Genomic DNA, 115,343 nt, shown 5'->3' with positions numbered 1-115,343 from the left:
GCGTGCATTGAGCAGCTCGCGCTCGTACTTGTCACGGTCAGTGGTGCCGAACAGCGCCAGGTCGTGTACCACGGCATCGGTCTGTTCTCGCTTGATACCGTTGAGCAGTACGGTCACTTTGTGGCCGTCACGGTGCAGCATGTCGAGTTTCACTTCGGTGACGCTGCCGCGCATGCGCAGCATCGGCGCCAGATGGGTCTGGTGGAAGATTTGCCCGCCCATGGTCAGCAAATCCTGAAAACGCTTGCCGCACAGCTCAGTCGTGCTGAACCCCAGCCACTCGCTGAACCGCGCATTGACTTGCAGGATCGTGCCGTCCTCTGCCGTGACGGCGAGGGCGCAGGCGGCGCTGTCGAACAGATCAGTCGGCACGTGCAGCCGCCCAAGGGGCCAGGAAGCTGTGCATGGCGGTTGCACAGGCGTGCGGCGCGCTCATGTGCGGGCAATGGCCGACGTTGTCCACCAAGCAATAGGTGCTATTGGGCAACACGCTGTGCAGGTATTCACCTACGGCGACCGGGGCAATCAGGTCGTCGCTCGATTGCAGGACCAGTACCGGAGTGGCCAGGCCGATCACGTCCTGGCGGTTATCCGACATGAAAGTCACCCGTGCAAATTGCTTGGCGATCTCAGGTTCGGTGCGGCAAAAGCTGTCGGTCAATTCCTGGCTCAACGCCGGTTGCCCAGGCGCGCCCATGATCACCGGCGCCATGGCGCTGGACCAACCGAGGTAGTTGCTGTCGAGGGTGTCGAGCAGGTCCTGGATATCGCCCCGTTTGAAGCCGCCGACATAACCGCCGGCGTCGATGTAGCGCGGCGAGGGGCCGATCATGACGTGGGCGGCAATACGGTTGGGGGCCTGGCGGTCGGCGAGGGTGCTGATCATGGCGCTCACCGAATGGCTCACCAAGATCACTGGGCCCACGGCGAAGGCGTCAATGATCTCGTTCAAATCGCGCGCGTAACCGTCGAGGGAACTGTATTTGGCCTTGTCGAACGCACTGAGGTCCGACAGGCCGGCGCCCACCAAGTCGTACATCACCACGCGAAAACGCTCGGAAAATTGCGGGGCCAGGTAGTTCCACATCGCCTGGTTGCAGCCGAAGCCGTGGGAGAACACCAGGGTCGAACTGCCGTTGCCCATCACACTGACATTGTTGCGGTGGCGTAGATCCATGGGCTTTCCGGTTGTGGCGTTTTGCTATGCGTGAAGGGAGTTTAAATAGTCAACGGCGTGGGGTCACGCGATATAGTGCGGATAAGGTAAAGTCGCCGCCTTCAGGAAGAAACTTCAGGTAACAAAACATGATGGCGATTCTGCGGCAATCCGTCTTGAGTCTGGTGGCGCTGGTGTTCTTAGGCCTTTTGAGCACCGCCCAGGCGGACACTTCACCGATTGGCGTCGCCCTCGACCAACGGGTGATCGACCTCACCGACACCCTGGATGCCAGCACCACCACCCGTCTGAAAAACCAACTGGCCGACCTTGAGCAGCGCAAGGGCGCGCAGGTGGCCGTGCTACTGGTGCCCACCACCGGCGGTGCGAGCATTGAGGATTACGCCAATCAACTGTTCCGCGCCTGGAAGTTGGGACGCAAGGGCGTCAATGACGGCGTCCTGCTGGTGGTGGCCAAGGAGGACCGTAAGGTGCGTATTGAGGTGGGGTACGGCCTGGAGGGTACGGTGACTGACCTGCTGGCACACCGCATCATCGAAGAACACATCACCCCGGCCTTCCGCCAGGGGGATTTTGCCGGCGGTGTTTCCCAGGGGGTAAACGACTTGGTGGTGCTGGTGGACGGCGGCGACCTACCCCAAATCGCCGGGCCAGGGGCGAATCCTCAGTTCATTGCGATAGCGCTGGCGTTTGTCATCGGCGCCATTGGCGGTGTGCTCATTAGCGCAGGTAGGCTTCACTGGCGCCGCGCCTTGATTGCGATGGCGGCCGTCACCGTGCTGCTGGCGATTTTTGCCGGGGGCCGCGACTGGCTGATGTTCCTGCTGGTGCTGCCATTGACCCTGCTGATCGGCGGCGCGACGTTTGGTGCGTTGTGGATGGCCCGCTCGGTGTTTTACGGCGTGGTTGCGCTGCTGGCCTACATCCTTGGGTTGGTGGTGGTTGATCAGCGATATGCCGACGTCAACTTCATTCATTGGTTGGTGTTTCCGCTGGGTGCGTTGCTGGCGTTGGGGTTGTACCTGGTCCTGTTGATGATCATGAAGGACGCCTGGAAGCAGAGCCGCGTAGGGTTTATTGCGCGACTGGTGGCCGCGGTGGGGGTGTATGTGGCGGCGGGGATGCTGATGGAACTCGGCCGTAACGGTTGGTTGTACGCCTTCCCGATAGCCTCGTTCGCAGCGCTGTTCATTTTTGGCAAGACCAGCGGCGGGTCTGGGTCCGGGTCGAGTGGTGGCTCAAGCTCGGGTTCCAGCAGCTCCAGTTCCAGTAGCAGTTCTTCCGGTGGCGGAGGCTCCAGTGGGGGTGGCGGGGCATCCGGAAGCTGGTAAAGGCGCCAGGCTGCGTGTAATCCACCGATCTCTGCACGCCGCCCCCGGGCTGGACGTGCGCAGACCGCTTCGCGGCTGCCGCGTCATCCCTTCAATAAATAATGCAAACAGCTCCGCCAGGGGATAGTCCGCCCCGCTGTAGAAGCGTCAGGTCAGGACGATGTAGTCATTCTGCTGGCGGATCGGCTGGTGCGGGCCCTGTACCAAGTGAACATAGCGACCGTCCACCAGATCGATCGGCAGGCAATCATCGATATCCAGTACGCCGTCGGTGTGGGCCTGGGACCACTGGCGCAGCATTTGTTGCTTGCCCTTGCTCGTAGCCTCCTGTTTATTGCGGGCCACCACCAACAGGTAGTGGTGGGCTTCGCCAAAGCGGTTGGCTTCATAACCGCCAAGGTTAATGAAGTACAGGTGATGCGCGCCGGCAGCAGGCGCCAGGGGGCTGAACTCGACTTTCCAACCGTCGACGCCATCCACCGCCATCCACGCATCGATATGCATACCCTTGGGGCCGCCAAACCAGCCATCGCGCAATTGCGGGTAGGTGGCCTCCAGCGTGTCCGCGACAACAAATACCACATCGTGTACTTCAATTTTCGCCCGGGGGTGCTTACCCCCGAGCATGACGACAAACAGCATTACAGGTTCTTCCTGGCGACTTGGCAGAGGCTAACCATACTTCGATTGAACCCTTTTGTCCGGCCAATGCCACACTGTTAATCCGCGAACTCATGAGGAGGTTGTCATGCGCACCATCGATCTGGCGGGTGTTCCCGTTCCTGTTATCGGCCAGGGAACCTGGCGCATGGGCGAAAACCCCGACCAGCACCGCGCTGAAGTCGCGGCGTTGCAATTGGGCATCGACGAGGGCATGACCCTGATCGATACCGCCGAAATGTACGGCGATGGTGGCGCCGAAACAGTGGTCGGCGAAGCCATTCGTGGCAAGCGCGACCAGGTATTTCTGGTGAGCAAGGTCTACCCGCACAACGCCAGTCACAAGGGCGTGCCCCGCGCCTGTGAAGCCAGTCTCCAACGCCTGGGCACGGACTACATCGATCTTTATCTGTTGCACTGGCGCGGCCAGTACCCCCTCGAAGAAACCGTCGAAGCCTTCGAACGCCTGCGCGAAGCCGGCAAAATCGGACGTTGGGGGGTGTCCAATTTCGATGTGGCCGACCTGCAGGAACTCGCATCCCCGGCCTGCGCCACCAACCAGGTGCTCTACAACATCGAAGAGCGTGGCATCGAATTCGACCTACTGCCGTGGTGGCAACAGCATCACTTGCCCTTGATGGCGTATTGCCCGATCGCCCAAGGTGGTGAGTTGTTGTCCAGCCCGACCCTCAAGCAGATCGCCCACCGCCATGAGGTCACACCCGCGCAGGTCTCCCTGGCCTGGGTGTTACGCCAGCATGGCGTGATCGCAATCCCCAAGGCCGTCACCCCTGAGCACGTGCGGCTCAATGCGGCCGCCGCCAAGCTGGTACTGGATGAGCACGACCTGGAGGCGATTGATCGCGTGTTTGGCGCACCCAAACGCAAACATCCACTGGCGATGGTTTAGCCCCTTCGCAGGGACGGCGCCATCCTTGGCGCCGTCCCTGCGTCAAGCCGGTTTAACCTGCAACCGGGCTACGCCAGTCATCTGACCCTGATGTGCCGGACACTTCGTGGGTCCACACGATCTTGCGATAGGTGAAGTAAACGTCTTCCAAGTGAGTGAAATGAGCGTTGTCCGGATCCTGGCAGTTCGGCATACGTGACTGGATGTCCACGATGGTCGCCCCCTCCAGTTCAATCGTAAAGTAGTGCTCCTGGGTGCCGGCCGACGAGGTGCGCAACCATTCGAGCCGGCACTTGACCTCTTCGCCGCTGGTCAATGCACTGAACAGCAACGGTGAGGATTTATCGAAGACTTTGCTGATCATCATGGGCTTATGCACCCTCTGGCCCGTTGGTTGGCCGGATTGAGGGTCACGCGGAATGATCACCTGATGAGAAAAGGCCTGGACCAGGATCTGGTCCTCATGGCCTTCCTGATAAATGTTACCTACCGAGTCCTGGGTAAACGTGCCTGCCGTGATCAAACCTTGTTTGACGCCGGTGACGGAGAGATACGCGGGTGTTGGCATGACGGGTTTCCTTGTCTGATTGAAGAGGTAGTTCCAACCGATAATTACGCGGGTTGGGAAAGGTGCCTAGTACAAGAACCGTGCCTGAAAGTACGCGGGCCAATAAACATTGAGGTGTGGCGTTATATAAGTTCGTTTTTTGGATTGTGTGGGATGAACTTTGTGGGTGTAAGCCGTATTTAATTGCGCAGCTGTGCGCATTTAGTTGCTCAGTTGGAAGAATGGTTGAATGTCGAAGTTGTAAGGTCAAGTTGAGCGCATAAGCATGAATGGGTGCGCAAAATGCTGCGCAGTGGCCCATTTAATAAGGTTGTAGGAAAAGGATTAAGTGTCATTCCGTCGCTTGCTGAATGATTTGGGCGTGGCTAAGGTTCGGGAACTTTGCAGAAGTTAGGGCAAGGTTCAGATGCCTTCTAATGCGTATTTCAAGTGCGGTTAGTTGGCTGCTCACGTATTGGTTAGTTGCGCCTGGTGCGAAATGTCTTATTCGGACACGCTGTGTGATTATTATCTTGAGGTTGCAAGGTCGCCTTGTTCGCAAACATGTTTTGCGGGCGGCGATATGCGCTTTTCAAGTGAATATGAATGCCTGGAATCCGAGTTGACCAAGGCGCAATCCATTCATGGCACCCGCCAGCCTGATTGGCACAAGATCCTGGAAACCAGCGAACGCCTGTTGCGCCAGCAATCCAAGGATCTACGCGTGGCGGTGTGGATGACCTGGGCGTTGTACCAACGTGAGTCTTATCCTGGCTTGCTGGCGGGTCTCGGGTTGCTGCGCTATCTCTGTGAGCATCATTGGTTGGAGAGCTACCCCGAAAAACTGCGTACCCGAAGCGCAGCGTTCGCCTGGCTGGTGTTGCGCATTGAGCCTCTGTTTGCACAGGGCCTGCCACTCCAGAACCAGCAGCTGTTGTTCCGCGCCGTGCTTGAGCACCTGACGAGCCTTGAAGAGCTGTGGGGCAGGCACTTGGGGGACGACGCGCCGCTGCTGCTGCCGATTCGCAGGCAATTGGCCCAACGGCTGGAGCAGGCGCTTCAGGCTGATGCCCCGGCAGCAGGCTTGAGCGGCGTCATTGCCCAGGTCAAGCAGGCGACCAGTCAATTGCTCAAATCCGAGCCCGTGGTGGACAACGAAAAAGACGCAGGCAAGTTGCTACGCACTTTGCAGGAGCAGGCCCGTCCGTTGTGTGCCTGGTGGTTGCGCCAGAACGCCACCGATCTACGCGCCCTGCGTCTCAACCGAACGTTGAACTGGCTCGTCCTGAGCGGATATCCGGACGCCGACAGCGAACGGGTTACCACCCTGCGTGGGCCAGCCCCTGAAAAACTCAAGCGTTATCAGGAGCGTTTTGCTCAAGGGCATCACGCCGACCTGGTACTTGAACTCGAAGCCAGTCTCGCCGGTGCGATGTTCTGGTTTGACGGGCTGCACATGCTCTGGCAATGCCTGGAAGCCTTGCGGGCCGAACAGGCCATGATCGAGTTGGAAGTGACCTTCGCCTTGCTGCTGCAACGTCTGCCGGACCTGCCGTCGTTCTGTTTTCACGACAGCATCCCTTTTGCCGACGCCGCCAGCCGTGACTGGATCACGCTGCAGGTCAGCCGTCATCTGCAAACACCCGAATCAGCCGCCGTGGTGATTGATACCGAAGCCGAGCCTTGGGAGAGCGCCTTGCAGGCAGTCGCACCCCGGTTGCGACAGGACGGGCTCAAAGCCGCGATCCATGAACTCAAACAAGGGATGTATGCCGCTCGCAGCGAACGCGCGCGATTTCATTGGCGGCTTGCCCAGGCGCGCCTGTGTGTGCAGGCCGGCAAGCATGAGCTGGCGAAGATCCAGCTCGAACACCTGGACCACGAACTGCAACACACAGGTCTTGAGCACTGGGAGCCGGAGTTGGCCCTTCAGGTCACCCAGCTTCTGTATCGCTGCTGCGACCTGTTGCCACAAAACCACGCAGTGCGTGAGCGCAAGGAAGACACCCATCGCAGGCTGTGCCTCTTCGATCTGGAAGCGGTACTTGAATAGGCTTTCGAGCCACTGAATAAGGAAATACACCATGGCCAAAGACGTTTCGGTCGCCCCCAAGGAGCGTATCAACATCACTTTCAAGCCCGCTGTAGGCGGGGCGCAGGAAGAAGTCGAGCTGCCGTTGAAGCTGTTGGTGCTGGGCGATTTCACCCAGCGTGAAGATGTGCGCAAGCTCGAAGATCGAAAGCCAATTGCGATCGATAAGAACACCCTGGATGACGTGTTGGCCAAACAGGCGTTGAGCCTGACGCTGAACGTGCCTAACCGCCTGCAGGAGGATGCAGACGTTGAGGAACTGGCCATTCAGGTAAGCATTAATTCCATGAAGGATTTTAATCCCGCGAACCTGGTAGAGCAGGTGCCCGAGTTGCACAAGCTGATGGCGTTGCGCGAGGCGTTGATGGCGCTCAAAGGCCCGTTGGGCAACACGCCGAGCTTTCGCAAGGCTATCGAGCAGGCCCTGGCCGATGACGATTCCCGTGCCCGGGTATTGGCGGAGCTGGGGCTGGACACGCCTGACGCCTGACATTTTTCAGTAAAAGGACACTGACCGCATGACCACACAACAGCACTCACTGCCTGCACAAACCGCTGATCAATACAGCATTCTCGACAACATCGTTGCACAGACTCTGCTGAGTGCGGACGACGAGGCGTATGGCATTGCCAAGCGTGGCGTCTCGGCGTTCATCGAAGAGCTGATCAAGCCGCAGAACCGTGGCGAGCCCGTCAAGAAGCGGCTGGTGGATCGGATGATTGCCGAGATCGACACGAAGCTCAGTCTTCAGATGGATGAAATTCTGCACCACCCGGATTTCCAGGCCTTGGAAGCTTCCTGGAAAGGTTTGCAGTTGTTGGTTGATCGCACCAATTTTCGCGAGAACATCAAGATCGAACTGCTGAACATCTCTCGGCAAGACCTGCTGGAAGATTTCGAGGACTCTCCGGAAGTGACCCAGTCCGGGCTGTACAAGCATATCTACAGTGCGGAATACGGTCAGTTCGGTGGTCAGCCTGTGGGCGCGATTATCGCCAATTACTTTCTGTCCCCCAGCGCACCCGACGTGAAGCTGATGCAATACGCATCCAGCGTGGCCTGCATGGCCCATGCGCCGTTTATCGCAGCTGCCGGGCCTGGGTTCTTCGGGTTGGAAAGTTTCACCGGCCTACCGGATCTCAAAGATCTGAAAGACCATTTCGAAGGCCCTCAATTCGCCAAATGGCAAAGTTTTCGCCAAAGCGAAGACGCACGCTATATCGGCTTGACCGTGCCGCGTTTCCTGCTTCGTACGCCCTACGATCCCCTTGAATGCCCGGTCAAGACCTTTGCCTATCAGGAAAACGTGGTCAACAGCCATGAGCACTACCTGTGGGGCAACACTGCCTACGCCTTTGCTACGCGTTTGACCGACAGTTTCGCGCGCTTTCGCTGGTGTCCGAACATCATCGGCCCGCAAAGCGGTGGCGCGGTGGAGGATTTGCCGCTGCATCACTTCCACAGCATGGGTGAAATTGAAACCAAGATTCCGACTGAAGTGCTGGTTTCCGATCGGCGTGAATACGAGCTGGCGCAGGAGGGCTTCATTGCCTTGACGATGCGCAAGGGCAGCGACAATGCGGCATTTTTTTCCGCCAGTTCGGTCCAGAAGCCGAAACACTTCGGTCTCAGTCCAGAAGGCAAGGAGGCCGAGCTGAATTACCGCCTGGGCACTCAACTGCCCTACATGATGGTGGTGAATCGCCTGGCCCACTACCTCAAGGTCTTGCAGCGTGAGCAATTGGGGTCGTGGAAGGAGCGCACCGACCTGGAGCTTGAACTCAACAAGTGGATTCGCCAGTACGTCGCCGATCAGGAAAACCCCAGTGCCGAAGTGCGTGGGAGGCGACCCTTGCGTGCGGCCCGCATCGTTGTCAGCGATGTCGACGGCGAACCCGGTTGGTACCGCGTCAACTTGAGTGTGCGCCCGCATTTCAAGTACATGGGGGCGGATTTCACATTGTCCTTGGTCGGCAAGCTCGACAAAGAATGAGCAGAGGCCAGGGAATGCCCAATCACCAGAGTCTTTTCCAGCGCCTTGAACGCCCGGCTACTCCCGCAAGTGCCGTGACATCCGTCGCGAGCCACCTTGGAAAAATGCTCAGCATCCGTGCGGGCAGTGTGCAGACGCTGCCGGATTACGGCTTGCCCGACCTCAATGACATGAACCAGAGCCTGCATGAGTCATTGGCTCAGTCACGCTTGTTGATCGAGCGATTCATCCGCGCCTACGAGCCGCGCTTGAAGGATGTGCGGGTCAAGACGTTGCCGAGGGACCATGACCCGCTGGCCCTGGCCTTCGCCATTGAAGCCACGCTAGTGATTAAGGGCACCCAGCACCCCGTAGTGTTCACCGCTCGGCTAGGCGACTCCGGTCGGGTAGAGGTCTTGCCGGATGTCGTTTAATCGTTATTACCAAAGCGAACTCAGCGCGTTGCGACAACTCGGGCGGCAGTTCTCCGAGCGTAATCCTGCGCTCGCTCCGTTTCTCGCAGAGGCCGGTCAAGATCCGGATGTAGAGCGTCTGCTGGAAGGCTTTGCGTTTCTTACGGGGCGCTTGCGCCAGAAACTCGATGACGAGCTTCCAGAACTGACCCACTCGCTGATGCATTTGCTCTGGCCCAACTACATGCGCCCGATGCCTGCGTTCAGCATGCTGCAGTTTGATCCGTTGAAGCACTCAGGTCCTGACGTGTGCGTAGCGAGGGGAACGCCGGTTGAGAGCGCCGCAGTCAATGGCGAGCGATGCCGTTTTCGGACCTGCTATGCCACGCAGGTTCTACCGTTGCGACTGAGCGCCTTGGAGTATGGCTCCCGAGCAGGACGGGGGATGTTGAGTCTGCGTCTGGAGATGAGCGCCGAAGGGAATTTCAGTGAATGGACCCTCAACCGGTTGCGCCTGCATTTCGCCGGGGATCGCTACATCAGCCAGGAGCTGTACCTGGGCCTGCTGCGTCATCTCGAGGGTATCGAGCTGCTGCCTTTGGGCCACGATGGCCTACCGGTCAATGGGGTTGATGGTCAGGCGTTATCGCTGCGACTGGGTGCCGACCAGGTCCAGCCGGTGGGTTTCAGCGAGGAACAGGCGTTGATCCCGTATCCGCAGAATACCTTTCCGGGGTATCGCCACCTGCAGGAGTATTTTGCCTTCCCTGACAAGTATCTGTTTGTCGATGTGGGGGGCCTGGGGGTACTGCAGGAATTACCTGTCGAATTGCTCAAGCAGGTCAGTGGAGTGATGTTGCGCTTCGAGTTGCGCAGTCCATGGGGTGAGTCCCGGCAGCCCACTCTGGAGAACGTCAAACTGTACTGCACCCCCATCGTGAACCTGTTCAAGCATGATGCAGTGCCCATCCGCCTGGACGGGAAGCAGGATGAGTACCTGCTCGTCCCCGGTGAGTATTCACGGGAAAACGCGAGCGTATTTTCCGTTGACAGTGTCACAGGGTGGCAACCGGGTGGGCGTGGATACAAGACCTACGTACCCTTCGAATCCTTCGAACATGATGTCGATAACGACCTGTCGGATGGCCCAGCGAGTTACAGCATTCGTCAACGGCCATCGACACAACATGCAGGCCTTGAGACCTGGCTTGCGTTTGGTAACGGTCCTGGGTCAGCGCAGCAAACACTGTCGATCGAGTTGACGTGTACCAATCACAATCTGCCTCGGCTATTGCAGCTTGGGGACATCAACCTGCCTTGCGAACAGACGCCAGAGGGGTTGTCGTTTCGGAATATCTGCGCACCGACGGCCAGTTTCCCGCCCCCCCTGGATCAGGATTTTCTCTGGCGGTTGATCAGCAACCTGTCGCTCAACTATCTGTCGTTGAGCGACATCAATGCCTTGAAGGTGATCCTTCAAACCTATGACTTACCGCGCTACCACGACCGACAAGCGCAGAAGATCAGCGAGAGGAAGCTGGGCGCAATGCGATCCGTCAGTCATACGGCGGTTGACCGATTGCACCGTGGCTTGCCGTTTCGGGGGATACGAATTGATCTGAGCATCGATCCCCAAGGCTTTTTGGGGCATGGCGAAGTGTTCGTCTTCGCGTCGGTACTCAACGAATTCTTCGCGCTTTACGCCAGCCTCAACGCCTACCACGAACTAAGAGTCATCAGCACACAAGGAGACGTGTACCTATGGCCACCACGGATGGGGCAGCAGCCCCTGCTTTGACGCGATTGTCCCTGAGCATCCGCGAGTACTCGCTATTCCAGGCAGTTTTGCAGGTGATCAAACGCTTGCGCGTTGCCCATCCGCTGTTGGATGAAGACGCGTTGTATGACCTGTTGGAGTTTCACGCCAATCCAGGTCTTGGCTTTCCCGGTCACGATATTGACCGGGTGGAGTTTTTCATCGAACACGAGCAGTTGCGTGCGCGTCTTCGACTCAACCTGTTGGGCTTGTGTGGCGCGGGGTCGCCCTTGCCGGCGTTTTATGGCGAGCAGGCGTGTGCCGACGGGGTGGGTGGCAATACCACGCGAGATTTTCTGGACGTGTTTCATCACCGTCTGCAACGACTGATGCTACCCGTCTGGCGTAAGTACCGTTACCGGGCGCGTTTCCAGGCAGGCGCGCGTGACACGTTCTCCGAGCAGATGTTCGCGTTGATCGGCCTGAGCGGACAGCAGATTCGCAGTATCGCGCGATTGAACTGCGAACGGCTGCTGCCGTACCTCGGGATGCTTGGCCTCCGGTCGCATTCGGCATCCTTGATCGAGACGGTGCTGCGCTACTACTTCAAACACCACCGCTTGTTCATTGAACAGTGGGTACTGCGCACGGTGGTCATCGACGATCCGCAGCGAAACCGGCTCGGCAACGCGAACAGTGTGCTCGGTCATGACCAGGTGCTGGGCTGCCGGGTGGCCGACCGTAGCGGCAAGTTCAGGGTGCATCTGCAGGGCCTGGGTTGGCAGCAACTCCATGGGTTTCTGCCCACTGGGGCCGACTACCCGCTGCTGTGTTCGCTGGTGCGCCTGACGGCTCGGGATCCATTGGAATATGACCTGCGCCTGGTGCTGGCCAAGGAAGAGATCCGACCGTTGCACATTGGCGAACACAACGTCTGCGGCCTCGGCTGGACCAGTTGGCTGGCACATGAGTGCGCCGATGGTGTGGTCATGGTGTCGGGCAATGCTCATGAAGGATGAATCATTATGATGAATGTGGATCTGCAACAACTTATCCAGACATTGACCGCCCAGGCTCGCCGGGATTTGGTGCGCGCTGCTGAACGCTGCGTGACACGCGGGGGCAGGGAAGTGTTGGTGGAGGACCTGCTGCTGGCGCTGCTGGAGCATCAAGACGGCCTTCTGGTACGGGCAATGGCGGATGCGGGCATTGAGGCCGGCGAGCTGCAAGCCACACTGCAACCGAAGGGGGAGGCCAGTGCTTCGCGCAATCCAGTGTTTGCCCTGGCGCTTGTGCAATGGCTGCAACAGGCCCTGATGGTTGCCCATGTGGAACTGCGCCAGGCTGAGGTCGATCACGGCGCCCTGCTGTTGGCACTGCTGCGTCACCCGCTGCAGTACGCGGGGAGTGCCTATCAAGTGTTATTGAGCCGGTTGGACGTGCAACGGGTGCATGGTTTCGTGCTGGGCCAGGCGCCTTGCCCAGGTCCTGCGCCGACGGTTGATTCATTGCTGGAGCGCTTTACTCACGACCTGACACGGCAGGCCCGTGAAGGACGTATCGATCCGGTGTTGTGCAGGGATGCTGAAATTGGCCAGTTGATCGACATCCTGATGCGCCGGCGCAAGAACAACCCAATACTTGTCGGAGAAGCCGGGGTCGGCAAGACGGCCGTTGTCGAAGGCCTCGCGTTGCGCGTTGTCACTGCGCAGGTGCCGGAACCTCTCCGGGATGTGCGGGTGCTAACCCTGGACATGGGGCTGCTACAGGCCGGCGCGAGCATCAAGGGGGAATTCGAACGGCGCCTCAAGGGCGTGATTGACGAGGTCAACGCCTCGATGAAACCGGTGATCCTGTTTATCGACGAGGCGCATACGCTGGTCGGGGTGGGCGCCCAGGCGGGCGCGTCCGACGCCGCTAATCTGCTCAAGCCAGCCCTGGCCCGTGGCGAACTGCGCACCATCGCCGCCACCACCTGGTCGGAATACAAGAAATACTTCGAAAAAGACCCCGCACTGGCGCGGCGCTTCCAGTCTGTATTGGTTGGCGAGCCTAGCGTCGAGCAAGCGGTTTCGATCCTGCGTGGACTGGTTTCGGTGTATGAGCGCAGCCATGGCGTTTACGTACGGGACGACGCGGTGGTAGCGGCGGCGCAGATGAGCGCGCGTTATCTGTCCGGGCGTCAGTTGCCGGACAAGGCAGTGGATGTATTGGACACCGCCTGCGCTCGCTTGCGTACCCGTCGGGACACGGCGCCGGAGGCATTGCAACGCTTCTACGCGGAACAGGCAGAAGGTGTGCGGCAGCATCAGGCAATAAGTCGTGACAGGCAGGAAGGGCTTCCCGTGGATGAGCAGGTGTTGCACGGGCTTAACCTGCGCATGGAGACGATGGAAAGTGAACGTCAGCACTTGGAGCAGTGTTGGCTGGAACAGCCAACATCGACGCAGCAGGTGTGCCCGCGCCTGGTGGCCGAAGTCATCAGTGGCTGGACCGGTATCCCGGTTGAACAACTGGCATTCGAACACAGTGCACGGGTGCTGGGCCTAGCCGATGCGCTGCGCGCGCGCATTCTTGGCCAGGAACACGCGGTGCAAGCCCTGGACCGCAACCTGCGCGCCGTTGCCGCCGGGCTCAATAAGGTCGATGCGCCGGTCGGAGTATTCCTGCTGGTCGGCCCAAGTGGCGTCGGCAAGACCGAGACTGCGTTGGCCCTGGGTGATCTGTTATATGGCGGTGAGCGTTTTGTTACCACCCTCAACATGTCCGAATTTCAGGAAAAACACTCGCTGTCTCGCTTGATTGGGGCGCCGCCCGGTTATGTCGGTTTCGGCGAGGGCGGTGTGCTGACCGAAGCCGTACGCCAACGCCCATATTCGGTGGTGCTGCTCGATGAAGTCGAGAAAGCCGACCCGGAAGTGTTGAACCTGTTCTATCAGATTTTCGACAAGGGCGTGGCCAATGATGGGGAAGGCCGGGAAATCGATTTTCGCAACACGCTGATCCTGATGACTTCCAACCTGGGCAGCGAGTGCATCGGTGAGCTGTGCGCAGGTGGCCAGCGACCTGAGATGCACGTGCTGCAAGAGGCAATCCGTCCTCTGCTGCGTGACCACTTCAAACCCGCGTTATTGGCCCGAATACGTGTGGTGCCGTATTACCCGGTGACGGGTGAGATTCTGAATGATTTGACCAGGCTTAAGTTGGAGCGCCTGGGGCAGAGGTTAAGTCTGCGCAAGCTGGCGTTCAGCTATACGCCAGGCCTGGTTGCACACATGGCCGAGCATTGCTCCCACGGAGACAGTGGCGCTCGTTTTATTGACCAGTGGATCGAGCTGCATTTGTTACCGCAGGTGGTGGACCGCTTGCTGCGGGCGATGGCTCAAGATGAACCCTTGACGCATGTGCATGCGTACCTGGCGGGGAATGGCATGCCCATCTGTGAGTTCAGCCAATGAGGGACGACCGGTCCAACCAGGAACCCCATTCGCGGGCTTACGCCGACGCGCTGCTTGGCTGGTTCATTCGGCTGGGTATCGATGGCGACGAAGCCACGTTGCCCGGTCTATGTGTTACGGCGGTGGCGCAGTTGAGCCAATGCGAACTCAGTCAGTGGTACTGGCGAGATGAGTCCACTGGCCGGCTTGAGCTGATTGCCCAGCATTTGTCCGGAGCGCTTAGCTCCGGCGATCCGGTCGGCACCAAGGACTTTCAGCATGAGCAGATGCTGCGCCATGTACTCAGTCATCAGATGGCCCTTAGCTTGGAAGATCCCACCGACAGCGTGTATGAATGCGGGTTTCTGCCAACGCTGGCATCCCCCTGGAAAGCGCTGTCCTGCGTGCCGTTGTTCAACCGCGGCAAGGCCATCAACGGCGTGTTGGTATGCGCCAGTCAATGCCGGAAAAATTTGCAGGACTACTCTGTCTCCTTGAGCCAACTGGGCAGTTTTGCCTTGATGCAGCTGCTTCTGCTGAAGCGTCAATGTTCCACAGGAAGTATCGCCCTCCAGAATGACCGTACACCGGCCCCCCGTGCAGAATTTGGGCTGATCGGCAGCAGTTCGGCGATGGATGAAACGTACCGCCTGATCGGCAAGGTCATGCAGACGCCTTACACCGTATTGCTGCGTGGCGAGACGGGGACAGGCAAAGAGGTGGTGGCGCGGGCTATCCACGCTGCAGGGCCGCGCAAAAGCAAAGCGTTCGTGGTGCAAAACTGTGCGGCGTTTCCGGAAGGGTTGCTGGAAAGCGAACTGTTCGGCTATCGCAAAGGGGCCTTCACGGGGGCTGAACGCAACCATGTCGGGCTGTTTGACGCGGCGCATGGTGGCACGCTGCTCCTGGACGAAATCGGCGACATGCCGTTGTCTCTACAGGCCAAGTTGCTGCGGGTTCTGCAGGAGGGCGAAGTTCGCCCGCTGGGCGCCAGTGCGGCACACAAGGTTGATGTGCGCATCATCGCTGCGACGCATCGCGACCTCGCCGCAATGGTAGCCCAAGGCAGTTTTCGCGAAGACCTCTACTACAGGCTGGCGCAATTTCCCATCGAACTGCCGCCCTTGCGTGAACGCGACGGGGATGTGTTGTTGCTGGCGCGGGAATTTGCGCAACAGGCTTCCATTGCGCTGGGACGTGTACCGGTGTCGTGGTCCAGCGCGGCCCTTGACCAACTGTCGAGCTATGCCTTCCCCGGCAATGTCCGTGAGCTCAAATGCCTGGTGGAGCGAGCAGTACTGCTCTGCGATGACGGAGTGATCCTGCCGGTGCATCTTTCCTTGCCTGCGCCACCTGCCAATACCGCTGTCGATGCGACGTTACGCCAACGCTTGGAGCGGGTAGAGCGGGTGTTCCTGATCGATTGCTTGCACAAGAACCGTGGTAATCGCACCCGAACTGCGCGAGAGCTGGGCGTCGCCCGCCGCACGCTGCTTTATCGCCTGGCGCGTCTGAAAATCCCCGTTGGCGATGTCCGTGAGGAGTGCTGAGTGGGGACGTGCTGGCACCTGGTTTTCATGGGAGATACCTGATGTTTTTTCATCCGTGGCAAGCCCTGTTGCTTGCGCTGTGTTTGTTGATTGGCTGTAACGCCAATTATGTCTTTGACGATGCCGACTACCGCCCCTTGGGTGATCCCCAGGCTGTCCGTCGTGGGCAGTGAGCAGGAGAGTTCTGCCATGCAATTAGTGTTTGAAGTCTGCAGTGTCGTGAACGGTGAACCGTTGGCCCGCAAGACGTTTGAGGGGGGTGGCGGTGTGATCGGCCGTGGGGTGGGGTGTGACTGGATCATCCCCGATGCCCATCGCCTGATCTCCAGTCATCATGCCCTGGTCAGTTATCGAGAAGGTCACTACTTCCTGACGGATATCAGCAGCAATGGCATCACGGTGTCAGGCAGCATGGAACGCCTGGACAAGGGGCAAGCGCGGCTGATCACAGATGGGGAAGTGTACCAACTGGGCCAATTGGAAATTCGTGCTCGCCTGGTGGCCAATGAACGGCGGCCCTTTGCTCGGAATGACTTGATTCCAGACGACGCATTCCTCGGGCTTGACCCTCTTCATGCACTGGATCGCGAGCAATTGTGCGTCGACTCATCGGCAGAATTGGATGCTCTGGATGCGTCAACGCAGGTGTCTCCCCAATCCCACATGCAAGGGCCTGTGGATCGCGATCATCTGATCGTACCGACATGGGCCGCACCCGACAGGCAAGTGAACCCTCCCGACCCCGTCATCGCCGTGCCTGCTGGCTCGCAAGCGTTCTGGCCGCAGTTCGCGCAAGCATTGGGCCTGCCATTGGACACGCTTGATACGCCAGGTCGCGAAGCCCTTGCGATCAAGGTGGCAGGGCTGTTCAGGCACGCCATCGAAGGGCTGCAGCAAAGCCTGCGAACGCGCGATGAGCTCAACAGCGAGATCAACGTTGCGTTGGTCTCCCCAGTGCTGAACATTCGCAACCCGTTGAAAGTCTGCGCCGACAGCCAGGCTGCCATGGCGTCGTTGTTGGGCACTGGTGAGTCGGGTGAACTCGCTGCCGAGCAAGCCGTCGCCGAGGCCTGTCGAGACCTGCAAGTTCATCAGCTGGCGATGGTCGTGGCCTGCCGGGCCGCGGTACGGGGTGCACTGGCAGCCTTTGCGCCTGGGCAGTTGTTGCCGTGTTTCGAGCGCGAGGGCAAGCGCCCCAGGTTTTTCACCGAGGCGGCCCATTGGCGGAGTTACCAACGCCACTATCGACGACTGGTTGACGAAAACTCCTTGGGTGATCAGTTGCTGCGCAATGACTTTTCCAATGCCTACGGGGAGCAGGTACGCCTGGTTTCCACCCTGAATGTAGGGTGCCCAGGATGACGTTCAGGTACCGAATTACTGCCCTGTCACGGGTGTCAGCACTGTGCCTGTTGGCCGGATGTAGCAGCCTTTCACCTTTTTCGACCCTGACCAAACTCGACCTGACGTTGATCGCAGGTGATGAAGTCAACCCCGACCTTCACGGTCGCCCGTCACCCGTGGTGGTGCAACTGCTTGAACTGCGGCACCCCGTGGCCTTTGAAAACGCTGATTTTTTCAGCCTGTACGACCGCGCCGAGCAGACGCTCTCCAAGGATTGGGTCAGCGGCGAGGAATTGGAATTGCGTCCTGGTGAACAGCAGGCACTCAAGCTCAGTGTCGAGCCGCATAGCCGCTACGTCGGCGTGCTGGCGGCCTATCGCGACTTGCCTCATGTGCAATGGCGGCTGGTGCTGCCGGTGGCGCCGGGGCAATTGACGCGTGCCGACATTGTGCTGGACCAGACGGGCCTGCGGATGGCAGCCCCTCAGACTGACAGGGCGGAGAATTGAGATGCTGGTCCATAACGTTATCTGGCAAGAGGGCATGCTGTTGCGGCCCCAGCACTTGCAACACAACGACCGCTACTACCATCGACAGCTCAACCGAACTCGGTTGCTGAGCAGTGATGCGTGGGGGTTCCTGACCCTGGACCTCGATTTGCAGTACCTCAATCTGGGCAAGGTGGTTGTCAACCAGGCCAGTGGAGTATTGCCGGACGGCAGCTTGTTCGAGTTGAGCGGCGCGATGGAGCCCTTGGTGTTGCAGGTGCCTGCCAACGCGGGCAGGCAAGCTGTTTACCTGGCGTTGCCGCTGGCGACGGAGAATCAGGTCGAAGTGCGCAGGAAGGAGCAAAGCGATGTGCTGGCACGCTACGTCGCCTGTGAAACAGAGATCGGCGATTCCAACGCTGGCGCCGATTCGCGTTGCCAGATCAACTGCGCACGCCCGGACTTGCGCCTGATGCTGGGCGAGGGGCCCAGTGATGCGTTCTACGTGAAACTCCAGGTCGCCCAGGTGCAGGATTCGACGCGCGAAGACGGCGTAAGCCTGGATGCGGATTTTGTGCCGACGTTCATCTATCTCCAGGGCACCGGTTATGTGTCGTCATGCATCAAGGAGGTGATCAGCCTGCTGGCGACGCGTGGCGATGCGATTGCAGCGCGAATCCAGGGGAGTGGCGCCTCGACAGGCGCACAGGTCGGCGACTTTCTAATGCTGCAACTGATCAATCGTGCCGAGTTGATCCTGCGTCACTACCTGGTACAGGCCCAGGTGCGACCGGAGCGGCTGTATCGAGAGTTGCTGTCGATTCTCGGTGAGCTGTCGACGTTCGCCAACGACAACAAGCGCGCGCAACTTGCCGTGCACTACAGGCATGGTGATCAGGGGGCGAGCTTTCGTGGGCTGATGGAGGGGCTTCGCACAGTGTTGTCGTCGGTGCTGGAGCAACATGCCATCGAGCTGGTGTTGCAACAGCGGCAATACGGGGTGCTGGTTTGCCCGGTCAGCGATCTCAAGTTGCTCGGCACTGCCACATTCATTTTGGCCGCCACCGCCCAATGTGATTCGGAAGAGCTTCGCCATCGTTTGCCAGCGCATCTCAAGATCGGTCCCGTGGAACGGATCCGCGAGCTGGTGAACCTGCACCTGGCCGGTATCAAGGTACAGCCGCTGCCGGTCGCACCGCGGCAGATTCCATATCACGCCGCCAAAACCTATTTCATGCTCGAACTCAGTCCGCGTGACATCGCGCAGTTGGAGCAGTCGGGTGGTTTTGCCTTCCACGCGAGCGGTGAGTTCGCCGAGCTGGAACTCAACTTCTGGGCTATCAGGAACTGAATACCATGACGATGGACAGTGAATACCCGCTGGATGAAAAAACCGTATTGCTGGACCGTGATGGGCTCGGACCGGCACGAGGACCCGTTACGGACTTCCCATCGCCGCCACGCTTCGAGCAGTTGGAAGATCGGATGATCTACGCCGCCAACCTGCCGGGGCAGCGTTTCAAGATGGGCACCAACATGCTGTTGGCTGCGGCCTGGGAGCTCCTGTCGCAGGTTGCCCAGCTCAAGGCCAGCCCCGCTCGGGAAAGCTTGCAGGCGCTCAATGACCAGCTCTCATCGGCCATCAGCGCATTTGAGGCCCATGCCTTGCACCTGGGGGCAGAGACCAGCCAGGTGATGTCTGCACGCTATGTGCTGTGCAGTGTTATCGACGAGGCAGTAGTCACCACGCCGTGGGGAAGTTGCAGCGATTGGTCCAAGAGGAGCCTGTTGAGCCGCTTTCACAACGAAACCTTCGGTGGTGAAAAGTTTTTCCAGTTGCTGGAGCGTTTGTCCCGCGATCCCGTCAAGCACATTGCCATGCTCGAGCTTATGTACCTGTGCCTGGCGTTGGGATTCGAAGGCAAATACCGCGTCATGGAGCGGGGAAGGGGGCAACTCGAAGCGGTTCAGGATGCTGTTTACCGCCAGATCAGGCATGTGCGGGGTGACCGGGTGCCGCTATCCATTTCCCCAGAGAGGGGGAAGGCTCCTCGCGGACGAATACGCATCGTCTCTGCCATGTGGGCCGCTGTCGGTGTGCTGGCCTGTTTACTGGTGATGTATTCAGGGTTTGCCTGGGTGCTGAGCCAGGAGCGCGAGGCGGCACTGCAACCTCTTCAATTTCCGGTGTCAGGCCTGTCTCGGACACCCTCGTAACGCAGGGAGCAATGGATGAACGCATTCTTCAAAGGCGTGGGTACGGTGCTACGCAAAAGTTGGGTATATAGCTTGCTGCTGGTGCTGTCCTGTGCGCTGCTGGTGTGGTTCTTCGGGCCGTTGCTGGCGGTGGATGACTACCGTTTCTGGCAAAGCCCGACGTCCCGTTTGCTGACCATCAGCGGGTTGCTGTTGCTGTGGGGGCTGGCGATGGTCGGGATGGGCGCGCGTCGTACCGCTCGGTTGAATCAGCCTGAAGAGCATGAGCGCCATCAGCGGCAGGCATTGATCAACGAGGAAATACGACAGGTACGGGCGCGCTTCAAGGAGGCGCTGCAGGCGTTGAAAACCTCACGACGCTACGGTGAGCGCAGTGAGCGTTGGCGAGACGAGTTGCCTTGGTATCTGTTGATTGGCGAGCAAGGCAGTGGAAAGACCAGCCTGCTGGCGGCCAGCGGCTTGCCGTCCCCATTCGACCACCCCGACGCGGCGCCCCTGGGGGCTACGTCTTGGTGTGACTGGTATTTTGCCGAAGACGCCGTTCTGGTCGAGGCTGCGGGCCGTTACTTGGGCCAGCCGGACCCTTCAGTGGATGCAGCCGGATGGTCGACGCTGCTTGATCTGCTCAAGTGGCGGCGCAGGTCGCGGCCACTCAATGGCGTAGTCGTCACGTTGTCGGCCGACACACTTTCAAGCAGCAACGAGCACGACCTGGAGCGTCATGCCCGCCATGTGCGTACGCGCTTGCAGGACATCCAACAGACACTGCACGTGGATGTGCCGGTGTATCTGGTATTGACCCAGTCTGACCGGTTGGCCGGTTTTGCCGAGTTTTTTGATGCTCAGCAGGGTGATGGCACAGTACAGGTCCTGGGAGGGGACCTGAGTAAGGACCTCGCCCAAGTGAGAGACGTGTTCGAGAACCTGTTGCAGCGCCTGGGTGGAGACCTGATTCCGCGCTTGCATCAAGAGCGAAATGTCGAGCGCCGAGGGCACATGCTTGATTTTCCCCGGCAGGTCGCACGCATCGGTGACGCCCTGTGCCTGTTTATCGAGGCGGCGTTTTCTGTCAACCGCAATCAGCCGATCAATGCCCTGCGAGGTTTCTACCTGACCTGTGCGAAGACCGTCGATGTACGTCCGCATTTTGTCCAGGGGTTGTTTAAACGCGTGATATTTGCCGAGGCCGGCCAGGCCGGACTGCTGACCCCGGAGCGGCAGCGCATACATCGGCGCCACGGATGGATGGCGCTGGCAGCGACTGTGGTCATCGGGACAGTGGGGGCGGTGTGGGCGCACAGTTACTCGTTCAACCATCAGCGCCTATTGCAACTGACGGGACTGATCCACACCCAGCGCGGCACCCCGCCAGGGGCGGACGATAGCCATGCGTTGCTGACGCTGCTGGACAGTCGCCTGGCGGCAACCCAAGTGTTTTCGCCACAGGCGCAAGCTCGGTGGATCGATCGGGCCGGCTTGTATCAGGGCGCGCTGAGTATTGCACCGCTGGCCGCAGCCTATGAGCACACCTTGCAGCAGCGGTTTCTGCCATACGTGGCCACCGTGCTCGAAGGACGCGTGCGAGGCAGCCTGGGTGACCGCGAACAACTGCTGGATAGCCTGCGTGCCTACCTGATGCTCAACCTGCGTGAGCGGCGTGATAACGCCTGGCTGGCAGAGTATGTGTCTGGCCAATGGTCGGGCGACTCCTCGGCGAACAAGCGCCTGAATGAGCACTTTGCTCGGCTCCTCGAACAACCGTTTCTGGCGCCGTTGGATGAAGCGCTGGTCGCCCGGGCGCGCCTGGTATTACGCGGGGAGTCACTGGCGGAGGTGGTCTACCGGGCGCTGCGGGAACAAGCGCGGAACCTGGAGCCTTACCCGCTGGCCGAAGGCCCGGCGTTTTCCAGGGTTGCACCGCCCATACCGGGGTTTTACACCAAGAAATACCTGCAGTTATTCGAACAGCAGGGCACTCAGATGGTCCATGCCATTGCTCAGGACAATTGGGTCCTTGGAGAGGGCGGCGATCTCAGCGCAGCAGATTTGCGCAGGCTGATGCTGGCGCTGGAGCAGCGCTATTTCAGTGAGTACGCCGACGCCTGGAGCGACGCCCTCGGTCGAATCAGATTGCGCGAAAGTGGCAGCCTGCAACAAGGCGCTGAATATCTCGCAAGCCTCACATCGGCTCAATCGGCCTTGGTGCAGCTGTTGCAGCAGGTGCGCGAAAACACACGGTTAGTGTCGGTCTCCGATCGACTTGAAACGGCAGTCCAGCCAGTCGCCGGGCTGGGCGCGGTGACGTCCAGGAGCCTGGCCCGCGCGGGTCTACCGGATAATGCCCGGCGTGCCTTGCAACGCCGCTTCGAGCCCTTGCACCAATTGCTCGACGAACAGCAGAACCCAGGGGGCGAGTTGACGCAGGCATTGCGCTTGCTGGATGAGCTGCAGTTGCAATTGTCGGCAGTGAGCCGGGACAGTTCACCGGAGCAGGCAGCGTTCAAAATGGCCAGGCAACGCATGGATGGACAGCAGCCCCTGCTGGGCAACCTGCGTGATACGGCGGCTCGCTTCCCGCAGCCGCTCAAAGGGTGGTTCGAAGGTATTGCCGACCAAAGCTGGCGCCAACTGCTCGATGACGCCTACGGGTTTGTGAATCAGCACTATCAAAACGAAGTCTATGGCTTCTATGCGAAAGCCATTCAGCGCCGCTACCCATTCGATGCGCATGCTGGCAGCGACGTTGCCCTGGGCGATTTCCAGGCGTTTTTCAAGCCTCGGGGTGCCATGGCACGCTTTTATGAGAGTTACCTGCGGCCGTTCGTCATCGTTGAGGGCAACCGCTATCGCCTGCGGGGGATAGAAGGGCGCAGCCTGCCGATGTCGCGCTCGTTACTGGAACAACTGACCAGGGCGCAGATCATTCGCCAAGGTTTTTTCACCGAGGATCAGGGGGAGTTGGCCGTACGGTTCACGCTGGCGCCCTATAGCCTGGACCAGGCCGTCAGCCGGGCGACGCTACGGGTGGGTGATCAGCAGTTGGAGTACCGCCACGGCCCGATCGTGCCGGTGGCGTTCCATTGGCCAAACGAGGCGGAGAATGGTCGCAGCAGCCTGGTGCTGGAGCGTGGTGCCGAGCGGCCATTGGGCATTGAGAAAGACAGTGGCGCCTGGTCGTTGTTCCGGTTTTTCGACCTGATGCAAAGCGAGCCCGCGAGCGGCAGGGATGCGCAGGTTCTCAAGGCTGACCTGGCCGGCCTGCGGGCCAATTACCTGCTCACCAGTCAACGTGACTCGAGCCCATTCCAGATGGCGACATGGCGCACCTTCCGCCTGCCGGAGCAACTGTGAGCGGTGCACAGCCCTGGCGCAGCGCCGGGCGCACGGCGCAAGGCAAGAGCCGCACACGCAACGAGGATGCGTTCCTCGATTGCCCGCAACGTGGTTGTTGGGCGGTGGCGGATGGTATGGGGGGGCATCATGCCGGGAATGTCGCCAGCCAACGGGTGGTTCGCAGCCTTGCTGCACTGCCCGGCCAAGGCGATTTTGACCAACGCATCGAGGCCGTTGGGCGGTGCCTGCGAGGCCTCGACAGCCAGTTACAACCTGCCGATGGCGTGGCGGGCATCATGGGCAGTACGGTGGTGGTTTTGTTACTGGAGCACCATCGCGCCGCCTGTGTCTGGGCAGGGGATAGCCGATGCTACCTGTGGCGAGGGCAGCGGCTGTATCAACTGTCGCGGGACCACTCTCTGCAGCAGCAACTGATAGACACGCAACAGTTGAGCCCGGAACTGGCCCAGGCTCATCCTGGCGCAAGAGCCTTGACCCGTGCGGTGGGAGCCAGGCAGCCATTGAGCCTTGAGATATTGGAGCTGCGCGCCCAGCCCGGTGATGTGTTTTTGTTGTGCAGCGACGGTCTGTACCAGGGGCTCAGCCATAAGGAGTTGGGGAGTGCCATGAGCGCAGGCACGCCACGGCAGGTGGTGGATCGGTTGTTCCGTGGCGTGCTGCAGGGGCCGGCACGGGATGACCTGACCGCCGTGGTAGTCCAGCCATGAGCGCAGCGGCAGGTCCGCCGAACTTGCTGGCGGGGCGCTATCAGCTTGAGCGGATCCTCGGCACCGGGGGCATGGGGGTGGTCTATCGCGCGCGGGATCTGCTGCATGAAGCTTTCGGCGAGCCAGACTGCCGTGTGGCGCTGAAATTGTTAGGCGAGAGCCTATCCGCCTCCACCGACGCGCATGTGCTTCTCTACAGCGAGTTCGCCCTGACCCGAAGCCTGCGCCATGATCACGTGGTGCGTGCATTTTCGTTCGAGGTAGACACAGCCCTCCAAGTGGCATTCTTCACTATGGAAGTGATGCCTGGACTGACCCTGGATCGCCTGCTCCAGGAGTGTCCTCAAGGACTGCCATGGCAAGAGTTGCAACCCATGGCCCTGCAACTGCTGGAAGCACTGGCCTACACCCACCGGCAGGGTGTCCTGCATGGCGATGTGAAACCGGCGAATATCATGGTTGGGGAGCAGGGGCTACGCTTGTTCGATTTTGGCTTGGGTCACGCGCAAGCCCAGGCAGAGGCGGGCTTGCCGGCTTTGAGCCGCAACCGGCTGAATGCCTGGACGCCGGCGTATGCGGCACCGGAGCTGATAGCAGGAGGATTGCCGTCGGCTAGCGCCGACTTGTATGGGGCGGCCCGGGTGCTCTATGAGATGGCCGAAGGACGGCGGCCTGTAGAGCCTCAACGCAATCAACGATTGCCGCGACCCAGGCAACTGCCCAGGCAGTACTGGCCGTTGTTACGTTCAGCATTGGCCATTGACCCTGTGCAGCGAACCGTCGATGTTGCCGAGCTGTGCGAGGGCTTGGCAGCCCGTCGGTGCCTATGGTTCAGGGGCTAATGCGTCAACCGGCCACATCATGTATCCGGCAGTATTCGTCCCAGCTCAGCCCCGCCATCTGTGCTACTTCCTTGTGGACGTCAAGGCGTTGGGTTTCAAAGGCTTCGGGGGACTCGGCGGTCAGTTTCAGCGTCAACTCCCAAGCAAACAGGCCCTGACGTTCGGCTTCGGCTTCGAAGGCTTCATGCAGCCGTTCGGCGCGGTAGTGTGCCAGGGTTTCGCCCTTGGCTTGTGCGGCCAGCGGGTTCAAGGTCTCGAGTTCTGCGGCAACATCGGGGTGTTCGTTGAGGAATCTGTCCAGTGCCAACTGGTGGTTATCGCCGGGTGGTGACAAGGGCTTACTCCATTCAATGGCCGGGCTTTGGTCCGTGGCCTGCCGCGAGGCGGCGGGTGCGTTTGTATCGCCGGCGGTTGGTCCAGGCACGCATAGGATTGAGTAAAAACAATAACAGGAAGGTCATCAGCACCGAAGCAGATTTAGTGAGTGGCCCACGTCACAAAACTCAATTACTTTTGAAATCTGAGGAATTGACTGTCATCCATTATGGAAAAACATCTGGATAAATGGCAAAAGGCTTTCGCTCAGCGTGCCTTGACGTGTAGCGTTAACCCCGTATTTCCGGCCCTGCCTTTCAGGGACAGTGGGCGATGGGCAGAGGGATCGGTCATGGCGCAAACGCTGTTCAAGCTTTTCTTCACCCAACGTCTGGCCGCCTTGGCCAGCACGGAGTCTCTTCGAGCGATCCGCGAAGGTTTGTTGTGGATCCTGCCTTGCCTGCTGGTGTCTGCCGGTTTCCTGATCCTGTCCGAATGCGCGCGGATGCTGGGTTTCGATGCGCAAGTGGTGGCGTTCTTCGCTGGCTTGCACAATCAAATCAGCTCTGTGATCCCGCTGCTGGTCGCTGCGTCCATCGGTTACATGTTGGCAATCCAGCATCGATTGCCGCAACTGCCGGTGGCGTTCCTGTGTCTGGCCCATGTAGTGGTGGCAACGTTTATCCTGCGTGAATACCCACGCGCTTCGGCCACTTTCGTCCTGTTTATCGCGATTGCTTCGCCGCTGTTGAATGTGCCGGCGATTGCGTGGCTGCACCGTTACCGCTGGACTCGGTTGGTCAATGAAGACCTGGTGGGGCACAACCTGCGGGGCACTATCAATATGGTGGTACCGGGCGCCATCACCGCGCTGGCGTTGGTGGTGGTGTTGTCTTTGCTGCTGCAGATTCCTTACGTGGCGCAACTCCAGGGGCCCCAAGTACTCCATGCCCTGGAGTCGCCTTACGGCAGCGGCCTGTTTGTGACCCTGATGAATTCGCTGCTGTGGTTCTTCGGCATCCACGGTGTGTACGCCATGCAGCCGCTGTTCGATGTGCTGGACCAGGCGGTGGCGCTGAACGGTGCGGCGTCGGCGGCGGGCGAGCCGATCAACTACCTGTTGAACAGCGGCCTGTTGGGCAGCTTCGCGTTTATCGGCGGTTCGGGTGGAGCTTTATGCCTGTTGCTGGCGATCCTGCTGTTCTCCAAGAGCCAGTCCATGCGTTTGTTGGCGATGGCGAGTCTGCCGCTGTCACTGTTCAACGTCAGTGAGGTGCTGTTGTTCGGTTTGCCGATCATCCTAAACCCGCGCTTGTTCATTCCCTTTCTGGTGGTACCCGCGTTGAATGCCATGGTGGCGTTGACGGTGGTGCAGATGGGCTGGGTCTCGCCGGCGGTGGTCAGCGTTCCACTCACAGCGCCGGTGCTGCTCAATGCCTACCTGAGCACTCATGGTGACTTCGCGGCGGTGGCGCTGCAACTGACGCTGCTGGGCCTGGGCACGTTGGTGTATGCGCCGTATGTGCTTGCGATTCATCGCCAGGCCACCGAAGGCGGCACGGTCTACCTCAAGTCTCTGGACATGACCTTCCGTGGTCTTGAAGAAAAGGGCCGGCTGCGTGAGCTGGATCCGGTGCTCGCCTCCCACAAGGCCCTGGCGCGCCAGGCCAATGAACTGAGCCGCATCCAGCAAATCAGCGACTACGATTTCTACCTCGAATTCCAACCACAAGTCTCGACGCGCACCGGCCTGTGCACCGGCTGTGAAGCGCTGATGCGTGCCCGTGACGCCCAGGGCAAGGTGCATTCGCCTTGGGAGTTCCTGCAATGGCTGGCCCAGGCGCAGTTGATGCCGGACGTGGATGTGTGGGTTGCGTCCCAGGCGGTTCGCCAGTACCAGAAGTGGCAGAAACTCGGCTTTGTCCTGCCGATGACTATCAATATTTCCAGCGCGACGCTGACCGACGCCGCCTATGGTGAACGCCTCGTAGAAATCCTGGCCCAGGCCCACGGGCACGTCTCGGTGGAAATCACCGAAGACGCGCTGGTCGGCGATATTCAGGTCACGCGCCAGACCATCCAGAAGCTGCAGGCCATCGGCGCCAAGGTCTATATCGATGACTTCGGCACCGGTTTTTCGGCCTTGAGCTACCTGCATCAGTTTCCAGTGGATTTCATCAAGATCGACCGCAGTTTCGTGGTGGCCCAGCGCGACCCCAAAGGCGCCCAAGTCATGACTGGCATGCTGCGCTTCTGTGAGGCGCTGAACCTGGGTGTGGTGGTGGAAGGCGTGGAAACCGCCGAGCAGTTGGCCTTTCTGAACACCGGCGCCGAATTGATTATCCAAGGCTGGTATTTCAGCAAGGCACTGCCGGCAGATCAGTTGGAAGACTTTGTGCGTGAGCGCGCCGCCTTGGCGCAAGCCTAATACCCGCGCTGAGTCTGTTCGATCTCCTCGACCAACCCGTCGATTCCCGCCAGGCGCGCACGGTTGTCGTGGTCCCAGGGGTGAAAGCCGGGTTTGAAGTAATGCAGCCACGGCACCAGCATCCGTGGGAAAACTCCCTTGGGCCCATACAGAAATTTCAGCATGCGCCAGAAGCCTTTCAGGTGCCCGCCGGACTTGCGGTCAGCGATCAGCAGGCGCAGGTGGAAATCGAAGACCACCAGCCAGAAAAACACCGTGGTGGTGAGCATGGTCCCGGTACGCAATAAATAGCGCTTGGGCCCGGGCTTGATCACGGTGTTCCAGACATCGAAGGCCACCGCTTTGTGTTCGGTTTCCTCCAGGGCATGCCAGTACCACATCTGTTGGTAGCCCTTGAGTGAATCGCCGAAGCGAGACGGGTCGCTCAGCAGGATTTCGGCCAGCATCGCAGTGTAGTGTTCAAGGGCAATGGTCACGGCCAGGTTGAAGGAGGCTGGCAGGTGTTTTTTCTGCAGGTCGAGGATGAACTTCAACCGACGGTCCAGCGTGTGCGCTGGTAAGCCGGCCGCTTGCAGCAGATCGTTGTAGGCCACGTGTTCGCGGCTGTGCATGGCCTCCTGGCCGATAAAACCCTGGATCTCTTTCTTCAGCGCTGGATCGTCGATGCGTTGGCGGTAGTGGCGCACGCTGTCCATGAAAAACAGCTCGCCCTGGGGGAATAGCAGCGACAGTGCGTTGAAGAAGTGCGTGATGAACGGCCCCTGTTCATGCCAGTTTTTGATGCGCTCGGCGGGCAGGGCGAAATGAATGTCACGGCGGATCGGCAGCATAGTGCGTGCTCCTGTTCAGAGACGAGGCTCGTCGTTGGTTTCAAGCACCGGTGTGCGGGGTTTCGGCGCCATGCGCTGGCTGGCGAACACCACCAGGGCTTGATAGGCCGCCGGCAGACAGCGGGCGAGCAGGTCGAGGAAATAGGCGTCGCGGCCGATCAGCACGCGACGTTTGTTTTTACGCACCCCGTGCAGGATCACCTTGGCGGCCTGGTCGGGGTCGGTGATGAACAGCTTTTCGAAGTCGGCGCGGGCCTGCTGCTCGCTGTGGATCAGGAACCCGGTCATGTTGGCGTCGATACGGCTGCTGCGGCAGATATCGGTGCGTATCCCACCGGGGTGCACGCAGGTGGCCGATACGCCGCAACGTTGCATGTCCAGCTCTTGGCGCAGGGATTCGGTAAAGCCACGCACGGCAAACTTGGTGGCGTTGTAGCCGCTCATGCCCGGTTGGGCAAACAGGCCGAACACGCTGGAGGTGTTGACGACATGGCCTTCTCCTGAGGCTTTCAGGTACGGCAGAAACGCCTTGGTGCCATGGACCACTCCCCAGAAGTTGATGCCGACAATCCATTCCAGGTCGGCGTAGTCCACACCCTCCACCGTACTCGACAAGGCCACCCCTGCATTGTTGAAGACCAGGTTGACCCGGCCGTGTTCGGCCACGCAGCGCGCAGCCCAGTCCTCCATGGCCCGGCGATCGGACACATCCAGCACCTGGGTGGTGATCAGCACGGGGGCCAGGGTGGAGGCCTTGATCAATGCCAACGTCTGTTCCAGCCCCTGGCTGTTTTTGTCCGCCAGTGCCAGGTGGCAGCCTTCCCGTGCCAGGGCCATTGCCAGGGCGCGGCCCATGCCGGATGCCGCGCCGGTAATGGCCGCTACGCGGCCGTTGAATGACTTCATGACAGGCTCCCTTCGGCAGTGGAATGGGCTGTAGGCACAGGACGGTGGGGCGCATGGATCGGCACCCGACTGGTCACATAGTCCTTGAGCGCAAACTGGCGGGTGACGCGTTTGAAGCGCCAGGTCGAGCCCGGCCACAAGGTGGTGTTCTTGCCCGTGCGCGGGTCCAGGTACCAGCTTTGGCATCCGCCGGTGTTCCAGATGGTGCGCTTGAGTTTGGCTTGCAGCTGTTGGTTGTAAGCGCTCTCCACGCTGGGTTTGACGTCCACGCTGGCGATGCGATGTCGCTGCATTTGCTCAAGTGCATCGAGAATGTAGGTCACCTGAGCTTCAATCATCAGGATCATCGAGTTGTGCCCCAGGCCGGTGTTGGGCCCGACGATCAGGAACAGGTTGGGATAGCCGGGCACCGTGGTGCCCTTGTAGGCATGGGCGCCGTCTCGCCAGGCATCCATCAGGTCCACGCCGTCGCGCCCGATGATGCAGTCGCGGGGCAGGGGGTCAGTGGCCTGGAAGCCGGTGCCGAAGATCAGGCAGTCGGCTGGGTGCTTGATACCGTCGGCAGTGATCACCCCGTCTGCTTCGATGCGCAGCACGTTGTCGGTGACCACTTCGACATTGCTTCTCGACAGCGCGGGGTAGTAGTCATTGGAAATCAGCACGCGCTTGCAGCCGATGGTGTAGTCCGGGGTCAGGGTCTTGCGCAGGGAAGGGCGTGCCACTTGTTTATGCAGATGGCGCAGGGCAATTTTCTGCACCATTTTCATCAGCCGTGGGTGCAGGGCAAAGCCGACCACGCGGCCTTCCAGAGCCCAATAAAAGGCACTACGCACCAGGCGTTGGGTGAAGGGCAGGTGCTTGAACAGCCAGCGTTCGAGAGGTGAGATTGCCCGGTCCGGCTTGGGCATGATCCACGGTGGCGTGCGCTGGAACAGGTCCAGATGAGCCACTTGGGACGCAATCTGCGGCACGAACTGAATGGCGCTGGCGCCGGTGCCGATCACCGCCACGCGCTTGCCCTTCAAGGAGTACGCGTGGTCCCACTGCTGTGAGTGGAAGCGTTTGCCCTTGAAGCTGTCGAGTCCCGGGATATCCGGCAGCGCCGGACGCGACAGGCCGCCCATGCCCGACACCAGCACCCGCGCGCTGACCTGGCGGCCATCACTGAAGCGCAATTGCCAGCGCTGGTGTTGCTCATCGAATACCGCCCGCTCAAGGCCCATGCCGAAACGCAAGTAGGGCGCCAGCTCGTAGCGCGTGGCGCATTGCTCCAAGTACGCACGGATTTCTGCCTGGGGCGCGAACTGCCGCGTCCAGTCCGGGTTGGGCGCGAAGGAAAACGAATACACGTGGGACTGCACATCGCAGGCGCAGCCTGGGTAGTGGTTGTCACGCCAGGTGCCGCCGAGGGTGTCGGCCTGCTCGGCGATAAAGAAGTCGGTGAACCCGGCCTTCTTGAGCTTGATCGCCATGCACAAGCCGGCAAAGCCGGAGCCGATGATGGCGATATCGATTGAGTCGCTCTGGGCATTCATAAGCATTCCTTCATGGGCATCGGGTGTGCTCCTTTTCTTGTTGTGTCTTTTAGATAGAACACCATTGCAAAGAAAAATTGAATTACTTATTTTAAAAAAGATTTTAAATAATCTACCTGAAAATATCACCTACGCTAGTCCCAGGTTCCTCATGTGCGACTTGTCCGACGGACAGGCGCGATATTCAGGTCCAGGGTGTGGGCGATAGCTGAGGCTTTGATCAATTCCGGTCAGGTCGACAGCAGCAGGGAAGCAGAGGACCGAGCTATGGCTGTTGAATGGGTTATCGCTGCGGCTGTATTGATAGGCGCGAGCGCCATTTCATGGGGGTTTAGTGCGTGGATGACTCGGCGCATTGAAGCCGCCGTTCCGGGCAGCGGGCGTTTTGTGGAGGTGGACGGCGAACGCTTTCATTATTACGAAGAGGGCAAGGGCCCACCGCTGCTGATGATTCATGGGCTGATGGGCAGCAGTCGCAACCTGACGTATGCCCTGTCCGGGCAGTTACGTGAGCACTTCCGCGTTATCACGCTCGATCGTCCTGGATCGGGTTACTCCACGCGTCATAAAGGCACCGCTGCGGACCTGCCGGCCCAGGCGCGGCAAGTGGCGGCCTTTATCAATACGCTGGGCCTGGATAAACCCATAGTGTTGGGGCATTCCCTGGGCGGGGCGATTTCCCTGGCGCTGGCCCTTGACCATTCCCACGCGGTGTCGGGGTTGGTGTTGGTGGCGCCACTGACCCATCCACAACCCACTTTGCCGCTGGTGTTCTGGTCACTGGCGGTGCGACCGGCTTGGCTGCGGCGCTGGGTGTCTCACACCCTCACGGTGCCTATGGGCCTGTTGACGCGCCGTGCCGTGGTCAAAGGCGTGTTCGCACCGGACAGCGCCCCCGACGATTTTGCCACCCGTGGAGGCGGGCTGCTGGGCATGCGCCCCGATAACTTCTATGCCGCGTCCAGCGAGATCGCCCTGGTCAACGACGACCTGCCGGAGATGGTCAAGCGCTACCCGCAATTGACGCTGCCCATCAGCCTGATCTACGGCGCGCAGGACAAGGTCCTCGACTTTCGCAAGCACGGCCAGGCCCTGGCCGATAAGGTCCCAGGGCTGAAGCTGCAGTTGGTGGAGGGGCGCGGGCACATGTTGCCGATCACTGCCACCGCGCGGGTGGTGGAGGCGGTGCAACAGCTGGCGAAGCGTGCGCGGCCAGCGCAAACCGCGGCTATCCTGCATCCTCCGTTTGCCCTGACAAGCCAATAATCGTGGCACTCACCGCGGGTTGTACCGTTCGAAATGCTTGCCCTAGAGACCTGACCAAGCGGCTGCAAAAGAGACTGTCCGGTCACGCAAAAAAGGCCTCGAAAAACTAGTTGACGACCTAACGATTCCGCGCTATTTATTTAAAAAAATATTTCAATGTTTCTTTTGAAATGATTTTTGAAATGCCTAAGAGCGAATAAAAATGAAAAAAACGTCTTTTATCGCATGGTTGATTGCTCGGAGCATCCAACGCTCCCTGAACCTGTTTTCCGCCTCCCTGCAACGGAGGCTGCCATGAATCAGACACTGGCAGCTCCAAGCATCTGGACCGACGGCAAGCGTCACCTGTGGTGGTTGGGCATCATGCCCTTGGCCACGCCTTTATTGTCCGGCGCATTGGCCATCACCACCGGTGTCCAGCAACTCTGGTGGGTCGGTGTATTGGTGATCTTCGGCCTGATCCCGCTGATCGATGGCTTGCTCGGTGAAGACGTGAGCAACCCGCCCGAATCCGCCGTCAGCCATCTCGAATCGCAACGTTACTACCGCTGGATCGTTTACACCGGCGTGCTCTTTGTTATCTCGTCGGTGGTGATCACCGGTTGGCTCGCCGCTGGCGGTATCGACTGGATCATCCAGGGTGGGCTGTTGCAGGCTGCCGCTAGCCTGGAACCGTCGAGCGGTTTGTCCCATGCGGCCAGCTACATCACCACACGTACTCAACTGCATGGCGAAGTGAGTGCGTTCACTTACCTGGGCATGGCCATGTCGACCGGCGCCGCAACTGGCATCGCGATCAACACCGCCCATGAACTGGGGCACAAACCCAATGCGCTGGAAGTGTTCCTGGCCAAGGTCACCCTGGCCCCGACGTTCTACGGTCACTTCTACACCGAACACAACCGTGGCCATCACGTACGCGTTGCAACACCAGAAGACCCAGCCAGTTCGCGGCTGGGGGAGAGCTTCTGGGCCTTCCTGCCACGCTCGGTCTGGTTCAGTGCCCGCTCGGCCTGGAATCTGGAGCGCGAACGCCTGCGCAAGCTCGGCCTGCCGGCCTGGCACTGGCAGAACGGCGTGCTCAGCGCCTGGATGTACAGCGTGGTGTTGTGGGGCGCAATGATCGCCTGGCTGGGGGCAGCAGTGATTCCTTTCCTGATCATCCAAGGCATCTACGGTTTCTCGCTGCTGGAAGTGGTGAATTATGTAGAGCACTACGGCCTTAAACGTCAGAAATTGCCCAATGGTCGCTACGAGCGTTGTTCGCCACGGCATTCATGGAACAGTAATCGCATTGTTACCAATATCTTTCTGTTCCAGTTGCAACGGCACTCGGATCACCATGCCAACCCCACACGTAGTTATCAGTCGTTGCGTCACTTTGATGAGTCGCCGCAACTGCCGTATGGCTATGCGAGCATGATTGTCTGGGCTTATGTGCCTTACTTGTGGCGACGGCGCATGGATCACCGGGTACTGAATCATTACGCGGGGGATATTACCCTGACCAATCTTCAGCCGTCACAGCGCTTGAAGTATCTGGAGAAGTACAGCAACAGTGCCAAACCGTTCTAAGTTCAACTTTACAGTGTTTGTGTACTCGGGGTCTGGATGCCGCGCAGGTCTTTATCGCCCGCCCGTTTCCAGATCAGTTGCCAGAAAGTTGTTTGACCCGAACAAAAATAATTAAAGGGAAGGACGTACACCATGCAATCACCTGCCACCTTCACCACCCATATCGTATTGGCTGCGCTGGGCCTGATCGCCTATCACCAGGCCCAGGCCGCCCGTATCGAACCCGCCGGCAGTGCGTTTACCGCCCAAGGGCCCATCAGTTTTTCAAAAGGCGCGCTGATCAGTGCTGATTGCACCATCAAAGTGGCCGGCAAGGTGGCGGCTGATGGTTCATCGGTAAACGTCGACAAAGTCGAATTCGACGGCGGCCTCAAGTGCAGCCGGGTGGAAGCCATCAACTTGCCTTGGGTACTCGTCGCGAAAGACACCAAGAGTGGTTCCATGTCGAAGATCGCCGTGGATGTCCATGCCTTTGGTTTGGGCGGCAAGTGCGGGCCATCCACTGCCGACGGTACATGGGACAACGCCACCGGCAAGTTGGAAGCCACGAATGTGCCCATCGGCGAAGACTGCAAAATCAAGACGGTATCTATCAAGATGCCGCCGACCTTTAAAGTTGTTGAATAACCGCTGGAAGTTGTTGCGGTAATTGAATTGAGATTTGGCTGGAAAGGGAAGTTCTGCAGTTTCACCGTGACCTCTCGATCATGGCCATTACCCCTGGCGAAATGAATTCGCCATAACATGTGAGGAAAAACAATGAAAAGCTTGAAAACTCTCGTGTCGTTAACTGCTTTGACTGTTTGCATGGGTGCTGCTTCGATGGCGAATGCCTACAGCATCAGTCCTGTCAGCACAAACTTCTCCGCGCCAGGCACCATTTCGGTGAAGTCACCGTCGTCCTTCCAGGCCACCGTTAACTGTGGCGCCACCTTTACCGGGAACGTCGATGCGACCGGTGTTGCCAAGATCACCAACGTCGCCGTCACCGGTGGCGGCCTGTGTGCGCTGCCTAAAATTACCGGCTTGCCTTGGACGTTGACTGCCACCGGTCCTGCTGCCGGGTCAGTGACCAACGTCGGCTACACCATTGCCTCTTCGATTCTGTATCCCGCCTCCAATTGCGGGCCTTCCACCATCACCGTGGGCTACAGCGGTGGTGTGCTGACCGCTACCAACCAGACCCTGAGCGGCAGCTGCACCGTGGTAAGCCTGAGTGTTACCCCAAGCCCTGCACTGACCATCGTGCCTTGAAGAAGGCCTGAGAACAAAGGGTTGATCACCCGGTGAAAAACTGGCGCCTCCACAGGGCGCCAGTTCATGAATTGCAAGCCGCAAGACGAACCGGCAGGGCTGGCTCAGAGATAATAATAAGGAGTGCCGCATGAATAATAAGAAACAACATGTGCAGGTTTTGCTGGGGCTGGCGTTGATGGGCGGGGCTATGGCGACGGCACCCGCACAGGCCGGCGGTTTTTCAACACCGACCTACGGGGCGCCAGGGTGGGGCCGGGCATTTGCCGGTGGTTCACTGTTTAAGAACGACCCGAGCTCAGCGTACAACAACCCGGCGGCCATGGCGTTTGTGGAGCACAACGTTGCGCAATTTACGGTCGACTACGCGCGCATCAAGATCAAGTACAAGGGCGATGCCTCTGATTATGCGGGCAACCCCATTTCCAATACGCCATTGGATGCCAATGGTTTTCCCGATGGGACGGCGACTACGGTCAATAACAATGACGGTGGGCAGGGCGGGTTTACGGCCTGGTTGCCAACCGGGTTCATGGTCATGCCCCTCGGGGATCGCTTCGCGTTCGGCTTGAGCCAAGTTGTGCCCCAGGGCATGCGCTCTACCTGGGATGAGAACTCGAAACTGCGCGACTTTGCAGTGGACACCAAAATCGAAACTGTGGGGCTGACCGGCTCCCTGTCCTTCAAAGTGAATGATCAGTTCTCCATCGGAGGCGGGGTGATCGTTCAGCACAGCAAGGGGTTCGTCAGCCAGAACGTCGACTTGCTGTCTGCCGCTGCAGTGTCCGATTCGGTGCTGGGTGGCATCAATTTCCCATCGGATGTTGGTCATGCGTTGATGCGTGTCAAAGTTGACAATATTTCGGCGGGCTGGTTTACCGGCGTGGTCTGGAAGCCCACAGAACGAGATACGCTTGGCTTGAATTACCACGCCAAGATCAAGAACAAGATGACCGGCAAATACAATATTTACGCCGATCAGTTTTCCTACAACTTGATGACCCAACCGAGCCCGTTTGGCGGTAGCGGTACGTTGGTGAACACCGCTTATCCAGGGTTGGAGTTGGCACCGGACGGCGCCCACGCCAGCGTGCAGTTGGACATTCCTGCCACGGCGGGTCTGGACTGGGTACACCAGTTCAACGATCGTTTCACCTTGGGAGCGAGCGTGACCTGGACGGAGTGGTCCTCGTTCAAGGACCTGACGCTTAACTCCGGCGGCACCACTATTGTGTCAATTCCCTACAACTACAAGAACACTTGGATGTACTCCCTCGGTGGCGACTATCGGGTTACCGATGAGCTGACCTTGCGTGCAGGTGTCGCCCTTGATCAGACACCTACCCGCAATTCGACTCGCGACCCGCGAATCCCGGATGGCGACCGTACATTCCTGTCGTTGGGGGCCGGCTACGACGTGAAAGCAATCAAGGGGCTGAGTGTTGACTTGGCCTATTCCCACCAGTTTGTGCAAGAGGTCAAGCTCAAGACCCAAAACGTCGATCGCCTCGGTGGCGCAAGCCTGAATGGCAAAGCCGAATCTTCAGGTGATGTTGTTTCTGTTTCGGCTACCTACGCGTTCTAGTTCAATGCCCCAACATTAGGGATAAACGCGCCAAGCGCATCTTGGTGCGTTTATCCTCGATGTTTCTTTTTAACGGGATGCTCGCGTAACCCGTTCATGTCTCCTAATCATCTCCACGTGAGAAATTAATAGTTGTTGGCAACTCTCCCGCTTTTTCAAGCGTCGATCGGCTGCGCGTTTAGTTGCGTGGTTTGGTACTACTCATCACTCAGATTATTCCTATTTCAGCTCATGTTCAGATGCAAGAGATTTGTTCTACCCGAACCGCAATGGTTTCAGGGAAGAACAATGTAGGTCGAACAGAGCGTTGATGATTTGGCTGTATCAAGAGAACTGTGGTTTACGCAGGGCTTTTTGAACATGGCCATTACTCCAGGCGAATAACTCGCCTTTATCGATGAGGAATAATAATGATGAACTTGAAAACTCTGGTGTCGTTGTCTGCCCTGGCTGTGTGCATGGGTGTTGCGTCTATGGCCAATGCGTACAGCATCACTCCTGTCAACACCAGCTTCTCCGCGCCCGGCACGATCTCGGTGAAATCGCCATCTTCCTACCAGGCAGCGGTCAATTGCGGGGCGACCTTCACCGGTAACGTCGACGCCGCTGGCGTTGCCAAAATCACGGATGTGGCCATTACCGGTGGTGGGCTTTGCAGTCTGCCCAAAATCACGGGCTTGCCTTGGACCCTGACGGCTACTGGTCCAACAGCAGGTTCAGTGACCAACGTCGGATACACCATTGCGGGCTCGATTCTGTACCCAGGCTCCAATTGTGGCGCGTCGACTATCACTGGCAACTACAGCGGTGGCGTATTGACGGCGACCAATCAACCCCTGGCAGGCAATTGCACCGTGGTGAGCTTGAGCGTCAAGCCAACCCCGGCGTTCACCGTTGTTCCTTGAGGATGGCGTGAGCGCAAGGGGCTGATCGCCCGTTAAACGACAGGCGCCTCCAAAGAGGCGTCTGTTGCGACTGCGTGCCCCAGAGCATGCGCTCCACCTGGGACCCAGACTCGAAAGTCCGTGGGTTTGCAGTGGACACCAAGATCGAAACCGTGGGTTTGACGGGAGCCTTGTCGTTCAAGGTCAACGACCAGTTCTCCGTTGGCGGAGGGATGATTGTCCAGCACAGCAAGGGGTTCGTCAGCCAGAACGTCGACGTGTTGTCAGCGGCGGCGGTGTCGGACTCTGAACTGGGCGGCATTCCTTTTCCGTCGGACGTCGGCAGCGCGCTGATGCGAGTAAAGGTCGACAATGTGTCAGTTGGCTGGTTTTCCGGTGTGGTCTGGAAACCCACGGAAAACGACTCCCTGGGCTTGAACTACCACGCCAGGATCAAGAACAAGATGACTGGCAAGTACAACATCCATGCCGATCAATTTTCCTACAATCTCATGACTCAACCGAGTCCCTTCGGCGGCAGCGGTACGCTAGTGGGCGTGGCCTATCCGGGGCTTGAGCTGTTTCCGGACGGTGCCCACGCCAGCACCCAACTGGACATTCCTGCCACCGCAGGCCTGGACTGGGTACATCGATTCAATGACCGACTTACCCTGGGCGCGAGTGTGGTCTGGACGCAGTGGTCATCGTTCAAGGACCTGACACTCAGGTCTGGGGACATCACAATCGTCTCTATTCCCTACACCTACAGGAACACCTGGATGTACGCCCTCGGTGGCGACTTCCGTGCGACCGATGAACTGACCTTGCGCGCAGGTGTGGCCATTGACCAGACGCCAACGCGCAATTCGACCCGTGATCCGCGCATCCCGGACGGTGATCGGACCTTCCTGTCGCTCGGTGCAGGGTATGACGTGAAGGCAATCGAGGGCCTGACCCTCGATGTAGCTTACTCCCACCAGTTCGTTCAGCCGGTGAAGTTGAAGACCCAGAACGTCGACCGGCTGGGGGCGGCAAGTCTGGATGGCAAAGTGAATGCCTCCGGCGATGTCGTGAGCCTGTCGGCCACCTATACGTTCTGACCTTTCAGGGCGGTGATCCCTTTAGATGACGGGTTGACCCGGCGGCCCATTCAGCCGCCGTTTTTTTCGTGCAGGCGTTAAATAAATATTTCAAAACAAAATTTGAATATAGTTTTCGAATTTTGTAGTGTGGCGTTACGCCGCATGTCATCCGACCTGGCGCACGTAGGCCGTACCCTGAATCGAGTAGAGGTATCTCCATGGTTATCTGGTTACTGGTGGGTTTCGCAGCAGCGATCGCCCTGGCATATCGACAAGCTGTCGCCACCTTATGGTTGGTCACGGGCCTGATCTGGCTGGCAGCGGGTTACCTGTTCAACGTGGTGGCCGGTTTCGGCACCGCTGTCGCGGCGATACTGGTAGTGGCGCCCGCGTTGCTGATGACGATCAAACCCCTGCGCCGCACCTTGCTGACCCGTAGGGCCCTGGGCCTGTTTCGTACGATCATGCCGGCGATGTCTGACACTGAACGCGCCGCCATCGAGTCCGGCACCGTGTGGTGGGATGCCGAGCTGTTCAGCGGCAAGCCCAACTGGCAGCGCCTGCTGCAAGCGGCACCGGCTAGCCTGAGCGCTGAAGAGCAAGCCTTCCTCGACAACGAAGTGGAGACCCTGTGCGACATCGCCAACGACTGGGAAACCACCCAGATCTGGCAGGACATGTCGCCCGAAGGCTGGCAGTACACCAAGGATGCCGGGTTCCTTGGCATGATCATTCCCAAGCAATACGGCGGTAAAGGCTTTTCCCACTACGCGCACTCCCAGGTGGTGATGAAGCTGTCGACCCGTTGCTCGGCAGCGGCGATTTCGGTGATGGTGCCCAATTCCCTCGGCCCGGCCGAACTGCTGCTGCATTACGGCACCGATGCCCAGCGCAATTACTACCTGCCGCGTCTGGCGAGGGGTGAAGACATTCCGTGTTTTGCCCTGACCAGCCCGTATGCCGGCTCCGATGCAGGGGCAATTCCCGACCTGGGCATCGTCTGCAAAGGCACCCACGAGGGCGAGGAAGTTCTGGGCTTCCGTGTGACCTGGGACAAGCGCTACATCACCCTGGGCCCGATTGCGACGGTGCTGGGCCTGGCGTTTCGCGCAGAAGACCCGGATGGGTTGCTCGGCGCTCCCGGTTCACTCGGCATCACGTGCGCACTGATCCCAACGTCCCATCCCGGCGTCAACAGTGGCCGCCGTCATTGGCCGCTGAACGCGGTATTCCAAAACGGTCCTACCACCGGCAAGGACGTGTTCATTCCGCTTGAGTGGGTGATCGGCGGTCGTGAACAAGTCGGCAACGGCTGGCGCATGCTGATGGAATGCCTGGCGGCCGGCCGGGCGATTTCGCTGCCATCGGCCAACGTCGGCCTGGGCAAGGTGGCGGTGCGCGGCACCACCGCCTATGCCGCGATGCGCAAACAATTCGGCCTGCCCATCGGCAAGTTCGAAGGCGTACAGGCACCCTTGGCGCGCATGGCCGGGCACTTGTATGCCTGCGATGCGGTGCGCAAGGTCTCGGTGGCGTCCCTGGACGCGGGTGAGAAACCGTCGGTGATCTCGGCCATTGCCAAGTACCACGTCACCGAGCGTGCGCGGATCATCGTCAATGACGGAATGGATATCGTCGCCGGCAAGGGCATCTGCATGGGCCCCAACAACTTCCTGGCCCGTGCCTACCAGCAAAGCCCCATTGCCATTACGGTGGAAGGCGCGAACATCATGACGCGCTGCCTGATCATCTTTGGCCAGGGCCTGATCCGCTGCCATCCCTATGTGTTCCGCGAGATGGAAGCTGCGCGTAATCCGGACCGGCGCAAGGCGCTGGAAGCCTTCGACAGTGCCATGTTTGGCCATGTGAGTTTTGTGTTGGCCAATACCGTACGTGCAGCGGTGCATTCCCTTACAGGCGGGCGGTTGATCGCTGCCCCGGCCAAGACCGAGCCGGCACTGGCATCCTACTACCGCCAGGCCAATCGCCTGTCAGTGGTACTCGCGCTGATCTCGGACATTTCCATGGGCGTGCTGGGCGGTGCCCTCAAGCGTAAGGAAAGTATCACTGGGCGCCTGGGGGATATGCTGTCGCAGTTGTACATCCTGTCCTGCGTACTCAAGCGTTTTGAGGACGACGGCCGGCCCCAGGCGGATCTGCCGTTGGTGCATTGGTCGGCCCAGGATGCGTTGCTGCGGGCCCATGAAGCGCTGGCGGAAGTGCTCGACAACTACCCATCGAAACCTGCGGCGGCGGTGGTGCGTGGCCTGACATTCCCGTTCGGGATCCCATTGCGCAAACCGTCGGACCGTCTGCTGGCCCAGGTGGCCGACGTGGTGCAGACACCAGGCGAAACCCGTGACCGCTTACTGGCCAACTCCTACATCCCACGTCCGGAAATCGACAAGCTGGCCTACGGCGAACTGGGTTTCCGTCTGTTGCCGCAGGTGGAGCTGATCGACGCGCGACTCAAACCTGCCGTCAAGCAAGGCCTGATCGAACCGATGCCTATCTCCGCAACGGCCTTCACCGGCTGGCGCGTCAGGGCGCGGGCGCTGGACCTGATCAGCGACGACGAAGACACCTTGCTCGGGCGCTACGTGGAATACGCCGATCACGGCATCCAGGTGGACGACTTCCCGCAGGACTTCGGGTTGCTGGAGGCATTGCAGCAGCGCAAGCAAGCGCTGGAGCCCGTGCCAAAGCGCCGAACCGCCCAAGGTGAAAACGCCTCGGTCAGTTGAGTGGCACTGAATGTACACGGTCAGTGTGGGAGCCGGCTTGCCTGCGATGCAGACGACTCGGTGCATCAGAAACACCGAGGTGATGCCATCGCAGGCAAGCCAGCTCCCACATTGATCGGGTTTACACGTCAAGACAGTGGGTTTACCTATGAGTGACAGCTACCTTACTTTCGTTAATTCCCCTTGGGGCCGTCGCTTGGCCCAGGCCGTTGGTTTACCGCAACCCTTGCCACTGCAACGTCACCGCAGCGGCCAGCAGGGCATGGCCAATCCGGTGATCGTCGCCGGAGCAGGGCGCCTGGCCGCCGAGGTGCGGCGGATTTTCGCGGCTACCGATACCGTTGTCGGCACCCCGGCCACGCTCAAGGCGCCTTCCACGGTGAAAGTGCAGGGCGCCGTGTTTGATGCCAGCGCCGTGGCCGATCTGCAACAGTTGGATGAGTTGTATGTGTTCTTTCACGCCAACGCCAAGCGCCTTGGCCACCACGGGCGCGTGGTGGTGCTCGGCACCGCGCCGGAACAGTGTCAGGATTTGCCCCAGGCCATCGCCCAACGCGCCCTCGAAGGCTTGGTGCGCTCGCTGGCCAAGGAGCTGCGCCGGGCGATCACCGTGCAGTTGATCTACGTGGCGCCCGGTGCTGAAGACGCGCTGGACAGCAGCTTGCGTTTCTTCTTGTCGCGCCGGTCGGCCTATGTATCCGGGCAGGTGGTACGTCTTGAAAAGCCCGTGGACGGTCACGTCACGGTCAACTGGGACAAACCCTTCGCCGGTCGTCGCGCCCTTGTCACCGGTGCTTCTCGTGGCATCGGTTTGGCGATTGCCCAGGTGTTGGCGCGGGACGGCGCCCATGTCGTGTGCGTGGACGTGCCCCAGGCCCAGGCGTCGCTGCAACAGGCGGCGGACAGTGTCGGCGGTTCTGCGCTGCCCCTGGACATCACCGCGACGGACGCCGCCGCATTGCTGCAAGCCCATGTCAGCCAATACGGCGCTTTTGATGTGGTGGTGCATAACGCCGGGATCACCCGTGACAAGACCATCGCCAAAATGACCGAGGCCGCCTGGCGCAGCGTGCTGGCGGTGAACCTTGAAGCGCCGTTGCAACTGAGCAATGCCTTGTTGGACAGCCAAGGCCTCACGCCTGGGGGCCGTATCGTTTGTGTCTCGTCGATTTCCGGCATCGCCGGCAACCTCGGGCAAAGTAATTACGCCACTTCCAAGGCAGGCGTAATCGGCCTGGTGCAGGGCCTGGCACCGCGTGCGGCGGCGCAGCAGGTGACGGTGAATGCGGTGGCGCCAGGGTTCATCGAAACCCAGATGACCGCAAGGATCCCGCTGATGATCCGTGAAGCCGGGCGGCGCATGAATTCGCTGTCCCAGGGCGGGCAGCCCATCGACGTGGCCGAGACCATCGCCTGGCTGGCGCATCCTGCTTCCGGCGGGGTCAACGGCCAAGTCGTACGGGTGTGCGGCCAAAGCCTGCTAGGAGCCTGAGCCATGGACTACGTGACGCAGATCATCGATCCGCCGCCCTCACGCACCCGCTTGCTGCTGGACGGCGTGCGTGCCTTGCGCAAACCCAAGCTTGACGGTGCGCCCGTGCTGCCCAAGGAGCGCCTGGTGCGCTCGGCGGTGGCGTTGTCTGCCGGCGACATCGCTGCTTATGGCCGCGCCTGTGGCTTTCGCCGCGAGCAGGGCGTGCCGTTGTGCTATCCCCATGTGCTGGCGTTTCCGTTGCACTTGATGCTGCTGACCCGTCCCAGCTTCCCGTTCCCGGCCAGTGGCATGGTGCACCTGGCCAATCGCATCCGTCAGCACCAGCGTTTGCACGAAGGCCAGGCGTTGCGCATTGAGGTGTATTGCGAGCGTTGGGTTGCCCATCCCAAGGGGCAGGCGCTGAGTATTGCCACCCGTGCCTACGGTGCCGACATGCTGGTATGGGAAAGCGACAGCCTGTACCTGCGCCGTGATGCGAAAGACCCTGTCGGCGAGCCCTGGGAGGACGCTTTGCCGTTGCAGGAGGAAGGCTTGTTACGTACCCAGCGCTGGGTGTTGCCCGCCGACCTGGGCCGGCGTTTTGCCAAGGTGTCGGGGGATTTCAACCCGATCCACACCTCGGTGATCGGCGCCAAACTGTTCGGCTTTCGTCGCGCTATCGCCCATGGCATGTGGACGCTGGGCCGCGCGCTCGCTGCCCAGCAACCGCCCGGCGGCCTGGACCAGGCCGAGGCGCATTGTGACTTCAAGTTACCGATCTTCCTGCCCGGCCAGGTCGCGCTGTGGCGCCGCCCGGTGACCGGTCCGCGCCGCGAATTCGAAGTGCGCAATTTCGCCGGTGACAAACCCCATATGCGTGGCCTTTTCATCTGGAAAGAGAACCTGGAATGAGTGAATACAGCTTCAACCCGGCCCCGGTCCGACGCGTGGCGATCATCGGCGGTAACCGCACCCCTTTTGCTCGCTCCAACACGGTATACGCCCACGACAGCAACCAGGACCTGCTGGTCGCCGCCCTGCAAGGCTTGGTCGACCGCTACAACCTGCACGGCCAACGCCTCGGTGAGTTTGCCGCCGGGGCGGTGATCAAACATTCGCGCGATTTCAATCTGGCGCGAGAGTCGCTGCTGTCTACCACGTTGTCGCCGGATACGCCGGCCTACGATGTGCAGCAAGCCTGCGGCACCGGGCTGGAAGCGGCGTTGCTGGTGGCGAACAAGATTGCGCTCGGTCAGATCGAGGTGGGTATCGCCGGTGGTGCCGACACCACCTCCGACGCGCCTATCGGCATCAATGAATCCCTGCGCCACACCTTGCTCGCGGCCAATCGAGCCAAGGGCATGGCCGACAAGCTGAAGACATTGCTAAAGGTGCGGCCAGCGATGTTTTTCAAACCGCTGCTGCCACGCAATGGCGAGCCCCGCACCGGTTTGTCCATGGGCGAACACTGCGAGGAAATGGCCAAGCGCTGGCAGATCAAGCGCCTGGCCCAGGACGAGTTGACCCTCACCAGCCATCAGCGCCTGGAGGCGGCCTACAAACGCGGCTTCTTCGACGACTTGATCAGCCCCCATCGCGGCCTGGCCCGCGACAATAACCTGCGCGCCGATGCCAGCCTGGAGAAGCTCGCCGGCCTGTCCCCGGCCTATGACCGGCAAAACGGTACGCTCACGGCCGGCAACTCCACCCCCCTGACCGATGGCGCCTCGGTGGTGCTGCTGGCCAGCGAAGAATGGGCGGCCGCCAACGGCTGGCCGGTGCTGGCTTACCTGCGCACCGGCGAAACCGCGGCGGTGAACTTTGTCGATGGCACCGAAGGCCTGCTGATGGCCCCGGCTTACGCGGTACCGCGCATGCTGGAACGTGAAGGCCTGAGCTTCAAGGACTTTGACTTCTTCGAGATCCACGAAGCCTTTGCTGCCCAGGTGTTGTGCACGCTGAAGGCCTGGGAGGACCCCGATTATTGCCGCGAGCGGCTAGGCTTGGACGCGCCCCTGGGCACCATCGACCGCGCGAAGATGAACGTCAACGGTGGTTCGCTGGGTTGCGGCCATCCCTTTGCGGCCACGGGGGGCCGGCAGTTGGCGGCGCTGGCCAAGATCATCCATGAGAACGGCGGCGGGCGCGGCCTGATATCCATCTGCGCGGCGGGCGGGCTGGGCATTACCGCCATCGTCGAAAAGTAGCTCTATCAAAAACAACAACAAGGAGACTGCCATGAACGCTGTAAGCCTGGAACACACCGAACGGATCTGGTTGAACGCTTACCTGCCCGGCGTCCCGGCGGATATTGACGCCGGTATCGAGGACTACCCATCGTTGCGCGAGGTGTTCCTGGAACACCTGGAGAAGTTTCGCGAGCGGGTGGCGTACGTCAGCATCGGCACCGAAATGACCTACGCCGACTGGCAGGTGCAAGGCGTTGCGTTTGCCGCTTGGCTGCAGGGGCAGGGCGTCAGGAAAGGCGAGCGTGTGGCGCTGATGATGCCTAACTGCTTGCAGTACCCGATCTGCCTGCTGGGCACGATCCTGGCTGGGGCGGTGGTGGTCAACGTCAACCCGCTGTACACCTCCCATGAACTCAAGCACCTGCTCAAGGACAGCGGCGCGGAAACCGTGGTGATTTTCGAAAACTTCGCCCACACCCTGAAAAAAGTCATCACCGGCAGCAGCGTCAAGCGCGTGGTGATCGCGGCCATCGGCGATTTGCTCGGTACGTTCAAGGGCGCGGCGATGAATTTCATCCTTCGCCGTGTGCAAAAGCAGGTGCCGGCGTTCAATCTGCCTGGCTCGGTGCGCTTTAATCAGGTGTTGAAACAGGGGCGGGCGCTCAACCATTTCCCGGTGGAGATGCACCTCGACGAGCTGGCCTTTCTGCAATACACCGGCGGCACCACCGGCGATGCCAAGGGCGTGATGCTCAGCCACCGCAATATCATCGCCAACCTGTTGCAAGCCAAGGCCTGGGTGGGGGATCAACTGGACCAGGACAAGCAGGAAACCAACGTCACCTTGCTGCCGCTGTACCACATTTTTTCGCTGACGGTGAATTGCCTGATGTTCATGTGCCTGGGTGGGCGCAACATCCTGATCGCCAACCCGCGGGACGTGAAACGTGTACAGATGATCCTGCGCAAGGAGCGCTTCAATGGGATTGCCGGGGTCAACACCCTGTTTAACGGTTTGCTGGAGAACGAGGCGTTCTGCGCACGGGACTTTTCCGACCTGCGCATGGTGATCGCCGGCGGCATGGCCACGCACACGGCGGTGGCCAAGCGCTGGAAGGAAGTCACTGGGCTGCCGATCATCGAAGGCTATGGCCTCACCGAGTGTTCGCCGGTGGTGAGCATCAGCCCGATTGACATTGCGCGCATGCGCGAGATGGAATTCACCGGCAGCATCGGCGTGCCGTTGCCCTCGACCTGGGTGCGGTTTGTCCGCGAAGACGGTGAGTTGGCTGAGATTGGCGAGCAGGGCGAACTGCAAGTGCGCGGGCCCCAGGTGATGCAAGGTTATTGGCAGCGCCCCGAGGCCACTGCCGAAGTGCTGGATGCCGAAGGGTGGTTGTCGACCGGTGATATCGGGGTGATGGACGCCCGTGGTTACATCCGTCTGGTGGACCGCAAGAAGGATATGATTCTGGTCTCCGGTTTCAACGTTTACCCCAATGAAATCGAGGACGTGGTGGCGCTGCACCCCGCAGTGGCCGAAGTGGCGGCGATTGGCGTAGAAGATGGCGTGACCGGTGAGAAGGTCAAGATCATTGTGGTGCGCAAGGACCCGAACCTGACCCAGGAACAGATTCTTGCCCATTGCCGCGAGTATCTGACAGGTTACAAAATGCCCAAGTATGTGGAGTTCCGCACCACCGAGTTGCCCAAGACCACCGTGGGCAAAGTGCTTCGTCGGGCGCTGCGCTGAGTTGAAGATTTAGGTGATTCAAGTGTGGGCGCTGGCTTGCCTGCGAGAGCGGTGTATCAGTCACATCGCCATCGCAGGCAAGCCAGCTCCCACAGGGTTCGGTGGGTTGGTTTAGAGTGCGTTCACTGTTACCCAGCGTTCTTCGAGGGCAGCTACGCGAATCGCCGTCGCCAGCCGCTCCACCTCCCACGCCGCTTCGAAATCAGTGCCATCCGCGCCTTGACCGGCTATGGCCATGATCAATTCCTGCACTTCCAGCGTCTTTAGTTCGTTGTACCCCAACTGATGCCCCGCCGCCGGACTGAACGCCGCATAACCGGGCAGGGCCGGTCCTGCGAGCACGCGTTGGAACCCGTCCTGGCCCACGCGACACACCTGCAATTCATTCAAGCGCTCCTGATCGAACGTCAGTGTGCCTTTCGTCCCGCTGATCTCGAAACTCAGGTGGTTCTTGTATCCGTGCTTGAGCCAACTGCTGCTCACCGTGCCGCGCGCGCCGTTGGCGAAGCGCAGCAGGGCATGCACCTGGTCATCCACCGCGATGGGTTTGAGCTGCGCGCTGCCGGTGATGGCAGGTCGCCGGGCGTGGACGGTCTGGGTATCGGCACACACACTGACCACATCACCGAGCAGATAGCGCGCCATCGACAGCAAGTGGCTGCCCAGGTCCGCCAGGGCGCCGCCGGCATGCTCGACTTCGCAACGCCACGACCATGGAGAGGCCGGGTCGGCCATGAAGTCTTCGCTGAACTCACCCTGGAAGCTGATGATTTCGCCCAGTTCGCCACCGGCAATCATCTGCCGCGCCAACGTAATCATCGGGTTGTGCTGGTAGTTGTAGCCCACCCGCGTGACGACCCCGGCGGCACTGGCGGCGCGGCGCATGGCGTCGGCTTGTTCCAGGCTCACCGCCAGGGGTTTCTCGCAGTACACCGCCTTGCCCGCCGCGATGGCTGCCATGGCCATGGGGTAGTGCAAATGGTTGGGAGTGGTGATGGCCACTACGTCGACATTGGGATCATTGATCAAGGCTTGCCAGTCGCCGTGGGCCTGGGCAAATCCCCACGCCTTGGCGCAGCGTTGTGCGCGTTCGGTGTCGGCGTCGGCCAGCGCCGCCAGCTTGAGGTGTACCGGCAGTTCGAATACCGCGCGGGCGTTATTGAAGGCCAAGGCGTGGGCACGCCCCATGAAGCCTGTGCCGATCAAGCCGATTCCGAGTTCACGCATTGCCGTGGTCCTTTGGATTATTGTTTTCAGTGGGCTTATTAATGGAATAAAAATTCCCTAAATTCAATAGATGGAATAAAAATTCATTGAGGCCCCGACGATCACCCCGGCGAATGCAGTTATATTCAGGCTCTGACGAAAGCGGCTCAGTTAACAAAAGATAACGTAGCGCCGATTGTCAGACGATTCGAAAGCCCGCTAGGATGGCCCCTGCTTCCTCCAGGCGCTCTAGATTGCAGGTTTCAAGGCCCCGGAAGGCAGCGATAACAATAATAAATGGGAGAAAGGTCTATGAGTGAGCCTGTCATGGGTTGGGTTGTCTGCCGCCCACGCGCCGCACGCAGGGTTGCGATGCTGGCCGCAGCGCTCTCGCTGTTTGGCGCTGTCGCGTTGCCGACGGTTGTCCAGGCCGCCAGCGATACCTCTTTTGCGATTGAATCCCCCAAGGCCGCCAAAGGCCTGATGATCGATGTGGTCCATGCGGGCAAGCGCCTCGTGGCGGTTGGTGATCGCGGGCACATTCTCTATTCCGATGACCAGGGCAGCACCTGGACCCAAGCCAAAGTGCCCACCCGGCAGTTGCTCACGGCGGTGTTTTTCATCGACGACAAGCAAGGCTGGGCGGTGGGTCATGATGCGCAAATTCTTTCCAGTTCCGACGGCGGTGCCACCTGGACCCAGCAGTACCAGGATCTTAAGCGCGAAGCCCCGTTGCTCGATGTATGGTTCAACGATGCCAATCACGGCCTGGCCGTCGGCGCCTATGGCGCGCTGATCGAAACCACCGACGGCGGCAAGACCTGGGAAGACGTCAGCGACCGCCTCGACAACGAAGACCAGTACCACCTCAACGCCATCGCCTCCATCAAGGACGCCGGCCTGTTCATCGTCGGCGAGCAGGGCAGCATGTTCCGCTCCAGCGACGACGGCCAGACCTGGGAAAAACTCGAAGGCCCCTACGAGGGCTCGCTGTTTGGGGTGATCAGCACGGCGCAACCGCGAACCCTGCTGGCCTATGGCTTGCGCGGCAACCTGTACCGGTCGACGGATTTCGGCAGCACCTGGGAGCAAGTTGAGCTCAACGCCGCGCGGGGCGCGCTGGAGTTTGGTTTGTCCGGCGCGACGTTGCTGGAGGACGGCTCGATTGTTGTCGTCGGCAATGGTGGCAGCGTGGTGGTCAGCCATGACGACGGGTTGACCTTCAGCGTATTCAACCGTCCGGACCGGATTTCCCTTTCGTCCGTCACGGCGGCAGGCAATGGCAACTTGATTCTGGCCGGGCAGGGTGGCGTTCGCGTCGCTAAAGCCGATGGCGCCGAACCGACAAAACAATAAGAAGGCGGGGAAAGAATGAGCAGTCATCACAACGATAAAGCGACCTTTCTTGAGCGCCTGATCTTCAACAACCGCCCGGCAGTGATCGTGATCTGCCTGCTGGTGAGCATTTTCCTGTTCTGGCAGGCGACGTTGATTCGCCCCTCCACCAGTTTCGAAAAGATGATCCCGCTCAAGCATCCCTTCATCGAGAAGATGATGGAACACCGCAATGACCTGGCGAACCTGGGCAACACGGTGCGTATCTCGGTGGAGGCCAAGGACGGCGACATCTTCACCAAGGAATACATGGAGACCCTGCGTCAGATCAACGACGAGGTGTTCTACATTTCCGGGGTCGACCGCTCGGGCCTGAAGTCGCTGTGGAGCCCCAGCGTACGCTGGACCGAAGTGACCGAAGAAGGCTTTGCCGGCGGTGAAGTGATTCCGCAGAGCTACAACGGCTCGCCGGAAAGCCTCGATCAACTGCGCAACAACGTGCTCAAGTCCGGGCAGGTCGGGCGCCTGGTGGCCAACGATTTCAAATCGAGCATCGTTGACATCCCACTGCTGGAGTCCTACCCGGACCCACAAGACCAGGGCAAGTTGCTGGCCCTCGACTACCGCAAGTTCTCCCATGAACTCGAAGACAAGATCCGCACCAAATTCCAGGAGCAGAACCCCAACGTCCAGATCCACATCGTCGGTTTTGCCAAGAAAGTCGGTGACCTGATCGATGGCCTGATCATGGTGGTGCTGTTCTTCGGCGTGGCCTTTGGCATCACCCTGGTCCTGCTGCTGTGGTTCACCAACTGCCTGCGCAGCACCATTGCGGTCTTGAGCACCACCCTGGTGGCGGTGGTGTGGCAACTGGGCCTGATGCATGCCGCCGGTTTCGGGCTGGATCCCTACTCGATGCTGGTGCCGTTCCTGATTTTCGCCATCGGTATTTCCCACGGCGTACAGAAGATCAACGGTATCGCCCTGCAATCGAGCGAGGCGGACAACGCGCTGACCGCCGCACGCCGCACCTTTCGCCAATTGTTTCTGCCGGGAATGATCGCGATCCTGGCCGATGCGGTGGGCTTCATCACGCTGTTGATCATCGACATTGGCGTGATCCGTGAGCTGGCCATCGGCGCCTCTATTGGCGTGGCGGTGATCGTGTTCACCAACCTGATCCTGCTGCCAGTAGCAATTTCCTACGTCGGTATCAGCAAACGCGCAATAGCCAAAAGCAAGAAAGACGCCAATCGCGAACATCCGTTCTGGCGCCTGCTGTCGAAGTTCGCCAGCCCTAAAGTCGCGCCGGTCTCGGTCTTCCTGGCCCTGATCGCCTTCGGTGGCGGCCTCTGGTACAGCCAGAACCTCAAGATCGGCGACCTGGACCAGGGCGCGCCGGAGCTGCGCCCGGACTCGCGCTACAACAAAGACAACAACTTCATCATCAGTAACTACTCCACCAGTTCCGACGTGCTGGTGGTGATGGTCAAGACCAAGGCCGAGGGCTGCTCACGCTATGAAGCCATGGCGCCCATCGACCAGTTGATGTGGAAGATGCAGAACACCGAGGGCGTGCAGTCGGCGATCTCGTTGGTCACCGTGTCCAAGCAGATGATCAAGGGTATGAACGAAGGCAACCTGAAATGGGAAACCCTGTCGCGCAACCCGGATGTGCTGAACAACTCCATCGCCCGTGCCGATGGCCTGTACAACAACAATTGCTCGCTGGCGCCGGTGCTGGTGTTCCTCAACGACCACAAGGCTGAAACCCTCGACCGTGCGGTGCATGCGGTGCAGGACTTTGCCAAAGAGAACAACAAGGACGGCCTGGAGTTCATCCTTGCCGCCGGTAACGCCGGGATCGAAGCGGCCACTAACGAAGTGATCAAGGAGTCCGAGCTGACGATCCTGATCCTGGTGTACCTGTGCGTGGCGACGATGTGCATGATCACCTTCCGCTCTTGGGCAGCGACGCTGTGCATCGTGCTGCCGCTGGTGCTGACCTCGGTGCTGGGCAACGCGCTGATGGCGTTCATGGGCATCGGCGTCAAGGTCGCGACCCTGCCGGTGGTAGCGCTCGGCGTGGGCATTGGCGTGGACTACGGCATCTACATCTACAGCCGCCTGGAAAGTTTCCTGCGCGCCGGTTTGCCATTGCAAGAGGCGTACTATCAGACGCTCAAGTCCACCGGCAAGGCCGTGTTGTTCACCGGCCTGTGCCTGGCGATCGGCGTGTGCACCTGGATCTTCTCGGCCATCAAGTTCCAGGCCGACATGGGCCTGATGCTGACGTTCATGCTGCTGTGGAACATGTTCGGCGCACTGTGGCTGCTGCCGGCACTGGCGCGGTTCCTGATCAAGCCCGAGAAGCTGGCGGGGCAAAAGGGTAATTCGTTGTTTGCCCACTGAACCAGGGCGTGAGGGCGTCTTCGCCCTCACGCTCGGTTGTCACTGACGGGGCCGTGGGGCCTGCACGATCTTCAGGAATATCTGGTCCACCGGCGGGGTGATCAGTACGTAGAGAACCCGACTGAGCGGCACGGCGGACGGTTCCGGCTGCTGGCGCAAATGGGCCTGCACGTGTTCCTTGAGCAAATCCTTCTGTGTGTATTTACGCTGTTCCGCCAACTTCAGGTGCGCCCGCGTGTAGTGCGCGGGCGGGGCGTCGGCGCTGGCGTAGTGAAAGTGCGCATACCACAACACCACCGGCGGTTTTTTTGCCTTGTCATACACGGCGTATTCGGTGAAGAAGTCGCCGCTGAGGGTCGGACGTTGCAGGTCGGCCACGCTGGTCAGGTTGATGTCGATCTGGTTGTGTTCCCATAGATAATTGAGGCTCTCCTGTGTTGGCCATTGGCGCTTATACGCATTACTGCATAAACGCTCTGCCTGCCGGGTCATGTCCCGCGCTTCGTCCCTGTATTCATCGATCAGGCGCTGTACCGCCGGTTTTTGCTCAAGGTGTTCGCGTAGCAATTCATCGGCCAATGCGGTGAGTTTTGCAGCTTGCCCGGTGAGCAGTTCATTCCAGTTGCCGGGGTCAACGTGTTGGCGGGTGAGGGCGGAATCGAGTTTTTTCTGCTCGGCTTCTATCAGTTGACCAATGCCTTTGCGTTCGTTGACCAACGCCAGGGCCAAGCCTTTGATTGTCGCCAGCGATCGACCCGTGGGCGCGGGCTCTGCCGAGGCTGCGGGCGTGTCGGAGGTGGCCTCCCAACCGTCTTCATGCCGGTTGAAGGTGGCAATGGTTTCGCCGGTCGGCGTATCGACGATGGTGAACTGCTCTTCAAGCTGTTGCGCATTGGTCTGCTTGAGGTCCCCAACCAGGTATTTCTTCTTGCGCGTTTTGAATACCCGTTTGGAGGCCGGCTTGGGGCGCAGCGTCTTGGACAAGGGTAATTCGACGTCCAGCGCTTCCTGCTTGCTCACCACGCCTTCCAATTCGGTTTGCGCCAGGGCCTGGGCATATTCAAGGCCTGTCAGCAAGCGCTCGGCCTCCGGGCGCAGGCAGCGTGGATTGATGATCTTGAGCGCACGAATGCCCTCCTCATAACGGCGGTACTCGTTGAGGACGGTTTCATACACGTGCCGCTGATCGGCAAGCGGGTACTCGGCGCCACTGCGCACATCGATGTGAGACTGCAGCGTTTCAAACAAGTCGGTTTGTTCGAGGCGATCGAGGTAAAACCGTTCCAGGGGCACCACCGACGTATGGGTCTTATCAAGGCTGGCGGCGGTGAGATAACTCAGCGTATTGAGCTTCAGGTTGTCGGCAAAAAAGTTCTGCGGGAACTGGATCCGAGACAGCTTTTCCTGGCGTATGGCGCGTCCCGCCACCGAGTCTTGCGCCAGCTGTTCGAGGGTCTGCTCCATGGCCGTGGAGACCTCGGCCATGTGCTGGCGGATGTTTGCCGATTCAACGGTGTTGCTGATGTATTCCTCATAGACCGTGAAATCTTCCAACAGATTATCGATAAACATCCTGCGTGCCATGTGCTCCATGGGCTCACCCGCCCTGGAAAAACGCATGGCGTTCAACCGGTCCAACAGCAGCGTGTGGATGGCCAACTGTTGATCCCAAATGGTTCCCAGGATTCTGGCCCGCTCCTGTACATGCGTACCGGCGCCCCCGACCCGTTCGAGTTCTTTGCCCACTTTGACCATTTCCAGGCGTGGGGACAGTGACTGGGCAAACTGATCTTCCAGGTTTTGCAACAGGATCTGAAACTCGGTGCGCCGCGCCTGGTGCTCCAGGGTTTCCCTCTGATGGCGTTCGGCCAACGCCGGTTTTTGTCGGGAAGTGGCTTTTTGCAGAAGATCCCAGATCAATCGCACGGTTTTGCGTTGGTTCTTCAAGGCTGTGAGGGCGCTCAGCATTTGATCCATTGTTGCCAGGAACGGCGGCATCAAGACGTTGATTTCTGAATTGAGTGCTTCCCCGCGCGCGATGAGTTCGGCTTTTCTACGTTGGTTTTCCTCACGCAAACTCGCCATCCGCTTGGGACCACCGCCTAGCAGTTTAAGGCCACGGTCCAATGTCCAATGCCCCTTGCCGTCGGTTTTAAGCTTGATGCCTGGGTGGTCGGGTTTCTGCGGGTGAATGATGAAGACCTCGCCAAACCCCGGTGTAATGCTGACCCTGAACAACAGGCCGCCGACCGAGGCATGCCATAGGCCGTCGATCCTGTACAACCCTTGGTGAGGGCCGATGCTGATCGGGTTCGGCGGCGGCGTAGGCCAGGCAATGTTGACCGCGCGCAGCGTGTTCAACAGCTTGCTCGCGGCCGCATCACCGGCCACCGATTGGTCAAAGTCCAGCAGCGTACGGCCTCCACCGGGCGGTTCGGAAGGCACGCCAATCTTGCCGTGTTCAATCAGGACCGTTCGCGCCAGCGGTGAGCCAGTCGGCTTGCGTCTGAAAGGCTGGCGCGTCATGACCTGTGTATCCGGCGCCGCGGTGTCGGGTGCCACAGTCACCGAGCCATGGTGCAACAGCAGCATGGCGATGTTCTGCAGCAGGTCAACCCAAGCCAACTCCCTTGCCGTCGGGTCATGGCTCTCCAGGGCCGGCACGTCCTGCGTGAGGCTTTGTACCAGTTGCATCAGCCAGCCGACGGCCGCCAGCGGCCCGCGTACGGCCATCAACAGCGTGTTGAACCCCAGTTGCATGCCTTCGATTATCAGTGCCCAGCGACTTTCCCTGTTGGACGTCGATGCGCGTTCGGCCTGGTCCAGCAACTGCCGGGTTTCACTGCCGAACAGGTACTCCATCAGGCGCCCATTGTTCAGCGCCTGGAGGATTTCATCGCTGCTCTCGTCACCAGCGCCAGCCAATTGGGCAGGCTCGGGAACGCTGGGCAACGGGGCGAATTCCGAGCCCATGCCGACTCTGACAATGTGAGGCTGTGTGAATCCGCCGTTGCTATAGATGGCTCTCGCGGTCTCCGGCAGCCAAGTCAAGACGCTGTCCTGCAGCGCGCCCGGCACTGCGATGGCTGCCAGCAGGCTGTCGCGATTGGCAAACTCCAGCAGTGCGTCGCGATAGGCGGGCCGATACAGCACGTGCGGCCCTCGCTGTGTATCGCGGGGTTCGATGATGAACATATTCTGTACGACGTCGGCCGTGGCGCCGGGCTTGCGCAGGAAGGCCAAGGCGCGGATGACAATGGCGTCATCGTCGACCTGCTGCGCCAATGGCTCGGGGTCGAGCACGGCACTCACACAACGAACACCGCGATGGGTCAGGCCCGCCTGTCCTTTGATCTTGTGTTCCAGCGCCTGTGTTTTCAGATGAACCGGGCGCTGCTGTTCGAACAGGCGTTGGCGTTTTCGCGCGACGTCGGTATCGCTCATCAGCGCCTGGCGTAGGTAACGAGGGTAGTTTTGGCCGATGTCGACACGCTGCACCAATTGGCGGATGTAATCGTCGCTCAACCAGGCTTCGAGTTCACGACCCGCGCGATGGCGCAGTGTCATACGGCCTTTGGGCGCACCCGACAGGTTTTGCAGGGCCAGATCGACCAGGCTTATGCAGACCGGTTCGACGTAGCCACCGGCCAGTGTGCCGACCGGGACGTGGAAGGTCAGTTCCAGGTCATCTGCGTTGTACCCGGCTACCCGCGCAGCGTCATCGCAATGACGTCGGCCGCCGAGCGCCTGCGCGCGGTCCAGGCACAGTTGGTGATTCAAGTGCTCGGTGGCATAACTGCGCAGCGTTTCTACGCCAGCGAAGTCTGAGTCACCCAGGGTCAGTCGGCGTATACCGGCTTGCTCCAGCAGGCACTGATGATAGGCCAGACGGTCGGCGGTGCTGGCGCGCTGCAGCCAGCCAGGCAAGCCTGCCTGGATCGAGGCCAAGGTGGTCCGTGGGGTGCTGGATGAGGCGCTGAACAAGAGCGCCGGGTCGGTGGCCGTGGCAAACAAGTCCTCCAGGGCTTGCACGCTGGATGTGCCGGGCAATTCAATCGCGGCCAGGTTATCCAATTGCTGGTTGATGATCAGTGCGGCTTGCACCTCGAAAATATTGCCGTCGGGCTCGTACTGCTGCCAGGTGATCCTGTCGGCGCCGTAACGTTGTTGCATGCTTGCACCCCATGCCTGGCCGAAGGCATCGAGGTCGGCGTATGCCTCGATTTCTCCCGATACGCGACACAGCAACACCTGCGCCTGGCAGACCACCAGGAGGTCGATGGCTTGCAGGGTGAGTCGGCTGCGAGCCTGGTCCAGATGCGTTTCCAGGGTATAGGCGTGTACCGCGCCCTCACGCCCTGGCCGGCGTGCACGGGTGGCGCGGTCGGGGTAGCGGGCCAGCGTGGCCAGGGTTTTCAGTGCGGGCATCGCGGCGCCGGCCTGGCCAATCGCCGAATCCAGCAGCGAGCCTTGCAGGACCTTGGCCAACCATTGCCAGCGACTGCCGCCGGCATCGCTGTCCTGGCTCCAGTAGGTTGCCAGCGCGTCTTGGAAGCCGATGAACAGTAGTGTCGGCAGCTCCCGGATGACAGCTTCGATCACCGCCAGGTCATAATCGCGAGCACCATTGCCTTGAAAGGTGAGGCGGGCGCCGGTGGCATCGGCCAGGTAGCAATCCAGGTTGTTGCGCGCAGACAAGTCCGGGAAACTGCCATCGGCCATGTAGCCCAGCGTCACCTCCAGCAGCGGCAATAGGGCGCGGCCACCGCCGTCCCGCGGTACGGCCAGTCGCAGTTCACCGACGGGATGCGCCAGCGGCGGGTAGTGTTCTTTCAAGTGGGTGGTCAGCATCTGCGCGGTGACTGAGCGTAACGTCGGGCGGGTGCGAAACTGGGCCTCAACCGCTTGTCGGGTCGGGTGTGCGGCAGGTGGGGTGTTGGGGTCTGTCATGGGTATTCCTTTACGCGGGATAGGACATGCCCAAGCAAGGTAATGCGCAGCGCCGCGACCCGGTGGTAGCCCGTTATGGTTTAGGCCCTGGCGGCAAACTCGCCTATGATTAGCCCTTTGAACCTGATGAAAGACTGTGATGACTGATAATTTGCCTGCCGTCCTTGAAGCTTCCGACATGCTTGAAATCGATGGGCTGCATGCCTTCGACTTCGTGCTCGATAAAGAGAAACTGCTGATCATCGCCATGGACGGCCGCGCGGAAAAACGCTGGTGCTTCAGCCTGGAGCAAGTCCAGGCAGCTACCTTCGATGACACCTTGCAAAGCTGGACCCTTACCGGTGAGTCGGGCGAGCACCGCCTGATCTGCATGAGTGCGTTCACCGGCAACAATAACAACGAGGAGCAAGCGGATGATGATGCGTAAATTCTGGCCCCTGCTGATGGCGGGCAGTGTCGGTGCGATGTCGGTGCAGGCCGCGCCGGCCGAGACTTACGAGTTGCTGGTGGGTAGCTACACCGCGGGCAGCAGCGAAGGGATCTATCGCCTGCAGTTCAATAGCCGGACCGGTCAGTTCAGTGGCAAGCCGGTACTGGCCGCGAAGGCTGCCAACCCGTCGTGGCTGACGGTCTCCAAGGACCAGAAACACCTGTTCGTGGTCAACGAAAACGGCCCCGGCCAGAACGACCCGGTCGGTCGCGTCAGCAGCTACAGCATCGATCCGCAGAATTACCAGCTCACCTTGATCAATCAGGTGCAGAGCCTCGGCAACGAGCCGACCCACTCCAGCGTCGCCGCTGACGGGCGCTATGTGTTTGTCGCCAACTATTCGGTACTCGAAGACCCGGGTGGCAGCCTGGCGGCCCTGCCGGTCGATGCGACGGGCAAGCTATCAGCTCCCGTGCAACTGAGCGGGCATCCGTCCAGCCGTGTGAACCCAGAGCGGCAGGCGTCCAACCATGTGCACTCGGTAGTGTCGTCGCCAGATGGCCAATACGTGTTCGTCCAGGACCTGGGCGCAGACAAGGTGTTTGCCTACCACTACGACCCCAAGGCCAACCCTGAACAGCCCTTGGCGCCGGCCAGCCCGGCCTCGGTGCAACTGCCACCCGGCAGTGGCCCACGGCACCTGCTGTTCAGTGCAGATGGCAAGCATGCGTGGTTGACCACCGAGATGAGCGCACAGGTGGCGGTGTTTGATTACAAGGACGGCCAATTGACCCAGACCCAGCTGGTGGACTTCGCCGCCGGGCAGCCGGTGTCGGACAAGGCCGGCGCCGCGTTGCATGCGTCCAGTGATGGCAAGTTCCTCTACGTGAGCAACCGTGGTACGGCCAACCAACTGCTGGTGTTCAGCATCGACCCGGCCACCGCGCACCTCAAGGAGCTGCAACGCCGTCCCGTGGAAGGCGACCACCCGCGCGAGTTCAGCCTGGACCCGAGCGGGCGGTTTTTGTTGATCGCCAACCAGAAAAGCAATGAAATCGTGGTGGTCGAACGCGACCCCAAGACCGGCCTGCTGGGTAAAACCGTGCAGAAAATGCCGATCGATGCGCCCAGTGACCTCAAGTTCCTGGTGCGTCAATAAGCCACAGGCCCCGCGATGCGGGGCCTGAGCCTTTGTATTAATTCTATTAATAGCGGCTACTGTTTCAAAGCATTTCTAAGGCTTAGCCCTCGGGCGTAAGTTTGGTTCCAAGGCCTTCCCCGGCCACTCAATCAAACGCACACAAGGGTTACCGACATGAATTTGAATCTCTTCTCCATCATCGCCGCTTCCGCTGTTTCCGCCACTGTTGCGCTGCCAGCAGCAGCCAGCGTGGAAGTCACCGGCAAAAAATCCAGCACCAGTGCCTACACCCAGAAATACCTGCAACAAAGCGCCAACTTCTACGCCGCACTCGATCACAAAACCCAGCAATAACCTGCACACCCGCAGACGCCAAACCACTGGAACGAAGCCTGGCTCGTTCGAGTGGTTTGGCGTTTGTGCAGGCGTGGAAGAAAAATGATTGATATCACATTGCCATGTGTTTAAATTTGACGCTCAACTTTTGACGCTTTTCTTCATGGAATCGACAGCATGGCAATCCGACTCGCCGCACTCATACTGGCCCTCTATTCCGCGCCCATCCTGTCTTCCGTGCAGGGGGTAGACAGTGAGCCTGAGATTGCCTGCGAGCGCTTGTTGGATTTGGCCCAGGGCTAAACCTTCGCCATCACCGCGACAAACAGCGGCGATTGCAGAAATCGCTCCAGCCAATGCTGCAAGCGGGGGTACGGGGCACTGGCAAACCAGTCCCGATCCACATGGGCAAACTGCCGCACGAACGGCGCCAGGGCCATGTCCGCCAGGCTTGGATGATCCGCCAGCAAATAGGCGCGGCCCGCCAGTAATGCTTCAAGCTTGCGCAAAAATACTTCGCCCTCGGCCCGATAGTGTTCCATCGGCAGTTCCGGGTAGCGTTCGGCGTACTTGTATCGATCCAGGTGATACTTGAAGCCTTGGTCATTCTCGGCAACGAGCGCCAGCACCGCCGGATCACCCTGCAGTAACCAATCCTGCGGATCATGCTGCGCCAGCGCCCATTGCATGATGGCCAGGCTTTCCTCGATCACCTCGCCCGCCACACTCAACACCGGCACCGTGCCCTTGGGCGACAGCGCCAGCATCTCGGCCGGCTTGGCCTTCAGGCTGACTTCAATGATGCGCACGGGCACGCCGCTGTAGCGCAAGGCCAGCCGCGCACGCATGGCATAGGGGCAGCGCCGGAATGAATACAGCAGCGCCTCGCTCATTTGACCTCCAGGGTGCTCAAGCCATTGCCCTGGCGCTTGACCTGAATCTGCACAGGAATGCGTTCGTGCATTTCCTGTACGTGGGAGATCACCGCAACCTTACGGCCTTGAGCCTGCAAGCCATCCAGCGCATCCATCGCCAATTGCAACGATTCCGGGTCGAGGCTGCCGAAGCCCTCATCGATAAACAGTGACTCGATCTTCAACGTGCTGGAAGCCATCGACGCCAGGCCCAAGGCCAGCGCCAGGGACACCAGGAAGGTTTCGCCGCCGGACAACGAATGCACCGAGCGCAATTCATCGCCCATTTCCGTGTCCATCACCAACAGGCCAAGCATGCTGCCGCCACGCTTGAGGCGGTAACGCCGCACCAACTGACGCAGTTGCACGTTGGCGTGGTGCACCAACAGGTCGAGGTTGTAGGCCTGGGCGATCTTGCGGAAGGTGTCGCCGGTGGCCGAGCCGATCAGCGCGTTCAGGCGTGCCCAGCGTTGCCACTCGTCATAGGCTTTGGCGATGTGCTCGGCGAAGGCCTGGTTGGCCTCCTGGCGGCGCTGGTCTTCGGACTGCCGTGCGCGCAGTTCGGCGCAGATTTTCTCGCCTTCGGCCAATTGCTGGTTGAGCGTTGCCAGGGCGCTGTCCAAGGCTTGGGCCTCAAGATTGCCATTGTGCAGGGCCTGGTGGTCGGCGAGGCGCTGTTCGCGTTCTTGCAGCAGCACCTTGGCCTGTTCGACGGCTTTTTCGCTGAGCTGCAACTGTTGGCGCAATTGGCTGACCTGGGCGTCATCGTAGGCCAGCAAATGGCTAAGCCCTGCGTCATCGAGTTCCGGGTGCAGGGCACGCCATTCGCTGATGCGCGTGGCGAGGGCATGGTGTTCGGCCTGCAACGCGTGTTCGCGTTCCTGCTGGGCCTTGAGGTCGGCGGCCAGTTCGATCAGTGCATTGTGGATCTCTTGCAGCTGTTTGTTTGCGTCGGTTTCGCTTTGACGTGACTGGGTCACGGCCTGTTCCAGCTGCTGCTGCCAGTGTTCGGCGCTGGAGTGCTCGCCCAGTAACGCGCTGAGTTTTGCCTGGGCCGTTTGCTGTTGGCTCGCCAGCTCGTTGACCTGCTGGAGCAGGGCGTCGAGTTGTTGCTGGCGATGTTGCTGGTGAGTCTGTTCCTTCTCGATCGCCTGTTGGCGATCTTGTTGCTCAGCCAGCTCATCGCGTTGATGGCCCAGCTGTTCCAGGCGCTGGTTGACCTGCTGGTCCAGCTGCATGAAGGTGGCGGCCGGCTCGGCGCGCAGACCTTCCAGGGTGTCCGCGGGCAGCAGGTTGGCGAAGGCGCTCAGTTCCTGGTCAAGGCGTTCGCGGTCACCGGCCAGCTCGCGTTGCTGGTCGACCAACAGTTGACGGGCTTGCTGGCTCGCGTCCTGGGCGGCTTGCAACTGCTGCTGCAGGCGCCCGGCGTTTTGTTGCAGATTAAGCAGGGCGCCTTGGCGTTGTTCGTCCTGGCTGATGCTCTGGGTCAGTTGGCCCAGTTGCTGTTCGAGCCAGGCGCTGCGTTTCGCAGTTTCCTGGTTGAGCAACGACGCGTACAGCGGGTGTGCATCCAGGCTCGGCTTGAGTGCTTGCTGTTGCGTCGCCAGGTGTTCCTGCTGTTGCAGGTATTCCTTCTGCTGGGCGATCAAACCGCCCACTTCGCCACGCAACTCGGTGAGCTTTTCCTTGAGTGTATCGACCGCTTTCTGCGCCGCGGCTTCTTCGTTTTCGTCATGACGACCGAGGCTTTGCAACAGGGCTTCGGGCTGGTGGTACGGATGTTCGTGGCTGCCGCACACCGGGCAGGGCTGGTCGTCCTGCAACTGCTCGCGCAACTCTTCGACGCTGGCGCTGCGGGCCAGGCGCTGGCGTTCCAGCAGCTGTTTGGTCACGTTTAGCGTCTGTTCGGCAACGCTCAGCTCTGCCTTGGTTTGCAGGCCGGCCTGGTTCAACTGCTCGCGCTGCTGTTGGGCATCGGTGAGCTTTTGCGTCAAGGTAGCGGCTTGTTGGTCCAACTGCTGCTGGTTGTCCCACAGGCGTGTCAGATCTTCGAACGCGCGCTGCTGTTTGCGATTGTCTTGCAGCAGGCTGGCCAGTAGTTGGATCTGTTCGGCCACGGCGTGAGGCTCGGCACCGGCCTCCTGATACAGCAGGTCCAAGGCTTCGCGTTGCTGGGTGAACTGTTCGGCGGCGCTGGTCGCACGTTGCTCCAACTGCGGCAGTTCGGCTTGGCCTTTATTCAGGCGGTTGCCTATCAGCATCAACTGTTGCAAGCGGTCGCGGTAGGCGGTCCAGGCGTCGCTCAGCGGTGCCAGCGCCGCGCTGCGGTCAAGCTCGGTGCTCAGGCGTTGCAAGCGTTCGGCGACCTGGTTCTGTTTTTCCAGCAGGCCAGTGAGCTGGCGCTGGCCTTCGATGCAGGCGCTTTCGTGTTGCTGTTTGTCCTCGATGCGCTTTGCCAACTCTTTGGTCAAGTGGGCGAGGGTGCTCTGTTCTTCGAACGCCTGGCGCAGCAAAGGCACGGCATCAGCCTGGTTTTTCAGGGCTTGCGCCAATGCGGTTTGCGCGCTGGCTTGCTGTTGTTGGGCCTGTTCCTGGCGAGTATGCAGTTCGCCTTGTTGTTGGCGATGCAACTGGATCTGCGCGGCCAGCGGCGCAAGCAGGGTGCTCAGCTCTGCCTGGCGCGCAAACTGGTGACGCTGTGGCGCCAACTGATCCAGGCGGCTCAGGTCGTCACGTTGCTGGACCTGGTTATCCCACTCGGCCTGCGCCCGCTGTAGCTGTTCGGTAGCGGCGAGTTGGCGCTCTTGCCATTCGCGCAGTTCCTTGAGCCAGGTGTGCTGCAACTCCAGCTGCTTGAGCTGGGCTTGCTGGGTCTTGAGGTGTTGTTGCGCCGCGTCGAATTGCTGATCCAGTTCGGCACGGGCTTCGGCGGCCAGCGGCACCACACCGGTCGCCTGGTCCTGTAGCTGTTTATGCGCTTCCCTGGCCTCTTTGGCCTTGTCGAACGCGCGCCGACCGAGCTGGGTGTAAAGGGCTGTGTCGGTGAGTTTTTCCAGCAGTTCGCTGCGCTCATTGTCGTTGGCCTTGAGGAAGGCGCTGAACTCACTTTGAGCGAGCAACACGGCACGGGTGAACTGTTCGAAGTTCAGGCCCAGGGCCAGTTCCAGTTGGGTCTTGTATTCGGTTTTCTGGCTGGCCAGCAGTTGGTCACTGTCCAGGTCGATCAGGCTTTGGCGGCTGTTCTGCAATTTACCGCTGGCTTTGTCCCGTGCGCGGTTGGCTTCCCAGCGTGCGCGGTAGCGACGGCCACTGACGCCGACGAAGTCCACCTCGGCATAACCGCCACCGGTGCCACGCCGCAGCAAGGTGCGCGGGTCACCAATGGAAATGTCGCTGTCGGCATCCGGCATCTTCGCCTGGCCGGTATCGCCCAGGCGCGGCACCGCGCCAAACAGCGCCAGGCACAAGGCATCGAGCAGGGTACTTTTACCGGCGCCGGTCGGCCCGGTAATCGCGAACAAACCGGCACTGGCCAGCGGCTCGGCGGTGAAGTCGATCTCAAACGGGCCCGCCAGGGAGGCGAGGTTTTTCAGGCGGATGGCGAGGATCTTCATGGCTGTTCGCCCTCCTGTTGCACTTCCTGGAGCAGCACGGCGAAGTCCTTCAAGGTCTGTTCATCCACGTCACTGCCATAACTGTCCTGCCAGGCGCGGCTGAACAATTCCTGGGGCGTGAGCTGGTCGAGATCGATCAGGCGGTCGTCGCCTTCGTCCTCACGGCTGCCGGTACCGGCGTATTCGGCGGCGATGCGCACCAGGCGCACGGCCTTGCCTTGCAGGGTGCTTTCGATCTGCTGACGCAGATCGGGTTGTGGTTCATCCAGGCGTACGCGAACTTCGAGCCAGGGGTGGCGCTGGGTTTCGGCAAGCAGGTCGATATCCGGCAACTCGGCCAAGGCCTTGAGGATATCGGCCAGGGGCGCGGCTTCCAGGCGTTGCAGGTCGACCGAGCGGGGGATCAGCAGCGGTTCGACACTCACCAGGCATTGGCCCTGAAACGTCACGTCGAGAATCTGGTGTTTATAGCCGATTTCGGAAAACGACAGCGGAATCGGCGAGCCGCTGTAGCGAATGCGTTCTTCGCCATTGACCTTTTGCGGCTTGTGCAAATGGCCGAGGGCAACGTAGGCGACACTTCTATCGAACAGGCTGGCCGGCAGCGCCTCGGCATTGCCGATGATCAGGCTGCGCTCGGAGTCTTCCGACACCGAACCACCGGCCATGTGCGCGTGGCTGATGGCAATCAGCGCCTGGCCTTTTTTGCGCTTGGCGTTGGCGGCGGCGATCAGCCATTCATGCACCTGGCCGATGCCGCGCAGGTAGTCGTCACCCAAGTGCGCACCGGTGACTTCCGCCGGACGCAGGAACGGCAACGCCAGGCACCAGGCGGCAATCTTGCCTTTGGCATCCGGCAGCGGGATCAGCAGGCGTTCGGCGTCGAGTTGGCCGTCATCCAGCCACAGCACGCGGCCCAGCGCATGGGTACGCAGGCGCCGCATCAACGGCGCGGGCAGCTCGATACGCGAGCCGGAATCGTGGTTGCCGGCGATCATCACGATGGTCAGCTTGGGGTTCTGTTCATGGGCGCTGATGATGAAGTCATACAGCCGCTCCTGGGCCTTGAGGGGCGGGTTGACCGTGTCGAAGATATCACCGGCGATCAGCAGCACATCCGGGAGATGGGTTTTCAGTTGGCCCAGCAGCCACTCAAGGAAACAGGCGTGTTCGAAGTCGCGTTCCTGGCCATGGAGGTTTTGGCCCAGGTGCCAGTCGGAGGTGTGAAACAGACGCAAGGCGAACTCCGTGGAGAATATGAAAAGGAAGGGAGTTTACCTGCAAAAACACATTCGGTGCCCGCGGGAGGCCAAGATCCAGTCTGGGAGGAAGCAGGCTATTTGGGATACAACGGCGGCAAACTGGTGGTATCCGCCGCCGGGTCCAGTTCACGTTCAGCTATCGGAATCGCTTTCACGGCACGCCACAAGTCCTCACCCAGCCAGAAATGCCCACTCTCGCTGTACAGCGCGCCATTCAAGCCATCCAATGCATCCGACAATGGCACAAATCGCGCTGCCATGTCCGCGAGCGTTTCCGGCTGCTGCCGCGCCCAGGCGTCGAGGGCCTGGCGGGTGGCTTGCGGGTCGTTGGCCTGGGTGGCGCGTTTAAGGTCATCGAGCAGGGTGCGCGGGCTCGGGCCCGTTTGCGCGGCACGTTGCACGGCCGGTTGCCGGCGTGCGCGCCACCACAGGCCAAAACCCAGCAGGGTGGTGCAGGCGAAGAGCAACGTGCTCAGTTGCCACAGCCACAGGCGTTCATCATCCGGCGCGGTGATCACCGTAGGCGTGGCGGGAGTGTCGACGGCCAGGCTCGGGTTGATCGCCACTTGCAGGGTGCGCGCGGGCAGGCTGGTACGCTCCAGATGATCTTCGTGGGTGTTCCACCACACTACGTCCACGGCGGGCAGGTCCATGCTGCCTGCGAGGGTGGGCACCAGGGCTTCGCGGTCTTCACGGCTACCGATCAGGCCACGGTCGTTGGTCTGGTTGCCGAGCACCGGTTGGTCCGGGTAGCGGCGCAGGCCGTTGACGTCGGTGCTGGGCAGGGCCGGCAGTTGTGCGCTGGACAGGCCTTCGGCCTTGACCGTGAGGCTGCGGGTCAGGGAGTCGCCGACCTGCACATGCTCAGGCGCCGGGTTCCAGTTTTCGCTCAGGGTCAGGCTGCGTGCCGGTAGCCATGGGGCGTCGGCGGGATACAGCGCGGGCTTGGGTTTGACCACCAGCGGTAACTCCGCAGAGCTGACGTGAATCAGCTTGCCCGGCTTGGTGCCTTGCAGGGTGTTTTCCTGCGGTGGGCGCGACTCCACCAGCGTGGCGCTGAAGGTCTGCGCCGGAATCGCCAGGGTGCCGCTGTGCTGCGGATAGATCGCGTAGCGGGTCTCGATCACGCCATGGCGGATACTGTTGATGACCTTTTCGTAGGTGCGGGACTCGCCCAACTGCTCCACGCGCGCATCGGCAATCTGCAGGGGGGTGAGGCTGCTGTCATCGTACAGCGACACCGAGTGGTAGACGCGTACGGTCAACAGTGCCTGGGCCTGGACGTAGACACTGGTCTGGTCGAGGTTGGCCTCGACAAACACCGGCGCCAGCTCGGCGGCGGTGTTCTGGCTGGCGGTTTCGACCACTTGCAGGCTGATGGGCTGGGTCTTGTAATCGCCCACTTGCAGGGGCGGGATGACCACTGTGCCGTTTTCCTTGGGCAGCAGGGTGATGATCCAGCGCGTGGTGGCGTGGTTATCGCCGCCCAAGGTGGTGAGCTGGTTGATCTGGCGGGTGCCGCTGACTTCGAACTGCGCATCCAGCGGCGACAGGTCCGGCTTGCCGAACTGCGTGACATCGCTGGACTCCACCGTCAATTCCACCGTTTCCCCGGAGTTGACGCGGCTGCGGTCGACGCTGGCGGTCAGGTTCGCCGCCTGGGCGTGGCCTGCCGAGAGGGCGAGCAGGAGCAGTAGGGTGGTGCGGCGGCTCATCGAGTCTTGTCCTGATGTTGTTGCTGTTCGTACCAGAATTTGCGGCGCAGCAGTTCACCGGGATTGTCCGGGATCTCCTGCAGCCATTGCTCCAGGGCCTGACGGTGTTCACCGTCGAGGCTCGCGTTGTCGGGGCGCAGCGGCGGGGTGGTGGTCTGTTCGTCGCCCAGTTCGCTGCCGGGCACTTCGTTGCCTGGGGGTGGCGATGGACTGCCGGCCTGGGTGTCGTCAGTACCGGATTCGCCCTGGCCCTGGGACGACGGCTCGCCCCCCGTGGCGTTTTGCCCACTGGCGCCCGGTTGCGCAGTTTGGCCGGGTTGAGTGGTTTCGTCATCTTCGTTTTTTGCCGGCTGGGTCGGTTCCGGTTCGTCGCGTTCCTGCACCAGTGCTTCCACCAACGCCTTGTTTTTCAGGGCGGGCTGCAGGTCGGGCTGGGCTTCGAGGGCCTGTTCGTAGGCATCGATGGCGGCTTCCAGCTCACCGGACCTGGCCAGGGCGTTACCCCGATTGTAGTGGGAGTAGGCGTCATTGCCTTCGGCAAACAGCTTGATAGCCTCGGCGTAGTTGCCGGCTTCGTAAAGCGCCACGCCTTTCCATTGCGGGTCTTCGAAGTGTTCGGCGGCTTCGGCAGGGCGTTTTTTCTTCAGCAGGTATTGGCCTTGCTGGTCGGGACGCAGCCACAGGTCCTGCAAGCTGAATGCGTAGCTGGGCTGTGGTGCGCTCAACAGCAGCAGGGGCAGGCAGAACAACCAGCCACGCCGCCCGGCACAGGCAGCGAGTAGCAACAGGGGCAGGAGCAGCCAGTAACCCTGGTCGGCCCAGGTGTCCAGGCGCAGCAGTTGGCCATCGTTGCGCAGGGTCTGCGGCGGGTCGAGCACGCCGAGTTGGCGCAGGTCTTTGTCGTCCAGGCGTGCCGCGCGGTAGCGCCCACCCATTTCACTGGCGAAGGCCTTGAGCGTCGGGCTGTCGAGGCGCGGCACCAGGATCGCGCCTTGTTCGTCCTTGAGAAATTCACCGCTTTCCTGGGTCACCGGCGTGCCTTCACGGCTGCCGATGCCGAGGATCGACAGGGTGGGCGATTGTGCGTTTTGCAGCAGCAGGCGAATGCCCTGGCGTTCCTGTTTGGACAGCGAAGAACCAATCAGCAGTAGGCGTCCCTGGCCGAGGCCACCTTGCTTGAGCAGGCCGAGGGCTTTCTCGACGGCCAGGTCGGCGCGATGGCCGGCCTCAGGCATGATCGAGGGGCGCAGGGCGTCCAGCAGGTTGCGGCTGGTGGCCAGGTCATCCGACAGCGGCACCAGGGTGTGGGCGCTACCGGCGTAGACGACGATGGCGGTTTGTGCGTCGGTACGCGCCTGCAACACGTCATATAGCTTGCGCCGTGCCTGCTCCAGGCGGTTAGGCGGGCTGTCGGTGGCGAGCATTTCCGGGGTCAGTTCCAGCAACACCACCAACGGATCGGAAGGCTTCTGGCTCGACTGCTCAACACGCTGCCAGCTTGGGCCGAGCAACGCCAGCACGGCCAACAGCCAGGCAATGCCCAGCAGCACCCACGGCGATTTGCTCTCGCGGCCGTTTCCACCCCTGAGCAACACGGCATGGAAGGCCGCAGGCAAGATCATCTGCCAGCGCCCGGCGCGCTTTTGCCGGTGCCACAGGTGCCACAGCAACCAGCCGAGCAACGGCAGCAGCAACAACCAGCCGGGGCGGAACCAGTGCGGCCACAGGTCGATCATCGACGCCTCCGCAAACGCAGGCGTTTGAGGCGTTGGCGCCATTCCGGGTGTTGTTGCAGGAAAATCCCCTTGCTCGACAATTTGTTGAACAACCGTTGCAGGGCGTTGTTCGGCCAGCGTTCTTGAATCACCAGCAGCATGCTCAGCACCAGCGCCAGGGCCAGCGGTGCGCTGTACAGCGCCAGGGCCGGGCGTGCCTGCGTCGGTTGCTGTTCGACCGGTTCCAGTTTGTCGAGGGTCTCCTTGATCGCTTGCAATTGCTCACCGTCACGGGCGCGGAAGTATTGGCCGCTGGTGACGTCGGCGATGGCCTTGAGCGCTGGCTCGTCGAGGTCCAGGCTCGGGTTGACGCCGAGGATGCCCAGGGAGCCGGTTTGTTCCGGGTCGGCGCCGATGCCGATCGGATAGATTTTTACCCCTTCTTCAGCGGCGAGGCGCGCGGCAGTCAGCGGGTCGATCTGCCCGGCGTTGTTGGCGCCGTCAGTGACCAGGATCAGCACGCGGCTCTGCGCCGGGCGCTGGCGCAGGCGTTTCAGGGCCAGGCCGATGGCGTCGCCAATCGCGGTGTTCTTGCCGGCAATGCCGATGCGCGCTTCATCCAGCCAGGTGCGCACGGTGCGGCGGTCAAAGGTCAGTGGAGCTTGCAGGTAGGCTTGGCTGCCGAACAGGATCAGGCCAACCCGATCACCTTCGCGGCCCTCAAGAAAATCGCCGAGCAGGTGCTTGACCAGGCTCAAGCGACTCACGTCTTCGCCCTGCCAATGCATATCGGGGAAGTCCATGGAGCCGGACACGTCCACCGCCACCAGCAGGTCGCGGCCACTGGCGGCGATCGGCAGCGGTTCGCCGAGCCATTCCGGGCGTGCGGCGGCGGTCAGCAGCAGCAACCACAGCACCACGAACGGTGCTTGTTGGCGCCAACCGGGCAAGTTGATGCGGGCGCGACGACGGGCCAGGCCTTCGAGGTCGCTGAGGTAGCTGACTTTCAAGGCGGGCTCACCGCTGTCGGCGGCCGGCAGCACCAGGCGCATCAACCACGGCAAGGGCAACAGGGCGAAGATCCACGGCCAGGCGAACTCAAACATGTTTGCGAATCCAGGTGTCGACGGCTTGGGTCAGGCCGGCGATAGCCTTGTCGTCTAGTTTGCATTCGGGTTTGTAGGCGCCCTCTACCAATACCATCCAGCGTGTGAGGCCGGCGGCGGGGCAGCGGTTATCGAGGAACGCCAGCCATTTGCGGCCGTTGAGGGTGTGGCTCTGGCTATAGGGATAATCGTTGCGACACAGCCGTTTGAGCAGACCGTTGAGCTGTTGCAGCCAGGCGCCGGCGGGCGCGCCATCGTAAGGCTTGGGCATTAGCGCAAGCTCTGCCAGGGCGGCGATGCGCAGCGGGTCCAGCGGCTGTTCGGCGCGGGCGATGGGGCGGCGGGCCGGCAAAAAGCGGCGCAGTGACCACAGGCCCCAGCCGAGCAGCGGAATCACCAGCAGCAACAGCCACCAACCCGGCGCGGGCGGCCAGAAGCCGACGGCGGGCGGGGCGATCAACGGCTGCAGTTGGTCAAGGCTGCTCATTGTTTTTTAACCGGGCGTTGCGGGTTGAGGTATTCGCGCAGTTGCTCGACCATTTCGCTCTGGGTGCTCAGGGGCATCAGCAGCACACGCAGTTTCTGGGCGAGCAGCTCCCAGCGCGCGATGCGGGCTTCGGCCTGGGCCTTGTAGGCCTGGCGCAGATCGAAATTCAGCGTATCCAGTTCCAGTTGAGCACCGCGCTCCGCGAAGCGCAGCAGCCCAGCAGCGGGCAGGGCGTGGTCGAGTGGGTCGGAGATCGGCAACAGCAGCAGGTCGCAATGCCGCGACAATAGGCTGAGTTGTTGCTCGGCGCCTTCGGTCAGCGCGCGTTCATCGCAGATCACAATCACCAGGCTACCGGGGCGCAACACTTCGCGGCCACGGCGCAAGGCCATGCCGAGGGCGTCGGCTTCTGGGCGGCTTTCGGTGCTCAGGCTCTGGTTGACGCGCACCAGGCGGTTGAGCAGTTGCAGCAGGCTTTGCTTGCTGCGGCGCGGCTTGATTTCGTAGTGCTCGTTGTCGCCGAACACCAGGCCGCCCACACGGTCGTTATGCCCCAGTGCGGCCCAGCCAATCAGGCTGGCGGCCTGTGCGGCCAGCACCGACTTGAACATCTGCCCGGAGCCGAAAAACAGCCGGCAGCTTTGTTCCACCATGATGAAGATCGGTCGCTCGCGTTCTTCATGGAACAACTTGGTGTGCGGCTCTTGGGTGCGCGCCGTCACACGCCAGTCGATGGTGCGCACGTCGTCCCCGGCCTGGTACACGCGCACCTGGTCGAAGTCCACACCACGCCCGCGCAGCTTGGAGTGATGCAGGCCGATCAGCGGGCTGCGCTGGCTTGGCGTGGAAAACAACTGCACTTCGCGCACGCGATGGCGCATCTCGATCAACTCGCTGAGCGTGACGCGGATCCCATCGCTTGCGTTCATGGGTTTCAAGCGACGGCAACGACGTCGAGAATGCGCTGCACCACACGGTCCTGGTCAATGCCGGCGGCTTCCGCTTCGAACGACAGGATGATGCGATGGCGCAACACGTCGAACAGCACCGCCTGGATATCTTCCGGGCTGACGAAGTCGCGACCGGCCAGCCAGGCATGGGCGCGGGCACAACGGTCGAGGGCGATGGAGCCGCGGGGGCTGGCGCCGTAGGCAATCCATTCGGCCATTTCCAGGTCGAACTTGGCGGGGGTGCGCGTGGCCATCACCAGTTGCACCAGGTATTCCTCTACGGCATCAGCCATGTACAGGCCGAGGATTTCCTTGCGCGCGGCGAAGATCGCCTGCTGGCTGACGCGGCGCTCAGGCTTGGTTTCGCCGTTGAGGGCTTCGCCGCGGGCCTGTTGCAGGATACGTCGCTCGACGGCGGCGTCCGGGAAGCCGATTTTCACATGCATCAAGAAGCGGTCGAGCTGGGCCTCGGGCAACGGGTAGGTGCCTTCCTGCTCGATGGGGTTTTGCGTGGCCATCACCAGGAACAGCGGCGACAAGTCATACGTGCTGCGCCCGACGCTGACCTGGCGCTCGGCCATGGCCTCCAGCAGGGCCGACTGCACCTTGGCCGGCGCGCGGTTGATTTCGTCCGCCAGCACCAGGTTGTGGAAGATCGGCCCTTGCTGGAACACGAAGCTGCCGGTTTCCGGACGATAGATCTCGGTGCCGGTGATGTCGGCGGGCAACAGGTCGGGGGTGAACTGGATTCGATGGAACTGCGCTTCGATGCCTTCCGCCAACTCTTTGATGGCCTTGGTCTTGGCCAGGCCCGGCGCGCCTTCCACCAGCATATGGCCGTCGGCGAGCAAGGCGATCAACAGGCGATCGATGAGTTTTTCCTGGCCGAGAATCTGCGTAGAAAGAAAGGTTCGCAGCGCAAGCAGCGCTTCACGATGTTCCATCGATGACGGTTCCTGGAGAGATGAGCCCGGCGGTCGAGCAAAAACGCCGGGCTTGGGAGGCTTACTTTAATGCATCGAGGGGGGTGGCGACTAACGGCGTAACGGGTATTTTTGGCAAAACTTGTAGGATTTTTGTGTGGGAGGCATCACGCGCGGACGTAGGTACCAGTGCCTTTGAGGATGTTTTGCAGGGTTTCTTCGACTTCGGCCAGATCCGACGCGGCTGTGGCGTGGGTGATCTCAAGGTGATCCTTGCCGCCCAGTGCATCGGCGTCACCCGCCGCCAGCTCGACCCGCAGGGTGGTGTCACTCAGCGTGATCTTCAGCCCATCCAGGGTCGATGGCTCGTAGTCCCAGGTCAGCTCCACTTCGTCTTCATCCGGGTAGCGGGTCAGCATGAACATTTCGCCGTTCTTGCCGTGACAGCAGAGCATCGCCATGTTGTCCTCTTCGTCATCGCACGGGGTGACCATCAGGGCGTCGGTTTTCAGCTGCAGCATGGGGAATCCTGGTAGGGGGTAGGGCGTAATAGGGGCAATTGTGCCATTGCGGCGAATTTTGTGCTGCATCCTGTGTCAGACCCAGTGCATGACCTGACGGGCAATATCAGTCATTTCTGGTACTCGCACGCCTTGAAATAGCCGGTTTTTTTGCCGGATATTGCGGGTTGCCCAAGTCGCAACCCTACGCCTGCTTACCGATGACCGAATATGTCGCAGCGTCGCAAGCAGCTGGCTTCCCACACTCGTTAAGCTGCGCAACGGATGTGCCCTGTGCCGGGAGTCTGACCTGCCCGTCGTACCGTCGCCTGGCAAGGCGCATGTCCAATGGAAGTTGTATGTGACCTGACTGTCTTGTCCAGCTTCACTCACCTGTCACGCTGAATTCGCTATGGTTAACCTGCGAACAGCGCTGACGGTCTCCCCGCAAGGGGATAACACGCGACGCTTCCATCAATAACAAGCCCAAGCGGAGTACCACAGATGGCGTTCTTCACCGCAGCCAGCAAGGCCGACTTCCAGCATCAACTGCAAGCGGCACTGGCGCAGCACATCAGTGAACAGGCACTGCCACAAGTGGCGCTGTTTGCTGAACAATTCTTCGGCATCATTTCCCTGGACGAACTGACCCAGCGTCGCCTTTCCGACCTGGCCGGTTGCACCCTCTCTGCGTGGCGCCTGCTTGAGCGCTTTGACCATACCCAACCGCAAGTGCGGGTCTACAACCCCGATTACGAACGTCATGGCTGGCAGTCGACCCATACCGCGGTTGAAGTGCTGCACCATGACCTGCCATTCCTGGTGGATTCGGTCCGTACCGAGCTGAACCGCCGCGGCTACAGCATCCACACCTTGCAGACCACCGTGCTCAGCGTACGCCGTGGCGCCAAGGGCGAGTTGCTGGAAATCCTGCCTAAAGGCACCCAGGGCGAAGGCATCCAGCAAGAATCGCTGATGTACCTGGAAATCGACCGCTGCGCCAACGCCGCCGAACTGAACGTGCTGAGCAAAGAGCTTGAGCAGGTGCTGGGCGAAGTGCGCGTGGCCGTGGCCGATTTCGAGCCGATGAAAGCCAAGGTCCAGGACCTGCTGGCCGGTATCGACGCCAGCCAGTTCAGCATCGACGGCGAAGAAAAAGCCGAGATCAAGAACTTCCTGGAATGGCTGGTGGGCAACCACTTTACCTTCCTGGGCTATGAAGAATTCGTGGTACGTGACGAGGCGGATGGCGGTCATATCGAATATGACGCCGATTCCTTCCTCGGCCTGACCAAGCTGCTGCGCGCCGGCCTCACCGCCGACGACCTGCGCATCGAAGACTACGCCGTGGCCTACCTGCGTGAACCGACCGTGCTGTCGTTCGCCAAGGCCGCGCACCCGAGCCGTGTACACCGTCCGGCGTACCCGGACTACGTGTCGATCCGTGAGATCAGCGCCGACGGCAAAGTGATCAAGGAACACCGCTTCATGGGCCTGTACACCTCCTCGGTGTATGGCGAAAGCGTGCGGGTTATTCCGTACATCCGTCGCAAGGTCGCGGAAATCGAACGCCGCTCCGGCTTCCAGCCCAAGGCTCACCTGGGCAAGGAGCTGGCTCAAGTCGTTGAAGTGCTGCCACGCGACGACCTGTTCCAGACCCCGGTCGACGAATTGTTCAGCACTGTGATGTCCATCGTGCAGATCCAGGAACGCAACAAGATCCGCGTGTTCCTGCGCAAGGACCCGTACGGTCGTTTCTGCTACTGCCTGGCCTACGTGCCGCGCGACATCTATTCCACCGAAGTGCGCCAGAAGATCCAGCAAGTGCTGATGGATCGCCTGAAGGCCTCGGACTGCGAATTCTGGACCTTCTTCTCCGAATCCGTGCTGGCCCGTGTGCAGCTGATTCTGCGGGTTGACCCGAAGAACCGTCTGGACATCGACCCGCTGCAACTGGAAAAAGAAGTGGTGCAGGCCTGCCGCAGCTGGCAGGACGACTACTCCAGCCTTGTCGTCGAAAGCTTCGGCGAAGCCCACGGCACCAACGTGCTGGCTGACTTCCCGAAAGGCTTCCCGGCCGGCTACCGCGAGCGCTTCGCCGCGCATTCCGCCGTGGTCGACATGCAGCACCTGCTGAGCCTGACCGAAGCCAACCCGCTGGTGATGAGCTTCTACCAGCCGCTGGGCCAGGTTTCCGGCCAGCGCGAGCTGCATTGCAAGCTCTACCACGCCGACACCCCGCTGGCGCTGTCCGACGTGTTGCCGATCCTGGAAAACCTCGGCCTGCGCGTGCTGGGCGAGTTCCCGTACCGTCTACGCCATGCCAATGGCCGTGAGTTCTGGATCCATGACTTCGCGTTCATCGCCGCCGAAGGCGTGAACCTGGACATCCAGCAACTGAACGACACCCTGCAGGATGCGTTCGTGCACATCGTGCATGGCGACGCCGAGAACGATGCGTTCAACCGCCTGGTACTGACCGCGGGCCTGCCTTGGCGCGATGTGGCGCTGCTGCGTGCCTATGCCCGTTACCTGAAGCAGATCCGCCTGGGCTTCGACCTGGGTTACATCGCCAGCACCCTGAACAACCACACCGACATCGCCCGCGAGTTGACCCGGTTGTTCAAGACCCGCTTCTACCTGGCGCGCAAGCTGACCGCCGACGACCTGGAAGATAAGCAGCAACGCCTGGAACAAGCGATTCTCAGCGCCCTGGACGATGTTCAGGTGCTCAACGAAGACCGCATCCTGCGTCGCTACCTGGACCTGATCAAGGCCACGCTGCGCACCAACTTCTACCAGACTGACGCCAACGGCCAGAACAAGTCGTACTTCAGCTTCAAGTTCGACCCACGCGCCATTCCTGAACTGCCGAAGCCCGTGCCGAAGTTTGAAATCTTCGTGTACTCGCCACGCGTGGAAGGCGTGCATCTGCGTTTCGGCAACGTCGCTCGCGGCGGCCTGCGCTGGTCCGACCGTGAAGAAGACTTCCGGACCGAAGTGCTCGGCCTGGTAAAAGCCCAGCAAGTGAAGAACTCGGTCATCGTGCCAGTGGGTGCGAAGGGCGGCTTCCTGCCGCGTCGCCTGCCATTGGGCGGCAGCCGCGACGAGATCGCGGCCGAGGGCATCGCCTGCTACCGCATCTTCATTTCGGGCCTGTTGGACATCACCGACAACCTGAAGGATGGCGCCCTGGTGCCGCCGGCCAACGTCGTGCGCCATGACGACGATGACCCGTACCTGGTCGTCGCAGCGGACAAGGGCACCGCGACCTTCTCCGACATCGCCAACGGTATCGCCATCGACTACGGCTTCTGGCTGGGTGACGCGTTCGCGTCCGGTGGTTCCGCCGGTTACGACCACAAGAAAATGGGCATCACCGCCAAAGGCGCGTGGGTTGGCGTGCAGCGTCACTTCCGTGAGCGCGGCATCAATGTGCAGGAAGACAGCATCACCGTGGTCGGCGTCGGTGACATGGCCGGTGACGTATTCGGTAACGGCCTGTTGATGTCCGACAAGCTGCAACTGGTCGCGGCGTTCAACCACCTGCATATCTTCATCGATCCAAACCCGAACCCGGCCACCAGCTTCGTCGAGCGTCAGCGCATGTTCGAACTGCCGCGTTCGGCCTGGACCGACTACGACACCAGCATCATGTCCGAAGGCGGCGGTATCTTCTCGCGCAGCGCGAAGAGCATTGCCATCTCGCCACAGATGAAAGAACGCTTCGACATTTCCGCCGACAAGCTGACCCCGACCGAACTGCTGAACGCCTTGCTCAAGGCGCCGGTGGACCTGTTGTGGAACGGCGGTATCGGGACCTACGTCAAGGCCAGCACCGAAAGCCATGCCGATGTAGGCGACAAGGCCAACGACGCGCTGCGCGTCAACGGCAACGAGTTGCGCTGCAAGGTCGTGGGAGAGGGCGGTAACCTCGGCATGACCCAACTGGGTCGTGTGGAATTCGGCCTCAATGGCGGCGGTTCCAACACCGACTTCATTGACAACGCCGGTGGCGTGGACTGCTCCGACCACGAAGTGAACATCAAGATCCTGCTCAACGAAGTGGTGCAGGCAGGTGACATGACCGACAAGCAACGCAACCAGTTGCTGGCGAGCATGACGGACGAAGTCGGCAACCTGGTGTTGGGCAACAACTACAAGCAGACCCAGGCCCTGTCCCTGGCTGCGCGCCGTGCCTATGAGCGTGCCGCCGAGTACAAACGCCTGATGAGCGACTTGGAAGGCCGTGGCAAGCTGGACCGTGCCATCGAGTACCTGCCGACCGAGGAGCAGCTCACCGAGCGCGCCGCGACTGGCAAGGGCCTGACCCGTCCGGAACTGTCGGTGCTGATCTCGTACAGCAAGATCGACCTCAAGGAAGCGCTGCTCAAGTCCCTGGTGCCGGATGACGAGTACCTGACCCGTGATATGGAAACTGCGTTCCCTCCGAGCCTGGTCGCCAAGTTCTCCGAGGCCATGCGTCGCCACCGTCTGAAGCGTGAGATCGTCAGCACCCAGATCGCCAACGACCTGGTCAACCACATGGGCATCACCTTCGTTCAGCGGCTCAAAGAGTCCACCGGCATGAGCCCGGCGAACGTGGCCGGCGCCTATGTGATCGTGCGTGACATCTTCCACCTCCCGCACTGGTTCCGCCAGATCGAAGCCCTGGACCACCAGGTTTCCGCTGATGTGCAACTGGAGCTGATGGATGAGCTGATGCGCCTGGGCCGCCGCGCTACGCGCTGGTTCCTGCGCAGTCGTCGCAACGAGCAGGACGCTGGCCGCGACACCGCGCATTTCGGTCCGCACCTGGCGGCGTTGGGCCTCAAGCTCGACGAACTGCTGGAAGGCCCGACCCGTGAAGGCTGGCAGAACCGCTACGGCAAATACACCGAAGCCGGTGTGCCGGAGTTGTTGGCGCGTATGGTTGCCGGTACAACGCACCTGTACACCTTGCTGCCAATCATCGAAGCGGCTGACGTGACCGGGCATGATGCCGCCGAAGTGGCCAAGGCCTACTTCGCCGTCGGCAGCGCCCTGGACCTGCCATGGTACCTGCAGCAGATCAGTGATCTGCCGGTGGCCAACAACTGGCAAGCCCAGGCCCGCGAGGCCTTCCGCGACGACGTGGACTGGCAGCAGCGCGCGATCACTATCTCCGTCCTGCAAATGGCCGATGCGCCGCAAGACATGGAAGCCCGCGTGGCCCTGTGGCTTGAGCAGCACAAGGACATGGCCGATCGTTGGGTGGCGATGATGGTTGAGATTCGTGCCGCTGTGGGTACGGACTACGCCATGTACGCGGTGGCCAACCGTGAGTTGCTGGACCTGGCGTTGAGCGGCCAGTCGGCGTTGCAAGCGGTTTGATTTAACTGCAAGACAGAAAGCCCCGTATCTTGAGATACGGGGCTTTTTTTTGACTTAAAAACTGGCATGACCCAGGCAAGGCTGGATGACTCTTTTCAAGCCGTTGTTATTGGCTGGTAATAAGAAGGTCGCGGTCAGCGGCTTGTCGCCTTCGTTGGCAGGCGCTATTGAGAGTTTTAGTGTTTGACCGCGTGAGGCATCGCTGGCCCAGTAGGCTAATTCGTCAGGCGCAACGGCAGTACTGAGCGCAAATACCGTTCCGATCTGGAACGCCCCGCCGTAGGTCCAGACACCGTTTACCGGGTGATCGATGGCGGTGCGTGTTGCCGTGGTGATGCGCAATGGCCCATTTGCGCTGGCGTCTGGACCTTCGAATGGCGCCGCGTCAAAGCCCAGCGAGGCCGGTGTGATCTGCAGTGCAACGCTGGCCGTCGGGCTTTGCGGGGAGCAACTGATCTCAAAGCTGGCCTTGACGTGATAGTCGCCGTAAGCGCTGCCACCGAAAGTGCGGGCGGTTAGCATCGGGCTATTGGCGTAGGGTTGTTCAAGCAGCCAGACGGGGGCTGCCGGGGTGATGATGTAAGTCCCGGCCGTTAACGCGTCGCCCGCCCATACATAGGCATTGAACTGCGGAATGAAGAGGGCGGTGACCAGTGCGAAAGTGAGGGCTTGCATAACGCTATTCATCCGAGTTCAAGGCTGTAGGGATGAATACAATTGTGCAGTGCCATGACCCTCCGGGCTGTCGGCGATTTCGGAGATCACCGCTGTATTCGTAGTCAGTCAGGGTGGGCTTTATGGCACAGCCTGGCTCAGCAATTTGGCTTCCAGGTGATCCAGGTGTTGGGTCATCAGCGTCACCGCGGTGGTTGAGTCGCGCCGCTCCACCGCATCCACAATCGCCGCATGCTCCTGCCACGCGCAATACGTGCAGGCTTTGGCTTCAAATTGCGCAATGATCAACGAGGTCAGTGGCACCAGGCTGTTGAGAAACTGTGCCAGCGGTGCATTGCCCGCCACGGCCGCCAGTTGCAGATGGAATTCCCCGGATAACCGAATCGCCGGTCCACGCTGATCACGCTCAATGTACTCGCGTTCCCGTGCGATCAGCTCGCGCAACTGGCGGATCTGTAGGGGTGTTGCTTGCGCACAGGCCAATTGCACCACGGTGATTTCTGTCAGTCGCCGCGCTTCCAGAATCTGCCGCGCCTGCTGCGTGTCCGGCGCTGCCACCTGGGCGCGCTGGTTGGGGCGCAGGAGGATCACTTGCTGATGGGAAAGCTTTGCCAGGACGCGGCGAATCACACTGCGGCTCACGCCAAAGATCTCGCCCAGGCCTTCTTCGGTAAAGCGGCTGGCCGGGGCGATACGCTGTTCCAGGATGGCGTCGAACAAGCGCGGATAGATGTCGTCCACCGAAGGCTTTTTACCGGCGACCAGACGCAGGGTTGGGAGGATAGGGTCGTAGTGCAAGGCGCGAGCGGTCATGGCCTGTCTCCAAAAAGTCAGCTGCCCAGATGGTCGTCCGGGATGTTCAAGCGAATGCCCATGCGCAGGCCTTCCTGAAGGATGTGGCGACGCATTTCGGCGCTGGCCAGGGCGCTGTTCTTGTTGCGGATGGCGCGCACAACGGCTTCATTTTCCTGCAGGCGTTCGGCCAGGTGCTCTGGCGAGTTGCGCAGCACCTGGGCGCTTTGCTTGAGTGCGTTGCTGGTCTGTTGCACCACGTTCTGGAAGATCGGGTTGGAAGTGAGGGCAAACAGCTCTTCGTGAAAACCGATGTAGGCGTTCATTCCGGCCTCTGCGTCGCCGGCGTCGAGGGCCTCGCGCATGTCCATCAAGGTCAGGCGCAGTTGGCCCACCTCTTTGCTGCTGATGGACTGGGCCACCAGGCCGACAATGAAGGGCTCGAGGGTGTAGCGCAGTTGCAGGATGTCTTCCAGGCTGGCGTCGGCCACCGCGTCGCTGGCGTGCGGTTCGCTGATATTGGTCTCCAATACCACCACGCCCTTGCCGGGCATGGAGCGCACCAGGCCGAGCGTTTCCAGCACGATCACCGCCTCACGCAGGCTGGGGCGGCTGATACCCATTTGTTCGGCCAGTTCGCGTTGGCCGGGCAGCATTTCGCCGCGACGCCACTGCCCGCGGGCCAGCGCGGCGCGGAGTTTTTCTACGACTGAATTGACGACGGTTGAGGTGCTGATCACGCCGTTACCTCCTTGATGTTGCGAACAGGGTTGTCAAATTGACGACGGTTAAAATGTGGGAGCGGGCTTGCTCGCGAAAGCAGTGTGTCAGTCACCCCATTTGCAGGCTGAACTACCGCATTCGCGAGCAAGCCCGCTCCCACATCTTGGCCTGTGTCGCTCATGAAATGGATCAAAACTCCTGATGCGCCGGCACGACCGGCTTCTTGGCCTGGAAGGCATAGCCTTGCTGGCCGTCCAGCACCTTGTTGGCGCGCTGGATATCGATGTCTTTTTCCCAGCGGGCGATGGCGACGGTGGCGACGCAGTTGCCGATCAAGTTAGTCAACGCGCGACCGATGCCCATGAACCAATCCACCGCCAGCACCAGCACCAGGCCCACCACCGGGATCGCAGGGATCGCCGTGAGGGTCGCCGCCAGGATCACCAGCGCCGAGCCGGGAATCCCGTGGGCGCCTTTGGAGGTGATCAACGACACCAGCAGAATGGTCAGCAGATCCGTCATCGATAGCGGTGTGCCGGTGGCATTGGCGATAAACACGATGGCCAGCGTCAGGTAGATGGAAAAGCCGTCGAGGTTGAACGAGTACCCCGTCGGAATCACCAGGCCCACGGTAGAACTGCCGATGCCCAGGTGTTCGAGTTTACGCATGATCTGTGGCAGCACGGCGTCGGAGGAGGCGGTGCCCATCACAATCAGCAGTTCTTCACGCAGGTACTTGAGCAGCGGCAACATGCGCAGCCCCGACAGGCGCATCACCAGACCGAGGATCAGCCCGACGAAGGCAAAGCACGTCAAGTAGAACAGGCCCACCAAACTGCCCAGGTGTTGCAGGGAGTCCAGCCCGTAGGTGCTGGTGGTGAAGGCGATTGCGCCGAACACACCGATTGGCGCCAGGCGCACAATCATGCCCATGATGCGAAAGATGATGTGGCTCAGTTCGTTGATCAGTCGCGAGATGCCCGAGGCTGCTTCGCCGACCAGGTTCAACGCACTGCCGAACAGCACCGAGAACAGCAGCACTTGCAGCACGTTGTTGTCGGCAAAGGCGCCGATCACCGAGTTGGGGATCAGGTCCATGAGGAACTGGCTGGTGCCACGGATGTGCTGACCCTTGTCTGCCAGTTCATTCAAGCCGGCCGACGACAGTTGTTCCAGATGGATATTGGCGCCGGTGCCGATACCGGTGCTGAAGGCCATCACCAGGCCGATCACCAGAGCGACGGTGGTGAGGATTTCAAAGTAGATCACGGACTTGAGGCCGATGCGCCCGACTTTCTTCAGGTCGCCGGCGCCGGAAATGCCGCTGACCACCACGCAGAACACGATCAGGCCGATCAGCATCTTGATCAGCTTGATAAAACCGTCACCCAGGGGTTTGAGTTGCGAGGAGAATTCGGGAAGGGTCAGGCCGCAGATTATGCCGAGCATCAGGCCAATCACGACTTGCAGGAAAATCGAACGCGAGCACCATCTAAGCATGGGAGGGATCTCTATTCGGTGCCCTGGTGGTTCCAGGGCTTAATTGTTGTGGTCTTACCGGTAAGTCCAGTGCGGGGCCAGTCTACGCCCGGTATTTTTGAAATCACAAGCAATTATTTGGCGGTTGACAGGTCCCGGTCTGACCAGTTGGACGGTAAGGTCGAGGCTTGAGCGGTTGGCGCGGTGGAAATTTTTTCGCTTATCATCCACCGCTCGGCACGTGAGGTGATGGATGGACACACCAGGACTGACCACTGACGACACCGGGCAGACCCACTGCACCTGGCGCATGGCCGCGCCGGAATACCCGCGTTATCACGACCAGGAGTGGGGCGTGCCGGTGGCGGATGATATTCAGCTGTACGAGAAGATCTGCCTGGAGGGCTTTCAGGCTGGCATGGCGTGGATCACCATCCTGCGTAAGCGTGAGCAGTTCCGCGTGGCGTTCGAGGGTTTTGATTTTCGCCGTGTGGCGCACTATGGAGAGGCGGATATTGCGCGGCTTATGCAGGACCCGGGCATTGTGCGCAATCGGGCCAAAATCGTTTCCACCATCAACAACGCACGCAGGGCCTGTGAGCTGGTGGATGAGACCGGTTCCCTGGCGCGCTGGTTGTGGGCGTTTGAGCCCGGTGAAGATGAGCGCCCGACCGTGGTGGACATGGCTTATTGGACGGGCAACCCCACTTCACCGGCTTCGGTGCGTTTGTCGAAGGCCTTGAAGAAGCGCGGTTGGACGTATGTGGGCCCGACCACGATGTATGCGTTGATGCAGGCGATGGGCATGGTCAATGATCACTTGGAAGGCTGTGTGTGCCGGCCACGGATCGAAGACCTGCGCCGGCAGTTCCAGCGACCTTGAGGCTTACTGCTGGAGCGGCGTCAGCACTTCAGCGTTGTCATCCAGCACCATCACCACCAGCAATCTGGCCGGTTTTGTCTGGCTGGCATTGCTCGACTCAAAGTGTCGCGAACCCGCAGGTTCGTAGAACGATTCGCCGACCTGGTAGGTTCTCGCTTTCTCATCATTCACCCGCGAAGTGATCGCGCCTTCCAGCACATAAGCCACGGCAGTGCCGGTGTGGCTGTGGGGCATGGTGGCCTGGCCTGGGGCGTAATCGACGGTGAGCATAATGGTTTTCTTGCCGGGCACATTGGTCAAGGCATGGGTTTGAAGCACCTTGATCGACTCCTGGTTGTAAACCGGTTCGTGGGCAAAGGCGCCGAGCGAGGCGAGCATCAGCGAGGCAGCGAGCAATCGTTTCATGGTGAGGTTTCCGAGTCATTCGAGACCTCTTCACCCTACGCCGCCGTGCCTGGGGGACCAATGACCAATCCGGAGGAAAATCCACTAGCCAATCTGCAGCAGGATATCGCGTACCTTATCCAGCGCCGGGTCGATGTCCAGGGTCTCGATGGCGCCGAAACCGATGATCAGGCCAGGACGTATGGGCGCATCGTGGAAGAACACGTCCAGGGGGTACACGCCCACTTCTACTCGGCGTGCCAGTTCCATCAGCAACGGGATGTTCACCGGCACCTTGCACAACGCCGCCATGTGGAACCCGGCCACGGTAGGCACCGCTTCGAACCAGGGCGACAAGTCGCCCGCCAGGCGTTGCAGGATGCGTTCACGGCGCCCGGCGTAAACCGTGTGGCAGCGGCGGATATGCTTGAGCAAGTAGCCTTCACTGATGAATTTGGCCAAGGCCCATTGCGGCAGCGTCGAGCTGTGCTGATCGGTCAATTGCTTGGCCTTGAGGACCGCGCCGTAAATGGCCGGCGGCAGCACCGCGTAACCCAGGCGCAACTCCGGCAGCAAGGTTTTCGAGAAGGTGCCGACGTAGGCCACCACGCCACGGGTGTCCAGGCTTTGCAGGGAGTCGGTGGGCCGCCCCTCGTAGCGAAATTCGCTGTCGTAGTCGTCTTCGATAATGATCGCACCCAGCTCGAACGCTCGTGCCAGCAAGGCTTCACGGCGCGCTGGGCTCATCGGCATGCCGAGGGGGAATTGGTGGGAGGGCGTCACGTAGATCAGCCGTGTGCCGTCGGGAATTCGGTCGACACGAATGCCCTGTTCATCCACCGGCACGCTGACGACGCTGGCGCCCATCGCCATGAACATCTGGCGTGCGGGGCTGTAGCCGGGGTCTTCCATGGCAACGAGGCTGCCCGGTTCCAGCACCACGCGGGCGATCAGGTCCAGCGCCTGCTGTGCACCGTTCGTGACCACGATGTCGCTGTCACGGCAGTTGACCCCGCGGGAGAACGCGATGTGTCCGGCGATGGCGCTGCGCAGCGCCGGCAAGCCTTCGGGCTGGCTGTAGAAACCGCTGTTCTGGGCGATGCGCCGTAAGGCGTCCTGGGTACAGCGACGCCATTCATCCTGGGGGAACTGGTTGCGGCTGGTGGCACCGCCGATAAATTCGTAACGCAGCGTGCTGTCACGGGTGGGGTGACGCATCGGGGAGGGCAGTGACTGCCACTTCGCGAGGTTGGCGGCGCAGGCCAGGTCGGTGGCGCCTTGCTGGCGTTCAGTCTGTGGCGCTCGGGCATTGACGAAGGTGCCACGGCCGGTCTTGCCGATCAGTAATCCTTCGTAGGTCAGGGTGGCGTAGGTGTCCGACACGGTCTTGCGCGACACCCCCAGCTGTTGGGCGAGCAAGCGGCTGGGCGGCAACTGCGCACCGGCGGCCAGGCGCCCGGAGCCGATGGCTTCACGCAACTGTTGATACAACTGTTCGGCCAGATCCTTGCGACCGTTAATGACAACGTGCAATTCCATGTCTTACCCCGTGCATTCACTCGGGCCAAGAGTACGCGCGCATGCCGCAGGTGCAAAATGGTCTCTGCATAAACCGTCTGATTGGCTATAGGGCTTATGTCGTGTGGGCTCTAGGCTGGATTGTGATTGCACCCACTGACAGAGAACCATCGCCATGGAACCCCGCCTGGATTACTACACCGCTTCGCCGCAAGCGCTCAAAGGCATGCTCATGCTGGAGGCGACGACCTTCGGCTTGTCCATCGAAAAGCACTTGCTGGAGCTGATCAAGATCCGGGTCTCGCAGCTCAACCACTGTGGTTTCTGTACGGATATGCACTCGATGGCGGCACGTCAGCGCGGCGAGACCGAGCGGCGCTTGTTCGCGGTGTGCGTATGGCGTGATTCGCCGTTCTTCACGGCACGGGAAAAGGCCGCGTTGGCTTGGAGTGAAACAGTCGCGACGTTGCCGACCTCGACGGTATCGGATGAACTGTTCGCCGCCGTGCGGTTGGAGTTCAGCGAGCAGGAACTGGTGGACCTGACCATGGCGGTGTCCAGCATCAGTGGCTGGAACCGCCTGGCAGTGAGTTTTCGGCAGCCGCCGCCAAATGCCTGATCAGGATAGGAAGCCACCGTCCACATTCAGTGACACGCCGGTGGTGTAGCTCGATGCATCGCTGGCCAGGAACAGCACCGCGCCGGCCATCTCGCTCGGGTCGGCCACGCGCTTGAGCGGGATCTGCGCCAGGGCCATTTTCAGAATCGCGTCGTTCTTCACCAGCGCCGAGGCGAATTTGGTGTCAGTCAGGCCCGGCAGCAGGGCATTGCAGCGAATGCCGAATGCCGCGCATTCCTTGGCGAACACCTTCGTCATGTTGATCACGGCGGCCTTGGTCACCGAGTAGATGCCCTGGAACACGCCCGGGGAGATTCCGTTGATCGACGCGACGTTGATGATGCTGCCGCCACCGTTCTCGCGCATCAGCTTGCCGGCTTCCACGGACATGAAGAAGTAGCCACGGATATTCACGTCAACGGTCTTCTGGAATGCACCGAGATCAGTGTCCAGCACGTTGCAGAACTGCGGGTTGGTCGCTGCGTTGTTGACCAGGATATCCAGGCGGCCGAACTGCTCGCGAATGCCGGCGAATACCTGGGTAATCTGCTCCATTTCACCGATATGGCAGGCCACCGCAGTGGCCTTGCCGCCGTCGGCGATGATCGCATCAGCCACGTGCTGGCAGCCTTCCAGCTTGCGACTGGACACGATCACGTGGGCGCCTTGCTGGGCCAGCAACTTGGCGATGGCCTCGCCGATGCCACGGCTGGCACCGGAAACAAAAGCGATTTTGCCGTCGAGGTCGAACAGGTGGGTCTTGGACATAGCGGTTCCTTAAAGGGACGATTTGCTGATGACGTTCAGGCTCATCTGCTCCAGCAGCTTGTTCATGTGAATGAACTGCGCAAAGCGTTTGTCCTGGGTCTGGCCATGGAAGAAGCGGTAGTAGATCTGCTGCACGATGCCGGCCAGGCGGAACAGGCCGTAGGTGTAATAGAAATCGAAGTTGTCGATCTGGATGCCCGCGCGCTCGGCGTAATAGTCGACGAATTGACGGCGGGTGAGCATGCCGGGCGCGTTGCTCGGCTGGCGACGCATAAGTTGCACCGGCGCTGGGTCGGCCGCTTCGATCCAGTAGGCGAGGGTGTTGCCCAGGTCCATCAGCGGGTCGCCGAGGGTGGTCAGCTCCCAGTCCAGCACGCCGATGATCTGCATCGGGTTGTGCGGGTCAAGAATCACGTTATCGAAGCGGTAGTCGTTGTGCACGATGCTTGAGGTCGGGTGGTCGGCCGGCATCTTGTCATTGAGCCAGGTGCGTACGGTTTCCCAGCTTGGCGCGTCGGGGGTCAGGGCTTTTTCGTAGCGGTCGCTCCAGCCACGGATCTGGCGCGCCACATAGCCTTCGGGTTTACCCAGGTCGCCCAGCCCACAGGCGCTGTAGTCGACCTGATGCAGCTCGACAAACTTGTCGATAAAACTCTTGCAGAGTGCCTCGGTCTTGGTTGCGTCCAGGCCCAGTTCGGCTGGGAGGTCGGAGCGCAGGATGATGCCGTTGACGCGCTCCATCACGTAGAACTCGGCGCCGATCACCGACTCGTCGGTGCAATGCACGTAGGCTTTGGGGCAATACGGGAAGCCGTCTTTGAGCTGGTTGAGAATGCGGTATTCACGGCCCATGTCATGGGCGGACTTGGCTTTGTGGCCAAAGGGTGGGCGTCGCAGCACGAATTCCTGACCGGGGTATTCCAGCAGGTAGGTCAGGTTCGACGCACCGCCCGGAAACTGGCTGATCGTGGGCGTGCCGCTCAGGCCCGGGATATGGGCCTTGAGGTAGGGATCGATCAGGCTGGCATCAAGTTCTTCGCCTGGGCGAATCTGGGTCGATTGGTCGTTCAGCGCCATGCTTATCCCTTCTGCTTATTCTAAAGGCCTCGGACTATTTCCTAATCTAATGCGCACCACCGCCCAGCGACAAGGTCGGGGCGGCTTAATAGGTTAGCGTGTTGGACGATGATCAGCGTGCCTGATCGGTCATTTAGTGGGCGGGGGCAGGGCGACCGGCGTGAGCACCGGGCGGCCGGCGAAGTATTCCACCAGGTTGTCGGCCACGCGCTGCACAGTGTCGTGGGCGGCCTCTGGCGACAAGCCGGCCACATGCGAAGTGAGCACGGTATTGCTGAGCTTCTTGAGAGCATCGGGCACTTGGGGTTCGTCGTCGAACACATCCAGTGCTGCGCCACCGATGCGGCGTTGTTCAAGGGCGGCGACCAGGTCGGCGGTCACCACTACGCTGCCACGGCCGATGTTGACCAGGTAGCCGTTCGGGCCAAGCGCATCCAAGGCGTGGCGATCGATCAGGTGGCGCGTGCTGGCGCCACCGGGCGTGGCCAGGATCAGGAAATCCGAGGTGCGCGCCAGTTCCACCGCCGTGGCGCAGTAGGTGTAGTCGACGTCGTCGCGTGGCTGGCGGTTGTGATAACTCACCTCCATGCCGAAGCCCTGGGACGCACGCTTGGCGATTTCCAGGCCCACCGCACCCAGGCCGAGGATGCCCAGTTGCTTGCCGCCCAGGGACGGGCGCATCACCTTGGGCCATTCACCGCGGCGTACGGCGACGTCGGTCTGCGGGATGCCGCGCACCAGCGAGAGCAGTAATGCCATGGCGTGATCGGCCACCGATGGCGCATTCACCCCTGCGCCATTGGTCACGACGATCCCGCGATTGCTGGCGGCTTGCAGGTCTACGTGTTCGTAGCCGGCACCGATCACGCAGATGATTTCCAACTGGGGCAGGGCGGCGATTTCCTCGGCGTACAAGCCCAGCGGGCCACGGGTCAGCACGGCCTTGATCTGGCTGCCGTGGGCCTTGATGGCTTCGGCGCGTTCGGCGGGTGTCGGTGCCAGAATCACATGAAAGTCGTTGCCCTCGATGATGGGCAGGTATTCATTGATGGTTTCAACCAGGACCAGAACAGTGGCGGTCATCGGAAGGCTCTTCCTGAAGGGTTTGAGGGGCTGAGTATGCCGTATTTGAGCGCTCAGAAGCTGATCTCGACGGCGCTTGCACGCGTCACAAACGCGCCGGCCAGGGTGGCATTGTGGTGTTCGATAATCGCCTCGGCCTTCAGCGCCGGCGTGTCCATGCAGGTATGACCGCCTTCTGGCAGTACCACCGAAAACCCCAGTTCCACGGCGACCCGGCAGGTGGTGTCGATGCAGAACTGGGTTTTCATGCCTGCAATCACCAGCTCGTTGACCCGCGCAGCTCTCAATTGCTGTTCCAGGTCCGTGCCCAGGAAGCAACTGGGGCGGGTCTTGTTGAACAGGTGATCGCGGGATTCGTCTACCTCCAGTTCATGCCACAGCTGCCAGAGCGGGCTGCCGGCTTCAATCGGTGAGCCGGCCGGGCCGGTGTGGCGAGCCACGAAGATCGGGGCGCCGGCATCGCGCGCGCGTGCTATCAATTGGTTGAGGGTGGCGAGTACGCGTTCGCGCTCGAAGGGTTTTTCCGGACCGTCGTATAAACCGGTTTGCATGTCGATGATCAGCAGGGCGTCAGCCATGGTGTTGCTCCTTGTGATTGCCACATGGGCGGAGCAATAAAAAGGCCCCGTCCATTGCTGGCGGGGCCTTGGGTTGAATCTGTGAAGTGTCTAGCTCAAGCACTCACAGCCACCGCGCGACCCGCCGGAAGCGGTCGTGGTGGTGGTACGGGTGAGGGCGAGCTGGATAAGGTTCATGGGCCGATCATGCTGGGACGGGTGAAGGGCTGTCAACGGGTAACAGGGCCTTTCGTGCAGCAATCAGGAATTCATCCGACAGGTCATTGCCACGTGTCGCACGTGCCAGTGTCACTGCTCCGATCATCATTGCGTACTTTGCGAGCAGGGCCTGGCGGTCTTCATCGTGCAACTGCGCGAATATATCCAGCGACTTTTCGACGCCTTCGATAAACGTATGTTGCAAGGCCGTGTCGGCGGGCTCATGGCACATGTCCGGGGCGAATGCCGACACTGGGCAGCCGTCTCCGGGGTTATCGCGATGGGTGGCGGTCAAATAAGGCCCCATCACGGCCTCACGGGCCGCCTGCTGATCTACGCTGCGATCGATTTTTGCCTGCCAGCCCAAGTTCGCTTGCTCGAATGCCTGCTGGCAAGCTTCGGTGGCGAGGGCTTCCTTGGAGGCGAAGTGCCCGTAGAAACCGCCGTGGGTCAGGCCGGCTGCAGCCATGACGTCCGACAGGCTGATACCGTGCAAGCCGCGTTCGCGAAATAGGTGCGTGGCGGCCTCGACGATGATTTCGCGGTTGAGTTCGGCTTGTTTGCGTGAAACGCGAGGCATGGTATGGCTCACAGGAAGAAGGGCGGGTGCTGTATGAAAACTACAGGAATGGGTGCCATTCTTAAATAGATTTATGCGGGCATGTATTATTCCCGAGAGGCCGCTCCGTTGCGCCCCTTTTGCGCATTGGGGCGCAACCGCTGTCAGGCGATCACTGTTGGGCGCTGCGTCGCGCCTTGTCTTGCTCTGCCTGTGCAATAGGCATGAAATTGTAGGTAGGAAAAAATTCCGTGGTGTACACCCCCCACGCGCTGTTTTCGATTGCCAGGTTGACCTCTGCCAGGCGCGAGGCCGGGAGACGGAGCACGACGACCTGTCCAATGCCCATGGTGATGTTCCAACTCAGTACTTCCACCCCGGGCGGTGGAAATACCGCGTGGAACGCTTGCCTGGCCAGTTGCGTTTTTAACTCGCCCAAGGGGCGGGATTGATCATGTTTAAGAAACACGGTCAACATGACGGCGTTATCGGCAGTGATGGGCGTAGTCTTTTCATTCAGCGCAACAGCGGTTTGTGCAGTCGCTGAAACTGGCAATAGCGCGGCGGCCAGTAGTGCAGGTAATAACAATAAATGGAGAGGGTTACGTTTATTCATGGTTGGGCACCTTGCTCATTGTTGTTTGTATTGGCGATGTTTGATTAATTCGACATGGCGGTCTTGATTGGACCTTTATAGGGGGCGTGCACGACATAGATGCGTACGGGCGGTTGCGTGGGGATCATGTTGCGCGGTACTTCGCGAGAGTAAGTGAATTCACGGTTATCAAGTTTCTCCAGGCGCCTGACGATTGTTCTGTTCGGGCCGAGATCAGGGAACAGGATATGGGTCTTGCGGTCTCCCGTGACCATGAAATACCCGCCGCCGCCATCGGCATGCTTTGAACGGCCGGTGTCGGTGTAGAAGAATTCATAGCGATTGCGCAGTGGATCCCACATTTATATGCCAACGACGCCGGGGTAGTTGGCCTTGACGTCTTTGTCCGGTTCCCCCTCAACATAGACTTTGGTGGTCAACCATTGCGCAGAAGAGGCCAGCGCTTGAATGTCCGCTTCAGGTTCCAGCTGTTCTGCACTATTGGCGTGCGCGCTGAACATGCATGAGAGTAACAGACTGATGAGCACACATTTAAATCTTCGCATTGTCGAATTCCTGTTGTTTTCAATAAGCGACATTGTTTTTTTTGTGGGGTCTGCTGCGGGTGATATTAGTTTCAGCGTGGGTGGTTGCTCAATGACTATGTAGGGTTGTGTAACAATTAACGCCGCACTTTGCTTATTATTTTAGTTGGATAGCTATTTGCGTCTGATTGGGTTGTAGGCCGATTCTCTAAATAGGCCAAGTTCAGTTTAAACGCGACGACTTGGGTGCAGCCGTGAAGAGCACTTTCCGCTCGCGCCAAATGGTGTTGGCATGCCCGCAACCTTCGCTTATGGCGGCCCTAGAGCGCCTGCACCGGTACACCGTTCCTCAGCTAAGTCTTTGCTTATTCAAGAGAATCCCGGACAATCACGGCCCTTCTATGGTCGGGGCGCTGCCTGTCAGGTTTTTCTGACTCGTCCCGGCTATGTAAATGCGGAGATCCGACCGGATGAATGATCAGGCCAATAGCGTCGACGAACGCTATGCAACGACACCTGCAACCCTCACGAGCTGGAGCCGCCAGGACACCACCTGGATGCTTGGCCTGTTCGGCACCGCTATTGGCGCCGGTACCTTGTTCCTGCCGATCAACGCCGGCCTGGGCGGCTTCTGGCCCCTGGTAATCCTTGCGCTGCTGGCGTTCCCGATGACCTTCTTCGCCCACCGTGGTCTGACCCGTTTCGTGCTGTCTGGCCGTGAAGGCTCGGACATCACTGACGTTGTCGAAGAACATTTCGGCATCAAGGCCGGCGCGCTGATCACGTTGCTGTACTTCTTCGCGATCTTCCCGATCCTGCTGATCTACAGCGTCGCGTTGACCAACACGGTCGGCAGCTTCATGGAGCATCAACTGCACATCATGCCGCCGCCACGGGCGATCCTGTCGTTCGTGCTGATCCTCGGCCTGCTGGCCGTGGTGCGTTGCGGCGAGCAAGTGATCGTCAAGGCCATGAGCTTGATGGTGTACCCGTTTATCGTCGCCTTGCTGTTCCTGGCGGTTTACCTGATCCCGCACTGGAATGGCGGCATCCTCAGCACCGCCAGTCAGGTCCCGACGCCGTCCGCGCTGCTTAACACCTTGTGGCTGGCGATCCCGGTGATGGTGTTCTCGTTCAACCACTCGCCGATCATCTCGGCCTTCGCGGTGGACCAGAAGCGCCAGTACGGTATCCATGCCGATGAGCGCAGCTCGCAGATCCTGTCCCGCGCGCATCTGTTGATGGTGGTGATGGTGCTGTTCTTCGTGTTCAGCTGCGTGCTGACCCTGTCGCCGGCGCAACTGGCCGAGGCGAAGGCACAGAACCTGTCGATCCTGTCGTACCTGGCCAACCACTTCAATAACCCGACCATCGAGTTCGCAGCCCCCTTGATCGCGTTTGTGGCGATTACCAAGTCGTTCCTGGGGCATTACATCGGTGCCAGTGAAGGCCTCAAGGGCCTGGTGTTGAAGACGGGTCGTCGTCCGGGTGCGAAGCGCCTGGATCGCATGACCGCCGCCTTCATGCTGGTGGTGTGCTGGATTGTGGCGACATTGAACCCAAGCATTCTCGGCATGATTGAGGCGCTGGGCGGTCCGATCATTGCTTCGATCCTGTTCCTGATGCCGATGTATGCCATCCGCAAGGTGCCGGCCATGGCCAAGTACCGTGGGCAGGCGTCCAATGTGTTTGTCACGGCGGTTGGTCTGGTGGCGATCACTGCAGTGGTTTATTCGCTTTTTGCTTGAGCCTGATGCGGTCTATCCGACTGCGCAGGGTTAAAAATGTGGGAGCGGGCTTGCTCGCGAATGCGGTGTATCAGCCACATCACTGATACACCGCATTCGCGGGCAAGCCCGCTCCCACAGTTGGTTTAGGGTGTTGCCGATGCTGTTTTGCAGGCATAAAAAAACGCCGCGTACCTTGCGATACGCGGCGTTTTTTATGTCAACACACCCTTAGGCTTGAATCACCGGGATGTTGGCGCTTGCGGCGATCTTGCGGAACTCAGCGATCTGGTCGAAGTTCAGGTAGCGGTAGACGTCACTGGCCATGGTGTCCAGTTTCGCTGCGTAGCCCATGTACTCTTCGACGGTCGGCAGGCGACCCAGGGTAGAAGCTACTGCCGCCAGCTCGGCCGAAGCCAGGTAGACGTTAGCGCCGTCACCCAGACGGTTCGGGAAGTTACGGGTCGACGTCGACACAACGGTCGAGTTCGGTTCTACACGTGCCTGGTTACCCATGCACAGCGAGCAGCCCGGCATTTCCATGCGCGCGCCAGCCTTGCCGTAGATGCCGTAGTAGCCTTCTTCGGTCAGTTGGTGAGCGTCCATCTTGGTCGGAGGCGACAGCCACAGACGGGTAGGCAGCTGGCCCTTGACTTGCTCCAGCAGCTTACCGGCCGCGCGGAAGTGACCGATGTTGGTCATGCACGAACCGATGAACACTTCGTCGATCTTCTCGCCGGCAACGCTCGACAGCAGACGGGCATCGTCCGGATCGTTCGGTGCGCAGAGGATCGGCTCGTTGATCTCGGCCAAGTCGATTTCGATGATTTCAGCGTATTCCGCGTCGGCATCGGCTTCCATCAGCTCAGGGTTCTTGACCCAGGCTTCCATCGCTTGGGCGCGACGTTCCAGGGTACGTGGGTCACCGTAGCCTTCACCGATCATCCAGCGCAGCAGGGTGATGTTGGAGTTCAGGTACTCGGTGATCGACTCTTTCGACAGCTTGATGGTGCAACCGGCAGCCGAACGTTCAGCCGAGGCGTCGGACAGCTCGAAAGCCTGCTCCAGCGTCAGGTCGTTCAGGCCTTCGATTTCCAGGATGCGGCCGGAGAAGGCGTTCTTCTTGCCTTTCTTCTCTACGGTCAGCAGACCCGACTGGATCGCGTAGTAAGGAATGGCATGAACCAGGTCACGCAGGGTGATGCCAGGTTTCATTTTGCCTTTGAAACGCACCAGGATCGATTCCGGCATGTCCAGTGGCATGACGCCAGTGGCTGCGGCGAACGCGACCAGACCGGAACCGGCCGGGAACGAGATGCCCATCGGGAAACGGGTGTGGGAGTCACCACCGGTGCCGACGGTATCCGGCAGCAGCATGCGGTTCAGCCAACTGTGGATGATGCCGTCGCCTGGACGCAGGGATACACCGCCACGGGTCATGATGAAGTCAGGCAGGGTGTGGTGGGTGGTCACGTCGATCGGCTTTGGATAGGCCGCGGTGTGGCAGAACGACTGCATCACCAGATCGGTCGAGAAGCCCAGGCACGCCAGGTCTTTCAGTTCGTCACGGGTCATCGGACCGGTGGTGTCCTGGGAACCCACGGTGGTCATCTTCGGTTCGCAGTAGGTGCCAGGACGAACGCCTTTGCCTTCTGGCAGACCGCAGGCCTTGCCGACCATTTTCTGTGCCAGGGTGAAGCCTTTGCCGGTGTCGACAGGCGCTTCCGGCAGCTTGAACAGATCGGTTGGGCCCAGGCCCAGCTCGGCACGGGCCTTGTCGGTCAGGCCGCGACCGATGATCAGCGGGATACGGCCGCCGGCGCGGACTTCGTCCAACAGCACCGGGGTCTTCATTTCGAAGGTGGTGATGACTTCATCGGTACCGTGCTTGCAGACTTTGCCAGCATGCGGGTACAGGTCGATCACGTCGCCCATGTTCATGTTGGTAACGTCGAACTCGATTGGCAGTGCGCCAGCATCTTCCATGGTGTTGTAGAAGATTGGAGCGATCTTGCTGCCGAAGCAGAAGCCGCCGGCGCGCTTGTTCGGCACGTAAGGCACGTCGTCGCCGAAGAACCACAGTACGGAGTTGGTCGCGGATTTACGCGAGGAACCGGTACCGACCACGTCACCGACGTAGGCGATCGGGAAGCCTTGGCCGCGCATCTCTTCGATCTGCTTCATCGGGCCGGTCTTGCCTTGCTCATCCGGCACGATGCCTTCACGGGCCATTTTCAGCATGGCCAGGGCGTGCAGCGGGATGTCAGGACGGGACCAGGCATCAGGAGCCGGGGACAGGTCGTCGGTGTTGGTTTCGCCGGTGACCTTGAAGACGCGCAGGCTGATCTTGTCGGCCAGGGTAGGGCGGTTGCGGAACCACTCGCCGTCGGCCCAGGACTGGATCACGGCTTTGGCGTGTTCGTTGCCGTTCCTGGCTTTTTCAGCCACGTCGTGGAACGCATCGAACATCAGCAGGGTGTGCTTGAGTTGGGCGGCGGCGACCGGAGCCAGTGCGGCGTCGTCCAGCAGCTCAACCAGGGTCACGATGTTGTAGCCGCCTTGCATAGTGCCAAGCAGTTCAACGGCGCGTTTCTTGTCGATCAGGGGGGAAGTGGCTTCGCCCTTGGCCAGGGCAGACAGGAAACCGGCCTTGACGTAGGCAGCTTCGTCAACGCCTGGTGGAATGCGGTTGGTGATCAGGTCAACGAGGAATTCTTCTTCGCCAGCCGGAGGATTTTTCAGCAGCTCGACCAGGCCTGCGGTTTGTTCGGCGTTAAGCGGCTGGGGAACAATACCCAGGGCTGCACGCTCTTCGATATGTTTGCGGTAGGCTTCAAGCACAGTTATTACCCTCATCAGTGGTCCCACGGGACGCTCATCCAGAAATGAACGGCACGCATGCGCTCAGGGGCTTTTTGGGCCGCAAAGCCAGCGCTGCCGGCATTCCTCACAGAAGCTGCTTTCAAAGTTTTACGCCTGCAGAACGGAGCTGATGAGGGTTGGCGAGGGCTCTGACCTACCGAGTCATGGACCATCGCCAACACCGTTCTGAAGGAACGACTGTGCTCGTGACGCTTTGAAAACAGCTTCCAGCGGATTATTGGCGCCTTACAAGGCCGGATGATTCTACGGCAAAAAATTTCTAAAGGTAAGTTGCCTCACCAAGTTTGAAGGGTGATCACGCTTAGACAAAGGGCTAACATGGCGCATTGTTTCGCTGATTTGCGTGTCGTTGCCCATGTCCAACCAAACCATCAAGACCCCCTGCGTCGGCCTGTGCTCCACGGTCTACGGCGATCTCGTGTGCCGTGGCTGCAAGCGCTTCCACCACGAAGTGATCCAGTGGAATGGCTATAACGAAGAGGAAAAACGCGCGGTCTGGCTACGCTTGGAGCAACTGTTGGTGCAGGTGATGGCCGGCAAGCTGGAGGTGTTCGACCCCAAGACCCTGCGCGGCCAGCTGGAGCAGCGCAAGATTCGCTTCGTGCCGCACCAGTCCGAGTATTGCTGGGCATACCAGTTGATCGCCCGTGGTGCGCGGGTGATTTCCAACTTGGAGGCTTACGGCATGGTGCTGTTGCCGGAATTTCGCGACTGGTCCTTGCCGGACCTGCGTGATGCCATTGATCGGGAGTTTTTTATCCTGTCAGAGGCGCACTACCAGCGCTATATCGCGCCAAACTTTCTCAAAGATGTATTTTCCAACGGATAACGCGCAACCCAATGTGGGAGCGGGCTTGTTCGCGAATGCGGTGTGTCAGTGAATGAATAATTTACTGAACCACCGCATTCGCGAGCAAGCCCGCTCCCACAAAGTTGATCGCAGTCGTTCGGAAGACCCCGTCAGGCCTTGGTAGCCAGTTCTCCCAGCTGATCCATCAGCGTGTCGGGCTTGAGCACCAGCACATCGCTTTCCACGGCATCCAGTATCACCTCCGCCGTATTGCCGATCAGCGCCCCGGTAATCCCGGTGCGCGCCACCGTACCGATAATTGTCACGGCTGCCTGCCACTTATGGGCAGCGAACGGGATCAGCACATCCGCCGGGCCTTCCTCAATGTGCAAGTGTGAGTCGTCCACATCAAACTCTGCCTGGAACGCCTTGCATTGCTCGCGATAACGCGCCTCGATGGTTTCCTTGAGCTGAAACGTCGGGTCCGCCGCCGACAACATCGGCGACGGATGGGCGCTGATCACATGCAATTGCGCCTTGGCCAAGCTGGCGATATCAAAACCATGGTCAATGATCGCGTTGTGCAGAGAGCGGTGCTCGCCATCGGTATTGCCGACATCGATGGCCGCCAAAATCACCCCGCCGGTCCATGGCTTGGCGGTCTTGACCAGCAGCACCGCTGTAGGGCAATAGCGCAGCAACTTCCAGTCGGCAGGCGTCAGCAGCGCCTTTTTCAATGGACTGTCGGGGAAGTGTTGCTTGATCACCAGCCCGCAACCCTCCGCCTGCTGCACGTCGATAATGGTTTCATGCAGGCTGGCATTCCAGGCCTGCTCGGTGCTGACGCTGTATCCGTCTTCGTGCAAACCCGACTTGAGCAGGGCCAGCAGCGCCGAGTGCTCGTGCTTCTTGTCGCAGACCAGCAAATGCAGGTGCGCGCCGGTGACCCCGGCGATCAGCTTGGCACGCTTGAGGGCCAGGCTTTCCGAATGCTCGGGCTCGATGACCACCAGGATGCTGCGGATGGCTTGCATGGTCGGGATCTCCAAAAAGGGTGGGCCTGGAACAACTATAGTTGCTGCACGGCAGACTTCATGTTGATGCACATCAAGGCCGGTGGCTGGTGGTCTGCGGCGGGGTCGGTATAATCGCCGGCCTTTTGTGATCCTTTTGCCCGTGAGCCCGATGAACCTGCCAGACATCCACGAATTCCTCGGTTGCCGCACCCCTGACGCCTGGGTCCAGGCCGCGCTGGCCGATCAGGACACCCTGCTGATCGACCACAAGAACTGCGAATTCAAAGCCGCCAGCACCGCCCTGAGCCTGATCGCCAAGTACTACAGCCATGTGGACCTGATCAACATGATGTCGCGCCTGGCCCGTGAGGAGCTGGTGCACCACGAACAAGTCATGCGCCTGATGAAAAAGCGCAAAGTCGAGTTGCGCCAATTGAATGCTGGTCGGTATGCCTCGGGTTTGCGCAAAGTGGTGCGCACCCATGAACCTGTCAAGCTGGTGGACACCCTGGTGGTGGGCGCTTTTATCGAAGCGCGCAGTTGTGAGCGTTTCGAAGCCTTGGTGCCGCATTTGGACGAAGAACTCGGCAAGTTTTACTTCGGCCTGCTGAAAAGCGAGGCGCGGCACTTCCAGGGTTACCTCAAGCTGGCCTACCAATACGGCGACGCCAAGGACGTCGCCCAGGTGATCGAGCGGGTGAGGGCGGCCGAGCAGGAACTGATCGAGTCACCCGACATCGAGTTCCGCTTTCACAGTGGCGTGCCAGCCTGAGGCCACGGCCGCGCCGATCAGCGCGGTGATTCCGGCGAGCAGCAGGATCACCGGCTGTGTACCCAGCGGTGCTGCCAACACTGCTATCGCCAAGCCTGCCAAAGGTTGCGGCAGGTTGTTGAGCAAGGTGATCACGCCCACGGTCTTGCCGAAGTCCTGCACGGGAATCACCCGCTGACGGGTGCTGCGCAGGTAGACGTTGAACATCTTGTCGAAACCGGTGACCAGCAGGAAGCCCACGGCGTATAGCCATATGCCGGGGCTGATCGCCATGATCACTGCACCTACCGCAATCATCGAATACGACAACCCGCCCAGCACCCTCAGCGGGAGCCCGGCCCGCGCCAGGTAAAACAGAATCCCGATGGTCACCAAGGCGCCGGCTGCCTGCAGCAGGGCATAGGTGTCCTTGTCTTGCGCAAATTGGCCGGTCACCATCGCCGCAGATGTGGCCAGCGTGACACCAATGATCAAGTTGACGCCCACGGCCAGCGTAATGATCCGCTTCAGTTCCGGCAGGCTGCGGATATGCCCGAAGGCAATCTTCAGTGGCTGCAGCCAGATATCCCGATGCTGCTCGAACGTTTCCAGCTGTGTCGTGCTGGAGCGTTGCCACGCCCGCATCGCCAGGTCGGCCAATAAGAACAGCCCGGCCACCCCGAGTACGACCCAATACCAGGCCCACACTTCCAGCATCAGCGCGGCCACCAATGGCCCGAGCACCAGCCCGCTCTGGTCAGCAATCTGTGAATAGGAAAGTGTCTTGGCATAGCTGTAGTGGGGGAAGACATGAGGCATCAGCACTTCCCGCGCCATGATGCCCTGGGTGGTCAACACGCCGCAGAGCGCCGAGAGCAGCACGATCCAGAGGATACCGTCGAAGACCCCGTACAAAACCACGGCCACCCCGCAAGCCAGCGCCCGGCAAACCTGGCTGATATGCAGGATGCGCACCGGCGCGAACTTGTCGCACAATGCGCCACACACCGGGAACGCGAGATAACGCGGCAGCGACTCGACAAAGAATGCAAGTCCAGCCCAAGCCACGCTCTGGGTAGTCTGGAACACGATCAAGGGCACGATAAACAGCAGAATCTGGTCGGCCAGCCGCGACAAGAACAGCGAAACAAAGAACGCCAGGTAATCCTTGCGCATACAACTCCCTGTGGTTGGCGTTAAAGATTGCAGGTTATTTGTTAAAAACTCTTAAAAACATGAACCTTCGTGGCCAATCCTGGCCAGCGGCTTCAGTTGTCCAGCTTGCCACCTATAATGCCCGCTCTTCAATCCGTGTCTGCAGACTGAGAACTTATGGAAAACCTGGGGCTGGGCAAGGTCTTGCTCGTTGAGGACGACGAAAAACTGGCAGGGCTGATCGCGCACTTTCTCGCGCAGCATGGCTTTGAGGTACGCGTGGAGCATCGGGGCGATGAGGCCTTGGCGGCGTTTCTCGCGTTCAAGCCGAAGATCGTCGTACTTGACCTGATGTTGCCGGGCCAGAGTGGCCTGCATGTGTGTCGCGCAATTCGCGCGGTGTCCGACACGCCGATCGTGATCCTCACGGCCAAGGAAGACGACCTGGACCATATCCTTGGCCTGGAGTCCGGTGCCGACGATTATGTCATCAAGCCGATCAAGCCCCCTGTGTTGCTGGCGCGCCTGCGTGCCTTGCAACGACGTCAGGCGCCGGAGCCGACGGTGCGCGGGGCGCTGGCCTTCGGGCGGCTGGCCATCGATCGCAGTTGCCGCGTGGTCAGCCTTGGCGATGACAAGATCGACCTCACCACCATGGAGTTTGAACTGCTGTGGCTGCTGGCCAGTAACTCGGGGACGATCCTGTCCCGCGATGACATCCTCAACCGCATGCGCGGCATTGCGTTCGACGGGCTCAACCGCAGTGTCGATGTCTACATCAGCAAACTGCGCAGCAAACTCAACGACAACCCGCGCGAACCAGTGTGCATCAAGACCATCTGGGGCAAGGGCTACCTGTTCAACCCGTTTGCGTGGGAGGCCTAGATGCTGCGGCTCTATATCCGCCTGTACATCATCCTTGCGCTAGGCCTGGCGGGCGCTATCTGGCTGGTCAACTACACGTTCGACGAGCTTCTTCCCGAGGCCAACGAAACCTATAACCGCGAGGCCATGCGCGGCCCGGCCTATGCTTTGGTCGAGCAGTTGCGACCCTTGCTCGGTGATGCCCGCCAAGCGCGTCTGGGCGAGTTGCAACCCCATTACGGTCTGCACCTGAAACTGGTCCAGCGCGATGACCTGGCGCTGAACCCGCGTGAGCAACAGTTGCTGGCGGCTGGGCAGTTGGTGGTGCGTGGCGATTTCATGGAGTTCATCGCCAATCTCGACGGCGGCCCGCAATTGCTCAATATCAAGCTGCCCGACGAGCCTAAATGGCTGTACTTGTGGGCCTACAGCCTGTTGGGGCTGAGCCTGGCGATCGTGCTGTATTTCTGGGTTCGGCCGCACTGGCGCGATCTAGAGCATATCCGTCTGGCGGCGCAACGTTTCGGTGACAACGAGCTCAGCTCGCGCATCCTGCTGCCGCGCCGTTCCACCGTGCGTGAGCTGGCGGGGCACTTCAACCAGATGGCCGAGCGTATCGAAAGCCTGATCGCCAACCAGCGCGAACTCACCAACGCCGTGTCCCACGAACTGCGCACGCCCATTGCACGCCTCTCGTTCGAACTCGACCAACTCAAGCAGCAGGCCGACCCGCGCCAGCGTGGCGAATTGATTGCTGACATGTATGCAGACCTGGGCGAACTGGAAGAAATGGTCTCCGAACTGCTTACCTATGCCAGCCTGGAACGTGGCGCCACCCAGGTCACACGCGAAAGCATCGAGGCCCTCAGCTGGCTCGACAGCGTGATCGGCAGTGTGGCCCTGGAGGCCGAGGCGGCGGGTATTCAATTGTCGTTGCGCACGTGTGAGGTGGACTTTATCCAGATCGAGCCACGCTTTATGGCACGTGCGGTGATCAACCTGTTGCGCAACGCCATCCGCTACGCCGAGCGTCGGGTGGAAGTCTCGCTGGTCAAGTTCGGCAGCGGCTACGAAGTGCGGGTGTGTGACGACGGGCCCGGCGTCCCGGAGGACGGCCGGGCGAAGATTTTCCAACCCTTCATGCGCCTGGACGCGAGTCGCGATCGCCGTACCGGCGGCTTCGGCCTGGGCCTGGCGCTGGTGCAGCGGGTGTCGCAGTGGCATGGCGGCCAGGTGCAGGTGTTGGACTCGGAATGGGGCGGCGCCTCATTCCGAATGACGTGGGCGTACGTTGAGTCATAGGGTTATCGAGTGAATTGGCGCGGCCTATAAGTGATTCTCAGGTCGTCATGTATAGGAGGCAGGCCGGGCGGAGCGATATTGATCCTGATGGTTTGACCATGGTTTTTTTGGATGTGCGGAATGGCTTTTCCATTAAATAAACCTTCCGTCAATAGATCGGTGGCTTGCTCAATAACTGCCGACGTCCCATTGGGATAGTTTCGCAACACCTCATTTCGTACTCCGTTTCGTATGGCGGTTACGGATGTCGAGCCATGCGTCAATGAGACGGTCCCTTCAAACGCCTTGACCGGTTTGTTTATTTCTTGTTGAAAGAGGCGCCCAAATGCTTTGCTTCTGCCTTCAGCGGAGTAGCACACCAGAAGGCGTACGTTATCGGCAGAAGTAAGGTCCACACCCTTTGCTCTCAGCAGCTTCGCTAACCCAGGCGCATCATAAAGCGTGTTGTCCATGATTATCTTCGTACCGTCACCTGTGATCCGCTCAACCCAATTTCGTTTGATACCGTGTGCGACGACATTGAGGCGGTTCGTGCCTTTATAGGTATCGGTGAAGGTATGAACTTCATTGCCAATCAGTTTCAGATCCCTCATCGGCCCGCCCATTTGAATGACATTGTCGCGGCTCAATCCTATGTCCAGTGCGCGCTGCTGAGGTGTCATGGCAGGTGTGCTTGTGCCGGGCGCTGCAGACACCTGTGGCTTGAAGTCCTCCAAGGGCTTTCCATACGTTTTGTTGGTCTTTGGATCTACCGCATACCATTTGCGGGTTGTTCTATCGAACCTTGCTGGTGTGGAGAATTCGGTAAGGCTTCTTTTGTAAGTGCCTTGCGCGATGTCAGGTTTTCGTGCGAGGTCGGAAAAGTCATATTGCCCGGTTTTTCCTGGCGAGAACTTATGGAAATTAGCGTTGAGCCCACCGGAAGGCTGAGCCGGTGTTTGTGTAAACAGCCGTCGTCCGAAAGGTTTACCGCTTTGTTTCAACGCGCTATTCACCGGCTTGGCCGCTGCGCCAGCAACCTTGCCCAGACCCGCGGTGGTCAAGTACATGACACCATCGAATACGATGTCGGACGCCACCGCAAGCCAATCGCCGTTGAGCACGTTTCTGATGGGGTTCACGACAACCATCGAGGCGAACAGTAACTCTCTGTTCCTTTCGAACTCTTCATCTTCTTCGTCAAATCGCGTTGTGTGGCCGCTGGCATTCACCAGTTGTTCAAGCTCGACATCACCGAGGGTGTGCTTGGAGAGCAACTCCCCCAGAAACTGACTGCGTGCACTGTTATACGATGCCGGGACACTGGCGTCTGCCGGCGGCGTGATGGCTTGTAACTTATGGCTGTCGGTCTGCGAGACGCTAAATGGCGTGATGGCTGTATTGGAGAATTTTTCTCCTGCCAGATGAGGTGTGGGCGCCTTGATCCATAGCCCTTGAGGGCCTGGAACGAATGCGCTGCCCAGGTCATCGCGGGCTTTCAGATAGTTGTGTTGCGGGCAAAATTCATAGAATTTTACTTTGTTCTCATGCGTTGACTTGATGATCAACGCGCGCTTGCTCGGATCTTGACTCGGCGTTGATTGGTCAAGATTGACGGCGCCGGACTTGGTGACGACTCGATGTTTGATGACGGTGCCTTCAATGAAAATCTCGAGTTTTCCATATTCCAGCTGCTTTCTATCGCTGATCGGTTGTTGCGCAATGAGATGTTTGCTGAGGGTGACCAGCCCGCTTTCCCTGCGTTGCTGATAATTGGCCACAGCAAGGCGGTGTACGGACTTGATATCCGGGAGGTGGTGAAGTAATCCGGTGGTTGTTCCTGGAAGCGCCTGTTCTCTCAATGAATACCATGTGTTGTCCTCCTGCGGGGCTGGCGCTCGGCCTGAGAGATAAAGGTCCAATAGGGAATAAGGGCCCGTGTTGGTATGTAATATATCGTTGTTGAGGGCGTTATTCGCCCGCGCCTGGGGCGTTGTGAGCACGGCCAGTTCAAAGGGCACATTCTTATAGCGCTTCCCCAGTTCTTCCAGTGCCTGGTCTTTGAGCAGTGGAACCTTCGCGGTGATGTCCCCGGGGGTTGTTTGCAGCTCGCTCATGACCTCGGAGAACGTTTTCTGCGCTGTGTCCAACTGTTCGTCTGAATAACGCCCTGTAGGCGATGGCGAGAGGACGCCATGCACTAACGCCCAATCGATGACCATGTCTAATTTGGCCGCATTCAATAGCGCTTGGTCTTCTGTAGCAACCGGATCGATTGCCGCGTATTTGACGACTTCAGCAAAGCTCATGAGGGAACTGCTGCCAGGGCTCTTTGCTTCTATGTAGGCCACTGTGGCTTTCAGGGTGGCCCACGCCGGTGAACCGTAAGTCACATCAGCGGGGATGTCCTTGACCAGCAGTTCCGGCGCGGCACTTGATAGCAGCATAAACGCCGCCACGGGGGCCATCCTGGCCGTGCACCGGCCACTCTCGGCCAAATGGGGGATCAACGCTTGCTTGATGTGACTCAGCGGCTGCCCATAGAAACGTGGGGCCGCGAGGTCGAAACCGGCACATTCATTTCTCTTCGACACATCATGGGCCGTGGGTGCATCCAGCCCCAACAGGATCGCCGCGAGGGTCATGTCAGAGCCGTCGGTATCGCCAGCGACGCCCATTTTCCGCTGTAGGGCAGCTTCCAGCGTCCGGGCTTTTGGCGAGCGAAGGATGTCTTCTACGATTTCTCGTGGGGCGTTCAGCTCGGCGTCTGTCCAATGGCGATTTTTCGTCAGGTAGGTAAAAGCCCCTCCTTCATTGTTCACGGCGTGCGAAGCACCCAAGTCCGGTAGCTTGAGGTTGTTAAAGCGTATGTGGCTGTAGAGCTGCTTTTTTTCATCCAGCGTCAGTGCCGCCGCCCAGCTCAAGGCGCCGGTGAGATTGCCATGGGGGATGGAAGGCAAGGGCCCGCGTTGAATGGACTTGATCAAGTTGTTGATGTCGTCTTTGGTCTGCGGAACGATCCACCCCTTGTCGGTGATGAATCGTCTGAGGCTGACGCTGGCCTCCGGTGCCAACTGCTCATCCTGAACGTACCAGGAAGTGGGGTCCACGTTTAACTTGAACGCGTCACTGTCGAGCATTTGCGCAATCAAGGTTTTTTCGTGTTGCGCAGCCTGTTCTGAGGTGTGTGGCGAATCAATGAAAGAGGGAGGGCTGTCGGTCGCGTTGGCAGAGGCGGAGGGTGGCGTGATTGCCGTGGACAACAGTTGGCACAGGCGATTGTTGTTACGAACATCGCCCCATTCCCTCTGCTGCTGTTCCAGCGCGGTCTCTGAGCGCAGTTCAAATTGTGCGGGTGAGAGCACCGCACCAGGCAGGGGAAAGGTGTTTGCGTGTTTGACGTCATTTGCGCGTTCTGTGAGCGCTTCACGGCTATGAGGCACCTGCTCGCCATAGAAGGTCGCAATGTCTTTGAGGTCAGCGGGGCGCTTGGCATGCGTAACGGGGTCGGACCGACCGGGCGAAGGGACAGAGACGGAGATGTTGCCCGCCGCTAACGTTTTGGACGTCTGCATGATCAATGGCCACGAGGCAGGCAACGATTGGCCGTCGCTGAACTGTGCCCCCAGCGCGAGGATGCTGGCGCGCGCACCCGCTTCACCGGATGCCGAGGGCTTGGCGTAGGCCTGTATCCACCCGGGCGTGGTGTCGCTCGGGGGGAAAATGCGAAGGGGGCGGGATAGGTCAACGCGATTCGCGTGGGCCCACTGCTTGAAATCGTCACCCGCCACTAGGCTGTCGAGGTGGTTTCGCCATTGCCCGAACGTAGAGTCGACAGGCACAGGGTAAACGGCCTCACTTCCGGTCACCGGTAAGGGCAAGTCTTGGGCTGCGCGGGTTAGCGCGGCGGCATAGGTTCCCGCCAATTCTGCGTCGGCTATATACCGCGGGGTACTTTTTATGAGTTCCAACCAGTCAGGTGCTTGTGGGGCCGACTGAGGTGAAGGGGGTTGCTGTGCATCCGGTGGTGGGGACTGGTACGTGGCGGCCGAAACAGTAGCGGATTGAGTCGATGAGACCATCAGTAAACTCCAGAAGAACGACGATAGCGACTGCGTGTTTTCCCACATGCAGCAGTGACTATTCGTCGCAAGTGCCAGGCCTCCGGTTCCCCTCTGCTCAGTGAGGGGATATTTCACTCCTCAGGGGTTGAGCGTTGATGCCGACTTCCCCCTCAAAAGCTGTATTCCAGCACACCCATCACCGACGTCTGCAACCGACGCTCCACGATCGGGCTCTTGCCGGCTTCATCCGCCAGGTACTGCACATCCAGCAAGGTCGAGAACTGGGTGTCCTCGCTGATCGGCAGGCTCCACACCAGGTTCATGCCATTACTGATATTGCCCGCGCCCGCCTTGTAGGTTTTGAAGCGGCTGCGTGCGGCTTGGCCGGTGGTCACGCCGTACCAGGTCTGCAAGTAGTCACGGTCCCCGAAATGGCTGTTGAGGCTGGCGTCGAGGGAGCCGAAACGGCCTTCATACAGGTTGGTGCCCAGGCTCAGTTCCACGTGGGTGAACGCCTTGCCGCTGTCCTTGTGGTCATCTTCCTTGAGCGCATGTTCCAGGGCGGCGCCAACAATCACGCCGCCCAGGTTGTAGCTGGCACTCACACCCAGTTGCGGGCGTGACTTGATCTCGCCCATGCCTTTGAGACGCTTGGCGCCGAGGTGCATGGACGTGTTTTTGTCCTTGCGCGAAGCACTGGCACCGACGTAGGCCTCGAAGCTCAAGGCATTGCCTTCGTAACCCCAGCCCAGGCCTTTGTCGGTGTCGAGAAAAAGCCCCCAAGGGCTGACGATGGCACCACCGAACACGGGAGCAGTCATGCGTTCATCGCTGCCGCTGTAGCGGGGCAGGTTGGCCACCCCGGCGTTGAGGCTGTAGGTCCAGTCCTCGGCCAGTGCGCTGTTGGCTCCGGCGAGTAAACACAGGGAAGTCATGGACAGGCAGAGGTTTTTGGGGCTCATCAGGGTTTTCATGTCAGTCAGAAACTCAAGGGTGGATGGGTACGTTTGAAGGCGTAGCCCGAAGCGCTCAGGCCATTGATCTGGCGGCTCACGGTGTCGCCCAGGCCATAGCCGGTCCCGGCCAGTACGGCGTGGGCGTTGTCGACGGGCAGCAGGATGTAGTCGGTCAGCGGTTCGTCATGCAGTTGGCCGCGAATCACCAGGAAGCCTTCTTCGAGGCGCACGCTGATGCCGCTTAATGGCGCGTCGGGCTCAAAGCTGTTGAGCACCTGATAGGTGCCGACCGTGTCGGCCCAGGCCATGGGCAGCGGCGGCGGGTCGATGCGCTCACCGATGGGGATGCGTTGGCCGTGGCTGCGCGCGGTGAGCATCTGCCGGCCTTGCACGGTGATCACGTCGAGTTGTACGTGGCCCAGTTCACCGAGGTCCTTGAGCCAGAAGCCGAAGAGTTTCTTCTGCGCGCGCAGCCAGCCCTGATCGTCACGCAGCAGTTCGAAGTTGAAACCCGCCAGTTCGCCGCGCAGCCGCTGCTCATCATCCTTGATCCTGAAGACGCCCCAGGCGGTTGCGTAAAACCCGGCCAGGCGCTGACGGTCGATGGCTGTCGGCACTTGGCGCAGCTTGAGCCCATGGCGGGGTGACTGGCAGTCGTCGCTGCACACAGGCGTGCCGGTTTGCGCTTCAAGCATCAGGCGCAGGGTGTCAGTGGCCAATGTGGCGACCAGGTCTTCGGCATTGCTGTCGTTGGCCATGATGATCACTGCCAATTGATGGTCCGGCAGCAGGCTCAGCTGTGCGGCGAAATCATCGCCACCGCCGCTGTGCTGGTAGGTACGCACCCTAGGACCGACCGGCGCGTCACCACAGGGCGCCAAAAACCACGCCAGGCCGATCTGGCAGTCGAAGTCCAGGGCATTGCCGGTGTTTTGCTGGGTGAACATTTCATCGATGGAGCGGCTTGCCATTACCCGCTTGCCCTTGTAGAGGCCCTTGGCAAATAGCATCTGCACGTAATGGCTGAGGTCCTTGGGGCTGGCCCACAAGCCGCCGGCGGCGATGTCGCGCAGTTGCGCATCGGTGCTGGCGACGCCTTCCTGATAGCCCAGGGCGCGAAAGCCTACTTGGGCAGCGGTCCCGACAAAGCTCGCGCGATCCATCTCCAGCGGCTTGAGCAGGCTGTGTTGCATTTGGGCTTCAAACTCCTTGCCGCTGCTGCGCTCGATCGCCGCGCCCACCAGCGCATAACCCAGGTTGGAATAGGCCACTTGCGTGCCGGGCGGTGTGCTCAGCCAGACACCGGACAGGCGCATCGGCATCTGCCCCATGGCGTAGCTGTTGCGCAGGTCTCGCAGGTGTTCACTGGGCAAGCCGGACTGATGGCTCAGCAGGCGACGCAAAGTGATGTCGCGGTCGGCGGCCTGCTGGTCGGCGTGGAAGCGCGAGCGCACATAGAACTCGCGCAGGGTCTGCTGCAGGGGGGCATCCAGCGTCAGTCGCTGTTCTTCAACCAACTGCAGGGCCGCGCTGGCCGTGAGCAATTTGGAGATCGCACCGGCCCGGAATGCCGTGTTTGGCGTGACAGGCAAGCCCTTGGCTTTGTCGGCCATGCCGAACCCGCGCGCCCAGATCAATTCCTGGCCGTTGACCAGTGCTATCGACAGGCCCGGGATGTTGTCCTGGGCCATGTCCCGTGGGATCCGGGTTTGCAGGTAACGGATGATCGCGCTGTAGTCACCCTTCGCAATTGACGGAGGGGCCGGTGACTGCCCGTGGCAGCCAATACTGCCCAACAGGCAACCGAGCAACGGAAGACCGCGCAATGTGCGAAGCATGACGAGCACTCGACAGGTGATTTGGATGCTCGCATGCTAGGGGCGCAGCGCTCGCCGGTCTTTTGCAGCTTTGTCGAGAAACTGTCAAAGACTGTTAACGGCCCTTGCGGTTAGGCTTAGGCGCTGTGCGGCATCAACGTGGCGATCAACGCACGAATGGTGCCGGGCAACGCCTCCAGCTCCCGCACCAGGATGCTGCGCTCGCGAATCGCCCAGGGCTCATCCAATTGCACTGCGATCAATTGCATGGTGCGGCTGTGACGCACGGCGGCCGACTCTGGAATGATGCCGATGCCCACACCGGCTTCGACCATTCGACAGATCGCCTCGAAACTCGACACTTGGATACGCAGCGACAAATGCTTGCCCAGCCGCTCGACATGCTCGCGCAAGAAGCTCAGCAAGGTGCTGCCTTCGTGCAGGCCGATGTGCTGGTAAGCGAGGGTCTGTTCCAGCGTCACTGACGCTTGCCCCGCCAACGGGTGCCCGACCGGCACCATCAACACCAGTTTATCCGTGCTGAAATGCAGCACCTGCAACCCCGAAGCTTCCACCGGCCCGGCGATGATGCCCATGTCGCTGGTGCCATCGAGTACGCCGCGCACGATGTCTCGGGACAGGCGTTCCTGAAGGTCGACGGTCACGCCGGGGCGTTCTGATAGGAAGCCCGCCAGTACTTCGGGCAAGAATTCGGTGACCGCGGTGGTGTTGGCGAAGATGCGGATATGCCCGGCTGAATCCACGCCGTACTGGGTGAATTCGCTTTTGAGGTAATCCACCTGACGCATGATCAGCCGCGCATGGTGCAGCAGGCGTTCACCGGCCGGGGTGATCTCCACGCCACGGCTGTCGCGGTACAACAGGCGGGTGTCGAGCTGGCCTTCGAGGGCTTTGATCCTTGCGCTGGCGGCGGCCGGCGAGAGGAACGCGCGCTTGGCGCCTTGGGTCAGGCTGGGGGATTCGGCGATATGGATGAACAGGCGCAGGTCGGCCAGATCGAAGTGCATGCGTGACTCCTGGGACAGAACGGCGGCGTTCAGCATAACCGAACGCCGGTTTATTGAAATGCAAATTCTCAGAACGGCTGCAGGCTTGCATGATCCGGGGAAGACACTCACTGCCCGAGGACCTGCACCCGATGAGCGCCACCGATTGGATCGGCCGAAGCGAAACCGCCCACGACCACCTCAGCCATAACCTGCTCAAGCGCATCGCCGCCACCTTCGGCGAGGCCGTTCCCGAGGATGGGGCGGACATTCCGTCGCTGTGGCAGTGGTGTTTCTTCCAGGACCCGCTCCCGGAAACTGCCCTGGGCACTGACGGCCACCCGGCCCGTGGCGGCTTTCTGCCGCCGGCCGATAACCGTAATCGCATGTGGGCCGGTGGGCGCATCGAGTTCCTGCATGCGCTGCGTGCGGGCGAGGCGGCGACGCGCGTGTCGACCATCGTTCAGGTGGAAGAAAAGACCGGTCGCACCGGCTCGCTGCTGTTTGTCACTGTGCGCCACGACTATTCCCAGGACGGCCGCCTGGCGATCCGCGAGGAACAGGACATCGTCTATCGCGAGCCCACGCCGCCCAAATCCGGCAGTGGTGACGCGCTGGAGCAGGGCGGATGGTCTGAAACCGTCGACCCCACGCCAACCCTGCTGTTTCGCTACAGCGCCGTGACCTTCAACGGTCACCGCATTCACTACGACTACCCCTACGTCACCGGCACCGAAGGCTACTCAGGCCTGGTGGTGCATGGTCCGTTGATTGCCACCCTGAGCCTGCGCGCGTTCTGCCGCGCCAACCCTGGTGCAACCTTGCGTCGTTTTGCCTATCGCGGCGTGCGCCCTTTGATAGCGCCGCAGCCGTTTGAAGTGGGCGGCCGCGTGATCGAAGCCGGTGTGGCACAGCTGTGGGCCGGCAACGTCGAGGGCCTGGCGCAGCAAGCAAGCGTGCATTTCGAATAATCCAAGAACAAGAGGCGGAGCGCCGTTAATGAACCCCAATGACAATGAAGAACTCAATGCGATCCGCGAAGGCGTGCGCGCCTTGTGCGCGGAATTCGATGCAGCGTACTGGCGCAGGATTGACGAGGAAAAGGGCTTCCCCGAAGCCTTCGTCAAGGCGCTGACCGACGCCGGCTGGCTGTCGGCGATGATTCCTGAAGCATACGGCGGCTCCGGCCTGGGCCTGGCTGAAGCGTCCGTGATCCTTGAAGAGGTGAACCGCTGTGGCGGCAACTCCGGCACCGTGCACGGCCAGATGTACAACATGTTCACCCTGTTGCGGCACGGCAGTGAAGCGCAGAAACGTTTGTACCTGCCCAAGCTCGCCAGCGGCGAATTGCGCCTGCAATCCATGGGGGTGACCGAGCCCTCCACCGGTACCGACACCACCAAGATCAAGACCACGGCGATCAAACGTGGCGACAAATACGTGATCAACGGCCAGAAGGTGTGGATCTCGCGGGTGCAGCATTCCGACCTGATGATCCTGCTGGCGCGCACCACGCCACTGGCCGAGGTGAAGAAAAAATCCGAAGGCATGTCGATCTTCCTGGTGGACCTGCGCGAAGCCATCGGCAACGGCCTGACCGTGCAGCCCATCGCCAATATGGTCAACCATGAAACCAACGAGCTGTTTTTCGACAACCTGGAATTGCCCCTGGACAGTCTGATCGGCGAAGAGGGCAAGGGCTTCAAATACATCCTCGACGGCCTCAACGCCGAGCGCACCTTGATCGCCGCTGAATGCATCGGTGATGGCCGCTGGTTTATCGAAAAGGCCAGCGCCTATGCCCGCGACCGCGTGGTGTTTGGCCGGCCCATCGGGCAAAACCAGGGCGTGCAGTTTCCGATTGCCGAAGCGCATATCGAGATCGAAGCCGCGGACCTGATGCGCTGGCGTGCCTGCGAGGAATACGACAGCGGCAAGCAGGCTGGCGCGAGCGCGAACATGGCGAAGTACCTGGCGGCCAAGGCGTCTTGGGAAGCAGCCAACGCCTGCCTGCAGACCCACGGCGGTTTCGGTTTTGCCTGCGAATACGACGTGGAGCGCAAGTTCCGCGAGACGCGCCTGTACCAGGTGGCACCGATCTCCACCAACCTGATCCTGTCCTACGTGGCCGAGCATCTGCTCGAACTGCCACGCAGTTTCTGAGGGCCTGACCATGAGCCATACCCAAGCCTTGTGTCGGTTCCTGGCCGAACTGAACGCCGCGCAACTGCCTGAAGAGGTGCTGGCGCGCACCGAAGACCTGTACCTGGACTGGCTGGCCTCGGCGCTGGCGAGCAAGGGTGCGCACCCGATTCCGTTGTTCGAACGTTATGCGCAGAAGATGGGCCCCGGCAGCGGCCCGGCGCAGGTGATCGTCAATGGCGGCAGCAGCAGCGCGTATTTCGCTGCGCTGGTCAACGCTGCTTCATCCCATCTGGTGGAGCAGGACGACCTGCACAACAGTTCCGTCCTGCACCCGGCGACTGTGGTGTTCCCGGCGGCACTGGCGGCCGCCCAGGACCTTGGCAAATCCGGCAGCGACTTGCTGCTGGCGTCGGTGGCCGGTTATGAAGCCGGTATCCGCATCGGCGAATTCATGGGCCGGTCCCATTACCGCATCTTCCACACCACTGCCACCGTCGGCACGCTGGCCGCCGCCGTTGCCGTCGGCAAATTGCTGGATTTCAATGAAGAACAATTCATCAACCTGTTGGGCAGCGCGGGCACCCAGGCTGCCGGGTTATGGGAGTTCCTGCGTGATGCCGCCGATTCCAAGCAGCTGCACACCGCGAAAGCGGCGGCGGACGGCTTGCTCGCCGCGTACCTGACGGCGGACGGGTTGACCGGTGCACGCAATATTCTTGAGGGCGACCAGGGGCTGGCGGCGGGCATGTCCACTGATGCCGAGCCTGCCAGACTGTCCGCCGACCTCGGCAGCCGCTGGGCGTTGCTGGAAACCTCGTTCAAGTTTCATGCGTCGTGCCGCCATACCCATCCTGCCGCCGATGCGCTGCTGGACCTGATGCAGCGCGAAGGTCTGCACGCCGAACAGATCGCCCGCGTGGAAACCCGCGTGCACCAAGGCGCCATCGATGTGTTGGGCCGCGTGACCGTGCCTGCTTCTGTGCACCAGGCCAAGTTCTCCATGGGCACCGTGCTGGGCCTGATCGCCGTGCATGGCAAGGCCGGGCTTACGGAGTTCCATGAGCTGGCGTTGACTGACCCAGCCGTCGCGGCGTTGCGCGACAAAGTCAGCATGACCCTCGACCCTGAAGTCGACGGCGCCTACCCCCAGCGCTGGCTCGGCCGTGTCACCGTCACCACGCTGGAGGGTCGCACGTTGCACGGCGCTATCGACGAACCCAAGGGCGATCCGGGCAACACCCTGAGCCGTGCGGAACTGGCGGATAAATTCCAGCGCCTCACCCAGTTCAGCAACGCCCGCACACCGGCCCAGGCCAATGCCCTGATCGACAAAGTCTGGGACCTGCGCAACGCCGTATCCATGGCCGATTGGCTTTGAGGAACCGTCATGACTAACCCAAGACCGCTGGACGGCATCACCGTTGTCAGCCTGGAACACGCGATTGCCGCGCCATTCTGCACCCGTCAATTGGCTGACCTGGGCGCGCGCGTGATCAAGGTCGAGCGCCCCGGCGCCGGCGACTTTGCCCGTGGCTACGATGAACGTGTGCGTGGCCTGGCCTCGCATTTCGTGTGGACCAACCGTTCCAAGGAAAGCCTGACCCTGGACCTCAAGCAGGAGGAGGCCGGTACGATTCTCGACACACTGCTGGCCGACGCCGATGTACTGGTGCAGAACCTGGCACCCGGCGCAGCCGCGCGCATGGGCCTGTCGTTCGAGGCGCTGCACGAGCGCTTCCCGCGCCTGATCGTCTGCGATATTTCCGGCTACGGCGAAGGCGGCCCGTACGAAAAGAAGAAGGCCTACGACCTGCTGATCCAGAGCGAGGGCGGCTTTCTTTCCGTCACCGGCGGCCCCGGCGAAGACCAGATGGCCAAGGCCGGTTGTTCCATCGCCGACATCTCGGCAGGCATGTATGCCTACAGCGGCATCCTCTCGGCGCTGCTGCTGCGCGGCAAGACGGGGAAGGGTAGCCGCATCGACGTCAGCATGCTGGAAAGCCTGGTGGAATGGATGGGCTACCCGATGTACTACGCGTTCGACGGCGCACCCCAACCCCCGCGTGCCGGGGCGGCGCATTCGACGATCTATCCCTACGGACCGTTTCCCACCGGTGACGGCGGGACCGTGATGCTCGGCCTGCAAAATGAGCGCGAATGGGCGGCGTTCTGCGACAAGGTGCTGCTCACCCCGGCATTGGCGACCGACGAGCGTTTCTCCGCCAACTTCAAGCGCTCGGCGAACCGCGAAGTGCTGCGTCAGATCATTGTCGACAGCTTCGCGCAGTTGGATGCCGAGGCGGTGATCCAGCGCCTGGAAAGCGCGCAGATCGCCAGCGCCCGCGTCAACGATATGCAAGGCGTGTGGGATCACCCGCAACTCAAGGCGCGTGACAGTTGGCGAGCAGTCGACAGCCCGGCCGGTCCGTTGCCGGCGCTGCTACCGCCGGCCCGCAATGCCGCCTTCACTCCGCGCATGGACGGTGTTCCAGGCTTGGGCCAGCACAGCCAGGGCATTCTCGACGGGCTCGGTTACTCGACAGATGCCATCGACGGCCTGCGCGCGCGCGGCGTTATATAACCATAAGGAATTCAACAGATGCCCAAGCTACTGGTACGTTCGGCGTTGTTTGTGCCCGGGAGCCGACCGGAGCGATTCTCCAAAGCCTTGGCCAGCGGTGCCGACGCAGTGATCGTGGATTTTGAGGATGCGGTGGAAGAGCCGCTCAAGCGTCAGGCGCGGGATAACCTGGGGGCGTTTCTGACGGCCAACCCCGCCGCTCAGGTGTGGGTGCGTATCAACGCGCCGGAACATGCCGAGCATTTTGAGGATGTGGCTTTCTGCAAGGCTCATCCGACTGTGGCGGGCGTCCTGTTGCCAAAGGTCGAGAGCGCATCCCAGGTCGCCGTCGTGGCGGCAACCGGCAAAGTCATTTGGCCGATTATCGAGAGTGCGCGTGGTTTGTTGGCAGTGGCCGAGATCGCCCATGCACCGCAGGTGGAACGCCTGTCATTCGGCGGGCTGGATCTGGCGCTGGACCTTAACCTGAGCAGTAATTCGCCTGCCGCCCAGTTCGCCCTGGACCAGGCGCGGCTGGCGCTGATTGTGCATTCCCGCGCTGCGGGCCTGGTTGCACCGCTGGATGGCGTGCACCCGGCCATCGACGATCCTGAAGGCCTGCGCCGCTCGATCCGGCATGCCTATGAGATGGGGTTTGCCGGCGCACTGTGTATCCATCCCAAACAGGTCGCGGTGATTCACCAGGCATTGGCGCCAAGCGCCGAAGATTTGGCCTGGGCCCGGCGTGTGGTGGATGCCGGTGCCCATGGGGCAGGCGCCTATCAGATCGATGGGCAGATGGTGGATGCGCCGGTGTTGTTGCGGGCGCAACGGCTGTTGGCGGCTCTGCTTTAGCGTTCGTCCAGGCCGAACGCAGGTATCAAAAAATCGAAATTCACTACACGCGTGACATCAGGCACCTTGCCCTACAACACAACAATAAGAAGGTGATTTCCCATGCTCAAGCTTTCTCGGGCGCTGCTGTGCGCCGCCACCTTGTTCGCCGCGGGCCTGGCCCAGGCGGCGGACCCGATTGTCATCAAGTTCGCCCACGTGGTCGCCGAAAACACCCCCAAGGGGCAGGGCGCGCTGCTGTTCAAGAAGCTCGCGCAAGAGCGCCTGCCCGGCAGGGTAAAGGTCGAGGTGTACCCGAACTCGTCGTTGTTCGGCGATGGCAAGGAAATGGAAGCGCTGTTGTTGGGCGATGTGCAGATGCTGGCACCGTCCCTGGCCAAGTTCGAGCAATACACCCAGCAAGTGCAGATCTACGACCTGCCGTTCCTGTTCAACGACCTGGCCGCTGTCGACCGTTTCCAGGCGGCCCAGGGCAAGGCATTGCTGACGGCGATGCAGGACAAGAACATCCTCGGCCTGGCCTATTGGCACAACGGCCTCAAGCAGCTCTCGTCGAACAAGGCGCTGCATGAACCCAAGGACGCCCGAGGCCTGAAGTTCCGCGTACAGGCCTCCAGCGTGCTTGAAGAACAGTTCAAGGCCATCCGCGCCAACCCGCGCAAGATGAGCTTTGCCGAGGTCTATCAAGGCCTGCAGACCGGCACAGTGAATGGCACCGAGAACACTTGGTCGAACTATGAAAGCCAGAAGGTCAACGAGGTGCAGAAATACTTCACCGAGTCCAACCATGGTCTGATCGACTACATGGTGATCACCAACGCCACGTTCTGGAACGGCTTGCCACCGGATATCCGCAGCACTCTGGAGCAGATCATGGTCGAGGTCACCGTCGAGGTGAACAAGCAGGCTGAAGCGCTGAACCAGTCGGCCAAGCAGAAGATCATCGATGCCAAGACCAGCGAAATCATCGAACTGACCCCGGAGCAACGCCAGCTATGGCGCGAAGCCATGCGTCCGGTGTGGCAGAAGTTCGAAGGGGAAATTGGGGCTGATCTGATCAAGGCGGCGGACGCGTCCAACCAGTAGCGCAGATTCAGTGGGGGCGCGGGCCTGCGATTGCGGTCTGTCTGTTGATACAACGGGCGATTGATCCACTGCTGTCGCAGGCAAGCCAGTTCCCACCGTTTGATCCGATTTCCAACCCGATACCTATTCCCGCTTCGCGAGGTTTTGCCATGCAAACGCTAAGGCGCGTCTGGGAGCACCTGGAGGAGGGCTTTATTGCCTTCCTGCTGGCCGCCATGACCCTGGTGACATTCGTCTACGTCATGCTCAACAACATCTACACGCTGTTCTTTGCCCTGGCCGACAAATGGGCGTGGAGCAGTGACTTCTTCGGCGCCCTGGGCGACCACACCATGACCTGGGCCCAGGACATGACCTGGAGCGTGGCGCTGACCAAGGCCATGTTCGGCTGGCTGATTTTCTTCGGTATTTCCTATGGCGTACGCACCGCCGGCCACCTTGGCGTGGATGCGCTGGTCAAGCTGACCAAGCGCCCGGTGCAACGCGTGCTCGGCATGCTCGCCTGCCTGTGCTGCCTGGCCTACGCCGGGTTGTTCATGATCGCCAGCTACAAGTGGGTGACTGCGGTGATGGGCGCGCATATCGGTGCTGAAGACCTCGACCAGTATGGTATCGACGTCGGTGACATCGTGGTGATCGTGCCCATCGGATTCGCCATGGTGTTCATCCGCTACCTGGAAATTTTCTACCGCATCTTTACCCACCGTCAGGTCGGGTTGGGGCTGGCCGACGAGGCCGGTGAGGCCAGCAAGTTGGCCGGCAGCCATGAGGAGCGTCACTGATGGCCGTGCTCTGTCTGTTTCTGCTGTTATTCGTGTTCATGTTTCTCGGCGTGCCGATTGCGATTTCCCTGGGACTGTCCGGCGCAGTGTCGATCCTGATGTTCAGCCAGGATTCGGTGAGTTCCCTGGCGATCAAGCTAT

At 60.5% G+C, this 115,343-nt stretch carries 91 protein-coding genes and 2 pseudogenes (2 of these 93 running past the window's edge); 53 read left to right on the top strand and 40 right to left on the bottom strand.

All coding sequences use genetic code 11. The features are described from left to right. Both PF1751_RS15070 and PF1751_RS15065 read right to left on the bottom strand, forming a co-directional pair. Positions 1 to 372, bottom strand: partial view of a PAS domain-containing sensor histidine kinase gene (locus PF1751_RS15070; protein WP_010209947.1) — the 5' end (the start) only. Its footprint begins 771 nt before the window's first position; the window shows 372 of its 1,143 coding nt (coding positions 1–372); it begins with the start codon at positions 370 to 372; its stop codon lies off the left edge, out of view. Beyond that, positions 362 to 1,177 carry an alpha/beta fold hydrolase gene (locus tag PF1751_RS15065; RefSeq protein WP_044287295.1) on the bottom strand — a complete coding sequence of 272 codons (816 nt, stop codon included), beginning with the start codon at positions 1,175 to 1,177 and terminating at the stop codon, positions 362 to 364. Before PF1751_RS15065 ends, PF1751_RS15070 begins: the two co-directional genes overlap by 11 nt. A 128-nt stretch (positions 1,178 to 1,305) precedes the next feature. On the opposite strand from PF1751_RS15065, the gene PF1751_RS15060 reads away from it, so the two are divergent. Next, positions 1,306 to 2,508 (top strand): TPM domain-containing protein, encoded by a 1,203-nt coding sequence (locus tag PF1751_RS15060; protein ID WP_044287294.1) that lies wholly within the window; start codon positions 1,306 to 1,308, stop codon positions 2,506 to 2,508. 147 nt (positions 2,509 to 2,655) lie between these two features. Here PF1751_RS15060 and PF1751_RS15055 read toward each other — a convergent pair whose 3' ends face one another. Beyond that, positions 2,656 to 3,150, bottom strand: a complete 495-nt coding sequence (locus tag PF1751_RS15055; protein ID WP_044287293.1) for a DUF1543 domain-containing protein — start codon at positions 3,148 to 3,150, stop codon at positions 2,656 to 2,658. Positions 3,151 to 3,256: 106 nt separating this feature from the next. Between PF1751_RS15055 and PF1751_RS15050 the strand changes: the two genes are divergently transcribed. Beyond that, positions 3,257 to 4,078, top strand: a complete 822-nt coding sequence (locus PF1751_RS15050) for an aldo/keto reductase (RefSeq protein ID WP_044287292.1) — start codon at positions 3,257 to 3,259, stop codon at positions 4,076 to 4,078. A gap of 52 nt (positions 4,079 to 4,130) precedes the next feature. Here PF1751_RS15050 and PF1751_RS15045 read toward each other — a convergent pair whose 3' ends face one another. Continuing rightward, entirely contained in the window at positions 4,131 to 4,646 is a 516-nt protein-coding gene (locus tag PF1751_RS15045; RefSeq protein WP_010209954.1) for an Hcp family type VI secretion system effector, read from the bottom strand. A gap of 478 nt (positions 4,647 to 5,124) precedes the next feature. Between PF1751_RS15045 and tssA the strand changes: the two genes are divergently transcribed. From tssA to PF1751_RS14965, 16 genes are read left to right on the top strand one after another with little or no spacing between them, the layout of a single operon-like run. Next, positions 5,125 to 6,678, top strand: a complete 1,554-nt coding sequence (gene tssA, locus PF1751_RS15040; RefSeq protein ID WP_080923212.1) for a type VI secretion system protein TssA — start codon at positions 5,125 to 5,127, stop codon at positions 6,676 to 6,678. Between the two features lie 31 nt (positions 6,679 to 6,709). After that, entirely contained in the window at positions 6,710 to 7,207 is a 498-nt protein-coding gene (gene tssB, locus PF1751_RS15035; RefSeq protein WP_010209957.1) for a type VI secretion system contractile sheath small subunit, read from the top strand. Between the two features lie 28 nt (positions 7,208 to 7,235). Continuing rightward, on the top strand, positions 7,236 to 8,711 hold the full coding sequence (gene tssC, locus PF1751_RS15030; protein WP_044287290.1) for a type VI secretion system contractile sheath large subunit: 1,476 nt from the start codon (positions 7,236 to 7,238) through the stop codon (positions 8,709 to 8,711). Positions 8,712 to 8,725: 14 nt separating this feature from the next. After that, the gene (gene tssE / locus PF1751_RS15025) at positions 8,726 to 9,124 is read left to right on the top strand and encodes a type VI secretion system baseplate subunit TssE (protein WP_010209959.1); all 399 of its coding nucleotides are present in this window, start codon (positions 8,726 to 8,728) and stop codon (positions 9,122 to 9,124) included. Next, entirely contained in the window at positions 9,114 to 10,901 is a 1,788-nt protein-coding gene (tssF, locus tag PF1751_RS15020) for a type VI secretion system baseplate subunit TssF (RefSeq protein ID WP_042572225.1), read from the top strand. Before tssE ends, tssF begins: the two co-directional genes overlap by 11 nt. Further along, the gene (gene tssG, locus PF1751_RS15015) at positions 10,865 to 11,878 is read left to right on the top strand and encodes a type VI secretion system baseplate subunit TssG (protein WP_010209963.1); all 1,014 of its coding nucleotides are present in this window, start codon (positions 10,865 to 10,867) and stop codon (positions 11,876 to 11,878) included. The genes tssF and tssG overlap by 37 nt, the downstream gene beginning before the upstream one ends. 6 nt (positions 11,879 to 11,884) lie before the next feature. Then, positions 11,885 to 14,317 (top strand): AAA family ATPase, encoded by a 2,433-nt coding sequence (locus PF1751_RS15010; RefSeq protein ID WP_044287289.1) that lies wholly within the window; start codon positions 11,885 to 11,887, stop codon positions 14,315 to 14,317. Then, entirely contained in the window at positions 14,314 to 15,846 is a 1,533-nt protein-coding gene (locus PF1751_RS15005) for a sigma-54 interaction domain-containing protein (protein ID WP_021491580.1), read from the top strand. Before PF1751_RS15010 ends, PF1751_RS15005 begins: the two co-directional genes overlap by 4 nt. Before the next feature lie 41 nt (positions 15,847 to 15,887). Beyond that, on the top strand, positions 15,888 to 16,019 hold the full coding sequence (locus PF1751_RS29495; RefSeq protein ID WP_044287288.1) for a hypothetical protein: 132 nt from the start codon (positions 15,888 to 15,890) through the stop codon (positions 16,017 to 16,019). A gap of 16 nt (positions 16,020 to 16,035) precedes the next feature. Continuing rightward, positions 16,036 to 17,208 carry a type VI secretion system-associated FHA domain protein TagH gene (gene tagH, locus PF1751_RS14995; protein WP_021491579.1) on the top strand — a complete coding sequence of 391 codons (1,173 nt, stop codon included), beginning with the start codon at positions 16,036 to 16,038 and terminating at the stop codon, positions 17,206 to 17,208. Beyond that, positions 17,205 to 17,699 carry a type VI secretion system lipoprotein TssJ gene (gene tssJ / locus PF1751_RS14990; RefSeq protein WP_021491578.1) on the top strand — a complete coding sequence of 165 codons (495 nt, stop codon included), beginning with the start codon at positions 17,205 to 17,207 and terminating at the stop codon, positions 17,697 to 17,699. The genes tagH and tssJ overlap by 4 nt, the downstream gene beginning before the upstream one ends. A gap of 1 nt (position 17,700) precedes the next feature. Beyond that, entirely contained in the window at positions 17,701 to 19,029 is a 1,329-nt protein-coding gene (gene tssK / locus PF1751_RS14985; protein WP_010209970.1) for a type VI secretion system baseplate subunit TssK, read from the top strand. A 5-nt stretch (positions 19,030 to 19,034) separates the two neighbouring features. Beyond that, positions 19,035 to 19,895 (top strand): type IVB secretion system protein IcmH/DotU, encoded by an 861-nt coding sequence (gene icmH, locus PF1751_RS14980; protein WP_010209972.1) that lies wholly within the window; start codon positions 19,035 to 19,037, stop codon positions 19,893 to 19,895. Between the two features lie 15 nt (positions 19,896 to 19,910). Next, the gene (gene tssM, locus PF1751_RS14975; RefSeq protein WP_044287287.1) at positions 19,911 to 23,246 is read left to right on the top strand and encodes a type VI secretion system membrane subunit TssM; all 3,336 of its coding nucleotides are present in this window, start codon (positions 19,911 to 19,913) and stop codon (positions 23,244 to 23,246) included. Continuing rightward, complete coding sequence (locus tag PF1751_RS14970; RefSeq protein WP_010209975.1) at positions 23,243 to 23,956, top strand: PP2C family protein-serine/threonine phosphatase; 714 nt, start codon at positions 23,243 to 23,245, stop codon at positions 23,954 to 23,956. Before tssM ends, PF1751_RS14970 begins: the two co-directional genes overlap by 4 nt. Beyond that, a complete protein-coding gene (locus PF1751_RS14965; protein WP_010209976.1) occupies positions 23,953 to 24,798 on the top strand; it encodes a serine/threonine-protein kinase in 846 nt (281 codons plus the stop codon). The genes PF1751_RS14970 and PF1751_RS14965 overlap by 4 nt, the downstream gene beginning before the upstream one ends. Positions 24,799 to 24,802: 4 nt before the next feature. Here the strand turns inward: PF1751_RS14965 and PF1751_RS14960 are convergent, their stop codons facing one another. Next, complete coding sequence (locus PF1751_RS14960; protein ID WP_010209978.1) at positions 24,803 to 25,132, bottom strand: DUF6388 family protein; 330 nt, start codon at positions 25,130 to 25,132, stop codon at positions 24,803 to 24,805. A 333-nt stretch (positions 25,133 to 25,465) separates the two neighbouring features. On the opposite strand from PF1751_RS14960, the gene PF1751_RS14955 reads away from it, so the two are divergent. After that, positions 25,466 to 27,541, top strand: coding sequence for an EAL domain-containing protein (locus PF1751_RS14955; RefSeq protein WP_010209980.1), 2,076 nt, complete (start codon positions 25,466 to 25,468; stop codon positions 27,539 to 27,541). Here the strand turns inward: PF1751_RS14955 and PF1751_RS14950 are convergent. The 3 genes from PF1751_RS14950 to PF1751_RS14940 are packed head-to-tail and all read right to left on the bottom strand — an operon-like array spanning position 27,538 to position 30,812. After that, positions 27,538 to 28,371 (bottom strand): metal-dependent hydrolase, encoded by an 834-nt coding sequence (locus PF1751_RS14950; RefSeq protein ID WP_010209982.1) that lies wholly within the window; start codon positions 28,369 to 28,371, stop codon positions 27,538 to 27,540. The two genes, PF1751_RS14955 and PF1751_RS14950, sit on opposite strands and share 4 nt — an antisense overlap. 15 nt (positions 28,372 to 28,386) lie before the next feature. Continuing rightward, positions 28,387 to 29,277 carry an SDR family NAD(P)-dependent oxidoreductase gene (locus tag PF1751_RS14945; RefSeq protein ID WP_010209983.1) on the bottom strand — a complete coding sequence of 297 codons (891 nt, stop codon included), beginning with the start codon at positions 29,275 to 29,277 and terminating at the stop codon, positions 28,387 to 28,389. Beyond that, positions 29,274 to 30,812, bottom strand: coding sequence for a flavin-containing monooxygenase (locus PF1751_RS14940; RefSeq protein WP_010209985.1), 1,539 nt, complete (start codon positions 30,810 to 30,812; stop codon positions 29,274 to 29,276). The genes PF1751_RS14945 and PF1751_RS14940 overlap by 4 nt, the downstream gene beginning before the upstream one ends. A 267-nt stretch (positions 30,813 to 31,079) precedes the next feature. On the opposite strand from PF1751_RS14940, the gene PF1751_RS14935 reads away from it, so the two are divergent. From PF1751_RS14935 to PF1751_RS14880, 12 genes and pseudogenes are all read left to right on the top strand, one after another. Beyond that, positions 31,080 to 32,078: an alpha/beta fold hydrolase gene (locus PF1751_RS14935; protein ID WP_029529126.1), complete on the top strand. Its 999-nt coding sequence runs from the start codon at positions 31,080 to 31,082 to the stop codon at positions 32,076 to 32,078. Between the two features lie 294 nt (positions 32,079 to 32,372). Beyond that, positions 32,373 to 33,653: an alkane 1-monooxygenase gene (locus PF1751_RS14930; RefSeq protein WP_010209991.1), complete on the top strand. Its 1,281-nt coding sequence runs from the start codon at positions 32,373 to 32,375 to the stop codon at positions 33,651 to 33,653. Between the two features lie 132 nt (positions 33,654 to 33,785). Then, the gene (gene praA / locus PF1751_RS14925) at positions 33,786 to 34,280 is read left to right on the top strand and encodes an alkane oxidation protein activator PraA (protein WP_010209993.1); all 495 of its coding nucleotides are present in this window, start codon (positions 33,786 to 33,788) and stop codon (positions 34,278 to 34,280) included. A 132-nt stretch (positions 34,281 to 34,412) separates the two neighbouring features. After that, positions 34,413 to 34,907 (top strand): alkane oxidation protein activator PraB, encoded by a 495-nt coding sequence (praB, locus tag PF1751_RS14920; RefSeq protein WP_021491573.1) that lies wholly within the window; start codon positions 34,413 to 34,415, stop codon positions 34,905 to 34,907. Positions 34,908 to 35,037: 130 nt separating this feature from the next. After that, on the top strand, positions 35,038 to 36,492 hold the full coding sequence (locus PF1751_RS14915) for an outer membrane protein transport protein (RefSeq protein WP_021491572.1): 1,455 nt from the start codon (positions 35,038 to 35,040) through the stop codon (positions 36,490 to 36,492). A gap of 410 nt (positions 36,493 to 36,902) precedes the next feature. Next, the gene (praB, locus tag PF1751_RS14910) at positions 36,903 to 37,397 is read left to right on the top strand and encodes an alkane oxidation protein activator PraB (protein ID WP_044287285.1); all 495 of its coding nucleotides are present in this window, start codon (positions 36,903 to 36,905) and stop codon (positions 37,395 to 37,397) included. A gap of 74 nt (positions 37,398 to 37,471) precedes the next feature. Continuing rightward, positions 37,472 to 38,476: pseudogene (locus tag PF1751_RS14905) on the top strand (outer membrane protein transport protein); the annotation flags it as partial. 200 nt (positions 38,477 to 38,676) lie between these two features. Continuing rightward, positions 38,677 to 41,202: an acyl-CoA dehydrogenase gene (locus tag PF1751_RS14900; protein ID WP_044287284.1), complete on the top strand. Its 2,526-nt coding sequence runs from the start codon at positions 38,677 to 38,679 to the stop codon at positions 41,200 to 41,202. 148 nt (positions 41,203 to 41,350) lie between these two features. Beyond that, entirely contained in the window at positions 41,351 to 42,694 is a 1,344-nt protein-coding gene (locus PF1751_RS14895) for a 3-oxoacyl-ACP reductase (protein ID WP_029529127.1), read from the top strand. 3 nt (positions 42,695 to 42,697) lie between these two features. Beyond that, entirely contained in the window at positions 42,698 to 43,588 is an 891-nt protein-coding gene (locus PF1751_RS14890) for a MaoC/PaaZ C-terminal domain-containing protein (RefSeq protein WP_044287283.1), read from the top strand. Next, positions 43,585 to 44,883, top strand: a complete 1,299-nt coding sequence (locus tag PF1751_RS14885) for an acetyl-CoA C-acetyltransferase (RefSeq protein ID WP_044287282.1) — start codon at positions 43,585 to 43,587, stop codon at positions 44,881 to 44,883. The genes PF1751_RS14890 and PF1751_RS14885 overlap by 4 nt, the downstream gene beginning before the upstream one ends. Positions 44,884 to 44,914: 31 nt before the next feature. Further along, entirely contained in the window at positions 44,915 to 46,618 is a 1,704-nt protein-coding gene (locus tag PF1751_RS14880; RefSeq protein WP_044287281.1) for an AMP-binding protein, read from the top strand. 111 nt (positions 46,619 to 46,729) lie between these two features. On the opposite strand, the gene PF1751_RS14875 is transcribed toward PF1751_RS14880, so the two are convergent. Then, positions 46,730 to 47,845: a Gfo/Idh/MocA family protein gene (locus tag PF1751_RS14875; RefSeq protein WP_044287280.1), complete on the bottom strand. Its 1,116-nt coding sequence runs from the start codon at positions 47,843 to 47,845 to the stop codon at positions 46,730 to 46,732. A 306-nt stretch (positions 47,846 to 48,151) separates the two neighbouring features. Here PF1751_RS14875 and PF1751_RS14870 point away from each other — a divergent pair, with 306 nt between their 5' ends. Both PF1751_RS14870 and PF1751_RS14865 read left to right on the top strand, forming a co-directional pair. Continuing rightward, positions 48,152 to 49,180 (top strand): WD40/YVTN/BNR-like repeat-containing protein, encoded by a 1,029-nt coding sequence (locus tag PF1751_RS14870; protein ID WP_029529128.1) that lies wholly within the window; start codon positions 48,152 to 48,154, stop codon positions 49,178 to 49,180. 15 nt (positions 49,181 to 49,195) lie between these two features. Then, positions 49,196 to 51,571 carry an efflux RND transporter permease subunit gene (locus PF1751_RS14865; protein WP_010210023.1) on the top strand — a complete coding sequence of 792 codons (2,376 nt, stop codon included), beginning with the start codon at positions 49,196 to 49,198 and terminating at the stop codon, positions 51,569 to 51,571. A 39-nt stretch (positions 51,572 to 51,610) separates the two neighbouring features. Here the strand turns inward: PF1751_RS14865 and PF1751_RS14860 are convergent, their stop codons facing one another. Next, positions 51,611 to 56,521 (bottom strand): dermonecrotic toxin domain-containing protein, encoded by a 4,911-nt coding sequence (locus tag PF1751_RS14860; RefSeq protein WP_044287279.1) that lies wholly within the window; start codon positions 56,519 to 56,521, stop codon positions 51,611 to 51,613. A gap of 139 nt (positions 56,522 to 56,660) precedes the next feature. Here PF1751_RS14860 and PF1751_RS14855 point away from each other — a divergent pair, with 139 nt between their 5' ends. The 4 genes from PF1751_RS14855 (at position 56,661) to PF1751_RS29650 (ending at position 58,731) form a co-directional block, all read left to right on the top strand. Then, positions 56,661 to 56,948, top strand: coding sequence for a DUF5629 family protein (locus tag PF1751_RS14855; protein ID WP_010210024.1), 288 nt, complete (start codon positions 56,661 to 56,663; stop codon positions 56,946 to 56,948). Next, positions 56,935 to 58,110: a lactonase family protein gene (locus PF1751_RS14850; RefSeq protein ID WP_010210026.1), complete on the top strand. Its 1,176-nt coding sequence runs from the start codon at positions 56,935 to 56,937 to the stop codon at positions 58,108 to 58,110. The genes PF1751_RS14855 and PF1751_RS14850 overlap by 14 nt, the downstream gene beginning before the upstream one ends. Positions 58,111 to 58,266: 156 nt before the next feature. Further along, complete coding sequence (locus PF1751_RS14845) at positions 58,267 to 58,446, top strand: hypothetical protein (protein ID WP_010210027.1); 180 nt, start codon at positions 58,267 to 58,269, stop codon at positions 58,444 to 58,446. A 159-nt stretch (positions 58,447 to 58,605) separates the two neighbouring features. Then, positions 58,606 to 58,731, top strand: coding sequence for a hypothetical protein (locus tag PF1751_RS29650; RefSeq protein ID WP_264371022.1), 126 nt, complete (start codon positions 58,606 to 58,608; stop codon positions 58,729 to 58,731). Here the strand turns inward: PF1751_RS29650 and PF1751_RS14840 are convergent. From PF1751_RS14840 to PF1751_RS14795, 10 genes are all read right to left on the bottom strand, one after another. Then, positions 58,728 to 59,321, bottom strand: coding sequence for a glutathione S-transferase (locus PF1751_RS14840; RefSeq protein ID WP_010210029.1), 594 nt, complete (start codon positions 59,319 to 59,321; stop codon positions 58,728 to 58,730). The two genes, PF1751_RS29650 and PF1751_RS14840, sit on opposite strands and share 4 nt — an antisense overlap. Next, positions 59,318 to 62,956, bottom strand: coding sequence for an AAA family ATPase (locus PF1751_RS14835; RefSeq protein ID WP_021491562.1), 3,639 nt, complete (start codon positions 62,954 to 62,956; stop codon positions 59,318 to 59,320). The genes PF1751_RS14840 and PF1751_RS14835 overlap by 4 nt, the downstream gene beginning before the upstream one ends. Then, positions 62,953 to 64,194 carry an exonuclease SbcCD subunit D C-terminal domain-containing protein gene (locus tag PF1751_RS14830; protein ID WP_021491561.1) on the bottom strand — a complete coding sequence of 414 codons (1,242 nt, stop codon included), beginning with the start codon at positions 64,192 to 64,194 and terminating at the stop codon, positions 62,953 to 62,955. The genes PF1751_RS14835 and PF1751_RS14830 overlap by 4 nt, the downstream gene beginning before the upstream one ends. 98 nt (positions 64,195 to 64,292) lie before the next feature. Beyond that, positions 64,293 to 65,933: a BatD family protein gene (locus PF1751_RS14825; protein WP_021491560.1), complete on the bottom strand. Its 1,641-nt coding sequence runs from the start codon at positions 65,931 to 65,933 to the stop codon at positions 64,293 to 64,295. Beyond that, a complete protein-coding gene (locus PF1751_RS14820; protein WP_010210035.1) occupies positions 65,930 to 67,669 on the bottom strand; it encodes a tetratricopeptide repeat protein in 1,740 nt (579 codons plus the stop codon). The genes PF1751_RS14825 and PF1751_RS14820 overlap by 4 nt, the downstream gene beginning before the upstream one ends. Beyond that, positions 67,666 to 68,754: a vWA domain-containing protein gene (locus PF1751_RS14815; RefSeq protein WP_021491559.1), complete on the bottom strand. Its 1,089-nt coding sequence runs from the start codon at positions 68,752 to 68,754 to the stop codon at positions 67,666 to 67,668. The genes PF1751_RS14820 and PF1751_RS14815 overlap by 4 nt, the downstream gene beginning before the upstream one ends. Next, positions 68,747 to 69,241 carry a DUF4381 domain-containing protein gene (locus tag PF1751_RS14810; protein WP_021491558.1) on the bottom strand — a complete coding sequence of 165 codons (495 nt, stop codon included), beginning with the start codon at positions 69,239 to 69,241 and terminating at the stop codon, positions 68,747 to 68,749. Before PF1751_RS14810 ends, PF1751_RS14815 begins: the two co-directional genes overlap by 8 nt. After that, positions 69,238 to 70,170 carry a DUF58 domain-containing protein gene (locus PF1751_RS14805; RefSeq protein ID WP_025857778.1) on the bottom strand — a complete coding sequence of 311 codons (933 nt, stop codon included), beginning with the start codon at positions 70,168 to 70,170 and terminating at the stop codon, positions 69,238 to 69,240. Before PF1751_RS14805 ends, PF1751_RS14810 begins: the two co-directional genes overlap by 4 nt. A gap of 5 nt (positions 70,171 to 70,175) precedes the next feature. Beyond that, entirely contained in the window at positions 70,176 to 71,135 is a 960-nt protein-coding gene (locus tag PF1751_RS14800; protein WP_010210043.1) for an AAA family ATPase, read from the bottom strand. Between the two features lie 146 nt (positions 71,136 to 71,281). After that, positions 71,282 to 71,635: a hypothetical protein gene (locus PF1751_RS14795; RefSeq protein WP_010210044.1), complete on the bottom strand. Its 354-nt coding sequence runs from the start codon at positions 71,633 to 71,635 to the stop codon at positions 71,282 to 71,284. Positions 71,636 to 72,118: 483 nt separating this feature from the next. Between PF1751_RS14795 and PF1751_RS14790 the strand changes: the two genes are divergently transcribed. Continuing rightward, positions 72,119 to 76,987 (top strand): NAD-glutamate dehydrogenase, encoded by a 4,869-nt coding sequence (locus tag PF1751_RS14790; protein WP_010210045.1) that lies wholly within the window; start codon positions 72,119 to 72,121, stop codon positions 76,985 to 76,987. A gap of 54 nt (positions 76,988 to 77,041) precedes the next feature. On the opposite strand, the gene PF1751_RS14785 is transcribed toward PF1751_RS14790, so the two are convergent. The 4 genes from PF1751_RS14785 to PF1751_RS14770 form a co-directional block, all read right to left on the bottom strand. Beyond that, entirely contained in the window at positions 77,042 to 77,662 is a 621-nt protein-coding gene (locus PF1751_RS14785; RefSeq protein WP_044287278.1) for a hypothetical protein, read from the bottom strand. 120 nt (positions 77,663 to 77,782) lie between these two features. Next, positions 77,783 to 78,475 carry a GntR family transcriptional regulator gene (locus PF1751_RS14780; RefSeq protein WP_010210047.1) on the bottom strand — a complete coding sequence of 231 codons (693 nt, stop codon included), beginning with the start codon at positions 78,473 to 78,475 and terminating at the stop codon, positions 77,783 to 77,785. 17 nt (positions 78,476 to 78,492) lie between these two features. Beyond that, positions 78,493 to 79,194 carry a FadR/GntR family transcriptional regulator gene (locus PF1751_RS14775; RefSeq protein ID WP_010210048.1) on the bottom strand — a complete coding sequence of 234 codons (702 nt, stop codon included), beginning with the start codon at positions 79,192 to 79,194 and terminating at the stop codon, positions 78,493 to 78,495. Between the two features lie 172 nt (positions 79,195 to 79,366). Then, positions 79,367 to 80,692 (bottom strand): C4-dicarboxylate transporter DctA, encoded by a 1,326-nt coding sequence (locus tag PF1751_RS14770; protein WP_175439684.1) that lies wholly within the window; start codon positions 80,690 to 80,692, stop codon positions 79,367 to 79,369. Positions 80,693 to 80,909: 217 nt separating this feature from the next. Between PF1751_RS14770 and PF1751_RS14765 the strand changes: the two genes are divergently transcribed. After that, positions 80,910 to 81,539 (top strand): DNA-3-methyladenine glycosylase I, encoded by a 630-nt coding sequence (locus PF1751_RS14765; protein WP_010210050.1) that lies wholly within the window; start codon positions 80,910 to 80,912, stop codon positions 81,537 to 81,539. Positions 81,540 to 81,542: 3 nt separating this feature from the next. Here PF1751_RS14765 and PF1751_RS14760 read toward each other — a convergent pair whose 3' ends face one another. Further along, positions 81,543 to 81,944, bottom strand: a complete 402-nt coding sequence (locus PF1751_RS14760; protein ID WP_010210052.1) for a cupin domain-containing protein — start codon at positions 81,942 to 81,944, stop codon at positions 81,543 to 81,545. Between the two features lie 84 nt (positions 81,945 to 82,028). Next, positions 82,029 to 83,462 (bottom strand): MocR-like pyridoxine biosynthesis transcription factor PdxR, encoded by a 1,434-nt coding sequence (gene pdxR / locus PF1751_RS14755; RefSeq protein WP_010210053.1) that lies wholly within the window; start codon positions 83,460 to 83,462, stop codon positions 82,029 to 82,031. 154 nt (positions 83,463 to 83,616) lie between these two features. Here pdxR and PF1751_RS14750 point away from each other — a divergent pair, with 154 nt between their 5' ends. Continuing rightward, the gene (locus PF1751_RS14750) at positions 83,617 to 84,060 is read left to right on the top strand and encodes a carboxymuconolactone decarboxylase family protein (RefSeq protein ID WP_010210054.1); all 444 of its coding nucleotides are present in this window, start codon (positions 83,617 to 83,619) and stop codon (positions 84,058 to 84,060) included. Here PF1751_RS14750 and PF1751_RS14745 read toward each other — a convergent pair whose 3' ends face one another. From PF1751_RS14745 to PF1751_RS28900, 7 genes and pseudogenes are all read right to left on the bottom strand, one after another. After that, complete coding sequence (locus PF1751_RS14745) at positions 84,061 to 84,828, bottom strand: SDR family oxidoreductase (RefSeq protein ID WP_010210056.1); 768 nt, start codon at positions 84,826 to 84,828, stop codon at positions 84,061 to 84,063. 9 nt (positions 84,829 to 84,837) lie between these two features. After that, a complete protein-coding gene (locus PF1751_RS14740; protein WP_010210058.1) occupies positions 84,838 to 85,905 on the bottom strand; it encodes a phosphotransferase family protein in 1,068 nt (355 codons plus the stop codon). Positions 85,906 to 86,034: 129 nt separating this feature from the next. Continuing rightward, on the bottom strand, positions 86,035 to 86,988 hold the full coding sequence (locus tag PF1751_RS14735) for a 2-hydroxyacid dehydrogenase (protein WP_010210060.1): 954 nt from the start codon (positions 86,986 to 86,988) through the stop codon (positions 86,035 to 86,037). A gap of 53 nt (positions 86,989 to 87,041) precedes the next feature. Further along, positions 87,042 to 87,566, bottom strand: a complete 525-nt coding sequence (locus tag PF1751_RS14730; RefSeq protein ID WP_044287277.1) for a cysteine hydrolase family protein — start codon at positions 87,564 to 87,566, stop codon at positions 87,042 to 87,044. 184 nt (positions 87,567 to 87,750) lie between these two features. Further along, on the bottom strand, positions 87,751 to 88,344 hold the full coding sequence (locus tag PF1751_RS14725; RefSeq protein ID WP_010210063.1) for a TetR/AcrR family transcriptional regulator: 594 nt from the start codon (positions 88,342 to 88,344) through the stop codon (positions 87,751 to 87,753). Between the two features lie 151 nt (positions 88,345 to 88,495). Further along, positions 88,496 to 88,939, bottom strand: a complete 444-nt coding sequence (locus tag PF1751_RS14720) for a hypothetical protein (RefSeq protein WP_010210064.1) — start codon at positions 88,937 to 88,939, stop codon at positions 88,496 to 88,498. Between the two features lie 44 nt (positions 88,940 to 88,983). Beyond that, positions 88,984 to 89,439: pseudogene (locus tag PF1751_RS28900) on the bottom strand (DUF4822 domain-containing protein). 494 nt (positions 89,440 to 89,933) lie between these two features. Between PF1751_RS28900 and PF1751_RS14710 the strand changes: the two are divergent. After that, on the top strand, positions 89,934 to 91,211 hold the full coding sequence (locus PF1751_RS14710; protein ID WP_010210068.1) for an HAAAP family serine/threonine permease: 1,278 nt from the start codon (positions 89,934 to 89,936) through the stop codon (positions 91,209 to 91,211). 210 nt (positions 91,212 to 91,421) lie between these two features. Here the strand turns inward: PF1751_RS14710 and acnB are convergent, their stop codons facing one another. Beyond that, positions 91,422 to 94,031 (bottom strand): bifunctional aconitate hydratase 2/2-methylisocitrate dehydratase, encoded by a 2,610-nt coding sequence (gene acnB / locus PF1751_RS14705; protein ID WP_010210070.1) that lies wholly within the window; start codon positions 94,029 to 94,031, stop codon positions 91,422 to 91,424. A 397-nt stretch (positions 94,032 to 94,428) separates the two neighbouring features. Between acnB and PF1751_RS14700 the strand changes: the two genes are divergently transcribed. Continuing rightward, positions 94,429 to 94,902 carry a DUF1289 domain-containing protein gene (locus tag PF1751_RS14700; RefSeq protein ID WP_044287276.1) on the top strand — a complete coding sequence of 158 codons (474 nt, stop codon included), beginning with the start codon at positions 94,429 to 94,431 and terminating at the stop codon, positions 94,900 to 94,902. A gap of 131 nt (positions 94,903 to 95,033) precedes the next feature. Here PF1751_RS14700 and PF1751_RS14695 read toward each other — a convergent pair whose 3' ends face one another. Continuing rightward, positions 95,034 to 95,897, bottom strand: a complete 864-nt coding sequence (locus PF1751_RS14695; RefSeq protein WP_010210073.1) for a universal stress protein — start codon at positions 95,895 to 95,897, stop codon at positions 95,034 to 95,036. Positions 95,898 to 96,048: 151 nt separating this feature from the next. Here PF1751_RS14695 and PF1751_RS14690 point away from each other — a divergent pair, with 151 nt between their 5' ends. Beyond that, positions 96,049 to 96,651 carry a MiaE family protein gene (locus PF1751_RS14690; protein ID WP_010210074.1) on the top strand — a complete coding sequence of 201 codons (603 nt, stop codon included), beginning with the start codon at positions 96,049 to 96,051 and terminating at the stop codon, positions 96,649 to 96,651. Here the strand turns inward: PF1751_RS14690 and PF1751_RS14685 are convergent. Then, positions 96,607 to 97,806 (bottom strand): MFS transporter, encoded by a 1,200-nt coding sequence (locus tag PF1751_RS14685; RefSeq protein ID WP_010210076.1) that lies wholly within the window; start codon positions 97,804 to 97,806, stop codon positions 96,607 to 96,609. The two genes, PF1751_RS14690 and PF1751_RS14685, sit on opposite strands and share 45 nt — an antisense overlap. Positions 97,807 to 97,962: 156 nt before the next feature. On the opposite strand from PF1751_RS14685, the gene PF1751_RS14680 reads away from it, so the two are divergent. Next, positions 97,963 to 98,670, top strand: a complete 708-nt coding sequence (locus PF1751_RS14680; protein WP_010210077.1) for a winged helix-turn-helix domain-containing protein — start codon at positions 97,963 to 97,965, stop codon at positions 98,668 to 98,670. Further along, entirely contained in the window at positions 98,671 to 99,951 is a 1,281-nt protein-coding gene (locus tag PF1751_RS14675; protein ID WP_010210078.1) for an ATP-binding protein, read from the top strand. Between the two features lie 2 nt (positions 99,952 to 99,953). Here PF1751_RS14675 and PF1751_RS14670 read toward each other — a convergent pair whose 3' ends face one another. The 4 genes from PF1751_RS14670 to PF1751_RS14655 form a co-directional block, all read right to left on the bottom strand. Beyond that, positions 99,954 to 103,772: a hypothetical protein gene (locus PF1751_RS14670; RefSeq protein WP_144407263.1), complete on the bottom strand. Its 3,819-nt coding sequence runs from the start codon at positions 103,770 to 103,772 to the stop codon at positions 99,954 to 99,956. Between the two features lie 392 nt (positions 103,773 to 104,164). After that, on the bottom strand, positions 104,165 to 104,956 hold the full coding sequence (locus tag PF1751_RS14665; RefSeq protein ID WP_080923241.1) for a MipA/OmpV family protein: 792 nt from the start codon (positions 104,954 to 104,956) through the stop codon (positions 104,165 to 104,167). Positions 104,957 to 104,973: 17 nt separating this feature from the next. Then, positions 104,974 to 106,788, bottom strand: coding sequence for a serine hydrolase domain-containing protein (locus tag PF1751_RS14660; protein ID WP_029529130.1), 1,815 nt, complete (start codon positions 106,786 to 106,788; stop codon positions 104,974 to 104,976). Positions 106,789 to 106,904: 116 nt separating this feature from the next. Further along, entirely contained in the window at positions 106,905 to 107,795 is an 891-nt protein-coding gene (locus tag PF1751_RS14655; RefSeq protein ID WP_010210085.1) for a LysR family transcriptional regulator, read from the bottom strand. Positions 107,796 to 107,926: 131 nt separating this feature from the next. Between PF1751_RS14655 and PF1751_RS14650 the strand changes: the two genes are divergently transcribed. The 8 genes from PF1751_RS14650 to dctM form a co-directional block, all read left to right on the top strand. Further along, the gene (locus tag PF1751_RS14650) at positions 107,927 to 108,745 is read left to right on the top strand and encodes an HTD2 family dehydratase (RefSeq protein ID WP_021491546.1); all 819 of its coding nucleotides are present in this window, start codon (positions 107,927 to 107,929) and stop codon (positions 108,743 to 108,745) included. A gap of 28 nt (positions 108,746 to 108,773) precedes the next feature. Further along, positions 108,774 to 109,937 carry an acyl-CoA dehydrogenase family protein gene (locus PF1751_RS14645; protein WP_010210087.1) on the top strand — a complete coding sequence of 388 codons (1,164 nt, stop codon included), beginning with the start codon at positions 108,774 to 108,776 and terminating at the stop codon, positions 109,935 to 109,937. A gap of 10 nt (positions 109,938 to 109,947) precedes the next feature. Next, complete coding sequence (locus PF1751_RS14640) at positions 109,948 to 111,297, top strand: MmgE/PrpD family protein (RefSeq protein ID WP_021491544.1); 1,350 nt, start codon at positions 109,948 to 109,950, stop codon at positions 111,295 to 111,297. A 9-nt stretch (positions 111,298 to 111,306) separates the two neighbouring features. Beyond that, positions 111,307 to 112,500 carry a CaiB/BaiF CoA transferase family protein gene (locus PF1751_RS14635; protein WP_010210090.1) on the top strand — a complete coding sequence of 398 codons (1,194 nt, stop codon included), beginning with the start codon at positions 111,307 to 111,309 and terminating at the stop codon, positions 112,498 to 112,500. Positions 112,501 to 112,518: 18 nt separating this feature from the next. Then, positions 112,519 to 113,334, top strand: coding sequence for an HpcH/HpaI aldolase/citrate lyase family protein (locus PF1751_RS14630; RefSeq protein WP_010210091.1), 816 nt, complete (start codon positions 112,519 to 112,521; stop codon positions 113,332 to 113,334). A gap of 102 nt (positions 113,335 to 113,436) precedes the next feature. Continuing rightward, positions 113,437 to 114,420, top strand: coding sequence for a TRAP transporter substrate-binding protein (locus PF1751_RS14625; protein WP_010210096.1), 984 nt, complete (start codon positions 113,437 to 113,439; stop codon positions 114,418 to 114,420). A 149-nt stretch (positions 114,421 to 114,569) separates the two neighbouring features. After that, positions 114,570 to 115,202 carry a TRAP transporter small permease gene (locus tag PF1751_RS14620; RefSeq protein WP_010210097.1) on the top strand — a complete coding sequence of 211 codons (633 nt, stop codon included), beginning with the start codon at positions 114,570 to 114,572 and terminating at the stop codon, positions 115,200 to 115,202. Further along, on the top strand, positions 115,202 to 115,343 hold the beginning of the coding sequence (dctM, locus tag PF1751_RS14615) for a C4-dicarboxylate TRAP transporter large permease protein DctM (RefSeq protein ID WP_010210099.1). The gene runs 1,139 nt beyond the window's last position; only the first 142 of its 1,281 coding nucleotides appear in the window; it begins with the start codon at positions 115,202 to 115,204; its stop codon lies beyond the right edge, outside the window. Before PF1751_RS14620 ends, dctM begins: the two co-directional genes overlap by 1 nt.

The sequence above is a fragment of the Pseudomonas simiae genome, from assembly GCF_000934565.1.
Classification (GTDB): Bacteria; Pseudomonadota; Gammaproteobacteria; order Pseudomonadales; family Pseudomonadaceae; genus Aquipseudomonas; species Aquipseudomonas simiae.
The sequence above is the reverse complement of the archived record's forward strand: the minus strand, read 5'-3'. Positions and strand labels throughout refer to the sequence as shown.

Coding starts and splice junctions, on each gene's coding strand:
- tssE (WP_010209959.1), top strand. CDS start 8,726: ATGCCCAATCACCAGAGTCTTTTCCAGCGCCTTGAACGCCCGGCTACT.
- PF1751_RS14735 (WP_010210060.1), bottom strand. CDS start 86,988: ATGACCGCCACTGTTCTGGTCCTGGTTGAAACCATCAATGAATACCTG.
- PF1751_RS14665 (WP_080923241.1), bottom strand. CDS start 104,956: ATGAGCCCCAAAAACCTCTGCCTGTCCATGACTTCCCTGTGTTTACTC.
- PF1751_RS14730 (WP_044287277.1), bottom strand. CDS start 87,566: ATGGCTGACGCCCTGCTGATCATCGACATGCAAACCGGTTTATACGAC.
- PF1751_RS14955 (WP_010209980.1), top strand. CDS start 25,466: ATGGCGCAAACGCTGTTCAAGCTTTTCTTCACCCAACGTCTGGCCGCC.
- PF1751_RS29650 (WP_264371022.1), top strand. CDS start 58,606: ATGGCAATCCGACTCGCCGCACTCATACTGGCCCTCTATTCCGCGCCC.
- PF1751_RS15065 (WP_044287295.1), bottom strand. CDS start 1,177: ATGGATCTACGCCACCGCAACAATGTCAGTGTGATGGGCAACGGCAGT.
- PF1751_RS14660 (WP_029529130.1), bottom strand. CDS start 106,788: ATGCTTCGCACATTGCGCGGTCTTCCGTTGCTCGGTTGCCTGTTGGGC.
- PF1751_RS14700 (WP_044287276.1), top strand. CDS start 94,429: ATGTCCAACCAAACCATCAAGACCCCCTGCGTCGGCCTGTGCTCCACG.
- PF1751_RS14780 (WP_010210047.1), bottom strand. CDS start 78,475: ATGACCGCTCGCGCCTTGCACTACGACCCTATCCTCCCAACCCTGCGT.
- PF1751_RS14720 (WP_010210064.1), bottom strand. CDS start 88,939: ATGAATAAACGTAACCCTCTCCATTTATTGTTATTACCTGCACTACTG.
- tssA (WP_080923212.1), top strand. CDS start 5,125: ATGTCTTATTCGGACACGCTGTGTGATTATTATCTTGAGGTTGCAAGG.
- PF1751_RS14840 (WP_010210029.1), bottom strand. CDS start 59,321: ATGAGCGAGGCGCTGCTGTATTCATTCCGGCGCTGCCCCTATGCCATG.
- tagH (WP_021491579.1), top strand. CDS start 16,036: ATGCAATTAGTGTTTGAAGTCTGCAGTGTCGTGAACGGTGAACCGTTG.
- PF1751_RS15055 (WP_044287293.1), bottom strand. CDS start 3,150: ATGCTGTTTGTCGTCATGCTCGGGGGTAAGCACCCCCGGGCGAAAATT.
- PF1751_RS14650 (WP_021491546.1), top strand. CDS start 107,927: ATGAGCGCCACCGATTGGATCGGCCGAAGCGAAACCGCCCACGACCAC.
- PF1751_RS14620 (WP_010210097.1), top strand. CDS start 114,570: ATGCAAACGCTAAGGCGCGTCTGGGAGCACCTGGAGGAGGGCTTTATT.
- PF1751_RS14810 (WP_021491558.1), bottom strand. CDS start 69,241: ATGAGCAGCCTTGACCAACTGCAGCCGTTGATCGCCCCGCCCGCCGTC.
- PF1751_RS14645 (WP_010210087.1), top strand. CDS start 108,774: ATGAACCCCAATGACAATGAAGAACTCAATGCGATCCGCGAAGGCGTG.
- PF1751_RS14630 (WP_010210091.1), top strand. CDS start 112,519: ATGCCCAAGCTACTGGTACGTTCGGCGTTGTTTGTGCCCGGGAGCCGA.
- PF1751_RS14875 (WP_044287280.1), bottom strand. CDS start 47,845: ATGCGTGAACTCGGAATCGGCTTGATCGGCACAGGCTTCATGGGGCGT.
- PF1751_RS14655 (WP_010210085.1), bottom strand. CDS start 107,795: ATGCACTTCGATCTGGCCGACCTGCGCCTGTTCATCCATATCGCCGAA.
- PF1751_RS14890 (WP_044287283.1), top strand. CDS start 42,698: ATGGACTACGTGACGCAGATCATCGATCCGCCGCCCTCACGCACCCGC.
- PF1751_RS14950 (WP_010209982.1), bottom strand. CDS start 28,371: ATGCTGCCGATCCGCCGTGACATTCATTTCGCCCTGCCCGCCGAGCGC.
- praB (WP_044287285.1), top strand. CDS start 36,903: ATGATGAACTTGAAAACTCTGGTGTCGTTGTCTGCCCTGGCTGTGTGC.
- PF1751_RS14815 (WP_021491559.1), bottom strand. CDS start 68,754: ATGTTTGAGTTCGCCTGGCCGTGGATCTTCGCCCTGTTGCCCTTGCCG.
- tssK (WP_010209970.1), top strand. CDS start 17,701: ATGCTGGTCCATAACGTTATCTGGCAAGAGGGCATGCTGTTGCGGCCC.
- PF1751_RS14710 (WP_010210068.1), top strand. CDS start 89,934: ATGAATGATCAGGCCAATAGCGTCGACGAACGCTATGCAACGACACCT.
- praB (WP_021491573.1), top strand. CDS start 34,413: ATGAAAAGCTTGAAAACTCTCGTGTCGTTAACTGCTTTGACTGTTTGC.
- PF1751_RS14870 (WP_029529128.1), top strand. CDS start 48,152: ATGGGTTGGGTTGTCTGCCGCCCACGCGCCGCACGCAGGGTTGCGATG.
- tssF (WP_042572225.1), top strand. CDS start 9,114: ATGTCGTTTAATCGTTATTACCAAAGCGAACTCAGCGCGTTGCGACAA.
- PF1751_RS14820 (WP_010210035.1), bottom strand. CDS start 67,669: ATGATCGACCTGTGGCCGCACTGGTTCCGCCCCGGCTGGTTGTTGCTG.
- PF1751_RS15045 (WP_010209954.1), bottom strand. CDS start 4,646: ATGCCAACACCCGCGTATCTCTCCGTCACCGGCGTCAAACAAGGTTTG.
- PF1751_RS14935 (WP_029529126.1), top strand. CDS start 31,080: ATGGCTGTTGAATGGGTTATCGCTGCGGCTGTATTGATAGGCGCGAGC.
- praA (WP_010209993.1), top strand. CDS start 33,786: ATGCAATCACCTGCCACCTTCACCACCCATATCGTATTGGCTGCGCTG.
- PF1751_RS14640 (WP_021491544.1), top strand. CDS start 109,948: ATGAGCCATACCCAAGCCTTGTGTCGGTTCCTGGCCGAACTGAACGCC.
- PF1751_RS15050 (WP_044287292.1), top strand. CDS start 3,257: ATGCGCACCATCGATCTGGCGGGTGTTCCCGTTCCTGTTATCGGCCAG.
- PF1751_RS14740 (WP_010210058.1), bottom strand. CDS start 85,905: ATGGCGCTGAACGACCAATCGACCCAGATTCGCCCAGGCGAAGAACTT.
- PF1751_RS14750 (WP_010210054.1), top strand. CDS start 83,617: ATGGAACCCCGCCTGGATTACTACACCGCTTCGCCGCAAGCGCTCAAA.
- PF1751_RS14785 (WP_044287278.1), bottom strand. CDS start 77,662: ATGCAAGCCCTCACTTTCGCACTGGTCACCGCCCTCTTCATTCCGCAG.
- PF1751_RS14945 (WP_010209983.1), bottom strand. CDS start 29,277: ATGAAGTCATTCAACGGCCGCGTAGCGGCCATTACCGGCGCGGCATCC.
- tssC (WP_044287290.1), top strand. CDS start 7,236: ATGACCACACAACAGCACTCACTGCCTGCACAAACCGCTGATCAATAC.
- tssM (WP_044287287.1), top strand. CDS start 19,911: ATGAACGCATTCTTCAAAGGCGTGGGTACGGTGCTACGCAAAAGTTGG.
- PF1751_RS14965 (WP_010209976.1), top strand. CDS start 23,953: ATGAGCGCAGCGGCAGGTCCGCCGAACTTGCTGGCGGGGCGCTATCAG.
- PF1751_RS14805 (WP_025857778.1), bottom strand. CDS start 70,170: ATGAACGCAAGCGATGGGATCCGCGTCACGCTCAGCGAGTTGATCGAG.
- tssG (WP_010209963.1), top strand. CDS start 10,865: ATGGCCACCACGGATGGGGCAGCAGCCCCTGCTTTGACGCGATTGTCC.
- PF1751_RS14930 (WP_010209991.1), top strand. CDS start 32,373: ATGAATCAGACACTGGCAGCTCCAAGCATCTGGACCGACGGCAAGCGT.
- PF1751_RS14865 (WP_010210023.1), top strand. CDS start 49,196: ATGAGCAGTCATCACAACGATAAAGCGACCTTTCTTGAGCGCCTGATC.
- PF1751_RS14940 (WP_010209985.1), bottom strand. CDS start 30,812: ATGAATGCCCAGAGCGACTCAATCGATATCGCCATCATCGGCTCCGGC.
- PF1751_RS14845 (WP_010210027.1), top strand. CDS start 58,267: ATGAATTTGAATCTCTTCTCCATCATCGCCGCTTCCGCTGTTTCCGCC.
- PF1751_RS14900 (WP_044287284.1), top strand. CDS start 38,677: ATGGTTATCTGGTTACTGGTGGGTTTCGCAGCAGCGATCGCCCTGGCA.
- PF1751_RS14835 (WP_021491562.1), bottom strand. CDS start 62,956: ATGAAGATCCTCGCCATCCGCCTGAAAAACCTCGCCTCCCTGGCGGGC.
- PF1751_RS15010 (WP_044287289.1), top strand. CDS start 11,885: ATGATGAATGTGGATCTGCAACAACTTATCCAGACATTGACCGCCCAG.
- PF1751_RS14685 (WP_010210076.1), bottom strand. CDS start 97,806: ATGCGCAAGGATTACCTGGCGTTCTTTGTTTCGCTGTTCTTGTCGCGG.
- PF1751_RS14915 (WP_021491572.1), top strand. CDS start 35,038: ATGAATAATAAGAAACAACATGTGCAGGTTTTGCTGGGGCTGGCGTTG.
- PF1751_RS14690 (WP_010210074.1), top strand. CDS start 96,049: ATGAACCTGCCAGACATCCACGAATTCCTCGGTTGCCGCACCCCTGAC.
- PF1751_RS14825 (WP_021491560.1), bottom strand. CDS start 65,933: ATGAGCCGCCGCACCACCCTACTGCTCCTGCTCGCCCTCTCGGCAGGC.
- PF1751_RS14895 (WP_029529127.1), top strand. CDS start 41,351: ATGAGTGACAGCTACCTTACTTTCGTTAATTCCCCTTGGGGCCGTCGC.
- PF1751_RS14725 (WP_010210063.1), bottom strand. CDS start 88,344: ATGCCTCGCGTTTCACGCAAACAAGCCGAACTCAACCGCGAAATCATC.
- PF1751_RS14855 (WP_010210024.1), top strand. CDS start 56,661: ATGACTGATAATTTGCCTGCCGTCCTTGAAGCTTCCGACATGCTTGAA.
- PF1751_RS14880 (WP_044287281.1), top strand. CDS start 44,915: ATGAACGCTGTAAGCCTGGAACACACCGAACGGATCTGGTTGAACGCT.
- PF1751_RS14760 (WP_010210052.1), bottom strand. CDS start 81,944: ATGAAACGATTGCTCGCTGCCTCGCTGATGCTCGCCTCGCTCGGCGCC.
- PF1751_RS14885 (WP_044287282.1), top strand. CDS start 43,585: ATGAGTGAATACAGCTTCAACCCGGCCCCGGTCCGACGCGTGGCGATC.
- PF1751_RS14800 (WP_010210043.1), bottom strand. CDS start 71,135: ATGGAACATCGTGAAGCGCTGCTTGCGCTGCGAACCTTTCTTTCTACG.
- PF1751_RS14860 (WP_044287279.1), bottom strand. CDS start 56,521: ATGACAGACCCCAACACCCCACCTGCCGCACACCCGACCCGACAAGCG.
- icmH (WP_010209972.1), top strand. CDS start 19,035: ATGACGATGGACAGTGAATACCCGCTGGATGAAAAAACCGTATTGCTG.
- tssJ (WP_021491578.1), top strand. CDS start 17,205: ATGACGTTCAGGTACCGAATTACTGCCCTGTCACGGGTGTCAGCACTG.
- PF1751_RS29495 (WP_044287288.1), top strand. CDS start 15,888: ATGTTTTTTCATCCGTGGCAAGCCCTGTTGCTTGCGCTGTGTTTGTTG.
- PF1751_RS14790 (WP_010210045.1), top strand. CDS start 72,119: ATGGCGTTCTTCACCGCAGCCAGCAAGGCCGACTTCCAGCATCAACTG.
- PF1751_RS14850 (WP_010210026.1), top strand. CDS start 56,935: ATGATGATGCGTAAATTCTGGCCCCTGCTGATGGCGGGCAGTGTCGGT.
- PF1751_RS14745 (WP_010210056.1), bottom strand. CDS start 84,828: ATGTCCAAGACCCACCTGTTCGACCTCGACGGCAAAATCGCTTTTGTT.
- PF1751_RS14675 (WP_010210078.1), top strand. CDS start 98,671: ATGCTGCGGCTCTATATCCGCCTGTACATCATCCTTGCGCTAGGCCTG.
- pdxR (WP_010210053.1), bottom strand. CDS start 83,462: ATGGAATTGCACGTTGTCATTAACGGTCGCAAGGATCTGGCCGAACAG.
- PF1751_RS15005 (WP_021491580.1), top strand. CDS start 14,314: ATGAGGGACGACCGGTCCAACCAGGAACCCCATTCGCGGGCTTACGCC.
- PF1751_RS14795 (WP_010210044.1), bottom strand. CDS start 71,635: ATGCTGCAGCTGAAAACCGACGCCCTGATGGTCACCCCGTGCGATGAC.
- PF1751_RS14765 (WP_010210050.1), top strand. CDS start 80,910: ATGGACACACCAGGACTGACCACTGACGACACCGGGCAGACCCACTGC.
- PF1751_RS14635 (WP_010210090.1), top strand. CDS start 111,307: ATGACTAACCCAAGACCGCTGGACGGCATCACCGTTGTCAGCCTGGAA.
- PF1751_RS15060 (WP_044287294.1), top strand. CDS start 1,306: ATGATGGCGATTCTGCGGCAATCCGTCTTGAGTCTGGTGGCGCTGGTG.
- tssB (WP_010209957.1), top strand. CDS start 6,710: ATGGCCAAAGACGTTTCGGTCGCCCCCAAGGAGCGTATCAACATCACT.
- PF1751_RS14680 (WP_010210077.1), top strand. CDS start 97,963: ATGGAAAACCTGGGGCTGGGCAAGGTCTTGCTCGTTGAGGACGACGAA.
- PF1751_RS14625 (WP_010210096.1), top strand. CDS start 113,437: ATGCTCAAGCTTTCTCGGGCGCTGCTGTGCGCCGCCACCTTGTTCGCC.
- PF1751_RS14695 (WP_010210073.1), bottom strand. CDS start 95,897: ATGCAAGCCATCCGCAGCATCCTGGTGGTCATCGAGCCCGAGCATTCG.